General features: G+C 42.8%; 104 protein-coding genes and 1 pseudogene (1 of these 105 running past the window's edge). 50 read left to right on the top strand and 55 right to left on the bottom strand.

Annotation, left to right across the window (positions count from 1 at the left end; all coding sequences use genetic code 11):
• From ACXAH2_RS11455 to ACXAH2_RS11425, 7 genes are all read right to left on the bottom strand, one after another.
• Positions 1-952, bottom strand: the 5' portion of a protein-coding gene (locus tag ACXAH2_RS11455; protein WP_475078605.1) for an EAL domain-containing protein. 599 nt of this gene lie to the left of the window's left edge; only the first 952 of its 1,551 coding nucleotides appear in the window; the start codon lies at positions 950-952; the stop codon falls past the left edge of the window.
• A gap of 188 nt (positions 953-1,140) precedes the next feature.
• The gene (locus ACXAH2_RS11450) at positions 1,141-1,653 is read right to left on the bottom strand and encodes a DUF7482 domain-containing protein (protein WP_475078604.1); all 513 of its coding nucleotides are present in this window, start codon (positions 1,651-1,653) and stop codon (positions 1,141-1,143) included.
• A 76-nt stretch (positions 1,654-1,729) separates the two neighbouring features.
• Positions 1,730-1,822, bottom strand: coding sequence for a helix-turn-helix domain-containing protein (locus ACXAH2_RS11445; RefSeq protein ID WP_475078696.1), 93 nt, complete (start codon positions 1,820-1,822; stop codon positions 1,730-1,732).
• 144 nt (positions 1,823-1,966) lie between these two features.
• Positions 1,967-2,149, bottom strand: coding sequence for a hypothetical protein (locus ACXAH2_RS11440; protein ID WP_475078603.1), 183 nt, complete (start codon positions 2,147-2,149; stop codon positions 1,967-1,969).
• A gap of 102 nt (positions 2,150-2,251) precedes the next feature.
• Positions 2,252-3,076: an alpha/beta fold hydrolase gene (locus ACXAH2_RS11435; protein WP_475078601.1), complete on the bottom strand. Its 825-nt coding sequence runs from the start codon at positions 3,074-3,076 to the stop codon at positions 2,252-2,254.
• Between the two features lie 203 nt (positions 3,077-3,279).
• A complete protein-coding gene (locus ACXAH2_RS11430) occupies positions 3,280-4,071 on the bottom strand; it encodes a DODA-type extradiol aromatic ring-opening family dioxygenase (RefSeq protein ID WP_475078600.1) in 792 nt (263 codons plus the stop codon).
• Between the two features lie 222 nt (positions 4,072-4,293).
• Positions 4,294-4,665, bottom strand: coding sequence for a VOC family protein (locus ACXAH2_RS11425; RefSeq protein ID WP_475078598.1), 372 nt, complete (start codon positions 4,663-4,665; stop codon positions 4,294-4,296).
• A 468-nt stretch (positions 4,666-5,133) separates the two neighbouring features.
• Between ACXAH2_RS11425 and ACXAH2_RS11420 the strand changes: the two genes are divergently transcribed.
• Positions 5,134-6,327: an OmpA family protein gene (locus ACXAH2_RS11420; RefSeq protein ID WP_475078596.1), complete on the top strand. Its 1,194-nt coding sequence runs from the start codon at positions 5,134-5,136 to the stop codon at positions 6,325-6,327.
• Between the two features lie 88 nt (positions 6,328-6,415).
• Here the strand turns inward: ACXAH2_RS11420 and ACXAH2_RS11415 are convergent, their stop codons facing one another.
• A complete protein-coding gene (locus ACXAH2_RS11415) occupies positions 6,416-7,663 on the bottom strand; it encodes a TIGR03862 family flavoprotein (RefSeq protein ID WP_475078595.1) in 1,248 nt (415 codons plus the stop codon).
• A 508-nt stretch (positions 7,664-8,171) separates the two neighbouring features.
• On the opposite strand from ACXAH2_RS11415, the gene ACXAH2_RS11410 reads away from it, so the two are divergent.
• The 8 genes from ACXAH2_RS11410 (at position 8,172) to ACXAH2_RS11375 (ending at position 15,373) form a co-directional block, all read left to right on the top strand.
• The gene (locus tag ACXAH2_RS11410) at positions 8,172-9,086 is read left to right on the top strand and encodes a LysR family transcriptional regulator (protein ID WP_475078594.1); all 915 of its coding nucleotides are present in this window, start codon (positions 8,172-8,174) and stop codon (positions 9,084-9,086) included.
• A 91-nt stretch (positions 9,087-9,177) separates the two neighbouring features.
• Positions 9,178-9,978 (top strand): putative hydro-lyase, encoded by an 801-nt coding sequence (locus ACXAH2_RS11405; protein WP_475078592.1) that lies wholly within the window; start codon positions 9,178-9,180, stop codon positions 9,976-9,978.
• Positions 9,979-10,074: 96 nt separating this feature from the next.
• Positions 10,075-11,037, top strand: coding sequence for a TRAP transporter substrate-binding protein (locus tag ACXAH2_RS11400; RefSeq protein ID WP_475078591.1), 963 nt, complete (start codon positions 10,075-10,077; stop codon positions 11,035-11,037).
• Positions 11,038-11,130: 93 nt separating this feature from the next.
• On the top strand, positions 11,131-11,649 hold the full coding sequence (locus ACXAH2_RS11395; RefSeq protein WP_475078590.1) for a TRAP transporter small permease: 519 nt from the start codon (positions 11,131-11,133) through the stop codon (positions 11,647-11,649).
• Complete coding sequence (locus ACXAH2_RS11390; protein ID WP_475078588.1) at positions 11,649-12,956, top strand: TRAP transporter large permease; 1,308 nt, start codon at positions 11,649-11,651, stop codon at positions 12,954-12,956. The genes ACXAH2_RS11395 and ACXAH2_RS11390 overlap by 1 nt, the downstream gene beginning before the upstream one ends.
• Before the next feature lie 35 nt (positions 12,957-12,991).
• Positions 12,992-13,750, top strand: coding sequence for a 5-oxoprolinase subunit PxpA (locus ACXAH2_RS11385; protein ID WP_475078587.1), 759 nt, complete (start codon positions 12,992-12,994; stop codon positions 13,748-13,750).
• Positions 13,747-14,460, top strand: a complete 714-nt coding sequence (gene pxpB, locus ACXAH2_RS11380) for a 5-oxoprolinase subunit PxpB (protein ID WP_475078586.1) — start codon at positions 13,747-13,749, stop codon at positions 14,458-14,460. Before ACXAH2_RS11385 ends, pxpB begins: the two co-directional genes overlap by 4 nt.
• On the top strand, positions 14,450-15,373 hold the full coding sequence (locus ACXAH2_RS11375) for a 5-oxoprolinase subunit C family protein (RefSeq protein ID WP_475078585.1): 924 nt from the start codon (positions 14,450-14,452) through the stop codon (positions 15,371-15,373). The genes pxpB and ACXAH2_RS11375 overlap by 11 nt, the downstream gene beginning before the upstream one ends.
• 102 nt (positions 15,374-15,475) lie before the next feature.
• Here the strand turns inward: ACXAH2_RS11375 and ACXAH2_RS11370 are convergent, their stop codons facing one another.
• From ACXAH2_RS11370 to ACXAH2_RS11350, 5 genes are all read right to left on the bottom strand, one after another.
• Positions 15,476-15,814 carry a hypothetical protein gene (locus tag ACXAH2_RS11370; protein ID WP_475078584.1) on the bottom strand — a complete coding sequence of 113 codons (339 nt, stop codon included), beginning with the start codon at positions 15,812-15,814 and terminating at the stop codon, positions 15,476-15,478.
• Positions 15,815-15,816: 2 nt separating this feature from the next.
• Positions 15,817-16,041: a hypothetical protein gene (locus tag ACXAH2_RS11365; RefSeq protein ID WP_475078583.1), complete on the bottom strand. Its 225-nt coding sequence runs from the start codon at positions 16,039-16,041 to the stop codon at positions 15,817-15,819.
• Positions 16,042-16,152: 111 nt separating this feature from the next.
• The gene (locus ACXAH2_RS11360; protein ID WP_475078581.1) at positions 16,153-16,383 is read right to left on the bottom strand and encodes a hypothetical protein; all 231 of its coding nucleotides are present in this window, start codon (positions 16,381-16,383) and stop codon (positions 16,153-16,155) included.
• A gap of 321 nt (positions 16,384-16,704) precedes the next feature.
• Complete coding sequence (locus tag ACXAH2_RS11355; RefSeq protein ID WP_475078580.1) at positions 16,705-17,055, bottom strand: hypothetical protein; 351 nt, start codon at positions 17,053-17,055, stop codon at positions 16,705-16,707.
• A complete protein-coding gene (locus ACXAH2_RS11350; protein WP_475078579.1) occupies positions 17,037-18,377 on the bottom strand; it encodes a VENN motif pre-toxin domain-containing protein in 1,341 nt (446 codons plus the stop codon). Before ACXAH2_RS11350 ends, ACXAH2_RS11355 begins: the two co-directional genes overlap by 19 nt.
• A 285-nt stretch (positions 18,378-18,662) precedes the next feature.
• On the opposite strand from ACXAH2_RS11350, the gene ACXAH2_RS11345 reads away from it, so the two are divergent.
• The 3 genes from ACXAH2_RS11345 (at position 18,663) to ahpF (ending at position 24,292) form a co-directional block, all read left to right on the top strand.
• On the top strand, positions 18,663-21,614 hold the full coding sequence (locus ACXAH2_RS11345; RefSeq protein ID WP_475078578.1) for an Hpt domain-containing response regulator: 2,952 nt from the start codon (positions 18,663-18,665) through the stop codon (positions 21,612-21,614).
• A gap of 396 nt (positions 21,615-22,010) precedes the next feature.
• The gene (ahpC, locus tag ACXAH2_RS11340) at positions 22,011-22,568 is read left to right on the top strand and encodes an alkyl hydroperoxide reductase subunit C (protein ID WP_475078577.1); all 558 of its coding nucleotides are present in this window, start codon (positions 22,011-22,013) and stop codon (positions 22,566-22,568) included.
• 176 nt (positions 22,569-22,744) lie between these two features.
• Positions 22,745-24,292 carry an alkyl hydroperoxide reductase subunit F gene (gene ahpF / locus ACXAH2_RS11335; RefSeq protein ID WP_475078576.1) on the top strand — a complete coding sequence of 516 codons (1,548 nt, stop codon included), beginning with the start codon at positions 22,745-22,747 and terminating at the stop codon, positions 24,290-24,292.
• A 331-nt stretch (positions 24,293-24,623) separates the two neighbouring features.
• Here ahpF and ACXAH2_RS11330 read toward each other — a convergent pair whose 3' ends face one another.
• The 3 genes from ACXAH2_RS11330 to ACXAH2_RS11320 form a co-directional block, all read right to left on the bottom strand.
• Positions 24,624-25,484, bottom strand: a complete 861-nt coding sequence (locus ACXAH2_RS11330) for a delta-class carbonic anhydrase (protein ID WP_475078575.1) — start codon at positions 25,482-25,484, stop codon at positions 24,624-24,626.
• A 551-nt stretch (positions 25,485-26,035) separates the two neighbouring features.
• Positions 26,036-26,596 carry an HdeD family acid-resistance protein gene (locus ACXAH2_RS11325; RefSeq protein ID WP_475078574.1) on the bottom strand — a complete coding sequence of 187 codons (561 nt, stop codon included), beginning with the start codon at positions 26,594-26,596 and terminating at the stop codon, positions 26,036-26,038.
• Between the two features lie 165 nt (positions 26,597-26,761).
• Positions 26,762-27,610 (bottom strand): LysR substrate-binding domain-containing protein, encoded by an 849-nt coding sequence (locus tag ACXAH2_RS11320; protein ID WP_475078573.1) that lies wholly within the window; start codon positions 27,608-27,610, stop codon positions 26,762-26,764.
• 122 nt (positions 27,611-27,732) lie between these two features.
• On the opposite strand from ACXAH2_RS11320, the gene ACXAH2_RS11315 reads away from it, so the two are divergent.
• Positions 27,733-28,650, top strand: a complete 918-nt coding sequence (locus ACXAH2_RS11315; protein WP_475078572.1) for a DMT family transporter — start codon at positions 27,733-27,735, stop codon at positions 28,648-28,650.
• A gap of 598 nt (positions 28,651-29,248) precedes the next feature.
• Here ACXAH2_RS11315 and glmS read toward each other — a convergent pair.
• From glmS to ACXAH2_RS11300, 3 genes are all read right to left on the bottom strand, one after another.
• Complete coding sequence (gene glmS, locus ACXAH2_RS11310) at positions 29,249-31,060, bottom strand: glutamine--fructose-6-phosphate transaminase (isomerizing) (RefSeq protein ID WP_475078571.1); 1,812 nt, start codon at positions 31,058-31,060, stop codon at positions 29,249-29,251.
• 184 nt (positions 31,061-31,244) lie between these two features.
• The gene (locus tag ACXAH2_RS11305) at positions 31,245-33,854 is read right to left on the bottom strand and encodes a response regulator (protein WP_475078570.1); all 2,610 of its coding nucleotides are present in this window, start codon (positions 33,852-33,854) and stop codon (positions 31,245-31,247) included.
• A 74-nt stretch (positions 33,855-33,928) separates the two neighbouring features.
• Positions 33,929-34,891, bottom strand: a complete 963-nt coding sequence (locus ACXAH2_RS11300; RefSeq protein WP_475078569.1) for an NAD-dependent epimerase/dehydratase family protein — start codon at positions 34,889-34,891, stop codon at positions 33,929-33,931.
• Positions 34,892-35,105: 214 nt separating this feature from the next.
• Here ACXAH2_RS11300 and ACXAH2_RS11295 point away from each other — a divergent pair, with 214 nt between their 5' ends.
• On the top strand, positions 35,106-36,143 hold the full coding sequence (locus ACXAH2_RS11295) for a glycosyltransferase family 4 protein (protein WP_475078568.1): 1,038 nt from the start codon (positions 35,106-35,108) through the stop codon (positions 36,141-36,143).
• Positions 36,144-36,259: 116 nt separating this feature from the next.
• Here ACXAH2_RS11295 and ACXAH2_RS11290 read toward each other — a convergent pair whose 3' ends face one another.
• Positions 36,260-37,210 carry a glycosyltransferase family 2 protein gene (locus ACXAH2_RS11290; protein WP_475078567.1) on the bottom strand — a complete coding sequence of 317 codons (951 nt, stop codon included), beginning with the start codon at positions 37,208-37,210 and terminating at the stop codon, positions 36,260-36,262.
• Positions 37,211-37,382: 172 nt separating this feature from the next.
• Between ACXAH2_RS11290 and ACXAH2_RS11285 the strand changes: the two genes are divergently transcribed.
• From ACXAH2_RS11285 to ACXAH2_RS11205, 17 genes are all read left to right on the top strand, one after another.
• Complete coding sequence (locus tag ACXAH2_RS11285; RefSeq protein ID WP_475078566.1) at positions 37,383-38,597, top strand: glycosyltransferase family 4 protein; 1,215 nt, start codon at positions 37,383-37,385, stop codon at positions 38,595-38,597.
• A complete protein-coding gene (locus ACXAH2_RS11280; protein WP_475078565.1) occupies positions 38,578-40,059 on the top strand; it encodes a lipopolysaccharide biosynthesis protein in 1,482 nt (493 codons plus the stop codon). The genes ACXAH2_RS11285 and ACXAH2_RS11280 overlap by 20 nt, the downstream gene beginning before the upstream one ends.
• The gene (locus tag ACXAH2_RS11275) at positions 40,043-41,464 is read left to right on the top strand and encodes an O-antigen ligase family protein (protein ID WP_475078563.1); all 1,422 of its coding nucleotides are present in this window, start codon (positions 40,043-40,045) and stop codon (positions 41,462-41,464) included. Before ACXAH2_RS11280 ends, ACXAH2_RS11275 begins: the two co-directional genes overlap by 17 nt.
• A 113-nt stretch (positions 41,465-41,577) precedes the next feature.
• The gene (locus tag ACXAH2_RS11270; RefSeq protein ID WP_475078562.1) at positions 41,578-42,324 is read left to right on the top strand and encodes an acyltransferase; all 747 of its coding nucleotides are present in this window, start codon (positions 41,578-41,580) and stop codon (positions 42,322-42,324) included.
• A 5-nt stretch (positions 42,325-42,329) separates the two neighbouring features.
• The gene (locus tag ACXAH2_RS11265; protein WP_475078560.1) at positions 42,330-43,586 is read left to right on the top strand and encodes a glycosyltransferase; all 1,257 of its coding nucleotides are present in this window, start codon (positions 42,330-42,332) and stop codon (positions 43,584-43,586) included.
• Positions 43,583-46,051, top strand: coding sequence for a hypothetical protein (locus tag ACXAH2_RS11260; RefSeq protein WP_475078559.1), 2,469 nt, complete (start codon positions 43,583-43,585; stop codon positions 46,049-46,051). The genes ACXAH2_RS11265 and ACXAH2_RS11260 overlap by 4 nt, the downstream gene beginning before the upstream one ends.
• A gap of 90 nt (positions 46,052-46,141) precedes the next feature.
• Positions 46,142-47,620, top strand: coding sequence for a GumC family protein (locus tag ACXAH2_RS11255; protein ID WP_475078558.1), 1,479 nt, complete (start codon positions 46,142-46,144; stop codon positions 47,618-47,620).
• A 14-nt stretch (positions 47,621-47,634) separates the two neighbouring features.
• Positions 47,635-48,735 carry a glycosyltransferase gene (locus tag ACXAH2_RS11250; protein ID WP_475078556.1) on the top strand — a complete coding sequence of 367 codons (1,101 nt, stop codon included), beginning with the start codon at positions 47,635-47,637 and terminating at the stop codon, positions 48,733-48,735.
• Complete coding sequence (locus ACXAH2_RS11245) at positions 48,726-49,880, top strand: glycosyltransferase family 2 protein (protein WP_475078555.1); 1,155 nt, start codon at positions 48,726-48,728, stop codon at positions 49,878-49,880. The genes ACXAH2_RS11250 and ACXAH2_RS11245 overlap by 10 nt, the downstream gene beginning before the upstream one ends.
• A 3-nt stretch (positions 49,881-49,883) precedes the next feature.
• Positions 49,884-50,549: a sugar transferase gene (locus tag ACXAH2_RS11240; protein ID WP_475078554.1), complete on the top strand. Its 666-nt coding sequence runs from the start codon at positions 49,884-49,886 to the stop codon at positions 50,547-50,549.
• 221 nt (positions 50,550-50,770) lie between these two features.
• On the top strand, positions 50,771-51,100 hold the full coding sequence (locus tag ACXAH2_RS11235) for an STAS domain-containing protein (RefSeq protein ID WP_475078553.1): 330 nt from the start codon (positions 50,771-50,773) through the stop codon (positions 51,098-51,100).
• A gap of 29 nt (positions 51,101-51,129) precedes the next feature.
• The gene (locus ACXAH2_RS11230; RefSeq protein ID WP_475078552.1) at positions 51,130-51,936 is read left to right on the top strand and encodes an OmpA family protein; all 807 of its coding nucleotides are present in this window, start codon (positions 51,130-51,132) and stop codon (positions 51,934-51,936) included.
• Between the two features lies 1 nt (position 51,937).
• Positions 51,938-54,055 carry a polysaccharide biosynthesis/export family protein gene (locus ACXAH2_RS11225; RefSeq protein ID WP_475078551.1) on the top strand — a complete coding sequence of 706 codons (2,118 nt, stop codon included), beginning with the start codon at positions 51,938-51,940 and terminating at the stop codon, positions 54,053-54,055.
• Positions 54,056-54,066: 11 nt separating this feature from the next.
• The gene (locus ACXAH2_RS11220) at positions 54,067-54,774 is read left to right on the top strand and encodes a P-loop NTPase family protein (RefSeq protein WP_475078550.1); all 708 of its coding nucleotides are present in this window, start codon (positions 54,067-54,069) and stop codon (positions 54,772-54,774) included.
• A gap of 4 nt (positions 54,775-54,778) precedes the next feature.
• Positions 54,779-56,176, top strand: coding sequence for a response regulator (locus ACXAH2_RS11215; RefSeq protein WP_475078549.1), 1,398 nt, complete (start codon positions 54,779-54,781; stop codon positions 56,174-56,176).
• 2 nt (positions 56,177-56,178) lie between these two features.
• Entirely contained in the window at positions 56,179-57,708 is a 1,530-nt protein-coding gene (locus ACXAH2_RS11210; protein WP_475078548.1) for a SpoIIE family protein phosphatase, read from the top strand.
• A gap of 26 nt (positions 57,709-57,734) precedes the next feature.
• Positions 57,735-59,207, top strand: coding sequence for a sigma-54-dependent transcriptional regulator (locus ACXAH2_RS11205; protein ID WP_475078546.1), 1,473 nt, complete (start codon positions 57,735-57,737; stop codon positions 59,205-59,207).
• 85 nt (positions 59,208-59,292) lie between these two features.
• Here the strand turns inward: ACXAH2_RS11205 and ACXAH2_RS11200 are convergent, their stop codons facing one another.
• Both ACXAH2_RS11200 and ACXAH2_RS11195 read right to left on the bottom strand, forming a co-directional pair.
• A complete protein-coding gene (locus tag ACXAH2_RS11200) occupies positions 59,293-59,610 on the bottom strand; it encodes a helix-turn-helix domain-containing protein (protein WP_475078545.1) in 318 nt (105 codons plus the stop codon).
• A gap of 143 nt (positions 59,611-59,753) precedes the next feature.
• Entirely contained in the window at positions 59,754-60,095 is a 342-nt protein-coding gene (locus ACXAH2_RS11195) for a zinc ribbon domain-containing protein YjdM (RefSeq protein WP_475078543.1), read from the bottom strand.
• A 158-nt stretch (positions 60,096-60,253) separates the two neighbouring features.
• Here ACXAH2_RS11195 and ACXAH2_RS11190 point away from each other — a divergent pair, with 158 nt between their 5' ends.
• The 5 genes from ACXAH2_RS11190 (at position 60,254) to ACXAH2_RS11170 (ending at position 64,685) form a co-directional block, all read left to right on the top strand.
• Positions 60,254-61,576, top strand: coding sequence for a DASH family cryptochrome (locus ACXAH2_RS11190; RefSeq protein WP_475078542.1), 1,323 nt, complete (start codon positions 60,254-60,256; stop codon positions 61,574-61,576).
• Positions 61,518-62,492: a cryptochrome/photolyase family protein gene (locus ACXAH2_RS11185; protein WP_475078541.1), complete on the top strand. Its 975-nt coding sequence runs from the start codon at positions 61,518-61,520 to the stop codon at positions 62,490-62,492. Before ACXAH2_RS11190 ends, ACXAH2_RS11185 begins: the two co-directional genes overlap by 59 nt.
• 77 nt (positions 62,493-62,569) lie before the next feature.
• Positions 62,570-63,136, top strand: a complete 567-nt coding sequence (locus ACXAH2_RS11180; protein ID WP_475078540.1) for a cryptochrome/photolyase family protein — start codon at positions 62,570-62,572, stop codon at positions 63,134-63,136.
• Positions 63,137-63,223: 87 nt separating this feature from the next.
• Positions 63,224-64,054, top strand: coding sequence for an AraC family transcriptional regulator (locus ACXAH2_RS11175; protein WP_475078539.1), 831 nt, complete (start codon positions 63,224-63,226; stop codon positions 64,052-64,054).
• Positions 64,055-64,106: 52 nt separating this feature from the next.
• Entirely contained in the window at positions 64,107-64,685 is a 579-nt protein-coding gene (locus ACXAH2_RS11170) for a LysE family translocator (protein WP_475078538.1), read from the top strand.
• Positions 64,686-64,727: 42 nt separating this feature from the next.
• Here the strand turns inward: ACXAH2_RS11170 and ACXAH2_RS11165 are convergent, their stop codons facing one another.
• Entirely contained in the window at positions 64,728-65,246 is a 519-nt protein-coding gene (locus ACXAH2_RS11165) for a glycine cleavage system transcriptional repressor (protein WP_475078537.1), read from the bottom strand.
• A 514-nt stretch (positions 65,247-65,760) separates the two neighbouring features.
• On the opposite strand from ACXAH2_RS11165, the gene ACXAH2_RS11160 reads away from it, so the two are divergent.
• Positions 65,761-66,399, top strand: coding sequence for an NAD(P)H-dependent oxidoreductase (locus ACXAH2_RS11160; protein WP_475078536.1), 639 nt, complete (start codon positions 65,761-65,763; stop codon positions 66,397-66,399).
• A 168-nt stretch (positions 66,400-66,567) separates the two neighbouring features.
• Complete coding sequence (locus ACXAH2_RS11155; protein WP_475078534.1) at positions 66,568-67,107, top strand: DUF3750 domain-containing protein; 540 nt, start codon at positions 66,568-66,570, stop codon at positions 67,105-67,107.
• Between the two features lie 47 nt (positions 67,108-67,154).
• Here the strand turns inward: ACXAH2_RS11155 and ACXAH2_RS11150 are convergent, their stop codons facing one another.
• The 3 genes and pseudogenes from ACXAH2_RS11150 to prlC all read right to left on the bottom strand — a co-directional run bounded on the left by ACXAH2_RS11150 (position 67,155) and on the right by prlC (position 69,603).
• Positions 67,155-67,415 carry a YheV family putative zinc ribbon protein gene (locus ACXAH2_RS11150; RefSeq protein WP_475078533.1) on the bottom strand — a complete coding sequence of 87 codons (261 nt, stop codon included), beginning with the start codon at positions 67,413-67,415 and terminating at the stop codon, positions 67,155-67,157.
• Positions 67,416-67,424: 9 nt separating this feature from the next.
• Positions 67,425-67,493 (bottom strand): annotated as a pseudogene (locus ACXAH2_RS11145) (YheV family putative metal-binding protein); the annotation flags it as partial.
• Between the two features lie 82 nt (positions 67,494-67,575).
• Positions 67,576-69,603: an oligopeptidase A gene (prlC, locus tag ACXAH2_RS11140; RefSeq protein WP_475078531.1), complete on the bottom strand. Its 2,028-nt coding sequence runs from the start codon at positions 69,601-69,603 to the stop codon at positions 67,576-67,578.
• A gap of 179 nt (positions 69,604-69,782) precedes the next feature.
• Between prlC and ACXAH2_RS11135 the strand changes: the two genes are divergently transcribed.
• The 7 genes from ACXAH2_RS11135 (at position 69,783) to ACXAH2_RS11105 (ending at position 73,738) form a co-directional block, all read left to right on the top strand.
• Positions 69,783-70,328 (top strand): gamma carbonic anhydrase family protein, encoded by a 546-nt coding sequence (locus ACXAH2_RS11135; protein WP_475078530.1) that lies wholly within the window; start codon positions 69,783-69,785, stop codon positions 70,326-70,328.
• A gap of 66 nt (positions 70,329-70,394) precedes the next feature.
• On the top strand, positions 70,395-71,027 hold the full coding sequence (locus ACXAH2_RS11130; RefSeq protein WP_475078529.1) for an RNA polymerase factor sigma-70: 633 nt from the start codon (positions 70,395-70,397) through the stop codon (positions 71,025-71,027).
• On the top strand, positions 71,027-71,221 hold the full coding sequence (locus tag ACXAH2_RS11125; RefSeq protein ID WP_475078528.1) for a zf-HC2 domain-containing protein: 195 nt from the start codon (positions 71,027-71,029) through the stop codon (positions 71,219-71,221). The genes ACXAH2_RS11130 and ACXAH2_RS11125 overlap by 1 nt, the downstream gene beginning before the upstream one ends.
• Before the next feature lie 101 nt (positions 71,222-71,322).
• Complete coding sequence (locus ACXAH2_RS11120) at positions 71,323-71,598, top strand: BufA1 family periplasmic bufferin-type metallophore (RefSeq protein ID WP_475078527.1); 276 nt, start codon at positions 71,323-71,325, stop codon at positions 71,596-71,598.
• 11 nt (positions 71,599-71,609) lie between these two features.
• Positions 71,610-72,518, top strand: coding sequence for an MNIO family bufferin maturase (gene bufB / locus ACXAH2_RS11115; protein ID WP_475078526.1), 909 nt, complete (start codon positions 71,610-71,612; stop codon positions 72,516-72,518).
• A complete protein-coding gene (locus ACXAH2_RS11110) occupies positions 72,508-73,257 on the top strand; it encodes an HvfC/BufC family peptide modification chaperone (protein ID WP_475078525.1) in 750 nt (249 codons plus the stop codon). Before bufB ends, ACXAH2_RS11110 begins: the two co-directional genes overlap by 11 nt.
• Positions 73,258-73,270: 13 nt before the next feature.
• Positions 73,271-73,738, top strand: a complete 468-nt coding sequence (locus tag ACXAH2_RS11105; protein ID WP_475078524.1) for a DoxX family protein — start codon at positions 73,271-73,273, stop codon at positions 73,736-73,738.
• Positions 73,739-73,761: 23 nt separating this feature from the next.
• On the opposite strand, the gene ACXAH2_RS11100 is transcribed toward ACXAH2_RS11105, so the two are convergent.
• The 14 genes from ACXAH2_RS11100 to ACXAH2_RS11035 form a co-directional block, all read right to left on the bottom strand.
• Positions 73,762-74,355 (bottom strand): biliverdin-producing heme oxygenase, encoded by a 594-nt coding sequence (locus ACXAH2_RS11100; protein ID WP_475078694.1) that lies wholly within the window; start codon positions 74,353-74,355, stop codon positions 73,762-73,764.
• 95 nt (positions 74,356-74,450) lie between these two features.
• The gene (locus ACXAH2_RS11095; RefSeq protein ID WP_475078523.1) at positions 74,451-74,855 is read right to left on the bottom strand and encodes a YbaN family protein; all 405 of its coding nucleotides are present in this window, start codon (positions 74,853-74,855) and stop codon (positions 74,451-74,453) included.
• A complete protein-coding gene (locus tag ACXAH2_RS11090; RefSeq protein WP_475078522.1) occupies positions 74,848-75,324 on the bottom strand; it encodes a pilus assembly protein in 477 nt (158 codons plus the stop codon). Before ACXAH2_RS11090 ends, ACXAH2_RS11095 begins: the two co-directional genes overlap by 8 nt.
• Positions 75,325-75,407: 83 nt before the next feature.
• Positions 75,408-75,890, bottom strand: a complete 483-nt coding sequence (locus ACXAH2_RS11085) for a TadE/TadG family type IV pilus assembly protein (protein WP_475078521.1) — start codon at positions 75,888-75,890, stop codon at positions 75,408-75,410.
• A gap of 2 nt (positions 75,891-75,892) precedes the next feature.
• Positions 75,893-76,771, bottom strand: coding sequence for a tetratricopeptide repeat protein (locus tag ACXAH2_RS11080; RefSeq protein ID WP_475078519.1), 879 nt, complete (start codon positions 76,769-76,771; stop codon positions 75,893-75,895).
• A gap of 4 nt (positions 76,772-76,775) precedes the next feature.
• Positions 76,776-77,720, bottom strand: coding sequence for a type II secretion system F family protein (locus ACXAH2_RS11075; RefSeq protein ID WP_475078518.1), 945 nt, complete (start codon positions 77,718-77,720; stop codon positions 76,776-76,778).
• On the bottom strand, positions 77,717-78,700 hold the full coding sequence (locus ACXAH2_RS11070; protein WP_475078517.1) for a type II secretion system F family protein: 984 nt from the start codon (positions 78,698-78,700) through the stop codon (positions 77,717-77,719). Before ACXAH2_RS11070 ends, ACXAH2_RS11075 begins: the two co-directional genes overlap by 4 nt.
• Positions 78,701-80,065: a CpaF family protein gene (locus ACXAH2_RS11065; protein WP_475078516.1), complete on the bottom strand. Its 1,365-nt coding sequence runs from the start codon at positions 80,063-80,065 to the stop codon at positions 78,701-78,703.
• A complete protein-coding gene (locus ACXAH2_RS11060; protein WP_475078514.1) occupies positions 80,062-81,303 on the bottom strand; it encodes a CpaE/TadZ family protein in 1,242 nt (413 codons plus the stop codon). The genes ACXAH2_RS11065 and ACXAH2_RS11060 overlap by 4 nt, the downstream gene beginning before the upstream one ends.
• A 14-nt stretch (positions 81,304-81,317) precedes the next feature.
• Positions 81,318-81,992 carry a CpaD family pilus assembly lipoprotein gene (locus tag ACXAH2_RS11055; protein WP_475078513.1) on the bottom strand — a complete coding sequence of 225 codons (675 nt, stop codon included), beginning with the start codon at positions 81,990-81,992 and terminating at the stop codon, positions 81,318-81,320.
• A gap of 14 nt (positions 81,993-82,006) precedes the next feature.
• Complete coding sequence (locus tag ACXAH2_RS11050) at positions 82,007-83,401, bottom strand: type II and III secretion system protein family protein (protein ID WP_475078693.1); 1,395 nt, start codon at positions 83,399-83,401, stop codon at positions 82,007-82,009.
• Positions 83,402-83,452: 51 nt separating this feature from the next.
• Complete coding sequence (gene cpaB, locus ACXAH2_RS11045) at positions 83,453-84,391, bottom strand: Flp pilus assembly protein CpaB (RefSeq protein WP_475078512.1); 939 nt, start codon at positions 84,389-84,391, stop codon at positions 83,453-83,455.
• A gap of 17 nt (positions 84,392-84,408) precedes the next feature.
• The gene (locus ACXAH2_RS11040) at positions 84,409-84,969 is read right to left on the bottom strand and encodes an A24 family peptidase (protein ID WP_475078510.1); all 561 of its coding nucleotides are present in this window, start codon (positions 84,967-84,969) and stop codon (positions 84,409-84,411) included.
• A gap of 18 nt (positions 84,970-84,987) precedes the next feature.
• Entirely contained in the window at positions 84,988-85,185 is a 198-nt protein-coding gene (locus ACXAH2_RS11035) for a Flp family type IVb pilin (RefSeq protein WP_475078509.1), read from the bottom strand.
• Between the two features lie 331 nt (positions 85,186-85,516).
• Here ACXAH2_RS11035 and ACXAH2_RS11030 point away from each other — a divergent pair, with 331 nt between their 5' ends.
• Positions 85,517-86,182: a response regulator transcription factor gene (locus tag ACXAH2_RS11030; RefSeq protein WP_475078508.1), complete on the top strand. Its 666-nt coding sequence runs from the start codon at positions 85,517-85,519 to the stop codon at positions 86,180-86,182.
• Positions 86,183-86,186: 4 nt separating this feature from the next.
• Entirely contained in the window at positions 86,187-87,563 is a 1,377-nt protein-coding gene (locus ACXAH2_RS11025; protein WP_475078507.1) for a sensor histidine kinase, read from the top strand.
• Here ACXAH2_RS11025 and ACXAH2_RS11020 read toward each other — a convergent pair.
• The 15 genes from ACXAH2_RS11020 to ACXAH2_RS10950 all read right to left on the bottom strand — a co-directional run bounded on the left by ACXAH2_RS11020 (position 87,560) and on the right by ACXAH2_RS10950 (position 110,372).
• Positions 87,560-89,698, bottom strand: coding sequence for an HlyD family efflux transporter periplasmic adaptor subunit (locus tag ACXAH2_RS11020; RefSeq protein ID WP_475078505.1), 2,139 nt, complete (start codon positions 89,696-89,698; stop codon positions 87,560-87,562). The two genes, ACXAH2_RS11025 and ACXAH2_RS11020, sit on opposite strands and share 4 nt — an antisense overlap.
• A gap of 5 nt (positions 89,699-89,703) precedes the next feature.
• Complete coding sequence (locus ACXAH2_RS11015) at positions 89,704-91,056, bottom strand: efflux RND transporter periplasmic adaptor subunit (RefSeq protein ID WP_475078504.1); 1,353 nt, start codon at positions 91,054-91,056, stop codon at positions 89,704-89,706.
• A 9-nt stretch (positions 91,057-91,065) separates the two neighbouring features.
• Positions 91,066-91,764: an efflux RND transporter periplasmic adaptor subunit gene (locus ACXAH2_RS11010; RefSeq protein WP_475078502.1), complete on the bottom strand. Its 699-nt coding sequence runs from the start codon at positions 91,762-91,764 to the stop codon at positions 91,066-91,068.
• A 77-nt stretch (positions 91,765-91,841) separates the two neighbouring features.
• Positions 91,842-93,548 carry a TolC family protein gene (locus ACXAH2_RS11005; protein WP_475078501.1) on the bottom strand — a complete coding sequence of 569 codons (1,707 nt, stop codon included), beginning with the start codon at positions 93,546-93,548 and terminating at the stop codon, positions 91,842-91,844.
• Between the two features lie 29 nt (positions 93,549-93,577).
• Positions 93,578-98,701 (bottom strand): beta-propeller fold lactonase family protein, encoded by a 5,124-nt coding sequence (locus ACXAH2_RS11000; protein WP_475078500.1) that lies wholly within the window; start codon positions 98,699-98,701, stop codon positions 93,578-93,580.
• A 42-nt stretch (positions 98,702-98,743) separates the two neighbouring features.
• Positions 98,744-100,330, bottom strand: coding sequence for a TadE/TadG family type IV pilus assembly protein (locus ACXAH2_RS10995; protein WP_475078498.1), 1,587 nt, complete (start codon positions 100,328-100,330; stop codon positions 98,744-98,746).
• 563 nt (positions 100,331-100,893) lie between these two features.
• Positions 100,894-102,783, bottom strand: coding sequence for a methyl-accepting chemotaxis protein (locus tag ACXAH2_RS10990; protein WP_475078497.1), 1,890 nt, complete (start codon positions 102,781-102,783; stop codon positions 100,894-100,896).
• Between the two features lie 176 nt (positions 102,784-102,959).
• Positions 102,960-104,588 carry a methyl-accepting chemotaxis protein gene (locus ACXAH2_RS10985; protein WP_475078496.1) on the bottom strand — a complete coding sequence of 543 codons (1,629 nt, stop codon included), beginning with the start codon at positions 104,586-104,588 and terminating at the stop codon, positions 102,960-102,962.
• Positions 104,589-104,725: 137 nt separating this feature from the next.
• Complete coding sequence (znuB, locus tag ACXAH2_RS10980) at positions 104,726-105,523, bottom strand: zinc ABC transporter permease subunit ZnuB (protein WP_475078494.1); 798 nt, start codon at positions 105,521-105,523, stop codon at positions 104,726-104,728.
• Positions 105,524-105,569: 46 nt separating this feature from the next.
• A complete protein-coding gene (gene znuC / locus ACXAH2_RS10975; protein ID WP_475078492.1) occupies positions 105,570-106,337 on the bottom strand; it encodes a zinc ABC transporter ATP-binding protein ZnuC in 768 nt (255 codons plus the stop codon).
• Positions 106,334-106,819: a Fur family transcriptional regulator gene (locus ACXAH2_RS10970; RefSeq protein ID WP_475078491.1), complete on the bottom strand. Its 486-nt coding sequence runs from the start codon at positions 106,817-106,819 to the stop codon at positions 106,334-106,336. Before ACXAH2_RS10970 ends, znuC begins: the two co-directional genes overlap by 4 nt.
• Entirely contained in the window at positions 106,819-107,835 is a 1,017-nt protein-coding gene (locus ACXAH2_RS10965; protein WP_475078489.1) for a nickel/cobalt transporter, read from the bottom strand. The genes ACXAH2_RS10970 and ACXAH2_RS10965 overlap by 1 nt, the downstream gene beginning before the upstream one ends.
• 359 nt (positions 107,836-108,194) lie before the next feature.
• Positions 108,195-108,827 (bottom strand): LysE family translocator, encoded by a 633-nt coding sequence (locus tag ACXAH2_RS10960; RefSeq protein WP_475078487.1) that lies wholly within the window; start codon positions 108,825-108,827, stop codon positions 108,195-108,197.
• Between the two features lie 22 nt (positions 108,828-108,849).
• Positions 108,850-109,413 carry a DUF1007 family protein gene (locus ACXAH2_RS10955; protein WP_475078485.1) on the bottom strand — a complete coding sequence of 188 codons (564 nt, stop codon included), beginning with the start codon at positions 109,411-109,413 and terminating at the stop codon, positions 108,850-108,852.
• The gene (locus tag ACXAH2_RS10950) at positions 109,413-110,372 is read right to left on the bottom strand and encodes a homoserine kinase (RefSeq protein ID WP_475078483.1); all 960 of its coding nucleotides are present in this window, start codon (positions 110,370-110,372) and stop codon (positions 109,413-109,415) included. Before ACXAH2_RS10950 ends, ACXAH2_RS10955 begins: the two co-directional genes overlap by 1 nt.
• Before the next feature lie 677 nt (positions 110,373-111,049).
• Between ACXAH2_RS10950 and ACXAH2_RS10945 the strand changes: the two genes are divergently transcribed.
• The 3 genes from ACXAH2_RS10945 (at position 111,050) to ACXAH2_RS10935 (ending at position 115,219) form a co-directional block, all read left to right on the top strand.
• Complete coding sequence (locus tag ACXAH2_RS10945; protein ID WP_475078481.1) at positions 111,050-111,865, top strand: GGDEF domain-containing protein; 816 nt, start codon at positions 111,050-111,052, stop codon at positions 111,863-111,865.
• Between the two features lie 115 nt (positions 111,866-111,980).
• Positions 111,981-114,716: a DNA polymerase I gene (gene polA, locus ACXAH2_RS10940; RefSeq protein ID WP_475078691.1), complete on the top strand. Its 2,736-nt coding sequence runs from the start codon at positions 111,981-111,983 to the stop codon at positions 114,714-114,716.
• A gap of 68 nt (positions 114,717-114,784) precedes the next feature.
• A complete protein-coding gene (locus ACXAH2_RS10935; protein ID WP_475078480.1) occupies positions 114,785-115,219 on the top strand; it encodes a hypothetical protein in 435 nt (144 codons plus the stop codon).
• The last annotated feature ends 124 nt before the right edge of the window (positions 115,220-115,343 follow it).

Here is a 115,343-nt window from a genome sequence, read left to right as displayed (position 1 = left end):
CTGAAATTTCCACTATCGACAAAGGCGAAACTTGACCGTGATAAGGAGAATACCAGCGTATTAACGCTTCTAGTTCATGAGTGGCCGTTTCATCCAATGAAATAATAGGTTGAAAATACACTTCCATTGCATCATTAAGAATCGCTCGCTTAATGCATTGGGGTAATGAACGACGATAATATAGAAAACTCCATCGCACCAAGCAAAATAACAAGAACAAAGTTAAGCTTGATAATAGAATGAAAGGCCACAATTCATGAAGGCGTTGCCAGTAATAGCGTTCAGGCAAATACACGGCCAGTTCCATGGCCCAATCGTCTACACTACGAACCTGTTTATCCAAGATGGAACCATGAATATCCGCTTCATTTCCAACGACCATTTTTGTGCCTAAGGTCAATTCATAAGCATAACCTGACGGCAACCAGCGATTAACAAAATTACCCAAACTCTTAGGAGGCGCTAAACCATTCACACCAATACTATGCTCGCCTTTATAAAAGACCAAAAAAGTACTGTCTCCTAAAGTATGGGATTTCACCAAAGAAACCGTTCGCCTGGTTGGGCTCGCCTCTATTCGATCAATAATACTAGAGAAAATCGAGAAATCACGGGGGCCAAGATTGGTACAATAAACTTGGTAATCATCATTGAATAAACCAAATTCTTTAAAAATAGGAGAATAAAAGATCGCTCTTCTAAGGCGTTTAACGTCTTCTTTACTGCAGGTTAACTGAGCCTCTTTTGAAATATTCTTCAGCTCAACAAAAATCATCTCCATTTGCTGAGTCAATGCTTGATGCGCCTGATCAGAGCGTAAACTAACGTCCCTTAACAGATAACAATACAAACCAAATGCAAATAATAAAATTGAACAGAAAATAGAACCAACTGCATATAAAGCCAATATATGCTTCCTGGAAGGGAACAGCGCACTAAGACTGCTAAGCATTTTTCCCTCTTATATTTTTGCAATCCATCTTATCCAAAGCCTTATTGTAATAAAGTGTAATTCCAACGCATAATGCCATATAAGTAACAAACTACCAACTCCTCTATAGAAGAGCGGCTTCATTTCCATATAATGTTACTATATAGCAATTTTGCTGATGCTACTCAAAGAAAACTTACGTAAATGATTTAACGACTTGGTTCAAAAGGTAACACTGGACAATTCACCACAATATTGCTGCGTTCAATGGTCAATAAACCCGCTTCTTCAGCGGATAGAATGGCCTCTTCTGACGTCAATTCATAGGCCTGTGCAGGGTCTTGCCAGACTACCCAATACATTAACCAAAGAGGAGAATAATGGCGATCTTTGCTTTGATAACCCAGTGGTGAAGGCGCCGAAGCAAAAACATTTTGCTGCTCTTTATTAGGGAAACCGTAAACACGTTCTAATACGGTTTTGACTTGCGGAGGTTTGGGGTAACGCGGAATCGCATCACGCAATCGGGGCGCATAATTCGCTCCCATTTCTTTCGCCATACCAGCATCGGAAACATCTGTGGTGATATATGACACTTGATGGCCATCATGCCAAGCTTTAAATAGGGTTAAGCCAAGTGCAGCATTTTGCTCTTTATTGCTTGATGCACAAGCACTTAATAACCATGCCACCAAAAACCAAACACTTATACGCTTGCACATAAAGCCTCCCAAAGAATAGCCGCACCTATGACGTTACCGTTTCCACAGCAGGATTGCAAAATCACATCCTACTTCTCTACTCATCTTGCTGTTTGGCGTATTTGTAGACAGTATTACGGCTAACCCCTGCCAGTTTAGCGGTTTGCGATACATTACCTTTATTCTCAATTAATAAACGAGGAATTATTGAGGTCTTGGGAATAGCTGATCAAGAAAGGCAAAAAGCAAAAGACCGGCTTCCATACCGGTCTTTTTTTATAGGGTCTGATGCTTATAAAACAGACTACGAAGAGATGTATTCATTGCATGAAAATCAATGTAACAAGCGGTTTTCACTCATGACCTCTTTTAACTGATCTTGTAGGCTTTCAATACTCTCCACCATAAGGTGCTGTTTGTCTTCGGGAATCAGAGCAATATCATCTAATGATATTTGCTCTAAGTCTTCAAGCAACTGGGTTAGATGTTTTAATTCTTTGTCTGCGTCCTGTTTCATCGCCATGCTCCTTGCAAGTTATCTAACAACACCAATAACCTTAGTCGAGCTTTACCGAACATGTATCCTTTTATAGAAAAGACTTTGTAAATATTCGTAACCTTATTTTAACAAACGTAGGAAAAGATCATTAATTTCAACGGGCGTCTCTATTTGAGGTGTATGACCACAGTTCTCCAAAATGACCAACTCACTTCCAGGCGTATTTTGATGCGCATTTTCAGAATGCTTGTATGGCAATACGGCATCTTGACGACCATGCACAAAACACACTGAACAAGAGGTATTCTTGAGCCTTGCTAAGGTAAGCTGGGATAACACGCTTTTTTGTCCAGACCAATTAGCCATTTTTTTCAGCGTTTTCAAAAAAGCACTTTGTGCGCCATCTCGCATTACATTGCGATGAATGATGAGCTTTATCTCCTCAGAAACCTCTTCAGGTTTCAGAAAAATACTTTTTATTTGTTGATCGACTGCAACTTGGTTCGGACGCCCCAAAAGACCTCCAATGACAGGTAAGGACATCAGCTTAAAGGGTAGTGGGGTCTGCTTGCCTAGTAGCGCAGCATTAAGCAGTATCATTTTACTCACGCGGTCTGGCTGTAAAGCTGACATATGTACGCAAATTGCGCCGCCCATCGAATTGCCCGCCAAGTGCACCTCAGAAATGGCCAACTTGTCTAAAAACGCCCAAACAAATTCTGCGTACTCAATGACATCAAAGGCTTTTTCATTTATGTCCGACAAACCATGATTGGGAAGATCTAGTGCGATGACACGAAAAGAAGAGGCGAGAGAGGTCAACTGATATTGCCAAAGCTCTGATGACCCCCCAATACCGTGAAACAAAACTAAAACAGGTAACTTTCCTCCCGTATCTTGATAACGCACATTTATGTTTTCCACTTCGAGGTACAAACTTTTCATTGGCTCACCTTATTGTTGTTTTTAGTTTCTAATAATCGAGCAAAGCCTATGCCAGCCGTTAAAACACCCTTCCAAAGCCCTTTAAAAAATTCATAACTTATTGAAAAAAATAAAAAAGCCAGCTTTTAGCTGGCTTTAAATATGAAACATTTTTTCTCAAAAAAATTCACTATATGATAAAAATTCAATATCTAAATTATTATTTAATCAAATCGAAAACTGGAGGCAGTGACGCCACCGAACACATTTTCATCATGATAAACACAGCGCGCTTCACCTTCTTCGGCAGCCCCTAGAGCCACCATCAAAGGAATAAAATGATCTTCCCTAGGGTGACTGACTCGAGCGTATGGAGCTTGTTCCCATGCGATCAAGCCTGCACGTCTTTGCTCAGGCGTTGACGCCATCAAGGTTTGTTGCAGCCAAGCATCGAACTGTGCTGAAGGCTCTTTTGCTTGCGGCCCAAATAAACGTAAATTGTGATAGCTCAAGCCACTGCCAACAATTAATACCCCTTCTTCACGTAACGGACGCAAAGCACGACCAATGGCCAAATGCTCGGCCGGGTCTAGATTGTTTTGCAAAGACAATTGAATCATTGGCATGTCTTTATTGGGATACATGATTTCCATGGGCGTAAAAGCACCGTGATCATAGCCCTTTTTACTGTCTAGATCGGTTGGGAAACCAGCTTGATTCAATAAGCTTGCCACTCTTTGAGCGATTTCCGGTGAACCGGGCGAGGCGTACTTAACGCTATAAGTATGCTCAGGAAAACCGTAGTAATCGTATTCCATACCGGGAGCAATACTGGATTGAACCGCCAGCTTTTTGGTTTCCCAATGACCTGAAATCATCAAAATGGCTTTCGGCTTTTCTGGGAACTGTTCAGGCATCGCGGCTAACGATGCTTCTAAGGTCGCTAACATAGCACGCATTTCAGGCATGTAAGGCCAAGGGCCACCACCATGAGAAATAAAATAAGTCGGTAACATAAACAACACCTCGTATCTTGGATTAACTGGCTGTCACTCATGCGAACTAACCAGTGGAATTGCCTTCAGTCTAGGCTTGAGCCCTAAACTGATCAATACGTGTTCAGTTAATCCATAATTTCCAAATACGAAATGGTTGAAAGAAAAAGTCTTTCGACATTTCATTTAAGTTCAAAAAAGCCCACGCTTAGATGAGCTATTCTAGGCAGTATTTCCGTTAATTTATTTTTCGTAACAAAAGACTCTCAACCTGTGTCCGTCGAGATCCAATGCCGTAAAGCTGGTGCCAAAATCCATCTCACGAATATCTTGGATAATCTCTACGCCCAACTCAATCCATTTACGGTAATGAATCTGTAGGGTGATGAGATTGCTAACTTCCAGAGCAATTTCCATACAGGCTGACGCTACTTTATCAGTTGTTGGTTCCACATCCGGCCAAGCCCATAAGCCAAATTTATGGCCAGACTCACTAACAAAAAGCGCAAAACTGTCTTGCTGATCCACGGGATCTCGCTCAAAAAGTGGACGATAAAAATCCACACTTGCTTGGACATCATCCACATAAAAAATCGGAAAATTTGAGAGTTCCACCTACTTCTCCTTCATTAAAATCAAATACAAACAGACATGCTTTACAGCCTATATCTGTCATTCCCTATACTAAACAGCAGAACAGTCAGTTTTTGTCAGTAATCGTTACGCTGGCTCGAATTGCTTTATTCACTTTCATTCGCTTTTATAAGTTCGCAAGAGTTAAACCAAATCCACTTCAACAAGATACAGGCTATTTGATTCGAAAAACTCAAACAACAATGCAAAAGTCCTGTAATAAATCCCCTCATTCCTAGCTATTTATTGACCCAATTTTTCTTCAATACGTGTTAAAAATGCTTGTTCGGTAAACTCTCCGTCATGATAGTGCAATCCCACGTAATTAAAGGCCTTAAGTGGAATTTCAGGGTGACTTTTCTGGGTTCAAAAAGCCGCTTATTCTGAAAAAAGCACAACGCTTGTTGTGATCAGCACAACACAACCCAGACACTTATCAGGAGATATACCATGTCTTTTACTTTTACAAAACATGCATTAATCAGCAGTCTTGTCGCTGCGGCTTCCTTTTCATCCATTGCTGTCGCGCAGCCTCAATCAGGCTTTACCATCACGCCAAGTATTGGCCACTATGATATGGACAACGATCGCGATGAAGAAAATGATACGGCTTACTCTCTTGGCTTAGGTTATCAGTTTGATAACCCATGGGCGGTCGAATTTGTTTACCTCAATGCCGACACCAAATCCAAACTAAGCGGAAATAAAGTCGATGTTGATCAATATCGCTTAGATGGTTTGTACCACTTGCCAACTGTCTCTTCCTACCACCTAACCCCATACTTAGCCGCAGGTGTAGGCACCACAGACTTCAGTTCCGACTCTGACAACAAGATGGAAATCAATGCCGGTGGTGGTGTGAAATACGCCCTAACCGATACCCTTGCTCTGCGCGCAGACTTCCGCTTAGTCAATGACTTAGAAGATCAGCATCTAGATAAGGTTTCTTCGTTTGGCTTACAAATGACGTTCGGCGGTAAAAACAACAGGCTAGCCAGACAAGATAGGCGCTTTCAACCTATCGAGACTGAGCAAGAAGACACCCAAGCAACAGAAAATCTGGTGGCAACATCACCTGCTACAGAACCAGAAAGCATCACAGAAACACCATCAGAAAGCATTACCGAGACACAACCAGAAACCATAACAGAGGATTCTCAAGTGGTAGACTTAACCATGATAACGCAACCAATTGAAACCAACTCAAAACAACAAGAGCCACTTCCTGCGCCACCTGTTTCTGCTGATGGCAAAGTACCCAGTGTGTTAGAACAAGCGGCCGTTGTCGCGGCACAACCTCCGATAAAGCTAAACATTCAATTTGCCAGCAATCAAACAAGAGTACAGCAAAAATTCTATCCTGAAGTTGAAAAGCTAGCGACCTATATGACGGATAACCCGAATACCACAGTGGTTATTGAAGGACACACCGATGACACAGGTTCCGCCAGATATAACCAAAAAGTATCAGAACAACGTGCCAATGCCATTGCGGATGTTTTGGTAGAAGTCTTCGGCATTACAGAAAATCGTGTTAGCGCCATAGGTTACGGTGAAGATAAACCATTATTCGACAACAACTCCGCCGAGCATCGCCAAGCAAACCGTCGTGTTGTTGCCGTGATTTCGGACAATCAGGCGTAAACCACCTGCATTCAAGCCTCCCAATCATTGCCAAAAAACGAACCGCATTCCGGCACGCCCAATCTTAGATTGGGCTTTTTTTGTCAACTTATTTTAGGCCGAGACTACTGGGATGAGCTGCCGCTAACCAACGGCATGCCCCTAAACCAGCTAAACGTCCGGTTGCAAAACAAGCCGTCAGCAAATAACCACCGGTGGGTGCTTCCCAATCCAACATTTCTCCAGCACAAAACACACCTGGCATCTTGTTTAACATCAAATCTTCATTGAGACTGGCTTCACACACACCGCCGGCGCTGGAAATCACTTCGTCAATCGGCTTGGTTTGATAAAAAGAGACAGGCAAATGCTTGATCGCATGAGCCAATGTCTCAGGAGTCGACAACACGTCTTTGCTAAACCTTTCATGCAACAAAGCGGCCTTGACTCCGCCTAATCCTATGCTGCGCTTTAGGTATTTGCTAAAGGATTCCTTGGACTTTCGAGAAGACAACTTGGCCACCAGCTGAGGTTCACTTACATCGGCTAGTAAGTCGATGGACAAACTGGCTTCGCCTTGCGCTTCAATGTCATCTCGTAGGTATTTTGAAAAAGCGTATATTAAGCTGCCTTCCATGCCATCTTGCGTGACAATACATTCGCCTTTTTTGTCGACAATTTGGCCGTTAGCAAGCGTCATGGAAAACGCCACGCCTTTCAGTGGACTGCCGGCAAACTTGCTGGACAAATGCTCACTCCAACGACTGTAAAAACCGCAGTTGGCACTGCGCAAAGGCGATAAATCAACATCTTTTTTCGCAAGAACAGACTGCCAAGCACCGTCTGAACCCAGTTTTGGCCAACTGGCTCCGCCCATCGCAAGGACAATCGCATCCGCTTGCGCTGTCACTGTCTCACCTTGATGGTCAAAGGTGGCTCTGTTTGATGTTAAAGAGAGCATTTTATGACGCATATGAAACACCACACCGGCTTCGCGCAGACGCGACAACCAATGTCGTAACAAGGGAGCGGCTTTCATATCGGTTGGAAAGACACGACCAGAACTGCCAACAAAGGTGTCTACCCCTAGGCCATGAATCCAGTCACATAAGGCTTGATTATCAAATTGGCGAATCGCACTGGATAGCCAGTCGGCTTTGTCATAGTAACGCTGTATAAAACCGTCATAGGCTTCAGAGTGCGTAATGTTCATGCCACCCACACCGGCCAGTAGAAATTTGCGGCAGGCGCTCGGTTTGGCATCATACACGGCCACATGATGACCTGCAGCAGCCATCATTTCTGCTGCCATTAACCCCGCAGGGCCAGCTCCGATCACCATAACTTGGTTTGCCATTATCTGTCAGTACTCGCTCAGTTTCACAAGGGAAGGCATGATAAAGAAGTTTTACCCAATCACCAAATGAGTCCTCTTTTTGGCACTGAATACCCGCTCATATCGTCAAATACACACTATGAGCGTCAAACGCATGGCTGCTTCTACGCCTATGTATTCGTCATCCCATTATTTGCCTCTATATTACGGGACGCAGCAAACCCAATCCCACTGCATAGCGGGTGCGCCCAATCCTCAAAGCAGAGGTTACGAGGAATGTAATTCGTTTCACAGAGCGCTGAAAGACCTCTATGCATCAATTGATAAGTAACAACAGAGCCGTCTCACGAACAGTAAAATAGGCCGCCCTAAAGGGCTAAAATATTCACTGTGTGGTCTCTTCATTGCGGCACTGCGTTTTCGCAAAAAAACTGGGGTAACCATAATACGATAGGTGACATAAAGCGTTTGAGCTTTATACTGGCTGCATAATAAATTTAACCATGATGTCGTAGCACTGGAGCCAACCTTGAATTATAAACGCCTCGAAACCTTTGTTTGGGTTGCCACCTTAGGCAGTTTCCGTAAAGCGGCGGAGCGCTTACACACCACCCAACCGGCCATTTCTGCTCGTATTTCTGGCTTGGAAGAAGAGCTAGGTGTGAAGTTGTTCGAGCGAGAAGGCGGCTCCAGCCCCATTATTTTGACATCCAAAGGCAAAGAGTTACTGCCTTATATAGAAAAAATACTTTTTCAATCGGAACAACTGCGCAAACGCGCCGAGGCAAACACAGCCTATTCTGGGGTGCTGCGTTTGGGCGCTTCCGAAACCATAGTCAATACTTGGTTACCTGATTTCTTAGCACGCTTGCACAACAAATCGCCCAATTTAAACGTTGAATTAACCGTAGACATTTCCACCGTTCTCGCCACTGGCGTGAAAGATCGAACCTTGGATTTGGGCCTGTTAATGGGGCCTATTTCGGAACCCAGTATTGTCAATCATGATTTGTGTACCTTCTCACTTTCTTGGGTTTGCAGCCCACAATTGGCCTTGCCAGAGCGCTTGCTTTACCTCGAGGAACTCACCCCTTGGCCTATCATTATCTACGCAAAATCCACCAAACCCTATTCGGAAATTGTTCAAAAGTTTCGCAACTTAGAAGGCAAACCGGCAAACTTTTATGCCTCTACCTCACTGGCCGCCATCCGCAGCCTAGCCATAGATGCCGTTGGCATCGCCACTTTACCGGACATCATGATTGGCAAGGAATTAGAAAACAATATGCTGCGCAAAATACACACCATATGGACGCCGCATGATCTGAAATTCACCGCATCTTACTCAGATGAACCTTTCAATCCTTTGGCGGAAATGGCCGTGGATTTGGCCATAGAAGCCGCTCAAAAATACGAAAAAAACTTGCTTGATAAAATAAATTGATCAAATAACCAAAAAAAACACAATTAGACTTTTTACTCTGAGGGACACTACTCTAGAAAAAACGAAATGTGCAAAAATAAGGAACCCTCCTATGACCCCATCAGCTAAGCCATTAGCGCAACAAGCGTATGAATTGCGTCAAGCCATTCGCAATCAAACGCACACTGGTCCTACCAGTGGTCTTGCCACTGGCGCGATGCAAGGCAACATTGTGATCTTGCCAGCTGATTGGGCAAATGATTTTCTCTTATTTTGTCAAAAAAATCCGGTTGCTTGTCCACTAATCGGTGTCTCGGAAGTAGGCGACTATCGTTTACCCGAATTGGGCAAAGACATCGACATGCGTCATGATGTACCTGAATACTATGTTTATCGGGATGGGGCCAAAATCGAAAATCGCGCCGACATTACCGACCTATGGCGTGATGATTTGGTGGTATTTGTATTAGGCTGTTCCTTCTCATTTGAAAATGCCTTATCGCAAGCAGGCCTAACCCCTCGCAACATTACCGAAAACGTCAATGTTTCCATGTTTGAAACCACCATTCCAATGACACCAGCTGGCCGCTTCTTTGGACACACTGTGGTAACCATGCGTCCCTACACACCAAAAGACGCCATTCGCGCCATTCAAATCACCACGCGCTTTCCCAAAGCCCACGGCGCGCCATTGCATTTCGGCACACCAGAAGACATTGGCATTAAGGATCTGAGCAAACCCAATTTCGGTGATCCAGTCTCCATAAACAAAGGCGAAGTACCCGTTTTTTGGGCCTGTGGCGTGACGCCTCAAGTGGCGATTCGCAATGCCAAACCGCCATTTTGTATCACCCATGCCCCCGGCAAAATGCTGGTGACGGATCTACTCGATACTGACTTGGCTGTGCACTAACCCTATTACTTTTCGCTGCCTTTCTCTCCCAGGCGAGGTGGCGTTTTTATAACGCACTCAAAACAACATTAACCTTCAACGAAAGGATAAGGAACAATGAAAAAACTCACAACCGCTCTGGTGCTGGGCAGTGTACTGTCCACTTCCGCATTGGCCGCTAAATGGCACATGCCAACCCCTTACGGTGACGGCAACCTACCTACGCAAATCGCGTATGGATTTGCAGAAGAAATCAAAGATAAAACCGGTGGCGACTTAGAAATTAATGTCCACTCAGCTGGCTCATTGGTACAACACACCGAAATTCCTCGCGCGGTAAAAACCGGCCAGGTACAAATAGGCGAAGTCTTCATCGGTATTTTGGGTAACGAGCACCCTGTATTTAAACACGACAATATTCCCTTCTTGGCGACTTCTTTCGAAGACGCTAAGAAATTATGGGAAGCCGCTAAACCACAAGTGGAACAACAGCTAGATAAAAGCGGCATGAAAATGCTGTATGCAGTGGCTTGGCCTGCACAGAGTCTTTACACCAAGATGCCTGTCAATACATTAAGTGACCTGGCGGGTTCTAAAATGCGTGCTTACAGTCCATCTACCTCGCGCTTAGCCGATCTAATGGGTACCACACCTACTACAATTCAAGTTCCCGATATTCCACAAGCCTTTAGTACTGGCATTATTCAAGCCATGATCACCTCACCTTCTACTGGTGTGGATAGTCAAGCTTGGGATTACGTAAACTACTACACAGATGTGAAAGCTTGGATTCCTAAGAACATTGTCGTCGTTAATAAGCGTGCCTTCCGCCGTCTTGATAAAGACACTCAAAATGCCATCTTAGCAGCGGCGAAAAATGCCGAAGCCCTAGGCTGGGAAAAAGTCGCGGAACGTGCTGCGAATGACAAAGCTAAGTTGATTGAAAATGGTATGCAAGTGAGTGACCCTTCACCAGAATTGTTAAACGAACTGCAAGCCATTGGTGATACTATGATAGAGGAATGGAAAGCCGAAGCGCCAAAAGAAGTGGGCGATATCTTAACCCGTTACCAAAACTAAGCATTTTCTGAAGATCGTCTCAAAGCTGTATTCGATCTTCCCACACCGTCTAGCTTCCACTAGACGGTGTCTTTTCTATCAAAAGTGAACACTATGAACCAAATAAAAGAAAAACTGTATCTCTGTTCCGGCTTGCTGGCTGGGTTCTGTATCCTTCTCATTACCTTGTTGCTGCTAGCACAAATTGTCGGACGTTTATTCGGTTTCATTGTGCCGTCTGCGGAAGATTTTGCTGGTTATGCCTTAGCCGCATCCACCTTTCTTGGCTTGGCCTACACCTTTAAAGAGGGCGGTCACATTCGCGTAACCTTAGTGATACAGCGCTTTTCCCCCGTTTCACGAAAGTGGCAAGAAGGCCTCATCCTCGCCCTTTCTCTTGCTCTAATCAGTTTCTTATCTTATTCATGTACTTATATGGTGTACGAATCTTACATCTATGATGAAGTCTCTTATGGCTATGTTCCCGTGCCATTATGGATTCCACAAATTCCCGTTGCCGTAGGTGCCATCGCCTTAAATTTGGCCGTATTGGATGCCTTTATCAGTGTCTTAAAGGGCAACACTCCCAGCTACAGTGAGCATGAAGACGCTCTAGAACTGGAGGAAATCTAATGGACATGATGTGGATTGCTATTCTATTAGCCTTTGCTCTATTGGCCCTATTGTCACTCGGTGTTTGGGTATCTTTCACCTTGATCACCATCGGCGGTTTGGGACTGATTTTATCGGAAAATTATCAAGTTGACCTACTGTTTGCCACCTCAAGCTGGGGGGCCAGTACAGCTTGGTCACTCACCGCACTCCCCCTCTTTATTTGGATGGGTGAAGTCCTGTTCCGCACCCGCTTGTCAGAAGACTTGTTCAAGGGTTTGTCTCCTTGGTTAAACGGCGTGCCGGGCAAACTCTTACACGTCAATATTTTAAGCTGTGGTATTTTCGCCGCCGTATCCGGCTCTTCTGCCGCAACAGCGGCCACCATAGGTCGCATGACCTTGCCTGAATTGCGCAAACAAGGCTACAGCGAACGCATGGCAATTGGCACCTTAGCCGGTTCAGGCACCTTAGGCCTGTTGATTCCGCCCTCCATCATTTTGATTGTTTATGGCGTAGCGGCAGAAGTCTCCATTGCCCGCTTATTTATCGCCGGTGCACTGCCAGGCTTGTTACTCGTCAGTTTGTTCATGGGCTTCACCATGGTGTGGGGCTATTTACACAAAGACGAGCTGCCACAAAAAAGTCAGCACGACACCAGCTGGTCAATGCGCATCAAAGCATTGCGTAAACTCATGCCGGTAGTGGGTCTGATTGGTTTCGTATTGGGTTCCATTTATGGTGGCATCACCACACCAACCGAAGCGGCGGCGCTGGGCGTTACTGGGGCACTTATTCTGGCGGCCATGACCGGCTCATTGAGTCGCAGCAGCTTTATCGACAGCCTACTTGGCGCGGTGAAAAGCTCTTGTATGATTGGCTTCATTTTGGTTGGCGCGCACTTCTTAACCCTAGCCATGGGCTTCTTGGGTATCCCAAAAGCTTTAGCCTTGTGGATCGGCGGTCTTTCCTTGTCACCAATGGAGCTCATTTTATACCTCACCGTATTATTCGTGGTGTTGGGTTGTTTCCTTGATGGCATTTCTGTCGTGGTACTCACTGTGGCGGTGATTATGCCAATGGTAGAGGCCGCCCATATTGACTTACTCTGGTTTGGTATCTTCATCGTACTCGTGGTGGAAATGTCACAGATCACACCTCCTGTTGGTTTCAACCTCTTTGTTATACAAGCGTTAACCGGAAAAAACATCCTGTATGTGGCCAAAGCGGCTTTGCCCTTCTTCCTATTGATTGGGGTAGCGATTGGTTTAATCAGTGTGTTTCCAGAAATTGTTACCTATCTACCAGCGACCATGTCACGCAATTAATGGACTCGCGGTAATGAATGTAAGGACAGCTTAAAATGAAATTGAATTGCGACATGGGCGAAGCGTTCGGTGCTTGGAAAATGGGCGAAGACACGCACATCATGCCCTTTGTAGATCAAGCCAATGTGGCCTGCGGCTTCCACGCCTCAGACCCACTGACCATGAGCAAAACCGTGGCACTGGCCAAACAACATGGGGTCACCATAGGCGCACACCCAGCCTACCCAGATTTGATAGGGTTTGGGCGTCGCAATATGGACGTTGCACCTGCCGAGCTGAAAGCGCTGATTCAATATCAAATCGGCGCTTTACAAGGCATTTGCCAAAGTCACGAGACTCAGCTGAGTTACGTTAAACCCCATGGCGCTTTGTACAATCAAATGATGACAGACGTTTCCATTTTGGAAACCGTCATGCAAGCCGTGAGTGAACTGGACACCTCTTTGACGCTCATGGTGATGGCGATTCCGGAAGCGGAACAAGTCAAACAGTTAGCACAAAAATACGCCTTGAATGTTTGGTTTGAAGCCTTTGCTGATCGTTTGTACACAGACGAAGGCCGTCTCACGCCGCGTAAGTTACCAAATGCCGTTCATGCCAGCTTCGAGCTCATTGAACAACAAGTAGAACAATTATGTAAAACCAGCACCCTAACCACAGCATCAGGAAAGACCTTGACCATTCACGCCGACACCATTTGCGTGCATGGTGACGGCGCCCATGCCGTGGATGCAGTAAAACGTATTCGCAAGCTAGTCAATACCACTCAACAAAACAACACGACAACATCATGAACCAAACCGTTTCCCCCTTATTACCTGACATGGAAATGGTCAGTGATAATGCCTGTCTGCTGACCTTTAGCCAGACCATCTGCGAAGCCATTTCTGATCGCATCGCCCAAGTCAGTCATAAATTGAGCAAATTGCCTGGTATTATTGATTTAGTGCCTTCCTATACCACCTTACTGGTGGTATTCGATGGCGACCATTTTGACCGCTATGCCATTTGCAAAGCCATTCGTCAGCTCATCCTTGAGATAGACCCTAACGATGCCTTATTGGATGACGTGCGCGACATCATTATTCCTGTGTACTACGGCGACGATGTCGGGCCAGATTTGGCCCAAGTGGCTAGCCATTGCGGCATGACCAAAGAGCAAGTCATCGAATGTCACAGTGCGCAAACCTATCGAGCGTTAGTCATAGGCTTCACCCCCGGCTTTGCTTTTCTTGGCAATACACCAAAACAACTGCACATTGGGCGTAAAACCACGCCACGTTTAAAAGTCCCCATTGGCAGTGTCGCCATTGCTGAAAACCAAACTGCGATCTACCCCAGTGTGAGCCCAGGTGGTTGGCAAATCATAGGTCGTACACCGATCAAATTGATCGATTGGGGCAGCGAGAACCTAGCCCTGATTGCCATGGGCGACAAAGTACGTTTTGAACCCATTTCCCGTAAAGAATTTATCGCACAAGGAGGCTCGCTGGATGGCTTTTAAAGTAATCAAACCTGGCATGCTCACCTTACTACAAGATCTGGGTCGTTATGGACATCAAGCCATAGGCGTCACCACTGGCGGCCCCATGGATGAACTGGCGTTTCGTTGGGCCAATGCCTTGTTAGACAATGACGACAATGCCCAGCAATTGGAAATTACCTTCGGTTTACTGAGTTTAGAAGCCCAAGCCAATACCTGCATCGCCTTAACCGGTGCCGACTTGGGTGCCTCACTGAATGGTAAAAGCCTGACGCCATGGCAAACCTACCCAGTGAAAAAAGGCGACCTATTGAATTTTCAACAACCCATTTGGGGATTACGCGCGTATTTGGCGGTGAAGGGCGGTTTTCAATGTGAAACCACTCTTGGTAGTGTCGCTACCGTGATGCGGGAGAAAATTGGCGGCTTAACCGGCAAAGGCGATAAATTACAAAAAGACGATATCTTGCCGTTTAATGCAAGTGATCAGCACCAGCAAAGATCTGTTCCTCGAGCGGCCATTCCCGATTACAGTCAATCCGACATTCCACTGGTATTGGCTTATCAGTATCGAAGTTTTTCGGACTTACAAAGAGCACACTTTTTCTCCAGTGATTACCAAGTCTCATCAAACAGTGACCGTATGGGCTATCGTTTAGAAGGCAATGCCATACAAGGGGACACCACAGGCATTATTTCAGAAGGCATTGCCTATGGCTCAGTGCAAATCCCCAAAGACGGCCAACCCATCGTTTTACTGCGCGACCGACAAACCATTGGTGGCTACCCCAAAATGGGCTGCATAACCCGCTTTGGTGGTACGTTACTGGCACAAAAGAAACCCGGCGATGTCATCCAATTTACCCCTGTTACAATCGATCAGGCAGAACATGAAAGACATCTGCAAATGGCCCGTTTACAACAGTGGCGTTAACCTATTCCAACCAAGCTATCTTAGCAGGCGTTAATAACTCAATTAACGCCCACCAGCCACTTTGACCGCTCGCTGTTTAAAGGAATAAGAGCTGTTTTATCATCACTTTAGATCTTTAAATTGTTCAGGATCTTTAGGATATGGCCAAGCAACCCCGCCTATAGTTACAGCTTCCAACTCCAATTTATTTTCACTAACCACAGTGCACATAAACGAGCCTCCATGAGGAAAGTCGGGATGGCTAAAATTATATTCCCACATGCGAATGTCCGGTACTTTAGCAAGTGATGATTTTAATTTTATCGTTGAATAAAAACCGACGCCTGTTTCTTCCCAATCGATACTCTCTGCTTCATAAATGCGCTCTTTGATAGCCATACTTAGATCATTTTCACTACGAAAAATAAGTTTAAGTGCTAGCGTTTCCTGTTGTTTCAACATAATCAAAACTCCTTTTTGGCTATGGTTGATATCCTAAATACGCCGTCGATGACTTTGCCTTTAATGCTTACAGGAGTATCACCAACCTTTACCGTCACCCATGAGCCAGTTTGATAGTTATTATTGGCAATGCCTTGCGCTGATTTTTGTAGTTCTTTCAACGCCGCTTCGGGAGAGCCAAGTTTATCCAATAGTTTTGTGGGAGTATCTCCACCTCTTCCGAACAAGTGATGAATATCATTCTTATTATACTTTGTAACAACATCATTTAACTTACTCGCTGCGTTTTTTGTAAAATTAGTGGAGCGCCAAAAGGCGAACCACTAATGTTATATCAGCTACAACATTTTCATCACTTTCTTAAGACGGGCTATAACAGTCTCTTCATCATATAAGAAGTCTCCTCCCCCTGGACGATAGGTTGCAAGCATTTCTACAGTATCTTGTATATATTCATCATCAGGATACGAATCATCTAAAGCAACCTCAATCTCATTCGCTAAAACAATGGACACATCTTTCTTAGTGATAAATCTATTAATTATACGTTTTATTTCTTGCTTACTCATGGCTATTTCTTTTTAGAGTTAACTACAGTAATAACACGAGAACCAGTCACTTTAACCGCACATTGTTTAAAGGAATAAAAGCTGTGATGATATTTGAGAAAATTTAAACTGGCTCAATTGCTAGATTGAGCCCTAAAAGAAGTTAAAGGGGTTTCTAACTTATTGAAAAGGTTAAGAACTTAAAGTGTGTGTCTTGTTAAATTACTTGTTGAAAATATTAAGACCTTAAGGTGGGTGTCTTGTTAAATTTACTTTTTTTAGCCAGTCAACTAAGTTATGCCTGTCCTGTATTATTTCTTTTATAATATAAGCCTGAATCCGTTAAGTTTTTAGAAACATTCTGGCTGAATTATTTTTATGATTCAAAATAATGAGCTCATCTCCTGCTAACATAACACTCGAAGAAATTATATATTTTGAATTATAAGCAGACACAAGATCAAGCCTGTAGACATCACTTATATTTGTTTCTACAAAAAAACCGAAGCTTTCCTTCACTTTTTTATTTACAGCAGCATCATCACGAGAACTAATATAACACTGATATATTTCTATTTTTCCTACATTTAAAACTGCTTCAAAGAAAAAATATTTAACAAAAAAACTTCCTCCATTATGAATATCTGCTTCAACATTAATACTAGTTCTATATGTTATTTCTCTTGAAACCATCCTTTCACCACCTCCCAATCTTTGTTGCTTATATTCACTGGTTTCACATTTTTTTCAATTAAAAATTTGAGTTCTTGGCCGTACATACCAATAGGCCGACCAAAATCATCAACAAAATCAGTTTTTGTTGATGGTGTTGGTTTTGTTGTAATCGCAAAGTCATCACCTCTCTTGATAGCCTCATCTAAGAGAGGCTTATTGTATACATCCCAAAACCTATCTCCTTTATAAGTAACTGTAGCTGGTATCGTAGGAATATTTAACAAGTTGAATCCTCCCTTTTTTTCACCTATATCATAAGTTTTTGGATAGTCCAAAAGTTCTAACGTTTCTCTTGTACCTGAACCTTGATAATCGTACTTACCTAAAATAGTTGTAGTTTTCTCTGGATTTGAATAAATTACAATCTCATTAGATAAGTTAATTTGATTCGGCTGAGTACCTACAATGACTTGAGGAGTTTTTTGGTTTAAATGTCCAAAATCACTCTCAGCCTCAAACGAACCATTATTACCAGACAAGCCCGTACCATCGCCACTATGTTTATTTAAGCTTAAATCTACATCCGGCGTTGTAAGAGAAGCGGTTCTCGCGGCTGGAACCACCACTGATAATATGATACCGCTTCCTTTTAAAAATTCCTGCGTTTTGGGATCCAGTTCATTACACGCACCACTAACAGTTTTACCTGTTTTCTCATCGACATACGTCACCATTTCATTAGTAAAAGAACCTATATCCGCCTTAACATCCGCTACCGCTTGGGTAAGTTCTGGTGCTACTTCATACGCGGCCGCATCAACAACTTCATTGATATCATCAAGCGTTTCACTAATCGTATCTTCACCTCGACCAATTTTCATGGCGCCTTCTGCAGGACTTCCTTCACCTTCTGACGTTAAATACGCAAGAATTCCGATTAAACCAGCACCAACACAAGCACCTCCACAGAGAAAATTATTCTCCACCGCATTCTCAGCCAGTTGCCCTGCCGCAACCGAATCACTGGCATCCCCGCCAGTCGCAACGGACGCAGTTGCCGATGCGGCGCTTAGGATAGCTACGATAGTATCTTGCTGGTCTTCATTTAAGTCATTCGGATCGGTGTTGCCATAGAGCCATTCTTTCAATACGGGCGCGGCGGCTTCGGAACCGGCGGCCGCAAGACCTGCGGTGGTGGCGTCGTTGCCACCCGCTGAGGCGACGGCAGCAGCGAGGATGCCATGCGCTAAGACGTGGGCGCTTTCTTGCGCACCGGTTAACTGGCCATTTTCGTTGTCGGCTGCCATTCCTTTGAAGTATTGACCGATGCTGTAAGACAAGGCTGGTGACGCGAAGATATGTCCAGTCTAAAACGACAATTTGTTTATTTTTTAGACGTCTCTTTTTTCCTTGTTTTTTTACATTCCGTATCCGCTGGATAAAAGTGCGCAACATTCCGACGGCCAATCTTACACATCATGACACATCTCCGTCTGAGATTTACTCGGCTTTCGATTAACCTTATTCCCATATTGAATGAGGTGAGTTTTTTCCACGTTAGTCTATTTAACGCTTTCGCTCCCTCCTTACTGTGTTTGATATCGATTGTTGATCAGGTTGTGAATATGCGAATAGATAAGCGGTTTAAAAATACGAGTTCACTGTTAGTCTGGGGAATGACTGTTGTTATTCTGTTGGCCATTGTGGTTAGTGCATTCATTATGCTGAGTACCCTGTCTACATTACGAATTCAGCAACAAACCCTTATGGAACAGCAAAACATCATATTGCGTTCTACTGCGCATCTAGGTGACATAGTTCCCGACAAACATAATAACCTTCAACAGCACCTTGTCGAGCAAGACTACGCACACCAGCCGGACAACCAAGCTTGGTTGAAAGAATACCGAATCACAGTCGATAATCTGTTGGCAAACGCCACTCAATATGAAGAAATTCTTGCCATTGGGCAACAAGTCCAACAACAAGGAATGATGACGGAAAGGCTGTTTCAGGACATCGAAAACTGGCGTCAAAGACAGGCGGATTTTGCTGCTCAAAGTCAGTTTCAAAGCTTCATTGAGAAAGCACAGCTCAAAATAGACGCCCTGCGCAGTTTAGCAAATGCTCTCAATAACCAATATCGCCAAACGCAAGTCAGTAAGCTTAACGCATCGAACGACACGGCCACGAACCCACAAGATGGCTTAATTCAGTATTACCAGAATTTACGTAACAGCCCACTAGATAAGGCCTTGGTCATCGTCTTAGAAAACATTGCTATGCTGGATTCCAGTGTATTTGCCTTGCTATACAGTGAGCAAAAAATGGAAATAGACCAGATCAGTGACAATCTGGTTACACCATCCATATTGATGCTTGGAGACGCCATCAGCACCATTCAGGCAATGTACCCAGCCTATGCTGACAGCCTTGCTCGTCAGCTAGAGGAATTCAAAACCGTACTTTATGGGGATGGCTATCAGTATGCTCAGGACGACGTTAGCTTTGTCTTTATGCCACAAAGTTTGATGGGCGAGTTGTATCAAAAAATGTCATTCACACAAGAAACCCAATTATTGGCTGAGGCCTTGGACAATGCCCTTTTGCCGATTGAAAACTCTCTTGATCAAATCACTCAGCAAGTGCAACAAGCCTCGTATCGTTTCGAGCAACAAGCCGATCAGGCGTGGCAAGCCGTGGCCATACAGGTCGGAGTAATCTGCTTGATTACTTTGTTCATCACCCTGATTCTCGCTTGGTTAATTACTCGTAACCTACGCAAACAACGCCAACACGCCGTGCAAAGTGAGGACAGATTCCGCGCTATGTTTGAAATGACACCGGATCCTGCTTGGATCATGATCAATGAACGTATTGTGGAAAGTAATCAAGCGGCTTCAAGCAAGTTCAAGGCCTTACACACTAGCTTAAATGGTCAATCCATTGCCAGTTTATCGCCCTCCATTCAAGCCAATGGCAAAACCAGCTTGGACGTACACTACGCCTTATTGGATGCAGTGAGAGAAAATGGCACGGGCAAAACTGAGTGGCTTTTCAAAGGCGAACAGCACAAGCCGATTTATGCTGACATGGCATTAGTAACCGTGACCTATCAGAATCAAGAAGCCATCCTATGCATCTGGCGAGACATTACCAAGCGTCAACCAACACAAGCGACTTCGTCTTCTTACCCAATACCATCAGCGCAAGCAGTCAAAGTATCAGAGGCAGAGCAGCAGCAAGTCAAAGAGAGTGCTGAAAGTGCTTATCAGGTTTCAGCTGATCAGGCCTCAGAACCAAGCAAGATCAAGCGTGTTTTGCTCGTCAATAACAATGATGCAACTCGAGATCTGCTGATTGCCGATGTGAACACCCTTGGGTTGGGATGCGATGCCGTTAAAAATGTCCATCAAGCCATTGATAAAGTGCTCGAAGCGCAGCAATTGGGTCAGACCTATCAGCTGATTCTCATTGACTGGCAACTGTCTGCAACAGATGGGGTGGAAGCCAGCCGTCAAATCCTGTCCAGCCTGGCCGAAGCCCCTCCTGTGATTATCATGACACCAACGCACGGCATGAATAGTGTTAAAGCAATGGCAGAAGACTTAACTATCGCAGGTTTTCTCACCAAGCCTGTGACCTTACCCAGTTTATTTGATGCCATTGCCTTGTCTCACCGAGACATCAACGGCAGTCCTGTCATCATTAGTGATGAGGAATATTTGGCGACCGATTATCCTTATCTGTCCGGTGCAAAAGTCCTATTAGTCGAGGACAACGATATCAATCGCGAATTGGCAGCGGAATTACTGAGAAAGCATCAGGTCGATCTGAGCCTGGCCACCAATGGCGCAGAAGCACTTGAGAAGATAGCAGAACAACCTTTCGATTTGGTGCTGATGGACTGTCAAATGCCGGTCATGGATGGCTATCAAGCCACACAAATCATTCGTCAGGACAATCAGTTCGATCAGTTACCCATCATTGCGTTAACCGCCAATGCGCTCAATAAGGATATGGACAAGGTGCATAAAGCTGGTATGAATGATCACATTACTAAGCCAATCGACATTCATTCCATGTTCAATACCATGTCGAAATGGCTAACATCGGATACATCTATGCCTCATACCTTGTCTTTACCGACAAGAAATGCCGCCTTGATCAGCGAATTCAATGCCTATGCTTTACCCGACATGCCACAACTGGATACTTATATCGGCTTGAAGCACGCACTTAGTCACCATTTATATATCCGCCTGTTGCAGCGTTTTATCGAAAAGCAACAAGACTTTATAGCGCTCTTTGAAAAAGCCATTGCCAAAGGCGCCATGGAAGACGCTCAACGTCATTGCCATACCCTAAAATCTATCGCCGCGACATTGGGCATGCATTATTTAAGTGAATTGGCCAAACAATTGGAAAAAAATTGCACTCAGCAGGAGGCTAAAATCGCCTTACAAATCGAGCTGGATACCATGTTAAGTGGCTTAATGATTTGGCAAAGCAGTATTTTTGGCCCTGCCGAAAGTACCGGTTCGTCAACTCATAAAGACAGACCTTCTGCAAATTGATAGACGGTGCCATGCATCATCATGGCCGAAAGGATAGGGTGGCTTATTGAAAGTCATGAAGCCAATAAAAAACCATCGCAACAGAGACTATGCTGTTTATGTCCGGATAAGAGGCCATCAATAATAGCTATATTATGGGTAAGCACTTCAATACTAGCCAACGCCTACGAGGTTATTCGCTGGTGTTTCCATGATGGCGAGTCAAACCAGTACTCTCAAAAAAACACTAGCCAAAAAAGCAGTCGCCAAAAAGTACCGCAGCGAAACAGACAGTGCTTTTTGCTCCGTATTATAGCTTTTTTAAATCGACATACTAAATAATAACAATTTTATCAATCGACCTTTCTCTCCTAATATAGCCCCTGTTGGTAACGCAAACACATTAGGAGACAGACAATGATCAACACTCAAATCAAACCTTTCAACGCAACGGCTTTCAAAGAAGGCGAGTTCGTAGAAGTTTCTGAAAAAGATGTACTAGGCAAATGGGCTGTATTTTTCTTCTACCCAGCTGACTTTACATTTGTATGCCCAACTGAACTTGGTGACGTTGCAGACAAATACGAAGAGCTTCAAAAATTGGGCGTAGAAGTATTCTCTGTTTCTACAGACACACACTTCACTCACAAAGCGTGGCACGACAGTTCTGACACTATCGGTAAAATCAACTACTACATGCTAGGCGACCAAAATGGCAGCATCACTAACAACTTCGGTGTGATGCGTGAAGGCCAAGGCCTTGCTGACCGTGCTACTTTCTTGATCGATCCTGAAGGTACTATCCAAGCAATGGAAATCACTGCAGAAGGTATCGGTCGTGACGCAGACGATCTAATGCGTAAAGTGAAAGCCGCTCAGTACGTTGCTGCTCACCCAGGTGAAGTATGCCCTGCTAAGTGGAAAGAAGGTGAAGCGACATTGGCACCTTCTCTAGACCTAGTCGGCAAAATCTAAGTCGACTCTCCTAATGGTTGGGCGCGCCGCGTCCAACCTTGGGCTTAACCAGTTTTGGTATTTTCGCCCGCAACACAAAAACTTTCGGTGCAATCGCCTCAAGCTGAGCTTGATAGGCTTGGATTTTTACGCCCGAATTTTACAGTAATCCTCAACGATAAAACGGATTAAACACTATGTTAGACGCAAATATGAAACAACAGTTGGGCACGTACCTTCAAAATATCGTTAATCCGATTGAGATTACTGTGTCTTCAAATGGCAATGATAAGTCAGCAGAGTTAATTTCTCTTGCTCAGGATATTGAATCCCTAAACACCTATAAAATTGCTTTAACCATTGATGAGAACCCAAGCGGTCGAGCACCTCAAATGGCCATCGCGCCGAAAGGTGAAGCACCTCGTGTTCGCTTTGCAGGCATCCCAATGGGTCACGAATTTACCTCTCTTGTGTTGGCATTATTGCAAGCCGGTGGTCACCCATCGAAAGCCACACAGGAAACCCTAGAACAAATTAAAGGTCTAGACGCTGAACTGAATTTTGAGGTGTACATTTCCCTCACCTGTCATAACTGTCCTGACGTGGTTCAAGCCGTTAACCTAATGGCGGTACTCAATCCGAAGGTCACCGCCACCATGATAGATGGCGCTTTATTCCAAAGCGAAGTAGACGAACGCAACATCATGGCCGTGCCTGCGGTTTACTTAAATGGTGAACACTTTGGTCAAGGTCGTATGGCCTTAGATGAGATCCTCAACAAGGTCGACACAGGTGCTTCAGACAAACAAGCTGCGGCCTTATCTGAAAAAGCCCCATACGATGTCTTGGTGGTGGGCGGTGGCCCAGCGGGGGCTTCTGCTGCCATTTATGCTGCACGTAAAGGCATTCGTACTGGTGTGGTAGCCGAGCGTTTTGGTGGTCAAGTGGCCGATACCATGGCCATTGAAAACTTCATTTCTGTCAAAGCCACTGACGGTCCAAAACTCGTCACCGGTCTGGAGCAACACGTATTAGATTATGATGTTGATGTAATGAAGACACAAAAAGCCGTACGTCTAGAGAAAAAAGACTTGGTCGAAGTGGAAATGGAGAACGGTGCCATTTTGAAGAGTAAATCAGTCGTTTTGGCAACGGGTGCTCGTTGGAGAGAAATGAACGTACCAGGCGAACAAGAATATCGTGGTAAGGGGGTTGCTTACTGCCCACACTGTGATGGCCCCTTGTTCAAAGGCAAGAAAACCGCTGTGATTGGTGGTGGTAACTCTGGTATCGAAGCCGCTATTGATCTAGCAGGTATCGTTGAACAGGTTACCGTACTGGAATTTGGCGACACATTACGCGCTGACGATGTGTTGGTGAAAAAGGCGGAGTCTCTTGCCAATGTCACCATCATCAAAAATGCCATGACTACCGAAGTCTTAGGCGACGGTGAACGTGTGATTGGTTTGAAATACACAGACCGCAAGACAGATGAAGCCCACTTATTGGATGTGGCCGGTATCTTCGTTCAAATTGGCTTGGTGCCAAACAGCGAATTCCTTAAAGATACGCTGGAACTGACCAACCGTGGCGAAATCGTCATCAATGGTCATGGTGAAACCTCCATGCCTGGCGTCTTTGCCGCAGGGGATGTCACCACTGCTCCTTACAAGCAGATCATCATCTCCATGGGATCAGGGGCAACGGCAGCCCTAGGTGCATTCGATTACCTCATCCGTAACTAAACGAATTAGGTAATAAATTGACTGAGCGGAGTTCCCATTCTAACCGCTCAGTCACTATGCCATTCTGTTTTCGCCTCTTGTGGTCTTGCAGCTCAAGAGGCTTTTTTGTGGCAAATAGCTTTTTTAGTTACCAATCCTACGCATACTTCAGGTCATCAGGGACAAGCGCCTTCTGCAAATTCTTATGAAGAATAAAGTGAGCAGAGCATAATGCTTGTGCATGTTTCTTAGGTCGGTATGTTTCTTAGAAAAGCTGGTATGAAAGAAGTAACACTAGAGAGGACACCATTAAAGCTCTCATGCCAAGAGCTCTAATGGTGTGATGGCCAATTTAATTTGACATGTTAGACAGCAAATCTGGATTCGTCACCAAATTTCTCACGCCATGAGCGTGGTCTTCTTTGAAGACATTGTCACTGTCACACCAATCACCAACTGAGCTAATGCTGACTTTCTGTACCTTAGGACGAACATTCCATGTGACCTGATAAGGCGATGCTTTTTCGTTGTAACCCGGCCCTGTTGTAGAACCCGCATAGCTGACGGGTGTTCCAGTATTATTTGGAATCTCCGTGGCTTGATAATAGCCATCTCGCTTGCCATAGGCTGTTAATTTTTCAAAGTCCAATGCCTTATCATCATTAACGACAACGTATACTTGCGCTTCAACACGTAACTGAGGATTCTTTATTTCATCACTAATACACGAAGCCAAAGTTGGACCCGGTTTTATTTGCGCTGAAGAGTAAACATAGTGTACTTCGATAGTATCACCCGGTAAGACTTTGCTGTGTTTGCTCTTACACACAGCGCCACCTTTAATCGGCTGCAACTCTTGAGCACTCAGCTTACCATTATATAGATAACCCGTTTGGTAACCTTCACCATCGCCATTACCAGCATAAGTAGTAAATTCTCCACCTTTATGCTCGGCGTTTTTATGGAAATGTATATTACAAAGGTTCATCTTGGTCGCTACAGGTGCCTCCCCAAAAGTCAAAATATTACGCCCAAACTTACGCTCAATATCCCTCGGAGCTTGTGGCCCGTAACCTTTACCATAGCTACTTTCAGCTAACTTATGTCGCTGTTCACTGATCGTTTCGTCCGCAACCATATTAGATTCACTTGCGAAAACAAAACTGGTAAACACACTTAACCCTAATGCACTCATTACCTTTTTCAATTCCATTTATACTTCCTCATGTTGCCAGTTGAAAATATCAACAAGACCTTTTTCAGGATTACTGCACAAACCACTATCCTGTTCTGAAATAGACTCAAGATACTGAGTAATCACTCATCGGTACTCTGTTGGTGAATTTAGATCTTGTTTTTACTCAAGCTTACGCGCCAAGATCTTGTTAAATTGGATAGCAGAGTCCCTTAAACAGGCTCAAGATATCCACATTTCATACTATCAACACCCTCTTATTGAAAGATTACAAATGGGTCTCTTTCCTTTTATTTGCATGCTTTTTCCACACAGAGAGTCATTTTTGCCTTATTCCGATAAAATTCGTTCGAGTGACATATGATTCCCCCATGACGGGTTGTTCTGATTTTGGCACCAAACAACACCGCAATCGTTTTGCATTCTTTGTAGAATGCCGCAACCGACTTAGGTAAAAGTACTAAGATAATTCTTTGCTATCTAATGATAAACAAAAGCGCGGTGTTGAGCTTTTCTTAAAGATCACAAACACCGCTGAGATAGGATCACAGAGAGAGAAAAGGAAAGGGTTAACGAAAGGCTTTCACAAAGGCCAATAAGCCAAAGCCATTTAGAATCAGGTTAATACCTACAATGATACTCAAAAAAACCGGAGCGGCAGTCGGCAAATCCCACAACATCAGCACAGCAATCGCCATAGAGAGTAAAGCGGATAATGCCAAAGCGACTTGGTAGCTCACGTTCAGGTCACCTTTAAACAACCGAATGCCTTTCAATACGCCATCAAATCCGAATAAGATCGCCATAATGAGACCTAAACTCATGACACCACTTAATGGGTTGTTAAGCAGGATAAAAGCAACCAAGGCAAGAATTAGCCCGTTTATCAGATCAAAGACAACCCCTTGCCAGCGACGCATCAAAAACCCATGGGCAAAGTAGGTTACGGCAGCGAAGAACAAGGTCCAGCCAAGCACTTTCTCAATACCCAAAGCAAAAGTAGTGGGTGCAATGAGGGCATAAATACCAAGTACAATAAAGACGAAGCCAATGATGTTTAACAGTGTCCCATGCTTTTGCACTGCCTGCTGCAGAAGCTCCTTCGCGGATTGACGATCAAACGAAGACATAAAATTCCCTCTTTTTAAATTGCAAATTAATCAGTTAGCTATTTCAAACTTAACTGAAATTCTATCACCAGGTATTTGATACAGGATACGCTCAATCATTCAATCAATGTGGAGATTGATGAATTTTGTTTCCACAAACTATCCTAGAGGGCAACTGGCTAGAGATTAAACCGCTGTTGCTAACGCTACAAAAGCACTGATAGCACTGGCAGGGTTGTCTTTGCGCGATATTAAATAAGTCGTGGCTTGGGCAATATCCTCATCCACATGACGGTAGGCTAAGCCATCCGTTTGATGCAGAGACAACAGAGATTTCGGCACCATGCCTATGCCCATGCCCGCAACCACACAACCCAACATAGTGTAATGACTGGGTATTTCAATGACACGCTCACAGGTTAAATAGTGTCGTTTCAACCAGACTTCTAATCTGTGACGATAGGAACAACCTTTGTTGTAACCCACCATGGTCAATGCTGTCGGCAAACTGTCATTGCCTTGCCAAGCTTTTGGCATGATGAGCACCAACTCTTCTTCATAACAAGGACAACACAGTAATCTTGGATCATCCGGTGGATCCGATGCCATGACTAAATCCAACTCACCTTGCAATACTTTATCAATCAGCGGCGAAGAAGCAGCAGTCATCAGCTCTATCTGAACCTCGGGATAGCGAACATGATATTTGGACAACAGGGTAGGCAAGCGTGATGCCGCGCTGCTTTCCATCGATCCAAGCCTTAGCAAACCTGACGGCTCGGATTGTGTTAATTCAGCAATGGCGTTTTTCTGTAGTTGCAAAATTTGCTGAGTGTATTCCAGAAGTCGTAGGCCTGCGGACGTCACAACAAGACGATTATGTTCCCGAATAAACAAATCAATGTTTAGCTCCGCTTCCAATTTTTTAATTCGCGCTGTGACATTGGAAGGCACACGATGTAATGCTTCTGCGGCTCGCGTTACCCCTTTATGTTCTACAACAGCTTTAAACACAATCAGGTCAGATATTTCCATTACAAGCCCCCTTAAATCAATTTTATTCACCAATAATGAATGACTTATTCTTTATTATTCATTTTTAATGAAAATAAATACAGTCTAAACTGATCAAAAGTTAAACAAACGAGGACGCCACCATGACACAAGACTCTTTGCCGATAAAAGGCCTCGCTTATGCGCTTGCCGCTGTGGCGATTTGGACAGGTTTTATATTGGTATCCAAAGCTGGCAGCTTAGCATCGTTAGCTTTACCCGATATGATGATAGTGCGCTTTGGCACCGCATTTATCCTGTTTTCGCCTTTCATTTGGCAACACAGAGCCACCATTCTGCAATGGCGCATGTTGGTGCTAGGTTCTATTGGCGGCTTAGCCTATGCCTTATCCGTTTTTAATGGTTTCGCTAATGCTCCAGCCACACATGCAGCCTTGCTATTACCCGGTTTAATGCCGGTTATGATCGCTGTGTTTGCTTACTTTGTGGCAGGGGAGCGTCATTCTAGAGCTGCATGGCTAGGCATCTTTCTGAGCAGTCTGGGCATCATGGCATTATTAATAGAAGCCTTTACTTCTGGCCGTCAATATTGGTTAGGGGACAGTAGCTTTGTACTGGCCTGCGTCTTTTGGGGCATTTTTACTGTGTTATTAAGACGTTGGAAATTTGCTCCTTGGCCAGCCACTTTGGGAATTATCGCGGTCACCTTCATTCTGTTTGCGCCTGTTTACCTCGTGTTTTTGCCTCATCAAATTTTTGATGCTGCTTGGCAAATGGTAGGTCTACAAGCTTTTTATCAAGGCGTGATGGCGACCACAGTGCAAATGGTGTGTTACGGTCGCGCGGTTCATTTAATCGGTGCCACTCGCATGGGCAGCTTAATGGCATTAGTGCCCGTGTTTGCCAGCAGCTTAGCCGTGCCACTGTTCGATGAAGTTTGGAGCTTTGGACTGACGATTGCTCTGGTGAGTATTTTACTTGGCACTCTGGTTGGCAATCTACCTGTGACAAAAATCTTTCATAGACTACGCCGTATTACTACGCGTAAATATTATATTTAAAATTTAATTTCCAGCTTGAAAAAGCCGAGGCAAACACTCTATTTGCCTCGGCTTTTTACCTCTATCTATTTACCTTTATCTATTAATCTATAACCCCAAATGTATTGCAGAAACGCTGACTTGAATAATTCAATGACTGGAGCCACTTCTACATTAAACAGATTACCACCCTGTGTACCGTCCACTCCACCAGGGATATCTCCCATAGGCTTTACGCCTGATACCTCTCAAAGGCACAAAAAGTAGCTATATTGCCACTACAATGGTGAAGATGACCTTGTCATTTTCATAAAGACAAGGTTCACTGGCTGGATAAAAAATAACGCATTTTAGTTTGAAAATTAATATAAATTCACCATGAATAACTACACAAAACACTACCACGTAGAATAAATATGACTCCAATATTTCAAACATAGATAACCATAATCTATCCTTTACTAGGTTGTCTTCTTACTCTTACCGTTACTGTTAACCAAGAGAATCCTACTCATAACCGCTGCTGTTACTCTCACCTAGTCATTAATTTAACACCCCATCCATGGGGTAAGACGACAAAGGCAGCAAAGATTATGAGACTACCAAGTAGTCGAGATAATTATTCTACTGTTACTGATTTAGCCAGATTTCTGGGCTGATCCACATCCGTGCCTCGTTGTAGCGCTGTGAAATACGATAACAGCTGAACTGCTATGCTATAAGTAAAGGGGGCCAATGCTTCATGCAAGGTAGGCATCTCGATAAAGCAATCCACATATTCCTTACAAAATTCACACCCTAACTTATCACTGATCAAGATCACTTTTGCGCCTCGGGCCCGCACTTCTTGTAGGTTGGATACCGTTTTTTCAAACAACCTGTCATAAGGAGCAATCACCACAACGGGCATATTTTCATCAATCAAGGCAATCGGACCATGCTTGAGTTCTCCAGCGGCGTACCCTTCAGCATGAATGTAAGAAATCTCTTTCAACTTTAGCGCGCCTTCTAAAGCAATCGGGTAACATTGACCACGACCTAAAAAGATTGCACTGCTTGCCCCATCAAAAAACTGAGCAATTGACTCAATTTGATTGGCTTTCAATAAAGCCTTTTGCACTGCCTCCACTACATCTATTTCAGGGGTGTTACCCAGTTCATTAAAAACATTGTGTCCTGCATTTCTTTGCTGAGCAGCTCGTCTTACTAAGTCAAATAGTACGGCCAGTTGAGAAGTAAAAGCTTTGGTAGAGGCCACCCCTATTTCTGGTCCACATAAGGTTCGATAGACAAAATCCGATTCTCTGGCAATAGAGCTTTGTGGCGCATTGACCACAGACAAACAATACTGCTGTTTTGATTTAGCAAAGCGAAGTGCCGCTAAGGTATCAGCCGTTTCTCCACTTTGTGAAATAAATAGGCAACCACCTTGGTCAGACAGAGGAGGTTCTCGATAACGAAACTCCGAAGCCAGATCGACTTCCACACTCAAGTTAGCCATTCTTTCAAACCAGTATTTGGCGATTAAGCCAGCATAGTAGCTCGTTCCACAGGCAATAATTTGCAAGCGATCTAGCACACTAAAGTCCATCTCTTCTATTTGATTTAACGCAGTGCTTGCTAAACCTTCCCAAGTGCGAGTTAAGGCGTCAGGTTGTTCCAATATTTCTTTCAACATATAGTGATCATAACCTGCCTTAGTAGCCACAAACTGATTATGATCCACTGACACCCTATCTCGATTAACAGGATTACCATTAGCGTCGATAACATACACACTATCGGCTTTGACAATGGCAATATCATCTTCTTCTAAATAAAGTATTTCATCTGCCATTCCAGAAGTAGCAATCATATCGGAAGCAATAAAAGCAGATTCAGCGTTAAATCCCACCACTAGTGGACTACCACGTCGAGTCGCAATAATTTGATCTTCCATCCCGCGAATTAAAATACCCAAAGCAAAGGTACCCTGCACTTGTTGTAGCGCCTGCTGAATAGCTCTAGCCGGACACGAGTCAACCTGTAGAGAATTAGAAATCAGATGTGGCAGCACCTCAGTATCCGTTTCACTAACGAATTTAACACCAGCGGCACTAAGCTCTGCTCTTAATATATCGGCATTTTCAATAATTCCGTTATGAACCACAGCCACATTAATAGCAAGATGAGGATGGGCATTTACTTGATTCGGCTTACCGTGAGTTGCCCAACGGGTATGAGCAATACCTACTCGACCTTCTAATGGCATTTGCTCCATGGCAGCTTCTAAATTGAATAGCTTACCCGATGCTCGTCGACACAATACATTGCCGTTTTGTAAAGTCGCGATACCTGCTGAATCATAGCCTCGATACTCTAGCGCTTTTAAACCTCTTAATAAGGTCTGAGAAGCTTGTTTATCATTTACAACACCAAAAATGCCACACATACAATTCTCCAATTTAAGTACACTTAGAGAAGATATAGCGAGACTTATGCCAAGTTCTAAAATAAATACAAGATATTGATTTTTAAAGTTTTTTTAATCTAAAAAAAAAGAAAAATCTAAACATAGATAGATTTTTCTCATTTTGCAAAGCGCTAATCAAATAGCAAGATCGCATAATGCGAATTTAATTCGTCGCGAGTATTTGCTTGATTGAGTTTGATACCTGTTTACTTTCAACTGAAAATTTTTCCACCAGTTCCTGGTAATCCTGGATAAGAATATTTTCTTTAATAAATTCTATCTCACTGGCTATCGTTGCTAAATTAAAGGCACCAATAGCATAAGCACTGCCTTTTAATCTATGTCCAATAAAGCGAATTTTTACCAGATCTAATGGTACTTGACTTAGGTTTAACAATTGTTGTTTTACCTGACCTAGATCCGTTGCAAAACGCTCTATTAAGACTTCAAAATGCTGTCGCCCACAACCACATTCTTGCAGTGCTTTTTCCACCTCTAAACCGGGAAGTTGCGTTGGCCAGTTGCCCAATTCAACAACAGGAGAAGTTAAAATATTTACGATATTTTCACCTTCCTTATCGATCGCCAACCATTTAATTAAGCATGCATACAATTTTTCCGGCGAAATGGGCTTGGTCAGATAATCATTCATGCCTGCTTTTAATGACTTTTCACGGTCACCCTGCATGGCATTAGCTGTCATGGCGATAATTGGGATATCAGACCATTTTGGGTTTTTTCGAATCTGTACCGTTGCGCTATATCCATCTAGTATCGGCATTTGGATGTCCATTAAAATCAGATCAAACCTAGACGATTTTAAACAGGAAATCGCCTCTTCACCATTTTGCGCCAAAACCACTTCAGCATGCTGATTGATTAACAACTGACTGACGATTTGCGCATTGATAGGATGATCTTCTACAACAAGAATGCGCTTTCCCTTTAGATAACCCTGTTGCTCTTCTAATACGACAGCACTTTGATCTAACCAGTTATTATTCACCAAACGATTTGATAAGTGTTCTAAGACACTCATTGGTGTGATAAACCCACCTAAATAGTGAATATTTTCTAGTGGCTTATGACGTTCATCGTTTTGTTTATCAGCCAGCACCAAACAAGGCAACTTTTCTATGAATGGATGAGCTTGCAGGAGTTTGTTTAATTGATGAGTCACATCCTGTATGTCATTTGGTACGATAATAATCTTATCTAAAAAGCACTCAGGCTGATCGAGTATAGGAAATTGCTCATCTAGAAAAACATAATCATAACCTTGATTGAATAAATGAATATTCAAACCTTCGCGCATCCCCAGTAAACCAACTCGAAGCTCTTTGTCTTTCTGCTTTATGGCTGGCTTATCAAAAGCTTCAATCAGCGGCAAATAAAATGAGAATAGACTGCCTTTGCCTGATTGACTTTTTACCTTGATATCTCCCCCCATTAAACTGGCGAACCGCTTCGCAATAGCAAGGCCTAGGCCGGTACCACCGAATTGACGAGTCGTACTGGTATCTTCTTGACTGAAAGCGTCAAATAGGGATTCAATTTTGTTATGGGCAATGCCTATACCAGTATCTTGGACGTCAAAAACAAGCTGCCGATGAGTATTATGCTGCTCCTCTCGCACCGTTAAAGAGACTTCACCTGCATTGGTGAATTTAACCGCATTGCCCACCAAATTCATTAATATTTGATTAATTCGTAATGGGTCACCATGCAAAACATCTGGAATGGAAAAATCTCTTTCCACCGAAAAAACAATGCCTTTGTCTTGAGCATTAAAGGAGTTGATAACGTAAATTTGCTCTAATATAGAATCCAGATGAAAATCAATTTTCTCTATTTCTATTTTACCGGATTCGACCTTTGAAAAATCTAAAATATCATTAATTATAATTAATAGATTATCCGCGGAACGCTGCATCTTACGCAGATAATCTGTTTGTTCTTCAGTAAGTTGTGTATTATTTAGCAAATGTCCTAACCCTATTATGCCATTCATAGGGGTACGTATTTCATGACTCATAGTGGCCAGAAAATCGGATTTTGCCCGAGTAGCAGATTCAGCTTTTTGCACGGCTTCTTCTAATTTCGATGCAATTTTTAAGGTTTGATTATGCTCTTTGTCCGTGCGTTTATTTTGCAACACCAATTCAACCACTAGCATAGCCACAGAAATCACCAAAAAACCTAATAAATATGAAAAATAGCTATACAAATTCACTAGATTTTCTCTCGCATCGGCATTTATATTTGCATCAAAACGCAGCACCTCTAATTCAATTTCTTGATTGATGTCGATAGCATAATTTAAATAAGATACAATTTGATTAACTGACTGAGAAAAAGACTCTGTGGACATAAAAAAAGTTTCTAATGAATAAATAATGTCGCTCATTTTTACAATTTCAGAATTTATTCCATCAATTCTCTGATAAAATCGAGCCAACAAACCTTTATTCATTAAATTAATTCGGCTGTATAAAATATCGTAACGTAAAATGATATCACTCTCATTTTCTGGATTTTTGAGATGATTTAATAATGCCACTTGCAAACGAAGAATTTCTTTTTCTACTTGATGCACTGCCCGCAAGGCATTTTCTTCTGCTGGAGAAGATAACTTATCTTGTTGATCTGTAATTTTTTCATACAACAAAACAGAGACAAAAAGAAAAAATACACTGATTAAACCTAGTAACCAAAGACGCCAATGTTGTTTTTTTTGACCTTTGTTTTTTATCTTGTTACTTTTATTTTTCATACCACCTTCCTAAATAAGGCGCTGTATGAAAATTAAAAAAATCATATACAGCACCGTGTAGGACATGTTAACAATCACTTCAAAGCGGAACCTTTTTGTTGATATGTTTGATTTTGATTCGGTTGAAATTTTAACATTTCGATTAACCCCAAACCTAAATCATAATCAGGCTTTATTCCAAAGAAACGTAATAATTTACTAGGATCACCAAGAGAAATTTGAATGTCTCCGGTTCTTTTTGGTTGGAAGTTTAATGCCACATCATAGCCCACTACTGAAAACAAGGTTTCAGCAAGATCTTTAATACTGCATGGCTTGCCAGTACAAATGTTAAATACAGGGGCATTGCATTTCGCTTTCTCCATGCCACTAATTAAATACTTCACAACGTCTTTTACATACACAAAGTCACGAATCTGGCTGCCATCGCCGTAAAGAGTCAGGTCTTGATGTTGCATAATGCGGTCAGTAAAAATAGATATCACACCACTGTATGGTGAGCTAGGGTCTTGACGTTCTCCAAACACATTGAAAAAGCGGAATCCCATGGTAGGAACTTTGTGAATCATACCAGCCACTCTGGCCTGCAATTCACAGGCTAACTTATCCACACCGTATGCGGTGAGGGGTCTCACTTGACTCTGCTCAGACAATGGAATGCTAGCATTATCTCCATATACCGCAGCAGAAGAGGCATAAACTACGGGGATTTTTTTTGCTAGTTGTGCACATATCTCTAACAAAGTCACCATACCTGACTGGTTAACCGTATGTGTTTCCAACCACTCTTTATTCGACCTTTCCACTGAAGCAATCGCGGCTAAATGAAAACAACCGTCCACTTCTTGTAATAGTGACATCATCAAGACGCGATCACGAATATCCCCCACAAACAACTCAGCGCCTGCTGCGAGATTTTCTCGTTTACCGCTTGATAAATTATCTATCACGAATACTTTGTGGCCTAACTCAATTAATTTTTCACACAAATGTGAACCAATAAAACCACAGCCACCTGTTACTAAGTACTTTGCCATATTTCCTCCAATTACTCTTAATTTGCGTCACGAATAAAGGAGGTAAATCAAGCTTTATGCCAAACAAAAAAAGGCAAATTAAAACAATTAAATAGAAAAGAATATGGCAAGGTATTAATAATTTTTAAAACCCTTTTTGCATAATGCGAATGCTTATATGGTACGTCACTTGCAGTATTTACTAGGAACATTAGAAACTCTTTTGGAGTAACCTATGAATACTATTAGTTTGCTGCTTGATTCAAGTAAAAGTGGCGGTATAGAAAGCCATGTGAAAAATCTCGCCAAAGCCCTGCATCAAAGGGGGTTAAAGGTTCAAGTGATTGTCTGGAAACAATACAATGGGCAAACTCATCCTTTAGAGGAGCAAATGCGCAATGCCAATGTTCCTTTTCATTATGCAAATGGCCGCTTTTCTACTCTGATTTCCCTAGTAAAAAAAGGCTCCATTGTTCATAGTCATGGCTATAAGGCGAATCTACTCGCTAAACTTGGTAATGCCCTTGGTAAATGGTATGCCTTTCCAACCCATCATAATGGCGATCTAGGTGAAGGCTGGCTAAAGTGGTATGTTTTGTTGGATGAAATAACGTCGCGTTTATTTTCTCCGATTTCAGTGAGTAATGATATTTTTCAACGGTTAGGCAACAGAGGCCTTAAAGTAAAAAACTTTGTCTTCCCCCCAGAACAAGGTAATGCTAATTCTTCAAAATTAGAGCGACCATTAGGGCAAATCGCTTTCGTTGGTAGAATCAGCGAAGAAAAAGATCCCGAGGCATTTTGTCGGATCGGCTCCGCCATTATGGCAAGCCAACAAAATCCTCCTTGCTCTTTTCATGTTTATGGCAGCGGGGCAGAGCAAGACCAGCTAAAAGCAAAATATCCTCAGATTGTTTTTCATGGCGAACAAGATATGTCACGCCATTGGCCAGATATCGATTTACTTTGTATTACATCAAAAACGGAAGGTTTACCTTTGGCGGCATTAGAAGCTATGTCGCAAAGTATTCCAGTCATCTCCTTCGCCGTGGGCGACTTACCCAAATTAATACGTCATGGTAATAATGGCTGGCTTGTGCCTAAAGGCGAACACAATGTCATGAAAGAAACCTTATTAAACTGGGAAAAACTCAGCCCCAAGTCACGAAATGATATGAAATGCTGCGCTTATGAAACCATTAAACGTCATTATTCTGCCCATGCGGTGCTACCGACACTACTGAACCACTACCAGCAAAAGGGTAAAAGATAAGAAAGCATGAAAGAAGGTACGAATAAGTCAGTGGACTTGTTCGTACCATCCTTATCCCAATAACACTGTTGTCCTGGGTTTTAAGAACAACAGTGCTTTTACCTCATCAAGAAGAATTATCTCAATCCATGTAACATATGAGATAAGCAGGCTTTCATATTACGCTTAGTGGGCAATCGATAACAGGCATGAAAATAAGACCATAAAGCGGGTAAATAGCCTCCCTTTTCACTTTGCAATGACTCTGCCTGTGCCAGTTTATATCGAGCAAAAGCAGGGGCAAAACAATCAGGATCCAGTCGCTCCATAGGCTCACGATAGCGCTCCAAAATATTTTTCATACTTTCAAGACGACGCTGCTGATTACGGGATATGGAGTTATTACGAACTAAATAGTCTGTGGTCGATTCATTGAGCAGGGTTAAATCACCATGACAACTTATCTTTAACCAAAGATCCCAGTCGCTCGCTGAGAATAGACTTTCATCAAAACCACCAACCGATTTCAGTACTTGAGTATTCACTAATACGGTTGAAGTACCAATTACATTTTCCGTATAAACACACGCTTTACTCGCTCCACTTAGCAACAACGCCGTGTTGGTTTGCGAAGACAGGTGTTTTGAGAACCTAGGCCAAAACTCAAAACAGAAACCTAAATCTTTGCCCTGTTCATTAAAATGACGGTAATCGGTAAAATTCAGTACGCAATTTGGATAGATTTCTAGAGCCGCCAGTTGTTTCGTTAATTTTTCAGAATACCAATAATCATCCGCATCCAAAAAGGCAACCCATTTTCCCGTTGCCTTAGCAATTGCTAAATTACGAGCGGCCGATACCCCCTTATGTTCCCCTTTTAATATTGTGACTCGCGAATCCCTATTGGCAAGATCCTCCAGCCAAACATCACTGCCATCCGTGGAACCATCATCCACAATCAAGAGTTCTAAGGAAACTGCTTGCTGCGATAGCACACTGTCGACGGCTTTAGGTAAGTAGGTCAAACAATTGTATGTCGGCATGATCACAGACACATCCGGCTCGGATTGTATGGTGTTATTTATCATTATTGTTTCCTCTCTAAAAATTTGGCATTGCCCTTGCAAAATTCAGGTTAGATCAAATTTGGCCCCTGAAATAAAGCTTAGCTGAGATCAACACTTCTTGGTAAAGCACTCAATGTGCCAACTCTATTTTTGCTATGAGTCTTTCAATGGTGACCATGCTAGGAGTCAGATAATGAAAAAAATAGCTTACCTAACCAGCGCCTTTCCGGTGTTATCGGAAACCTTTGTAGGCAACGAAATACGTGCGATACAACGCCTTCACCATGAAGTAGAACTGTTTAGTTTTGAACGTATGAAGGAGCCTGGACAAGATTTGGACAAAGCGCTGAGCGAGCAACTTATTCTTCTGGGTCAAGTGAGCTTTTTGGACACCCTGTATCCATTACTGCATTCGCCAATTGCGTTGCAATATGCAATGCAATTTGTTCAACAACAAGAAGGATTACCAAAACGTTCATTACTTTGGTATGGCGCAAAGCTCGCTTCTCAGGTGTTAAAAACTGGTTGCCAACATATTCATGCTCACTTTGGTTTGGCGAGCACAGCGACCGCCATAGTCGCGGCAAGATTAGCCAATGTAAGCGTATCTTTTACCTGTCATGGCTATGACATCTATCGGGAACCGGCCGATCTGCCTATAAAATTAAACTGTGCCGACTTTGCTGTGGCAGTCAGTAACATCATGAAAAACGATATGCTAAAAATGGCTGAAAATGCGAATGTCATTCGAGTTCGCTGTGGCGTCGATCCCAGTCAAAGCCAGCCCAGCAAAATGAGTTACAACTCCAAAAAATTGCTGTATTTAGGTCGGCTCTCTGAAACCAAAGGAGTGAATGTACTGCTGGACGCAATGGCAACTCTTGATAGCAGTGTACGTCCGAAATTGGATATTGTGGGGGATGGCCCATTACGTAAAGATCTTGAGCAACAATGCCAGCGTCTCAAACTGTCTTCATGGGTAAGCTTTTTAGGTGCCAAACCTGCTAGCTGGTTAGATCAACAGCATTCTCATTATCAATGCCTTGTGGCACCTTTTATCATTACGGCTGCAGGTGTAAAAGATACTGGCCCATTGGTTATCAAAGAAGCCATGATGTATCGTTTACCCATCATCACTACCGACATAGACGCTTGCCAAGAGATGCTCTTCGATCAGCAAGGGGAAATGCCAGAATTTGGTAAAATGGTGCCCTCAAACGACGCCTATGGTTTGTCACAGGCGATCAACCAAATTACTCACTCTTCTCCTGAAAAACTGGCAGCGATGGGCAAGCTTGGCGCCGAATTTTTAGCACAACATTTTTTGATCGATCAACAGGTCGCCATCCTGTCTCAAGCCATTGAGACTTGTCATCAGGAGACAGCGTATGCAAAGCCTGTGGTTTAGAATCAACCAGTTCGCCTCGTTACAAAAAACGAGACTCTCTTCCTCAGCACTCATTCAGCAAGGCTATTATGCTGCTGGATTGATGTTAAGCAAGGTCATAAGCTTATTTTTATTGCCTTACCTTGCCAAACAACTTGGCTTAGTAGAGTTCGCTCGTTTAGAAACACTGTTAGCAATGATTAACGGTGCCACTATTCTGGTTGGCTTAGGCATGGTCAACTTACTGTACCGTAAAGTCGGCCAATGCCCGCAACACAAACGTGATCAGCTGACGGCTGAAATTGTTGGCAGCGCTTTAAGTGTGGCACTTTTGGTGTTCGCTTTTTGTCTGCTTACGACCCCTATTATTTTGCCATTGTTAAACAACTTAGTTCGCCTTTCATTAATTGAGTTTTGGTGTTGTTGTTTTTTAATTTGTATTGAAGGCATTCTCGGCGTCTCTCTTGCTTGGTTAAGAATGCAGGATAAGGCCAAGCTGTTCTTTCAAATGATGATAAGTCGAGGGCTAATCTATGCTTTCTTAGCCAGCCTAGGTCTATTTATTGGGCTAGGATTAACTTGGATATTACTTGCCTCACTTTTGGCAGCACTCTATCAAGTCATTCATCTTTTACTCATTCAGTATCGTGCGACCAAAATCCTCTTTTCTTGGCGTGCTCTCAAATACAGCGTGTTATATGGCTGGCCCTTTGTCATCAGCGGTTTAGCTATGTACGCCACACAAGGCCTAGAAGTTGTTATTTTGGCTCAAAATGTCACACCACAAGCATTAGCCGCCTATGTCATTGCGGTCAAATTGTTCCTCCTCGCAGCACTGCTTAATCAGCCTTTTTTATTATGGTGGTATGCCAAACGCATGACGTTAATAAATACACCTGATGGTCTCAAACGAGTCGGGGCAGGCTCCGCCTTTGGCGTTCTATTAGCCATCATTTCCAGCACGATTCTCTGGTTATGGTCGCCTTGGGTCATGGCGTTATTGTTCAGTAAAGATTTAGAGCCTGTCTTATCCTATTTGCCATGGTTACTCATTGCTGGCGTCCTAAAACAGTGGGGAGCTTTATTTAATCTAGGTTGTTTCAGCAGTGAAAACAGTCGCACCCAAATGTACATAGAAATTTCCATCGGGATATTTTGCTTGATCGGTTTCCCTATTGGTATTGGCATTGCCCAAATTCATGGCGCCTTGGCGATTTTTATCTTGAGTCAAGCTTTACGCCTAGTGGCTTACTGGTTTATCAGTCAACAATTTTTGCCCGTGTCGTATCCTTATCAATACCTGATTAAGAACATATTATTTTGCAGCGGTTTGATTTTGCTAAGCGTATTTTTAAATAACACTGTTAGCGAGCCACTTAGCCTCATCTCTTTTGCAGCACGCATGGGGGCCACTCTAATCATGATTGGAACTCTCCTCTCAATGATAAAAGTATTGGGAGGCATAGATGCACATTCCCACTAAGAAGCGCTCCTTTACGATTATGTTACCGCTTGCCTTATCCTCTTTTATTGCGATGATATGGTGGCTTTCCCCCCATCCATTGCTTATTTTGCCACTGGCGTTTTTACCTATCGCGGCTTGGTTAGCATTGAATAATGCCATCTGGATTTGCTTGGGCTTTATCTTATTTTCTTTTTTTAGAATCCACGAAGCCTTTCCTGCCTTATATTCTTTTAAAATTCCTCAACTATTAGCATTAGGGTCATTGGCAGTGGCCGCATGGCATATTGTCATTACCAAAAAAATCACCCCTTTCTGGAATGGGCACCTAACCCGCTTTGCGATATTTTTCGGCTGTGTCACTCTAGGGTTATTGTTTGCCAGTAATCGTGGTGAAGCAATGGCAGCCTGGACAGGAAACTTTGTCAAGATCGGTATTATGGTATTGATCATTGCTTGGTTACCCAAATGCAAACGCGACTTTGCAATTTGCAACTGGAGTATTTTAATCACAGGTAGCATTATCGCGATAGTTGCTTTGAATAATAAAGTAAATGGCATTGGGCTAGTCGAAGGAACTCGAGTCACCATAGGGCGAGATATAGGTTCAATGCTAGGTGATCCTAATGACCTAGCGCTAGTCTTGTTATTTCCCACCAGCTTTGCCCTAGCCCTGTTGTTTTCCAATTCTCCTAAAGTATTCCCAAAGTTTATTGCCTTGTGTGGATATATCTTGATTGTCTCTGCCATCATTGCCACACAAAGTCGCGGAGGTTTATTAGGCATAATGGCGGTAACGGGTGTTTTTGCTTGGCAAAAAGTCAAAAACAAAATCTTATTAATCAGCATAGCCGTGGCAGTCGCAGGTTTGCTACTTACACTCGCGGGTATTTCTGATCGCGCTTCTGGCGGAGCGGCAGAAGAGGGTATAGATGCTTCAGCCATGGGACGTATTTATGCTTGGCAAGCGGCATGGAATATGGCGCTCAGTCACCCAATCAGTGGTGTGGGGTTAAATAACTTCTATGTCAATTACTTCTTTTATAGTCCTCATTGGGATGGTAAAAATCACGCGGTACACAGTACCTGGCTTGGGGTATTAGCTGAAACAGGCTTTGTAGGATTTATCGCTTTTTCCAGCATGGTTATTCGACTGCTGATCAATAACCTAGTACAGGTAAAAGTCATCAACCAATTAATGCGTCAGGCTAAGGATGTCAATATTATTGCTCCCGCTTATGTGGTCAGTGCACAGGCCACACTGGCTGGGGTTGTTGGTGTTATGGTGTCTGGCACTTTTCTCACCCAAGGCTTTACCTGGCCTATCTATATTCTGTTCGCCCTCAGTATGGCAGTCACAACCAAATTACAACCTATTTTGCAGAAATTAAACACGCAATCCGATACCTCTGGGCCTTCCCAATAGCAATTTGCATTTTGCGAGTGGCACGAAGTCTGCAATTACAGAACTATTCATAAGAATTTTTCAAAGTGACAAACAACACCTTTGAAGCCTTCTCAATAAAGCGAGGATTAATTATGTCCAGTTTGAAATATTGGGTTAAAACCAGCCCAACACCATTTGCCAAAGCTATTCGCACCAGTTGGCATCCTCTAAAACAACTTGAATTCCCTGTGATTCCCATACTCACAAGTACGCTTTATCGATGTCATCAGTTGGCTTATGTATTTTTTTCTAGCTTATTGCGACGTCTATATTGGACCCCCTTATTCAAAAGCCAGATAAGTGGTGGTAAAGGCCTTTACCTATATTCAGGGATGCCGCAGTTGCTCGGCGTATTATCCGTATCTGTGGGTAAGCAATGTCGTTGGTCAGGTATAAGTACCGTTTCTGGTCGTTGGAATAGCACTCGAACACCGACCTTAAAAGTTGGCGACAATGTCGATATTGGTTGGCAATCCAGCATTGCAGTGGGCAATGAAGTGATTCTAGAAAACAATGTGCGCATGGCGGGAAGGGCCTTTCTAGCGGGTTATCCGGGTCATCCAATCAATCCTCAAGAGCGCGCGCAGGGTATGCCAGATTTGGACAACCAAATAGGGAAAATTCATCTAAAAGAAAATGTCTGGTTAGGAACGGGCGTCACGGTTTTAGGCAATGTCACTATTGGCAAAAACAGCATTATTGGCGCTGGTAGCATTGTCACTCAAGACATTCCAGATAACGTCATGGCTGCAGGCGTTCCTGCCAAAATAATACGCCAATTGACAGCACAAGAGCTTAACTCAAAGCCTCAACAGCATAATGAAACCAGTGAGGAGTGATGAACATGAAGTGGATTGTATTAGGAGAAGACTGGAACAGTCACCCAAGCAGCACCCAACACCTTTTCAAACGGGTTATTCAACAAGAAGCCGTTATCTGGGTTAATTCGATTGGTTTGCGTTCTCCCAAACTTAACTTGCACGACATGAGACGAGTCTATAACAAGGGCAAGTCAATGTTGTTGAAACCCAAGGTTGAGTCAGAAAATGAGCAGGCGCCAAACCTCTCAATAGAGGCAGACTATCATCCACAGGTGGTCTCACCACGAGCACTGCCATTTCATCAACACAAATGGATACGCTATCTCAACAGTCTGTCTTTGTCACAGCAAATTCACTCTGCTGGCCAAGCTCAATACCATATACAGGCCTCTTCAAACATCATGGAATCAATCTTATCGAATAAGGTTCTTTGGCTATCGTTACCCGCAGCAGTTGATTTAGTTGGTAAATGTGATGAGCAGCTTTCGGTATATTATTGCGGCGATGACTTTAGCGCTTTGGCAGGCGTCGATAACAAAACCGTTGAGAAACTGGAAGCGGAACTGATTGAAAAATGCGATGTTATTTTTGCAGCCAGTCCAGCCTTAATGAAAAAATTTCCTGCTAACAAAACGTACCTATTAGAGCATGGTGTGGATTATTCACTATTCCAACAACCCAAGCCCGTACCAGCTAACTTTCCAACCGGTAAGGTAATGGGTTTTTATGGTCAGTTGGCTGCTTGGGTAGACATCGACTTACTTGAACGCCTCGCCGATGCCTTCCCTGACTGGACCTTAATGTTAATTGGTAAAATAGATACCGATACAAAGAGCTTGCTCAGTAAGACCAATGTCCGTTATTTACCTGCGATAGCACACGATGAATTGGCCGCCTATGCCCAACATTGGGATCTAGCTCTGCTACCTTTTAAGCATTGTCAACAAATCGAGTCCTGTAACCCCCTTAAACTCAGAGAATATTTGGCGACGGGTACTCGTATCGTTTCAACAGACTTTCCTGCAGCGCACCCTTATCAGCAGCATATTCATCTCGTAAATAAACAGAATGACTTTATCGAGACAATCAAACAGGCGACTGAGCTTGCTGAAAAGCTCACACCTGAGCAAGAAACTGCACGCAAACACGCTCAGCAATGCAGCGTTATAGAAGCCTCATGGGAGCATAAAGCAGAAGAAGTAAAATCGATTCTGCGCTTTCATTTGAATACCATTAACTTTAATAAACAGCTAAAAAAGATGCATGAGGGCGCTTCGTGAAACGCTTTCGTAGTGACTGTACAAAGTTAATCAGCGCCTTACTCATGAGTTTTATGAGCGTGTCTTTGTGGGCGGCCAGCAGCCTGGACTCAAGCGACGCTAAACAAGTTAACAGTCGTCTTAAACTAAGCTCTTCAAAGTCAAGCTGGGTCTTTGATCATGGTCTCTCGCCAGGAAATCAATTGACCATCACTGGCAAGGTGGAAGACAGTTTGGCCAGAGTACTGGTTCGCATCGATCATGCCAAAAGCCACCACTATTTTAGTCGCTTCAACCACGAACAGCTGCTCCATGCAGGCCCATTCACTTTCCATATCGATTTGGACAACCTAAAAACCGCACATAAAGACCATTTCAGTTCGCAGGACATTCGCAAATTGTATCTACGCACTCTGACTGGCAAGCTGAAGATTGATAACGTTAGTATTGTTGCTAAACCTAAGGCACCTGATGCAATCAAAGGCTGGGATTTTGGTCCAACGCTAGAAAAATCCACCGCATGGGGGTTTTATGCAGTAAACCCTCTTGCTACTTGGCAATCGATTGGTGGGGATGCTGACAACCGACCTCAACAAGCTATTTTACAAGGCCCTATTCGAGAACGAAAACGATCGTATCAAGATGAATTGCTTAATGATGGTCTAGAAGGTTTACATCATGTCATTTTGCCTTTAGACAACGGCTTATGGCGTGTCAAGTTATGGACTCAAGACGTGGGTGAGTGGGAATACCTTCCCCACCCTTTACAACGTAAAATCACCTTAAACGAACAAGTGGTACTCGACGAATCACTGACCCCAAATGAATGGCGAAAGCGCTACTATTATCAAACCTTAAACCTTAGCGAACATGATAAAAAAGCCTACCGACAAGGAAATGGAGAACCCATTCATCAAGCATTCTGGCAACAGATAGGTAGCAAAAGAGGAAGTCCTGTAGAGGCGATTGTTGACGTGAACAATGGCCAGCTAAAGATCGAACTAACCAGTCCAACTCCAGCAGGACGTTTTTTATCTGCCGTGATTGCTACGCCATGGAATCATCAAGCCGAACAACAGCTGATTGATTTTGAGCAACGCAGAGCACAAGCTTTTAAGCAACGTTGGCCAATCATTATTCAAGCAACACATTCGTTAGATAAACTGGCCGACGTCATTACTTGGGGGACAGACACACCACTCATTGCGGCTGGCGAATTGGTCACTCTGCAAGTTACCATTCCTGCTACTATGGGGAAGCTTAAAGACGTTGCTTTACCTCTTGATAATGTCTTTTGGTTCAAACAAGCCAGCATGTTGAGTCGGGTTGGTGGACAGGAAAACGCTCTCACCTTAAGAAGCTTACTTGCTTCCTTTGATCCATTCGCCCAAGCCCCATCTAAAGACGAGGTATGGATTATTGTCGGAGAGGTACATAGCGCCAAGTCAAAAACACTTTCACAGGCCACGCTCAGCTTTGAACATGGGGAAATGACCACTGCCTTTATACCACTTGACATGACTCTGAATACTGTACAACAACCAGTAGGCTTGTATTTGGATTACGCCCCACACCTGAGTTGGTTTTCATCATCAGAAGCAGAGCAACAAGCCAAACAAGATTATATTTTTTTCAAACAACTTGGCTTAACAGGAGTCGCACCAGCTTTACCCACGCCTAATAAATCGGTTGACAGTATTCAGGCATTTAAACGTGCGGTTCAACAGCCTTTATTAGCTGGCTTGCAGCCCCCCTTTCCAGCTTACACTCCGCTCAAGCGAATGCTTAATCAAACGCCATCAGATTTGCTGAATACCCTCTCCAAGCTGAGTTCATTAGAAGCGATTTTAATGTGGTCATTGGCCGATGAACCCGGTTTATTTACCGATCTGGATGACAAGCTGATGAGGCTAAATGAGACATTGGCCACTCAGCTGCCAACACTGCAACGCTATGGTCAACTCAATCAGCAACAACACGATCAATTGGCTGGAAAATTCTCACAAGTATTGGTAAACCATGGCTATGGTTTATCCGCTTCACGCTATAAAGCACTGCAAGCTCAAGGGATAGATTACTATCTTTATAATCTCAATAACCTAAGAGCAGCAGGGGGGCATTATTTATGGCGCAGTAAAGCAAAAGGCTTTTGGCAGTGGCATGCCAGAATGCCCACCGCTCATCCTTATGACCCAACCGATGGTCGTGAAGATGATGTGCAATTTATATTGCCAACCGAGTTAAATGAAAAACACCGAGTGATACGTCGTGATCTGTTAAGCCTGCGCAGTGGAATTAACGATTTACGCTGGCTAACTTGGCTTTCGCAAAATGCAAAAAAACATATTGATTTTGCAATTTTGGAACAGCAAATAGCTCAATCAATCTCCCTGGAATATGAAAAAAATTCCTTTATAAACAAAGATCTAAATAAAAATATCGAAAATATCAAACGTCTGGCACAAAGGCTGCAAAGACCTCAATAAGTTAATTTTTAATTTGAGGTCATCATGCATCTAGCAATACAAGCACGATTATATTGCCTGCTTTGCGCCGCTTGGAGGCATAGATACCTATTGGTAATACCCCCACTTATTTTACCGGTATTCGGCTTTTTATTATCCAATGCCGCTCCTAGGGTATATGACAACCATACCTCTTTTTTGATTCAAGAAAGCGCGACCTTAAACCCTTTTTTAAAAGATCTGTCCGTTGACTCACAGATACAACAAAGGATGAAGGCGCTCGACACCTTATTACACAGTCGTCATATTTTACAACGTGTCGCTGAAGAAGAGGGTCTATATCCAGAGCAAGCCAACAGTTATCAAAAGGATCAGATAATCAATCGCTTATCTAGAAATCTGAAGGTATCACTGTTCGGTTCCGATTTAATTCGGGTGTCCTATCGCAGTGATTCACCACAAGGCATGGACACTGTATTAAGAAAAGTACGGGAAGTCTTTATTGATCAATTATTAGCTCCTGAACGGAGCTCTATGACCAATTCCGAAGAGTTTTTGCTGGGTCAATTAAATAAACAGCGTGTGCACTTGGAACGCGCCGAAAAAGCCTTAGCAGACTTTAAATCCAAGCACACCATGCAACTCCCTAGCTTGTTCAACAACAATGTGACGTCGATCTCAGAATTACGCCAACTCATTGCACAAAAAGAGATTGAATTTGCTGGACAAGAAGCGGTGATGGCCAGTCTGCATACTCAGTTAATCCGTAACAACCCACTTGTGGCTCAAATCGAGAGCGACATTGTCGACTATAAACGTCAACTCAGTACATTGCTTTCTCGTTATACCCCGCAACACAGCAAGGTTGTTATCGCAAACGCCATGTTAGATCGTTTGGAGCAAGAACGTCATGACCTGATTAAACTGACCGATAACATTGATAGCATTGAGGAACTTGAACGCCTTTGGCAAGCCGCTAGAAAAAGAATTCCCTCTTCTCAAGAAGACACAGTTGCCTCCCTTAATCTGGTACAAAATGACGAAATTGAGTCCGCTAGGTTACGTTATTCCAGACTCAAGCAAGAACTCACTCAGTTGCGTAAACAGCATGATGACTTACTGATCTTGATCAACAGCAGCAGCGACATAGAACAACAGCTGCAAACCCTAAGTCGAGATTTAAAAGTGCAAGATAAGGTGTATCAAGAAACCCTAAACCGTTACGAGCGCGCTAAGGTCACAGGCGCACTTGGCGAATATGAGCAAAAAGACCGTATCAAAATAATCGATGAAGCCTATGTCCCCTCTGGGCCCAGCAATATGCCAACGCTTTTTTACGTGGTAATCGGCATTGTCGCCGGCATAGGTTTAGGCATAGGGTGCGCCATTGTTCTTGAAGTAACCAATTCGCAGTTACGTTACATCAAAAACGTCCAAGAAATTGCCAAGGTACCGGTTTTAGCTCGTATTCCTAAAATTCAAGACAACCATTACCTGCTGGATTTAGTGCAACTAAACGAACCAAGCAACAAGATTAGTAAGGTGCGCAAAGCACGCGATTATTTTTCCAGCTTAAAAAAGAATAAGTAAACAGGAGATACTGCATGAAAATTATTGAAGTGGTCCAACGTCTTGCGCCAGGTGGTATTGAAACCTTGGTGCTCGAATTACAAAAGGTTTATCAAGCGGTAGACGAGGTTATCATCATCAGTTTGGAAAACAATTCACAACAAGCCCTTAGCCATTGGCAACGTTTGGAAAAGGTGAAATGTGAACTGATTTTTCTCGATAAACAACCTGGGTTGAAACCTGGCATAGTAAAACAACTGATTGCTCTTTTTAAAAAACATCAGCCGGATGCCGTTCATACTCACCATATTGGTCCCTTATTGTATGCAGGGGTCGCAGCAAGGTATTTAAAATTGCCCGCTATTATCCATACGGAACACGATGTGTGGCATTTACAGTCAAGCCGCAAACGTCATCTGCTGCAATCTGTCTTACTTCATTACATCAAGCCTAAATTAGTGGCGGATGCTGAATATGTTAGTAAAGCACTAACGCAATTGTTTCCGACACAACCTAATCAAGTGATCTCAAATGGCATAGATACCAAGCACTTTATTCCTGGAGACGTGATTACTGCACGCAACATAATGAGTCTTCCTACCGATGTACAAATCATTGGTTGTGCCGCACGTTTAGTGGCTGGAAAAGGCCATTCTGCATTACTCGAGGCACTTGCCCAGTTACCTTGTTCAGTTCATCTGGCATTAGCCGGAAACGGCCCGCTAAAAGCGAGTCTGATGCAAGAATGTGAACAACGCAAGATATCTCAACGGGTACACTTCTTAGGCAACCTAGACGACATGGTGAACTTTTACCGTAGCCTTGATGTATTCTGTTTGGCCTCTGAGGCAGAAGGATTACCCCTTTCTCCCCTCGAAGCTCAAGCCTGCAATGTGCCTGTTGTGGTCACCAATGTAGGAGGCTGTAGTGAAGCCGTGTGCTCCGAGAGCGGATTATTGATCCCACCAAAGAACCAACAAGCGTTAACTCAAGGTTTAAGAAAAGCTCTCAGTCAACAAGACGTTCCAACAAAACACCAACCTCGTGACTTCGTCGAAAAAGCTCATTCCTTAGACAGCATGGCACATTTATACCGCCAGCTTATGAAAAATACAGGAGAACTAAAATGGCTATAACATTGTTAGTAATGATATTTAGCATTTCGGCCTTGATGATTCTTTACCATCACTTTGGCTATCCATTGCTGCTTAAGTATTGGTCAGTACCAAGTCAACACAATAAACCAGGCATAAAACCATTGCCCGTTGCAGATTATCCTTCGATTGCCTTAGTCCTACCGGTTTATAACGAAGCGGCGGCTATTGCCGAAAAAATCCGCAATCTGGCTTTTTTAGATTATCCATCGGATAAGCTTACCGTTCACCTTATTTTTGATGGCTGTACGGATTCGTCTTATGAGCTTGCTCAACAAACCCTGCAGGAAGATTTGTGCCATAAATTATCCGTACAATTGCACAATCAGGAAATTAATCGTGGAAAATTAGCACAACTCAATCAACTATTACCCCATTTGCAAGCCGATATTATTGGACTTTCAGATGTGTCGGCCCTGCTATCGATTGACGCTTTGCAAATCTGCGCGGCACATTTCACCAATCAAGACATTGGTGCTGTATGCGCTACTTACCGATTCTTATCCAATGGCCAACAGCAAGAAACCGCCTATTGGCAATATCAAACGGCCATTAAATTAAAAGAAAGCCAGTTGGGATCAACATTAGGTGCTCATGGTGCTTTTTATTTATTCCGTAAAAGCTTATTTGAATGCCTACCCAAAGACACCATTAACGACGATTTTGTCTTACCCTGCCAAATCATTAAGCAGCACAAAAGGGTGATTTATGATGACAACATGGTCGCGGTAGAAATGGAAGCCAGTGACCTTAATCAAGACTTTCAACGTCGCCTACGCATTAGTGTGGGGAATGTTCAGCAAAGTATTAGGTTAAGTGCGCTGCTACACCCTAAATACGGTGCTACCGCCTTTATGTTTTTTTCCTGTAAATGGATTCGTCCTTTTATTCCCTTGTTCTTTATCGCCGCTTTTGTCTCATCTTTTTTGATGAGTCTAGAATCGATCTGGCTGGCGCCCTTATTCTATGGCCAAGCCTTCTTGTATTTATTGGTGTTGGTACAGCAACGACTCAAATCTAACCATCCTATACTGATTAAGTTGCATTATTTGGTGACAGGTCATTTGGTTAGCTTAATTGGTACATTGAAATATTTAACTGGGGCCTATACAGGCTCATGGAGGTAAACCATGCATACTCATTCTCTTAACGTCTCTAAATCAGTCCATTTTATTCCTTTACGCGTACGCCTAGCCAAACGCATTTTTGATATTGTGATGGCCTCAAGCCTATTATTACTAACACTGCCAATCTGGCCTTTACTAATGATAGCAATAAAATGGGATTCAGCAGGACCGATTTTCTTTGTACAACAACGTATTGGACAAGCAAATGCCAGCTCTTACGGCCTTTTTAATATGATTAAGTTTCGTACCATGATTGAAAATGCTGAAGCGCAAACCGGCCCAGTATGGGCGTCTAAAAATGACCCTAGGATCACCCGCGTTGGTAATTTTATGAGAAAAACTCGCCTTGACGAGTTACCGCAGCTTTTTAATGTGCTCAAGGGAGAAATGTCTATGATAGGACCACGACCAGAGCGTTCAGGTATCATGGGCAAATTGGAACAACAAATTCCTCTATTCAATGAACGTACTTATGGCATATTACCCGGTATTACTGGCTTGGCTCAGGTCTATCAAGGCTATGATGAAAGCATTGAAGACAGTCGTAACAAGCTTGGTTATGACCTTTCCTATTCGGTTGCTATGTCAAGTCTAGGAGGATGGTTACGCATGGACATATTGATTCTATGGAAAACCATCAGTGTGGTACTACTAGGCCGCGGACAATAGTAACAAATTATCTTGCAAACCTGATTGTCCATTCATCTTAATCAGGTTTGCAATTCGCAATCTACCTTTGCAATTTGCATTTTGCAACTCCGTCAAGACAACCACTAAAAACCATTATTACAAATAAAATCCTTATAAAACAATAAATTAAAATTTATTTTTATGTTGGCTCGAAACCTGCAAACTCCTTGTTATTATCACTCAATAAGAAGGATTATCTTATGTACCACTCTCATTACACACTCAACAATTACGAAGTGTTAGAAATCAAAGGCGAGCTTGATTGTGTTGCCGTCGCAGAAAAGAAAGAACTGATTGAAAATGTTCCTTCCGTGTTCGCTAATCATATTGTTTTTGATCTTTCCCAAGTCACCTTCATTGACTCGTCAGGTATTGGAATCATTGTTTATCTGTTCAAACGACTCAGAGAACAAAACCGCGAACTGATTTTAGTTGGCTTGAATGGACAGCCCAAAGAACTGATGTCACTGCTGCGAATAGATAGAGCCATTCCAGTTAAAGACGATGCTCGCAGCTGTTTAGTCCAGTAATAGCATAGTATTGAATAGGGGGAAGACCAGTGAAAAAATTTGCCTACTACCTGATCCTTATCTGTGTTGGTATTAATGTGAGTGGTTGCCAACAAAACGTAATACCAACACCTGCTTACCCCTATGAGCCAGAGCAGACGGAGGTGAATCGTGTCGCCGATGCCTTACGCATCGCTAAGGTAAGAATCGCTCAACTCAATCAAGCGGGAGGCGCAGAATGCATTCCGGCTAGACTTTATCGTATGCAGTTGCTCGCCAGAAAAATTCAAGGAGAGCACGAAACTGGCCTCAATCTAGATGCATTACTGAATTTGCGCATTCTGGATCAACAGATTCGTAGTGCTGAAGATGGTTTGGCCTATTTACAAATCAACACAGCTTGTCAGCAAGACATACAGGATCTACGCTTAATCGCATTACAACCGCTATTGAATAAGATTAGCGAACAAACCTTTGGCTCAGGTCAAGCAGACCTTCCTGAAGGCATGCCAGTATTGTTAGACGAATTGGTAAAGTGGTTAAAAGCTCATCCCGCTTATCAAGTTTCTTTCGTCGGTCATACTGACGCTCAAGGGGATGTAATAAACAATGAGCATTTGGCTTTGGAACGCTCGGAGACTCTTGCAAACTACCTTAAAGCGGAACATGTGCCGGACTATCAAATCCTAATTAATGCACAAGGCCAATTTAATCCGATTAGCAGTAATGTAACCGAAGCCATGCGTTACAAAAACAGAAGAGTGGAAGTCAGTGCCAAACTCTTGGTGCCAAACCAGCAACTACAAAGCAAGGTAAAAGAGTGGCCATCAGTAACGGATATATGGGGAAGTAAATAGTATGCAACGGTTTAGCCTCTATATAAAATGCCAGTTAATCGCAATCAAATGGTTAACCATCCTCTGCTTATTGTACACATCTAACGTCTCTGCACAGGATCAATCATTAATCCGCCCCGGCGATATTCTAGTGATTGAATTTCTCGGTGAAGCTGGCTTTGATGAGCCTTTCCCTGTTGATCGTCAAGGTAACGTAATACTTCCTGAAGTTGGCTTAGTTACGGTATCGGGACTGACCATAGAAGACGCCCAACAATTGCTTCAGGTACAACTTTCATCACGTTATTTGAAGGCAGATCAATTACGCTTGAGCCTACTTACTCAACGTTTATTGGTAACCGTATTAGGCTATGTAAAAACACCTGGAGAAGTTGATATTCCTGGTAATGGTTCATTACAAATGGCACTAACTGCTGCGGGTGGTATTAAGCCAGGCGGACAACTGAATAAATTACAAATTCGTCGCGGTAGTCAGATCACCATAGTCGATTATAAGCAATATTTAGATTCTGGTGATGAAAGCCTTATTCCCTCTCTTGAGCCACTGGATATTATTTTCGTACCTTCTTCGCCTCTAACCGGTAATGTTGAAATTGAATTTGATGCTGCCAGTTTGCTATCTGGTGGTGACGCGGCAGAAAAAGCCCAGTCGGTGAAAATATTTGGCGAAGTCCATAAACCTGGTTCGTTTACTTATGATAAAGATCAAACCATCGTTGATATGCTAATGCGCGCAGGTGGGGTGACACGTTTTGCTAGCGTTGAGCAGATTCGTTTAATTACTGATGGAGACCCTATCTTATTTGACCTGAAGGACTATTTAGATGGCGGCAGTCAGGTAAAACTCCCTATGGTCGCCCCTGGCGCAACCCTGTTTGTACCCATGAAAGAGGAAGAAGTCAAAACGGGTAATCGCACAGTATATGTTATGGGAGAAGTATTTCGTCCCGGCGCTTATGAAATTAAGGGGGAAACCTCTTTCTTTGAAATTCTCGCCAATGCTGGTGGTCCAAGCCGTTTTGCAAGGACTCGTGAAATCCGCATTATTCGGCAAAATGGTCAAATATCAAACTTTGATCTGCAGGCTTACACAGAAGGATTATCCGTCGCAGAGGTCCCAATAGTAGGAGCAGGGGACGCAATCTTTGTACCCGAAAAAAACGATATCAACCAAACCTCTTGGTTAAAAATCACACCCGATAACGCTGTGCATATAATAGGCGCCATCACTCAACCGGGCCGATATGAATGGTCTAATGAAATGAGTTTAATGGATTTAATCGCCGAAAGTCGTGGTCCCAGCAAAGACGCCGATTTAAAACTACTTACCATAAAACGTCGTGATCAAGATCCCATACGCTATGATTTGGCCGCCTATTTAAACGGCGAAAACCGTCAACCTCTGCCCCAATTACAGGGTGGTGACAGTATTATTATACCTCGGGTGGCAGAATTACCCTCGGGTAATAAAGCCGTTTGGACACGACAAACCGGTGCTGAGTCTGTGTTTGTATTAGGCCAGGTCGGTGTACCAGGAAGGTATCATTTTACCAATCAACAAAGCTTCTTAGATGTATTAGCAGCAGCCAATGGACCTAGTGAGCAGGCAGACCTTAGAGCTGTACGAGTGATTCATCGTAACGCGAAAAAAGTACAGCTCACAGAGGTAGATTTAGCACTGTATTTTGAAACCGGTGATGAAACCTTACTGCCCACCTTACAAGCTGGTGATACCATTTTTGTTCCTGGTAAAGAGCTAATTGATTATCACCGTCAGGCATCCCGCTCAGTGCGAGTAATGGGATCGCTTAATAGTCCGGGGCATTACCGATTTAACGATGATATGAATTTACTCGACCTTTTGGCTCGTGCGGGAGGGCCAACTGATTCGGCTAACATTCAAGACATCCAGATACTTCATCAGGGGTGCTGTGAACCTACTACAACTCACTTCAACTTAGAGGAATACTTAGAGAATCCGGAAGGTAAATTGTTACCTATCGTGCGCTCAGGAGACACAGTGTATTTACCATCCAACGAGAATGGAACATGGTCAAAAGCCATGTCTTTAGTCAGAGATTTCCTCAGTATTGCAACCTTATTGTTGTTAATTATATAGAAGGAATAACAATGAATACGTTACCCATCAATTATGTTGAACTTGAGTCTATTTACCAAACTTTAGAGAAACAGAATTACCGCTGCGTAAGCCTTAGTGGTGCCCATGACCTATGCGGCACCTCTATGCTGGCTTATTCTTTAACGAAACGATATCAAGCCAATGGCTACAAGGTACTCTTGATTGACCTTAACCTTCACCACCCAAGCTTAGATAAACGCTTGGGGTTGAATCGGCAAAACTGGCAAGTCGGCCAAAACAATACCTCAGCCATCTATGCGCCCTCAGAGAAGGGAACACATTTTCTCACTGCGCCTTCCTGTAACGTGGCCTCTTCCAGTTTTAGAGATCCACTTGCTATTCAACAATCCCTTAATGAATGGTTAAGCCAGTACGATAGAGTCATTTTCGATACTTCACCTATCAGTACCAATAATTTTCGAGATATTCCAACCAATTTAATCTGTGCTGCTGCCGACGCATCCATTCTCATGATTAAAAGTGAATTTACCTCTCAGGCCATACTACAAGAATGTTGCGATAAGTACGCTCAGGCCAATGCCAACCTTATTGGCGTGGTAATGAATGATATGGACTTTCCTTCTCTAGCAAACGAGATGCTCCGCGAAACAGAACGTATTCCAGATTGTTTACATTGGCTTAAGAATGTCTTGCAGCGGTTTATTCGCCAATCAGATTTTCTTAATTTTAGGGTGTAATAGCATGCTAACGTTCAAGCAAGCACTTTGGTTACAACTGTTAATTATAGAGGTCATACTGGGTGGCCTCTTATCTTTGGTGACACTTAACAGCACCTTAATTGCCGTCATTTGGCTCGCCCCTATTGTATTTACCTCGATTGTCTTCACCCTAGCGCAAAAACAAGAAGATCATGAAAAACAGCAAGCCGCCACGGCCGAAAAGCTCTTACAAGACAATTTAACCAACACATCGATCACCCCATCATCCGTCGAAGAACAATCGGCAGAAAAACTGAATAGCTTATATTTAAAAGCGTTAGAACAGATTCCTGAAGGTGTATTGGTTTACCAAAAAGACACTTTGCGCTTTGCTAACCCCACTGCCATGGCCATGCTAAAAGTAAATCACCTAGAAGAACTGAAAATTGAGCATTTTTTTCCAAGTGACTTACAGAAGCAACTGTTGCATTGCAGACAAACTGGCGACCCTTTTATCTCTGCTCTCTATAACATTATCGATAACCAGCTTGCCGTAAAACAGGTAAGAATTAGAGTCAGTACAGAGCAAGAATTTTGCTTTATATTCGTAGAACATCTGCTTGTATCTAAGCCAACTAGTGCGATCACCACGACCAATAAAAAAAGCCTATCAGGCTGTGCCATTTTGCTTGTAGAAGACAGTCAAGCAAACCAACTTCTGATGAAAAATCAGCTTGAGCAACAAAAGGTTGAAGTAGACTGCGCTAATGATGGTGAACAAGGGCTAAAATTTGCTAGGCAAAAAGCCTATGATCTCATTTTAATGGATTTACAAATGCCTATCATGGACGGTATTAGTGCCGCTAAACACATTAGAAATTTGCCGCAACATGCTACAACACCCATAGTGGCGATGTCTGGTACCCGCAATAAAGAAACTGACGCTAATATAGAGGAGGCAGGGATCAATGGATTCATTCAAAAACCGCTTTCCTACAATGAACTTATCAAGCATTTAAACCATTTTTTAACGCAGACCAATGCGCACTCATCATCCTCGACCGATCTGGAGAAGCCTCCTTCACCTCAGCCTCTCTTTAATCAAGCTGTCTTAACACAAATGCAAACGGATATTGGCACACAACGAACGAATGACATGACCCAAATAGCCTTAGCAGAAATAGAAAAGAGTTTAACCTCCCTGTCAAAAGAGTTTGAATACGCTCCCCTTATGGATATGAAACGTTGCGCCCACACCATCAAAAGTACCTCTGCAAGTTTTGGTCTTATGTCTCTTTCTCATCTTTGCCATCAAATTGAGTTAGCATGCCGCGATGATAAAAAGGCCGATACTAGCGCACTTATTCAGGAAGCCAGAGACGTTTTCACGCCCAGTAAGCAACTATTAATGTCATACCTGACGAACACGAAACAGGATTAATCATGTTGACACCTAAAGCGATGCATTTTCAATATTCTGACGACCTGCCCAGAAGAATACGACAAGGGTTACAGAATATTTTATTTCACACCCCGTTAAACGAATCGGACCGTAACAAAGTATTATTAGCCGTTACAGAAATAGCAAGTAACTACATAAGACACAGCGAGATCAAACCCACCCAGATTAAGCTGAATATGAGTTGGGACAAAAGCGCTTTCCAACTGGATATTGAGGACAATGGCAGTCCTATTCCCACTGATTTTGAAATTTCCGATTTAGACGACCTATTACTAGAGGAACCCAACAGCAGTGGCTATGGCATGGCCATTCTCAAATCTGAATTTGATGTTTGTGAATACTTACGCTCGCCAGACAATAACAACACTTGGCAATTGAGTTTGTCCATACCACAGGTCAGCCGACGTTATAAAATTGCAATCATTGACGATGATGCCTTACAACTCAATATGTTAAGTATGTATCTTGAGGATCATACAATTTTTGCTTTTGCTTCCCCTATGATGGCTTTCGACTGGCTTAAACACCATCAGGTAGACATTATAATATCGGATGTTTATATGCCAGAAATGGACGGTTTGACCTTTCGTGAACGTCTAAGAGACATTCCACATCTTAATACCACGCCTTTCATATTTCTAACTGCAGATGACAAAGAAACATTAGAAAGCAATATTTTTCGCAGTAACATTGATGATTTCATTTTAAAACCCGTACAAAAAGCCAAAATTCTCAATGTCATTGAACGGGTTATAGAGCGTAGCCATAATCTGTTAAAACAGGTTTATACCCTATTAGATGAAGAGGTAAAGAAACAACTTCGTAAACCTCTGGAAAATCACCAAGAAAATAGCCACTACAGTATCACCAGTTTTTCTCGCAGTGCCGAGGTGGGGGGCGGTGATTGTTGGCATATTGAAAATAAACAGTCTCCAGCGAGCTTATTTTTTATTCTCTGCGATGTGATGGGACATGATATTAAAGCCTGTTTTAACGCTTCACGGTTACACGGTTTTATTCAAGCCATGTCCAGCACCTCTTTATGCCAATTAGATGCGCAGAGCTATTCAAGCCAACTCTTTACTGCCTGCAATACATGGTTAAATAAATTAGCCCCTGAAATTATCAGCACTATGCAATGCCTTTGCCTAGAGCAGGATCAAGTCTACTTTACTAATTCAGCTGGGTTGCCTCCTTTTATTATTTCACGAGAAGGCAATTTAGCTTCTTTACCGATTACCGGACCTTTACTAGGCTTATACAGTGATCCGGATTTCAAACCAACAAAGGTGAGAATGGAAACAGGAGAAGCCATATTGTTATTTACCGATGGATTATTAGAAATAGCCAATAATCCAGCAGCTGAACGCCATCGATTGGCAGGCTTAAATGACCAAATTCAATATGCTAAAAAGAATCATCAAGCACTGAGTAAAGTACTGGATACCTTTCTACAAGATATTTCGTTTGATGATGACATCAGCATGATCCTAATAGAAAAGATTGCCTAATCGGAATGTATGAGCAGAGGATAAAAATGAAGAACACGGACGCCTCCATATTAATTATCGAAGACAGCCCAACACTATCGGAGCTTTATACGAGTTATTTACAAAACCAAGCCTATAAGCTAACCGCAATAGATAACGGTAAAGCAGCATTGCAGAGTATTTTGCAAAACGCCTACGACATTGTGCTATTGGATCTACAGTTACCCGATATGAATGGCATTGAAATCCTTAAAACCATTCATCATCACAAACTGCCCTGTTCTGTCATTATCATTACGTCTCACGGCTCAGTCGAGTCGGTGGTAGAAACCATGAACTATGGCGCGGTCGACTATTTAGAAAAACCCTTTAATGCCAATCGACTTTTAACCACAGTACAAAATACCCTCAAAAATACGCAGCTCAAAAAGCAATTACAAACCTTAAGAGACAATTTCGAACGCAGTAAATTTGTTGGCTTTATAGGGCAATCTACAGCGATGCAAAGGGTTTACAACATAATTGAAAGCGCAGCGCCAAGCAAAGCTACTGTGTTTGTTACCGGGGAAAGTGGAACCGGTAAAGAGGTCTGTGCAGAAGCAATACACAAGCTTAGTCCAAGAAAAGAGCAACCTTTCGTCGCACTCAACTGTGGTGCTATTCCAAAAGATTTAATGGAAAGTGAAATATTTGGCCACATCAAAGGTGCCTTTACAGGCGCAGTGACACCTCGCCAAGGGGCGGCAGAACGCGCCAATAAGGGCACACTGTTTCTGGATGAAATTTGTGAAATGGACCTTGATTTACAGGTAAAATTATTACGCTTTATTCAAACTGGCACCTACCAAAAAGTTGGCAGCAGCGAACTTCAAAAAGTCGATGTACGTTTTGTCTGTGCCACCAACCGAGATCCGCTAGAAGAAGTGAAAGCAGGGCGTTTTCGAGAAGACCTTTATTATCGTTTGCATGTGATCCCCATTCGTTTACCAGCGTTAAGAGATAGAGAAGCGGACATTATCATGCTGGCACGACACTTTCTAAAAACTTATGCGAAAGAGGAAAGCAAAGCCTTTACGCAATTCACAGCCAAAACGGAAGTCGTACTCAATAGCTTTCATTGGCCGGGCAACATTCGCCAGCTGCAAAATGTGATTCGAAATATCATAGTATTAAATGAGGGTAATACTGTAGACACAGACATGTTGCCGCCGCCTCTCAACGACTTGACACAGAATATTAAGATGCGCTCTATGCCTCCTTTGCCAGTCGCAGAGCCTGAATTAGTGACAACCACTTCACCCATACCGACTCAGGAAGATCCTCCTTCCGTTCACCAAACCACACCCTCTACTGAATCTATCACCAATGGACATATTCAGCCCTTATGGATAACTGAGAAAAGTGTCATTGAACGTGCTATTGCTTTATGTAATGGCAATATTCCACAAGCCGCAGCACAATTGGAAGTCAGTCCCTCAACGATTTATCGCAAGAAACAACAGTGGGACAGTATGGAGTAAGACGCAGCAAACTAAAATAATCCGATGCAAAAGAAAATTGGTTTAAACTTGCTTTATTATTAACACTGGTTGTTAGTATATCGCTTTATTGACTTTGCCCACTTCCGACAAATAAATAACACGCCAACATAGGATCCACCGGTGCCAAACTGGTTTTGACTCCAAAGGGTTCAAATACTTTATTAATGATACTCTGTGCTGGACTGCCTTTGTCTTGCTCAATGTCAGTCAAAGTACGACGACTTACCCCTACTGACGCAGCAAATTCCGTCTGATTCATTTGCATAAAGTGTTTACGTAAATACTTCAATAACTGGCCCTGACTTAGCTCACCAAGCATGTGTTGACGTATCAGGTCGATGAGTAAACTTTGTTGTTCTTGTGGTGTGAGTGGCTTCATCATCTCTTACCCCATTTGCGCAGTATTATGCTCAAATATAAATAAGAAACGAAAAAATGGGAATTTTTTTGCTCAACTATTCATTCGATAAATAATAATGAGCATATATATGCTCATTATTATTCCTGAGAGCCAGAAGTATCGATTTAGGCGGAAGCTTTTTTTACGAACTGAGACTTCAACATCATGTCGCCCGCCCCATCTACTTTACAATCAATGTCATGATCACCATCTAATAGGCGTTTGATGGTCGCTTTGGTACCAATTTTCAGTACTTGTGAGGAGCCTTTAACTTTTAAGTCTTTTGCCAAGGTCACTTTATCGCCTTCGTGCAGTTGTTTGCCTGTGGCATCTTTAATGATCAAAGCGTCTTCGTCTATTTCCACTTCATGCGGATTCCATTCATAAGCACATTCAGGACAGATCAACATAGCTTGATCTTCATACACGTATTCAGAATGACATTTTGGGCAATTTGGCAGACTCATATTCGCTAAAACCTTTACTTAAATCCTATTAGAAAGGGCGAATTATAACCCTAAACTCCATAAGCTTTTACTCTTGTAAAAACTCTTTTTTCTTGCCCCCAAGAATCCAAATAATCACCTGTTGCGTAAATTTTTTGATACTTGAAAGGAGATGGACAATGAAAATGGGCTTAGTGTGGTTTGACAAGGATTTACGCTGCGCAGATCAAAGAATGTTGTGGCGTGCTGCGCAAGAAATGGATCAATTGGTTTGTCTGTATTGCGATGCACCTGAACACAAACGCCCCACACGTTATGCTACACAAGGCATGTCTAAATTACGCCGTACCTTTTTATTACAAGGCTTAGACAATCTAGCTCAAGAATTGGATGCCCTTGGACAAATACTCTACGTTAGCCAACTCAATGCCGTAAACAGTTTAACCTTGATACTCAATGAACTGCCCATTTCCCACGTTTTTTTAAATCATTGCGGCGGTTGGAATGAACAAACCAGCGTACGCCAGCTAACAAAGGCTTTTTCAGATGTGCATTTTCATATTCATCATGGTCAAACACTGTTCGAACCATGGCAATTTCCTTTCTCTCTTGGCGATCTACCCTCTACTTTTTCAACGTTCCGGCGCATCGTTGAAACCATTGACATTGCCGAGCCCATACCGAAAGTACCAGAATTACCTCCCCCTGTTGCTTTCTCTTTGGCTCACATCGTCCCTTGGCAAACTCAACAGGATGAATCATCGCAAGGGCCTTTTGTTGGCGGTGAAGAGTCTGCTAAGCAACAACTAACCGACTACTTCTCCACAGATTTGCCTAAGCATTATAAAGCAGTCCGTAATGCCCTATCAGGTTGGGAAAACTCCACCAAGTTTTCCGCTTGGTTAGCACAAGGCAGCCTTTCTCCTAGACAAATACTAGCGTCATTACGTCAATACGAAGCTGACCGAGACGCCAATGAATCCACCTACTGGATTTTCTTTGAACTTATATGGCGCGAATATTTCCATTGGTACGCCGCTTGCCACGGCAAACATTTGTTTATGCCCAATGGCGTGACAAAACAGGCGCCTACCTTGTCATATTATCCTGAGCGCTTTCGTAAATGGTGCCAAGGCAATACGCCATACCCAATAGTCAATGCCTGCATGAAGCAACTCAATCAAACCGGCTTCATGAGTAATCGCGGTCGTCAATTGGCTGCCAGCTGTTTGATTTATGAATTGGGCGTGGACTGGCGTTATGGTGCGGCCTATTTTGAACAACAGCTTATTGATTATGATGTGGGCTCAAACTGGGGAAACTGGCAGTACATTGCAGGAGTAGGGGCCGACCCTCGCGGCGGTCGTCATTTTAACCTCGACAAACAAACTGAACAGTACGATCCTGATGGTGTGTTCATTCGTCAATGGCAAGGCGATAAGTTTGACCGCCAGTTGGATTCTGTCGACGCGGCAGATTGGCCTATCTACCCAACACCTTAGTCACCGTCTTATGAGCAAATTTCACACCCTTCGTTTGATATTGGGCGATCAACTCAACGCCAACCATTCTTGGTTTAAACAAACCGACTCTGGTGTGTTGTATCTCATTGCCGAATTGCACTCTGAAGCCAACTATGTGAAACATCACATCCAAAAGGTAACGGCATTCTTTTTAGCCATGCAAGGCTTTGCAGACGCTTTACAGCAAGCCGGTCATCAAGTTTGCCATCTCACTTTGGACGATACAAAAGGGCTCAGCCTAACCGAACTACTAACACAACAAGCAGAGAAAATCGGTGCGCAGACCATTCAGCTCCAAAGACCGGATGAATACCGCTTACTCAATCAGTTAGAAAGCTTTCAAAGCACCACGACACTTAACATTGAATGGTTTGATACTGAGCATTTTTTGCTGCCTTTTGAAGACATTCCCAAGCATTTCAAAGCCAAACACAGTGTGCGTATGGAACACTTCTATCGCAAAATGCGCCAGCGCTTTGATGTATTAATGACGGCAGAAGGGCAACCAGAAGGTGGTAAATGGAATTATGACGCCAACAATCGCAACAAGCTTAAAAAACAGGACCTAGCCGACATACCACAACCATTGTGTTTCCAACATCCGGTTGATGAGATTGTTGCGCGCCTCCACCAGCACCAGGTTCCTTGCTTTGGACAAATTGGTTCGCACCTTAGTTGGCCTGTCACACGTCGTGAAGCGCATCAATTATTGGACTACTTTTGTCAGCACCTGTTAGCCAATTTTGGTCGTTTTCAAGACGCCATGACAGACCAATCCGAACACGCCTGGAGTCTGTATCACTCGCGACTGTCTTTTGCGCTCAACAGTAAATTGATTCACCCCATGACCGTCATACAAGCCGCTGTCGCCCAATTTCGCCAAGACCCTCAATAGACCTAGCGCAAATTGAAGGCTTTGTTAGACAGATTCTGGGGTGGCGTGAGTATGTACGCGGCATGTACTGGATCAACATGCCGGACTATCGCCAACAAAATGCCCTCGCAGCTCAGCGAGACTTACCTGAGTATTTTTGGACAGGGGAGACCAAGATGAATTGTTTATCACAAGCCATTCATCAGTCCCTCGAATTTGCCTACGCGCATCACATCCAACGCCTAATGGTGACGGGCAATTTTTGCCTGCTCACGGGCATTGAGCCCCAGCAAGTAGACGATTGGTATTTGGGCATTTATATCGATGCCATCGAATGGGTGGAATTACCAAACACTCGGGGCATGAGTCAATTTGCTGACGGTGGCTGGATCGCTTCCAAACCTTACGCCGCCAGTGGCAGTTACATCAACAAAATGAGTGACTATTGCTCATCTTGCCATTACAAGGTGAAAGAAAAAACAGGGTCACAAGCTTGTCCTCTAAACAGCCTATATTGGCGTTTTATGGTCAAACATCGAGACTGGCTGAGTAACAACCCGCGCATTGGTATGATCTATGGAAATTGGGATAAACAAACCGCCGATCAGCGCCAAGCCGTCTTAGACAGAGCGGATTGGTGTTTGCAAAATATTGCACAACTATGACGTGCTAATTGCGCAATTTTGTCCAATACTTCGCCTGCTAAAAAGGCTAAGCTAAACTCTATTCTGTACTAAACCAAGGTGAATATGATGGCAGCAACCAATAATCACTTCCAATTTGCGAAAAGCCATTTGAACGATGAAGTAATTTTGCTGAACGCCGCCATGAATGATTTCTCCTATGGCACTCACGCCCATGAAGAGTTTTCCTTTGGTATTACTTTGTCCGGTCGCCAAGACTTTTTCGCTTTAGGCGAACATCATAAAAGCCACCCAGGTAATGTCATTGTCTTCAATCCAGATGACGCACACGACGGACATTCTGGCGGCGACGAGACACTAGAATATAAAATGCTTTATGTTCACCCAGATCAATTAACGCCCATGTTAGAAAGCGCAGGCATTCCTTCTGCACAGCATTTTCGCATCAAACAGTGTGTACAAAACAATCAACCACTAAGACATCAGATTCTGCATCTGTCTCACTTAGTCGAAGCCAAAAATACCTCAGCCATACAATACACTTCTGCTCTTTTTGACTTTGCTGAGTTACTTGCTCAACAGCAAGGAATAGAAAAAAGCAAAGGCCCACACAGAAAAGACGCTTTATTTGAGCAGGTGAGAGACTACCTTCATAGTCAACTAACGGGAGACATTTCATTAGACGAACTGAGCAAGATGGTGCATCTTTCCAAATACCATTTTCTTCGTTGTTTCCGTGATTATTTTGGTATGACGCCTCATAAGTATTGGCAAAACTATCGTCTAAACCAAGCCAGAAAAGCCATAGCATCGGGAATGCCAATTGCCGATGCCATGTATCATTTTGGTTTTAGCGATTTAAGCTACTTCAATCGCTGCTTCAAACCAAGCTTTGGTACAACACCGTCACGCTACCGGAACAATTTGCTCGCCAACTAACCGGTTCCCAACATCATTTCTTTTTTTATCAAGGTCAATTTGAGGGATTATTATGCTCGAAATAATCGTTTTCGCCTTCACCATTATGTACACACCTGGGCCGGTAAACTTTATTGCGCTTTTTGCTGGAGTCAATAATCAGGGATGGCAGGCATTCCGCTTTAGTCTGGGTGTGAGCTCAGCCATGTTTCTTTTATTTCTCATACTAGGTTACTTGGGCAGTGAGCTGGTTACGCCCACAGTACAAAAAATAATTGCCGTTTCTGGCGGCCTCTACATAGGGTATTTGGCCCTAAAAATTCTTTACGCGAGTCGTCATTTTAGTCTAAAGACACAAGACGCTACTCTGCTGGACTTTAAGATGGGGTTTGTCTTACAAGCTTGCAATCCAAAGGGGTTGGTGGTCATTGTGCCCATTACCACTGTGCTGTTCCCCCAAGCTGACATCACAGGCAAGGCAATATTCGTTTGGAGTATGATTCTCGCAGGCATGGCATGCGGCGCGCCCAGTTTATACATGCTAATAGGTTCTAAAATGAAACGCTTCGCCACCGACCCAAAACGTATGAATTGGCTCAATCGCCTTATGGCATTATTACTCTTAATCGTCGCTGTTGATTTTATTGTTTAAACCAACAGCGAGATAAAATTGAAAAGGGGAACCTCGCTATCATTAACCAAACTGATTAACGGATAATTCCACCATTAAATCGCTGCTGATGTTTTCCAATACCGCTTCCAATTCGATCAAGGGCAAACTTGCCGGAACAGACAACACCATCTCAGCTTTGAATAGCATTTCAGAACTCATTGGCGCGGGCTCACAACTTGTAGTCAATTCATTCACATTGACCATTAAGGAATGCAATACTTGGGATACTTCTTTAACGATACCGGGACGATCATTGCCCACTACTGAAAGCGATAAAGTAGAAGATTCTGAACCACTGGCTTGCGCCGTTTCCACTCGTACATATAAGCCAATTTGTTCAAGACTTTGTAACGCGGAAATCATATTAGCTTGCTCAGCCAATGGCACGGAAACCGTCAAAATGCCGGCAAATTTATCCGCTAAATGCGCCATACGGCTTTCTAACCAATTGCCCTGATGCCGAGCGATCACTTCCGATAAACGTTCGACGATTCCAGGCTTATCTTCTCCAATAAAACTTAATACAAGATGATGCGACATAATTTTCTCCAAATAGACTAATCCTGCTCATTCAGATTAGTCCTTATAGAATAGGTAAAAATCTGAATGACGCTATTATTTTGCAGGTATTTTCGGGCTTCGATGATAATAACAAGCACCAATCCCTACCCTATTAGATAATTCTTTATCACTAACTAATCTTGTGCAGTAGGTTACAACCAACCACCAATAAGCGAAATCACTGCGCCACCAAACCACAAACGATCATTAGGATTGACAAGAGAACGAAACCTATTAGCCAAACATAACTCCTTAGTCACTCATTGTTAAAAAAAATAGCATACTGATTAGCAGATCATACTCCGCTTTATAAAAAAGAGGTCACCATAAAAAACCATCATTCTCTTTTACGATTTTCTTAACAGCTTTGATGACTAGGATAACCAAATGATCGCTGAAACTTCCACACTTTGTTCATAAAGCACATCTTGTAGTTGTGCCAATTTGGACTCATATTCTTGTGTATTCAAAACTCTCTTGATAAGGATTCCTTATGTCAAACCTGTTAGACAAATTGAACTGGCGCTATGCGACCAAAAAAATGGACCCAAGCAAAGCGGTTGAGCAAGAAAAAGTCGATCGTATTTTGGAAGCTATTCGTCTCACTGCAACCTCTAGCGGACTGCAACCTTACGAAGTCATTGTAGTAACCAATAAAGCATTGCGTGAACAAATCGTGCCACATGCCTGGAACCAAGCGCAGATTACCGATGGTTCGCACCTTTTGGTTTTCGCGGCTTGGGACAATTACACAGAAGAACGCATCAACAACATGTTTGATCTGGTCAACGATGAACGTGGCTTCAAGAACGAAGGCTGGGAAAACTACCGCCAAATGTTATTAAGTACTTACCCACCACGTGATGCAGAAACCAATTACCAACATGCTGCTCGCCAAGCCTACATTGGTCTTGGAACCGCGTTAATCGCGGCCGCAGAAGAAGGTGTCGACAGCACACCAATGGAAGGTTTCGACCCAGCTAAGGTGGATGAAATTCTGGGCCTAACTGAACGCGGCCTGCGCTCTGTCGTCTTGTTACCTTTAGGATATCGTGCAGCAGAAGGTGACTGGCTCAAAGATCTGAAGAAAGTTCGTCGTGCAAAACAAAACTTCGTTACGGAAATGAACTAACTCGGTATTTCCAACCTATTCAAGACCGCTTTGTTGTGAAGTGGCTGTTCTACCACGCCGACCCAAAAGTCGGCGTTTTTGTTATAGATAGCACACACTATTTAAGGAACTCTGCGCTACGAAACGACTCTATTAAAAAGCAACTCGACGCCTTGCAAGGAGACTATTATGATGAAGCAATTTGGTTTATTCGTACTCGCCAGTTTGGTCAGCGCCTGTTCCAGCGACGGTTGGCGTACTGCCAGTCGTGAACCCGCCGGCATTGCTCCTTCTCCAGAAATCCAAAAAGACGCCGTCATCGAAGTCTATGCCGCCGATGCTTACAGTTGGCGTGGTTGGTTCGCCGTTCACACTTGGATTGCCACCAAAGAAAAGAATGCTGACCGCTACAAGGTATATGAAGTGGTAGGCTGGCGAGTAAATCGCGGTTTACCCGCACTCACCGAATACTACACACCAACACCAGACCGTTATTGGTTTGGCGCCAAACCTGAGAAACTCTTATCGATACAAGGTGAACAGGCTCATACTCTTATCCCACACATTGCTGAGGCAGTGCGCACATACCCTTGGAAAGACGAATACAAGGTATTTCCAGGCCCAAATAGCAATACCTTTCCCGCTTGGATTGGCCAGCAAGTTCCAGAACTTGGTCTCAAACTGCCCTTTAGTGCCATCGGCAGTGGTTATGCTGACAATACGCCATAAAAAAATGGACTCAATTGAAGTCCATTTTTCGCGCACCTAAGCACTGACTAATGTTTAGTATCGCCCGGATTTGGAATGAAGTTAATCACCATTTCTTCTGCCTGTGGGGCACTGCTGTGCGGTTGATTCACTCGCGTAGGTAATTCTGGCGCTTGTGCCTGAACATTGGTGGATTGCTCGTCCTGATAACCACATGCCACACATTCTCTATGTTGTTTCTCAGCATCATCATCACGCCAAGCACGAATTTTATCCATTTCATTGCAACGCGGGCAAACGGCACCTGCAATAAAGCGTTTTACTGTCATCTTGTATCCTCATTCGAGCCGCCAAGCACGAATTTTAGCCATTTCATTACAGCGCGGACAAACGAAACCTGCAATAAAGCATTTTAACTGTCATCATGTATCCTGTTTCAAGCCGCCAAGCTCAGCGCTTAGGCGACTCAATGCTGCATTATTTTAACGGTTACGCGGCAATCCCACTATGACGCAGCAAAGCCTCGGTGCTAGGCTCACGACCACGGAAGGCCACAAACAACTCAGCAGCTGGTCGCGAGCCGCCATTGGCCAATATGGTATCACGGAAGTGCGCACCCGTATCTTGGTTAAAGATGCCATCTTCTTCAAATTTAGAGAAGGCATCGGCCGACAAGACTTCTGCCCATTTGTAACTGTAATAACCTGCGGCATAACCACCCGCAAAAATATGCGAGAAGCTATTTTGGAAGCGGTTAAATTCGGGCGGAATCACCACTGCAACAGCATCACGGACTTGATTCAATACGGCTTGAACAGAAACGCCTGCCTGATAGTCTTTGTGCAATGTAAAATCAAACAGTGAAAACTCCAACTGACGTACCATTTGCATGGCCGATTGGAAGTTTTTCGCGGCCAACATTTTATCCAACATGTCTTGTGGTAATGCCTCTCCCGTTTCATGATGGCCTGCAATGTAAGCCAGCGCCTCTGGTTCATAACACCAGTTTTCCATAAATTGACTAGGCAATTCCACAGCATCCCATGCCACACCATTGATACCTGATACGGCCGATTCTTCCACTTGGGTCAGCATGTGATGCAAACCGTGACCAAATTCATGGAACAAGGTAGTCACTTCATCATGGGTAAGCAAAGCAGGCTGTTCACCAATTGGTGGCGTAAAATTACATACCAAGTAGGCCACAGGTAATTGCAAGCGCGCGTCACTTAAGCGACGACGAGTCCGACAAGCATCCATCCAAGCCCCACCACGTTTGCCTTCACGGGCATAAGGGTCCAAGTAGAAACGCGCAATGTCGGTTCCTTCAATACTGATGGTGAAAAGTTTGACGTCCTGGTGATAGCGATCAAATTCTTGCTCTTCACGAATGTCTACCGCGAATAACGTTTGTGCCACGTGAAACAATCCGGACAACACCTTATTTATTGGGAAATAAGGACGCAACGTTTCTTGGGAAATACTGTACTTATGTTGACGCAGTTTTTCTGCGTAATACATCATGTCCCAAGCGTTTAACCTCTCTACACCATTCTCTTGTTTAGCAAAGGTTTGTAGGTTAGCCAAATCTTGCTCAGCAGCTGGCTTAGACTTTTTCGCCAAGTCTTTCAAGAAATCGATTACTTGCTGGCCATTGTCTGCCATCTTAGTGGCAACCGATAATTCTGCGTAATTTTCAAAGCCTAAAATTTCCGCCATCTCATGACGTAAAGCCAGAATCTCATCGATCAATGGTGCGTTATCATAACTCACATCCGCTTGGTCGGACGCACGGGTAGCAAAGGCGCGATACATTTCCTCGCGCAAGACGGCATTATCTGAATAACTCATGACAGGCAAATAAGAAGGGAAATCTAAGGTAAACAACCAGCCTTCTTGCTCCTTAGCCTGCGCCATTTGTTTGGCTTGCGCTAAAGCAGATTCAGGCAAGCCCGCCAACTCGGTTTCGTCTGTGATGAGTTTGCTCCAAGCTTGAGTGGCGTCTAATACGTTTTCACTGAACTGGCTACTCAGCTCAGACAAACGCTGGCTGATCTCGCCGTAACGTTTTTTTGCTTCGCCTTGGAGCCCTACGCCTGACAATTCGAAATCGCGCACAGCGTGTTTGAGCGTTTCTTGCTGAGCGGCAGACAAATTGGCTGCTTCAGGACTGTCTGCTAAGGTTTTATACGCTTGATATAAGGCCTTGTTTTGCCCCAATTCTGTGTAGTATTGCGTCAATTTAGGTAGACAAGCATTGTAGGCTGCACGCAATTCTGGGGTATTTTGCACCGCATTCAAGTGACTGACTGGCGACCAAAAATTACTCAAATCATCGTCCAGCTGATCCAGAGGTAACACCAAGCTCTGCCAAGTAGGCTCACTGTTGTCCGCCACACAGGCTGCTATTTGAGTTCGATTGTTCTCTAATATAGCATCCAGATCCGCTTCTATTTGACTTACCTCTACCGCAGAAAAACTCGGCAAGCTGGTCGCATCCCATACAGATTGAGACATATCGTGGTATCCTTTTTTAGCAAAAAATTAACAGCTTGGCGCGCTGATTGCTTTTAGTCGCCAAGCCAAAATAAAAGACTACCTAATAAGATAAGTGGTCTTTACCGTTTTTCAATGCATGAAAGACTATTGTCTTAATAGTTACCTTTATGAAAAAAGCCATCATTAGGAGCATCCACATGATAATGAAGTCATTTCGGGGCAATACACCACAATTTGGGGAACGAGTTTGGGTCGATGATCAAGCCGTGATTATTGGCGATGTCTTTATCGATGACGACAGTTCTGTGTGGCCTTTAGTGGCCATTCGTGGCGACATGCATCGCATCCGTATTGGCAAACGCACCAGCATTCAAGACAATTCCTGTCTGCACATTACCCATGCCAGTAGCTACAAACCCGAAGGCTATCCTCTCACCATTGGTGATGATGTCACCGTAGGTCATATGGCCATGTTGCACGGCTGTACTGTTGGCAATCGAGTTTTGGTTGGCATGGGCACGACGATTTTAGACGGTGCGATTATTGAGGATGAAGTCATTATTGGCGCAGGTTCGTTGGTGCCGCCAGGCAAGCGTTTGGAGTCAGGCTATATGTACATGGGATCACCGGTGAAACAAATTCGTCCGCTTGATGTCAAAGAAATCGAGTATTTCCAATACGCTGGCTTAAATTACGTTAAATTAAAAGATGAGTATTTGGCCGAAGCGGCGGAAAGCGATTGATGAATTCGCTAAACTTGTAAGAAATGTGAACTGATTACGTCTAACAGATAAGGAAAAGAGGTTGAAATGATTGAGGCAAATCCTTCGTTAAGTGCATCAGAAGCGCCAAATGCAGCGTTATTTTATGACCCAGAATTCATGGAAACGTTACGTAGTCAAATGCTGAAATTCGCTACGTTACAGGTTCAGGATGAACAGTTAGCAGAAGACGCAGTGCAAGAAGCCATGCTATCTGCTTACCAAAACATCGATAAATTTGGTCGTCAGGCAGCACTAAAAACATGGGTATTTTCCATTCTAAAAAACAAACTCATTGATCTGTTGCGAAAGGAAAAACGTATTACTGTCGCCAGTCAGCTCGAAAATGGACCAAATTTGCATGGTGATGCTCTTATGGATCATTTGTTCAAAGAAAACGGGCATTGGCAAAAAAGTGAACGTCCGCAGAAATGGGACGATCCAGATCATGGTGTGGAAAACGAGCATTTTTGGCGAATTTTCGACGCTTGTCTAACCGCACTACCGGAAAAATATGGACGTTTTTTTATGATGCGTGAGTTTTTAGAAATGGATACACCGGAAATCTGTCACAACGAAGACATTAGTGTCTCTAGTCTCAACGTCACCTTGTACCGTGCTCGCTTACGCTTGCGTGAGTGTTTAGAAGATAATTGGTATCAGACACAGGAATCTGAATAATGCTGAATTGCAAAGAGGCGACACAACTTTTGTCGGAAAAACTCGACCGACCATTAGGTACCAAAGAAAAGGTCATGCTGGGCGTTCACACCGCCATGTGCTCATCTTGCAAAGAGTTTGGCAAGCAGATGGAAGACATTCGTGGCCTCGCCAAACAGTACTCTAAAGGCAAGCAAACCGAAGAAAAAAAATAATTTTGTATTTTGACTGTAAGAAATGAAAAGCCGTCTACGTCAAAATACTGTAACCCAAAGACAATATGTCTTTTTAATCCAACACAATGAGGCTTTACACAATGAAAAATTCAACTGCTACTCTATCGGTTGCTCTAGGCACTGCAATTGCACTATCTGCTGTGGCTATGCCAGCGCAAGCAGCTAGTAAGGAAAAATGCTACGGCGTAGCACTTGCAGGACAAAATGACTGCGCGGCTGGCCCTGGTACTTCTTGTGCCGGTACTTCTAAAACAGATTACCAATCCAATGCTTGGAAATTAGTACCAGCGGGATCTTGCACAGACATGGCGTCAAAAACGTCGCCAACGGGTTTCGGTCAGTTAAAAGCGTTTTAATCGCTCGAACCATGTCACATTTCTTATCCAATAAGAGCAAAGCAAAACAAGGAGCCGACATCACAGCTTCTTGTTTTGCTTCCCATACTGGCATCAGCCTAAAACCCGCCTATTACGAAGCCATACTGCAACAACATCCAAAAATCGGCTTTTTTGAAGTTCATGCGGAAAATTACCTGAGTAAAGGCGGTCCTGCTGCCTATTATTTACGCCAGATACGTAAAGATTACGATATCACGGTACATGGTGTAGGTTTATCGATTGGCGGCGAGCAACAGCTCGATCTTAACCATTTAGACAAAGTGGCAAATCTCGTCGATGACATTCAGCCAGTATACTTTTCTGAGCATTTGGCTTGGTCCAGCCATCAACAAAATTTTTACAACGACTTGTTACCAGTACGCTATGACAAAGCCAATCTACAAAGAGTTTGTCAGCACATTGAGCAGGTACAAGAGCGCATGCAACGGCAGATTCTGATTGAAAACCCCTCCACTTATTTAACCTTTATCAACAATGAAATGAGTGAAATCGACTTCATCAGCACCATGGTTAAACACACCGGCTGTGGATTATTATTGGACATTAACAACGTTGAAGTGTCCTGCTTTAATCAAGCAAGTTCGCCAACAGATTATTTAGATGCTTTTCCAATGGAAGCGGTCAAACAAATTCATTTAGCTGGTCATACCTTAGATGACAACCCCCAAGTACCGCTAAAAATCGACAGCCATGATGAAGCTGTGAGTAATGATGTCTGGTCACTGTATCAGTATGCTTTACAACGTATGGGGGACTGCCCAACTTTAATTGAACGTGATGGCAACTTACCTAAACTGACCGAACTCATGGCGGAAGCTCAATTTGCCGATCATATTCGCTCTCGCCTTAGCCAGGGGGAAACGAGTCATGCAAGCTGACTTTATTCAAGCAATTTTAACGCAAGACGCTACCTCGCTTCAGCCCTATTTAAATGGCAACCCAGACGACAACGCGATACGTTTTAAGGTATATCAGAATAACATCTTTGTTTCCCTGCAAGATGCATTAAGTGACATTTTTCCGCTAACACTTAAGCTAGTCGGTAGCGATTTTTTCCGAGCGATGGCTAGGACCTACTTGCTAAAACACCCTCCAAATACACCAATTATCAGTGAATATGGCGCTTCATTTGCTGAATTTATTGCAGATTTTGAGCCTGCGAAAAATTTAGGCTTCTTGGCACCAATGGCAAGCTTAGAGTATCAATTATTGCAACTCACCAATGCCGAAGAGTGTGCGCCGCTCGACCATCAAACTATTACGTCTTTCTTAGAACAAACGGTCCATCCCGAACAGATTTGTATTGAGTTAACCATCAACACCCAACTCTTGCATGCACCGTTTGCACTTGGCTCTCTTTTTCTTGCCTGCCAGCAAGACACCCCATTAAATACCATAGAAATGGATAAAAGTGAGTATTTACTTCTTCACAAGTCATTTATTTACGGTAAGATGAATATTATTAGTTTTGAAGAAGCTAGCTTTATTAAGGCTTTACAAAATAAGTTACCTTTGTCACAAGCCATACCAGAATCAGACGAATTTGACTTAGGCCAAACACTTGCCAAACTGATTGAATGGCAATTAATTACCAATCTCACTTTGGACACCAACTAAAAGAGGCACTGCAATGCTATCAAGAATGATGGACTCCCTAGATGGGATTTTTAGACAGATCCCTGAATCTCTTACCTTGTTCATTGCACGATTTTCTCTCGCAGCAGTATTTTGGTTATCAGCGCAAACCAAAGTAGATGGCTTCGCCATCAATCTGATCAATATGACTTTTCATCTAGATTGGCCAAAAATTACTGATGCAACGTACTTCCTATTTGAATACGAATACAATTTACCTTTACTGCCTCCAACCATCGCTGCGGTAATAGCTACCTTTGCTGAACACATCTTGGCCGTTTTAATATTATTGGGCTTTCTCACCCGTTATGCCGCTTTTGGCCTCGCCATCATGACACTGGTGATTCAGATTTTTGTTTATCCAGACGCTTACGCCACCCACGGTGTTTGGCTCGCCATCTGTTTGCTCTTAATGAGTAAAGGCGGTGGTAACTTGTCAGTAGATCATTTGATTGGACGCTAAGAAAGCCCCCTTTATAACGATTATTAAGAGGCCACTTGATGAGCCAACTCTTTTAATGTTTTTTTATAGAAAGCAAAAGCATCAATAGCGCCTTTTACCGCCGCTTGCTGCTGTTCCTCAGTCAAAATTAGGGCATCCAACTGTGCAACAAATTTTCGCCAGTGCGGCGCTCTGCCTTCTGGATGGGCTGCTAAGTGTTTAGCTCCGTACTCGGCATCAAAGTTGAGTTTCTGGGTTTCTTTATATAAAAAGGCGGCGCCTATATTAGAGCCTTCGGCACAATACAACCAACCAATCGCTTGGAAAAGATTAGGGACGGTCGCAATTTGATCTGGCGAGACATTTGACTCTAGTTGTAAATCTTTTAGATCAGATTCAACCGCAGACAATCTAGGCAATTCAGCTAAGCCAGGAAACCAACTTTGTAATTCAGAACTTTGATATAAAGGTGCCACAGTCATGTGAAATATATGCTGTAAGCACAAAAATTTAGCGTAGTTTTCTGTATTTGCAAAAGGTTCTGATTGCATAACAAGTCGGTCAACACTATCGTGGTTAGCTCTAGTAGAAAACTTTAAACGCTTTGCGAAAGTGATATTTTCTGATGTTTCATTCATAACTTCCATAATAAACCTCGGCATTATTCTATATGAACAGAATAAAAAACCGCATTTAAAATAGCCATAAGCATTACATTAAAATAAGTTCATATTTAGTATCCTTTCACCTTTGTTGGGCGCGACCAAACCCAAATAAAACTAAAAAAAAGACCTACTACAGCAAACCAAGTAATATAATTATTTAGTTCACTATAAAAAATAAAAAACAGGCAAGCCAACATACTGAATGAAGAAATCAGCTTATTTCCAAATGAAATCACCTTACCATTATTCCAGTTATATAACACAGGGCCTGTTAAACGATTAGTATGTAGGAAGCGGTGAATTTTAGGGGAACCTTTTGAAGAAGCCCATGCGCAAAGCAGTACAAATTCAGTCGCAGGGAAGCCTGGTGTAATAACACCAAAAATAGCCAAACCCAAGCTAAAAAAAGCAACTATTTTATAAATAAATAGCTTACTCTTAATAAATACTTTTCCTTTATCTGCTTTATCCATCGTATTCAACACCAACTTCTTTAGATAAGTCTTGATCTAATTTAATGTCATGATACATCAAGCGATTTATAGAAATACTTTCCAGTAATTTATTACCTAATAAACCACTATTCATTATCAAATCATCAGAATATCTACAAAGCTGAACGACCAACAAAGATATATTATCAATGTCTTCATCTTCTTCAGGCATAGAAGCGGAATAAGCATTATTACTACTTAACTGTGTACACTCTTCTGCTAGATCGCCTCGATTAATAGGTTGCCATTCCATTGATCTATCGAGATTAACTTTAGAAACAACCAAACCGTATTCTCCTCGTATTTGTGTCTCCAGAGCTTGCTCTACCAGATAGTTAAAACTATTTATATTCCACTCTTGTTGATTGGACAGTATTGAAGCAAGATTATGAGAAGATTCCTCTACGATACCTCTCATTTGATTGATGTTGTATAAGTCTGCACTCATTAGAACAACGCCAATCAATATTGGTAAAGACAAAGCAAACTGAGTGAAGGCATTCCCATTCTGGTTTTTTATAAAATGCGATATCATTTCGCAGTCTCTCCCATCAGATCCCCTAATACATGACGGTACTCATGTTGAAAAGAGTTCCCTAGGCCAAAGAAACTGGGTAGCGGTGTGATAAACTCTTCATTCAAAAAAATGATAAAGTTTAAAACGGGTAACGAGTAGTAGTTTTCTTCTGAGTCATAAACGCCGGAAAATTCATTTAAGTTAGAAAATTTTTGCAGCTCCACATCAATATTATCAATATCAATAAAGCCAAACGAATTATCGATAATATTGACTCTAACCTCATCTTTAATATCTTCTTCATCCGATAAAGAAAAACTGGCGTTTTCACGAAAACCCTGCACACTTTTTTCAATAGACACATCCACTAAGGTTATTAATAAAGCAATTCTAGCCAGCTCAAAAAACATCATTATAATGAATAAAATCACCGGGAAAATAAGTGCTATTTCAACGGATACAACACCAACTCTTTCTCTTAGAAAGTGGCTTTTCATTCTCATTCCTCACTACTCTTAAGCTGCACCGGAGAGTTCGTTAAAGCCACTATTTCACTGGTAAGACTGGCACCATTTACAATACGCTTTTGCGATGCCGAATAACGATCTAGAATTTTTTCAGTGTTATTCTTTGGAATGACCTCCAACAATACTTCTCTTGCCATATCCTCTCGTTGCTCATAGACATAAGCTAATGCAAGATTTAGTCGTTCCGTAATAGTAATACTCTGACCCCTGGATTTTAGTAAGCTTATTGCCTTTTGATATTGACCGTCAGAAAGCCAAATCAAAGCTAGGTTATTATTTATCAATTGACTCGAAGGGGATAATTTCTGGGCCGTCTTTAAATAAAATAATGCCAACGAGACATCACCTTGCATATTAGCGATAACGCCCAAACCATTTAACGCAACAACACTGTTCGCATTCTGTTGCAATGCACATTGAAAATACGCTTCAGCTTGATCCAATTCTGCCAACTCTAAATAAGCACGAGCTAAGCCAACACATATGGCTTGCTGCTGCTCTGAAGTCTGTTTTTCAGGTAAGGCTTGTTGGGCTCTTTGGTACAGAGAAATCGTTTCATTAGCAGTTAAAACTGAGGCAGATAAACTGGCGTATTCAAGTACATAGGCTCCTTTTAAAAAGCCTTTATCATCCATGCTTTTATAAACTTCATATGCCGCTTTATAACGTCCATTATCACGCAAAATATGAGCTAATTTTAGCGCCTCATCAGCATTATCAAACTCTTGAGGAGCTGCGTCGACCACCGGCACGCCATCTTTAATGACTTGACTGCTGCACCCCACCAGAAAAGAAAACATGACCATAAAACTAATAACACGTAACAATGCGTCTCTTTTATTCCACCCCATCACTTTAACTTCCTAACAAACGAATAATACGAATCATGGCCGGCGTCCCCATCATTGCAATCACCGGAGGTAAAATAAAAACCATCAAAGGAACACTTAATTGCGCAGGTAATTTCCCCGCTTTTTCTTCTAGCTCCAACACTAAATTCTTTCGACTTTCTACCGAGATGGTACGTAAAGCCTGAGACAAAGGCGTACCGTAACGCTCGGCCTGAATTAATGTGGACACCATGGCATCAATGTTGTCGACACCGCAGCGTTCCGACAAATTCATTAAGGCACGACTTCGATCGCTCAATATTTGCAACTCTGCATGGGTATAACCCAGTTCTTGCGCTAACTCAGGTGAAGAAAAGGCTAACTCTTTTGATACCGTCTTTAATATTCTGCCTAATGGCAAACCCGCTTCCGCACAAATAACCATCAAATCAAGTGCATCTGGCAAACTTGAGGACAAGCGTCCACCTCGACTTGCCGCTCGCATTTTTAACCAAACTTCGGCGCCAAATGAAGACAAAAAAAGCAACACTAAGCTGCCTGCTAAGCCCATTAAGCTCAACCTTTCCCCTTCACCCAAGCCTAAAGTTAGAAAAACAATAGCGGTAACAATGCCCAAAAAAAGTTTACTCGAGGTATATATTCCAAGTGCTTGTTGCTGCCTAAACCCCGCCATTAACAACAATTTTCGTGTTGCAAAGCGATCACTTTCCGTTCCTGCGAGTTGCAATCCAATGCGATCTAATGGAGTCAGAAATCTAGCCCATTTACTCACAGGGTCTTGCGCGAAAATAGCTTCTACTTCTGCCTGTTGCTGCTCATTGCTACCATCTACACTTAATCTCTCGGCTAAACTTTTGGGTTTGGTACGGGTATAAAGAGCCAGTAAAATCAGTCCAAACGAACAGAGTATCAAGCCCAAAAAAGCGGGCAGAATCATTTCTTCTTTCATCGAATAACTCGCTTAATCATAAAGTGTGTAATAGCCAGTCCTGTTACCACACTACCAAAAGCGTAAAACAGCACACTGTTACCTGTAGGATCATTAAGCAAAAAATCAAAATCTTTTGGTGAGTTGAAATACATGTAGGTTAACGATAGGGGAGCCAGCATTGCCACAATCACAGCCGAAGCTCTTACTTCAGACGTTTTAGCACGGATTTTTAGCGCCAGTTCGTGACGCTCGCGCAAGGTTTCAGACAATCGTTCTAAGGTATCACTCAAACGCCCACCTGCTTCCTGATTAATAATCAAAATCACGGCAAAAAAACGATATTCGTTTAACGGTACTCTCAATGCCGAATCTTGCATGGCTTGCCTTAATGGCACCCCAAGAGCAAGCCATTTATCAATCAACACAAACTCTTTCGCTAATGGGCCTGGCAAATTATTTGCCACCAAACTAAACGCATTAGTAATAGGAACGCCAGCCTTAACAACCCTGACAATGGAATCGATGGCCTGAGGCAAGTTTTGCTTAAATTCTTTTAAATGTTCATTCATTGCATTGCGGTACAAAATAAAAATCAATGCGAAAAAAAATACTATGAACAGAACACTGCTGAGCACTATTGGTGAAGGACTATTTTTACCAAGGGTAAAGCCTAGTAATAAACATGGAGCAGCCAATAAAAAGGCTTTTTCGCGCCACTTTTCCTGCCAGCCCAACAAGGATAAATCTAGCCAAAAGCGCCTCAACCAAGAGCCAATCACTGGCAAGGCAAACCAGCTTGAGTGTTCGGTCTCTTTCGCCATATTGATGTCACTATACGGTTCTGAAGCATGATTATGTTTAAGATCGTTTTTTAATGCCGTTAAGAATGTTTGCACTTGTTTTTGCTTTTGATGTTTCACATAAAGCACATATAAAAAAGCAAAAATGAGCAATATCGAACAGAAAATGATAATGGCTATAAGACTGGAAAAACTCATTTAGATAGCGTCCTCAAAATAATGAGAATGCGTAGCATAGAAACTTGGCCGTTGGCCACTAGCAACAAAGTCTCCCACAATGTTTCCTGAGGCATTAATTGATTCGGTTTGAAATCCAAACAACTCCTGCGTTTGAATCACATCATCTTCCATACCACAAATTTCTGTGATGGAGACAATACGACGAGAGCCATCTCGCATTCTTTCAACCTGTACCACCAGATCCACGGCACTGGCGATTTGCCTGCGTATCGCCTCTTGAGGCAACTGCATACCCGCCATCATGACCATATTTTCTAAACGCATTATGGCATCCCTAGGGGTATTAGCATGCACAGTACACAAAGAGCCATCATGGCCTGTATTCATTGCTTGCAACATATCAAAGCTTTCGCCCCCCCGAACCTCACCCAAAATAATGCGATCTGGTCTCATACGCAGAGCATTTCGCACTAAATCTCGTTGATCCACCTTACCGGTTCCTTCTGCACTTACTGGGCGAGTTTCTAAACGCACCACATGAATTTGCTGGAGCTGCAGCTCCGCCGCATCTTCTATGGTGATAATGCGATCATCGCTACTAATTTCCTGTGATAAAGCGTTCAAAAGTGTCGTTTTACCTGCCCCTGTTCCTCCGGACACTATGATATTTAATTTGCCCTGCATTGCTCGTCTTAGCACCTTCACCATATCTGCAGACAAAGCCAGACCACTTTGCAATACTTCCAACGACATATTGCGTCGCATGAACTTACGAATCGAAATAGAGGTACCGTCAATGGCTAGAGGATGGGTTATGATATTTACTCGACTACCATCGGTTAAACGTGCATCAACCATAGGTTGAGTTTCATCAATGCGTCGCCCAACGGCAGCCGCAATACGCTGCGCAATATTCAGCACATGCTCTTCATCAATAAATCGAATGTTAGATAACTCTAATTTGCCGAAGCGTTCAACAAACACTTGCCCTGCACCATTCACTAAAATGTCGTTCACCGAGTCATCCGCTAACAAGGGTTCTATCGGTCCAATACCAATCATTTCATGAAACATTTCGCGACAGATACTTTTCTCATCCTCCATGGATAGCTGTAAACGATTACTGTCACAAATGTTACGAATGATATCTTCAATTTGCTGATTAAGGCTTTCATGAGAAAGCGATGCCGCTTTTACTGGATCGATTTGTTCATACAGGTGTTGACGTATGAGACGTTTATTTTTGAAACCTAACGAGTCCGAGTCCTGCTGATAATTTTGCCGGATAACCTTTTGCGCTTGCTGCTTTTCAGTGACTTCTGACGCTGATGGAACGGCTTGAGGATGTTTATGCTTTTCTTTTAGCCTTGGCTTAATGATCACAAACGCTCTCCCTTCAATGGAAAAGACTGGCTCCTTTTCGAAGGAAGCAGTTTCGCTAGCAAATTCGCGATGGTAGGGCGAGGGAGGTCATAGGTAGTCACTTGCTTACCACAGGCTAAATCTGCCAAGTTCAATAACCCCTTAGTTAATTCAGGAAAGGCGTCTAATGTCATTTTCCCCTGCAATAAACTCTTACCCAGACCACTTCCAACATAAGGCAATAGCAGATCTACTTTTCGACCAACAAAGTCTTCAAAAGCCTTTTGTGTAATCACTTCATTATTCTGCTGACGCGTTGCGTTTCTGACCAACAAAATACGCTGACCTGTCGTTTCATCTCCTATTTCTTTTAACAGACGTAAGGTATTTCTCGCATCCAATACCGTGAAATCAGTCACAATAATTCTTGTTTGACTGTGCTGTAAGACCGCTAGAGAACCAGTAGGTTGATAGGCAGGTAAATCCCAGACGACTTGATTAAACATACGGCACAAACTTGCGCCGAGAAGCAGTACTGAATCTTCTTCCTGGATTTCTGCAGCTCTGTAATTTGGTGGTTGCGATATCAGACTTAAACGCTCATCTATTTCATTAATGGAACGTTCCAATAATCGCGTATCTATTTTTTCTGCATTTAATACACTGTCTAGACCAGAGCAGGCATTCATGCCCAACAACAAACCTAAACAACCATTTTTTCTATCGTAATCGACCAGAGCGGAAGCTAAGTGACGCTTTGAGGACAAATATTTACCTAGTGCAAAGGCCACCAATGAGACGCCTAGACCGCCAGACGAACCAGTAACAGCAATGGTTCTTCCAACCGCAAGGTTTTCTTCTTTGCCACTTTGCGCCTTTTCAATCATGCTGGCAATCTTGTCTAACGGTGCTGGCTTCACCAAATAATCAAACACGCCCATGGATAAAAGAGAGCGATATAAGTCGATACTCTGGTCTGAACCAACCGCAATCAGTTTACAACTAGGCCCTGTCACCTCAAACAATTCTTCCAATGCCACCAATGGGGCTTTAATACCATCAAGATCAACAAATAAAACATCTGGAACTGTATGAACCTTACTCCACTCCAAGGCCCCTTTAACGCCCCCCAATAGCACCTGTTCTGAAGCGTATCCCAAACGAGTAAAACTGTCTGAGATAACCTTTACTTCATCTTTTTGGGTGACAAAAAATGCGACAGATGCGGTCTTTTCTTTCAATACTTTACTATCACTCATTGCACACCGCCTGTTTAATCATCATTAAAATCTATATCTATCAGCGGTGTCACATCTGATTCGTGATAACGTGTTACCGACTCCACTGCATAAATACCATCGACGGGATCAAGCACTCTGCCACGCATCAAATCTCTAGGGTCTGCTACCATCTGCGCTAAATTTGCCCTATTAGCACAACCTAATGTACCCACGGAATCATAAGGTGTCACAGACCACGTTTCTCTGTGTTGTATCGAGCACTCTTCTGTCGTCACTACTAATGCCTCTGATGTAAGAGACAAATCCCAGTTTTTTTGCTGTCCTTCCTCTTCAGTTTGATTCATTTCAGCGACCCGATATTGAGTGGGTAAAACAATAATGTTTTTTCTAGTAACACCTAAACCGAGAAAGGTATTTTGTAAGCGGATAGCAAACACTTCACCTTGATCTGTGTAGGGTTGCAAACGGATCGTTTGGTTAGATAAACGCCCTTGATTACGTAACAAAGTGTTCATCGACTTAATATCATGACGCTGTAAATTACCATTTTGTTGAAGTTGTAATGAGATGGTCGAAACCGTCGGCTTAACCTGATAAGGGGAATTCATACTTTCACTGGCAAGATGGCCATTTCGCAAAGCATGAACAGTATGGTCGCACCCGCTTACCAGTAACGAAATTAATGCACTTAATAAAAAAATACGCATGATAAAACACCTTCTTAATACAAATAGCCCGCTGAGGCTAATGGCGGCAAATGGGCATCTAAATCACGGATTCCCTGCACTGGTGACTGCAAGTTACTCGCAGAAGTAGGAGTAACAACATAAGCGGTTGCAATGATGACCAATTCCGTTTCTTCTTTTTCATTGCTTTCAGACTCAAACAAACGCCCAATGCCTGGAATGCTTCTCAATCCTGGAATACCTGACACAGTTTGGCTAACACTGCTGCGCAACATACCTGCCAAAGCAAAACTTTGGCCACTCGCTAACTCGACCGTAGTATCAGCACGGCGCACTTTAAAAGCTGGAATGGTTAAATCATTAAGCTGCACCGCACCGTCTTCAGTAAGATCACTCACCTCAGGCGCTATATGTAAGCTGATACGGTTCGGCGACAACAATGTCGGTGTCATGCGCATGATCACACCATATTGTTTATACTCGATGGATGTACTGTTGTTTGTGATAATCGGAATTGGTACTTCACCACCAACCGCAAAACCCGCTGTTTCTCCTGACATAGCAGTCAAATTTGGCTCAGCAAGAATACTTGCCATATCGTCGCTTGACAGTGCTGACAACACCCCACCCACATTACCAATAGTGCCGCCCAATACTCCATTGGTGATACCACTGCCATCAAACACACCTGTTGAAGCATCAAATAAGCTACTGCTATTACGAATGAAACCCGTGTTGTTATCGAATAATGCATCCCAGCTAAAACCCAAGCTGTGACTTAAACTTCGTGACACTTCAACAATTCGAACACTGATGTTAATTTGTGAAGACAAAGCCACCTTTAACTGATTCACAATTCTCAAACTTTGGCCATTAGGACCACCTTGTTGTGTACTTGAAGAGGTCGCACCCAAATAAGACTCAACACTACTGATAACCTGTTTAGCTTGCTGAGGTGTTTGCACAACACCACGAACAATTAGACCTTTATCGGTCGCAGGACCAACCTGCACATTGGTACCTGGAACTTCTGTTGCGACCTGTTGAGTTAACCCTTCCAAGTCATAGGAGGAAGAAAGAGTGAGGGCAATAATAATGTCATTCTCTTCATTCAAGGCATATAAAGTGGTTACGCCTGGTGCCTTTGCGAAAACAAAAATATTGTCCGGTGATGGCATTTGAAAACTGGCCACACTCGGGTTGGCTATCAACACCTTAGATGCTGATTCTGGTAGTTTTAATAAGGTGCCTTGATTAATCAATAAATCCACCTTTCCGTTGATATTAATTTCTTCAAATTTAGAGGTATCAACAGGCTTCTCATCTTGTATCTGATTCGCTTCAGCTGTTTGATAAACAGCATAAATTGGAGTACCCCATAGACTACTTATCAAGATAGGTATGGTTAAAAATCGAACTTTGGAAAACATCAAAATAACGTCCATTAGTTATGTACTTAGTGACTAAAAAAGAGACCTTAATTAATTCAAAAAGTCTGTCGTTGCCTGTGCCTCTCCACGAAACATGACCACAGAGGTTTTTTCAGCATTCTCTTTCGGTTTAAAGCTGTCATAGATATCCGTGACCTCACCTAACGTGGTCACTCCGTCTAGACGCTCTTCTTCCAGTGTCGACATCTGCGACATCTCCCGCTCACTATTCACCACGCTTCTTAAAGCAAGTTGCAAGGTGCCAATTTCGCGAGCGACCGTTAATCGTTCGACATCTTTGGGATAGACTTCCAAAGTCACTGTTTCATAGGATTTACGTTTCTTCGCCTGTGACTCTTGAGTCTTTTCAAACTTGCCTCTTACAAAAGTCTCAACCCTATCGTTCAAGGCCAAAACGCGAACGTTACGTAACAAAGTTTGCGATGCTAGTTTGGGCAGTTCAATGGTCACCATAGAACTTTGACTTACGCCTTGCTCCTGATCCCTCTTTAAACTCAAAATAACATCGACTCTATCGCCACCCGCAACCAATCCCGCATTACTTGTGACAACATCAGCGGGAATCGCCACCGCCCGCATACCAGGCTTTAATACCGAAGCAATAAAACCAGGCTCACCAGGAGAAACCAGGTAATCGCTTTCTAAAACACTGCCCGCTGCGACGACCTGAGTTACCGTTGCACCAAATAACTGACGCTTCTCATCAACACCTTTAATAAAATAGCTGTCTTCCGAATAAGCTTTATTAACCGCATGCCACTCAATCGAAGCAGCATCGATAAACTCTCCTGGCATTAACGTTTTTGAAGCAATTAAGACCGGCTTAAAACTCACCTTTGGAGGCTCGCTTACTAAATTCACTGATTTAGGAGGAGGTGACTCAGAAGACAACAAAGCACTCCCCAATAGAGCCCCTCCTAACGCAAAAATAAGAGCACCAGAGACAAAAAAAACAGATGAAGCTTTCATTTAATTTAATCCCAGCATTATCGAAAATAAGGGGTTATTAACAAATACAACACCCCTCCAGAAATGGCGACTCCGTATGGCATTCCCTTAACGCCCTCGCGAGAAAACACCATAGGAGTCGGAATATTTAGCAAAGGAAACCTATCTGACAAATGTTGAATGAATCTTGCTCCAGCAATTTCAATTAGTGTGAGCACAGGAATAAATAACGCCAGCCCACCACCAATCAAAGCCGTTACAATCAAAAATGCCAATTGATTATCGACACCAACCCATAAACATAATACCGTCAACAATTTGACGTCTCCCGCCCCCATTTGACCGAACAGAAATAACAAAAAACCAACGATCAATACCGCCAAAGCGACCAATATTGTTTGTAACAAATAGGTAGGTAACTCACTCCCTGAAATATTAGGGAATAGATCAACTCCCAAGAGAGTCGTCAGTGCGATAAGCAACCAAGATATCAGCAAAAAAAACACCAAAACGTTGTGAATACGACGATAAAATAAATCCGTCACAATCACCCAAATAGATGTCCCTAGCAATACAAACAAAACCATTAAATCGGGCATATCTGTTTATCTGTTCCTTCAATCTGTGCCAGGATTATCCGTATTGGTTATTTGATCAGCAATGGATGAAAAACGCTCTTTCAAAGCCGTTACAAATACCCCATCAGAACCAAAAATCACACCAATTGCTGCCGCCATAGCCGCCGCTAAAATGCCATACTCGATTGCCGTTACACCACTTTCATCCGACAAAAAACGCTTAATACTCGACTTCATAATTTCTCCAAAACTGAAACCAATTACCTAATGACACATATTAAGAGTGATTCTCATTAGCAAGACAATAGAAATAAAATTAAGAATACTTAATGAAGCAAATCTAGTACTACATTGGAGGAGATTGATAGGATGTCATCTATCCTAAGGGATAGAGTACATCCGTTTTATATTGAATTTTGAATATAAAAATCAATAAGTTAAATCCAGATTATATTCAAATTTTAGAGTTTTATTTTTTCGCTATTGATAATCATTATCATTTTGATTTATTATTCAGTTATTCATGCATGGATATTTTCGACTTCCTATTACTGCAGAGACTTTTAATATGCGTATTCTTATCGTTGAAGATGATGCTTCTGTTAGCCATTGGATTGGCAGTAAATTACACAATTCAGGCCATTCTTGTAAGTTGGTAGATAATGGTGAAGATGCTCTAAGACTGATCAAAGAAGAAGTATTCGATGTGGTTTTATTAGACAGAGTCATTCCCAAGATAGATGGTATTCAGTTATTAGGGCTACTCCGTGATACACCTCATCCGCCCGTGCTCATCTTATCCGCGAATGACCAAACTTCAGACCGAATCGAAGGACTAAAAGCAGGAGCAGATGACTATCTTGGTAAGCCTTTTGACTTTGCTGAACTCCTGCTCCGACTGGAGCGTTTATATTGTCGAACTAAGCAAGTCGCCTCGACCAATTTTATTAAAATCAAAGATATGATTATTAATCTTGAACTTCATGAAGTCACGCGTTCAGGACAAAAAATTGATTTGACCAACAAAGAGTTCAAATTACTTTACGTTTTAGCAGAACATCCTGGACAAACCGTCACGCGCAGCATGTTGCTAGAAAAAGCATGGGGCTACCACTTTGACCCTCAAACTAATGTGCTTGATGTGCATTTATCAAAGTTACGCAACAAGCTAGATAGTGGATTCCAAAATCCCATTATTCGAACCATACGATCTGTTGGCTATGCTTTAGGATAACATCTTGTTTATCAAACCTTTGTTTAACAGTAGTAGCTTCAGACAAGCTACTACTATTGCCTTTATTTGCCTTTTAATTTCGTCTGCGGCTATTTTAATATGCGACCATATTCTCAATAACATTATGAGAAGTCATGTTCGGGCAAAGGTATTTGAGAACTTTGAAAATCAAGAATTTAAAGGCTTATTTAATGATAGTGCGCTGCTCGCAAACCGACTTGAAAATGAATTTCCAATGGACACCAGAAAAGATCATTTCAGGTTTATCATCAATGCTGAAAATGAGGTCATATACGGTCAACAAGATGCAATTTCCGTCCAACAACTACAAATGCTTAAGGACTCTCGTTCAGAAACCGCGCAAATTTTATCACTAAATTGCATTGAAAATGAGTTGTTTGGATTAGCGGTTCCACTTAATGATGGTGGCCTATACTTCAATGCTTATAACATCCGACCAATGCTGCAACAAACCCGTATTATTCCACTAATGACAGGAGCTGGACTGCTTGCTATCCAAATGACAATTCTATTAATTAGCCTTCCTTTTAGCTTATATAATTTATTTAGAGTGAATCATATTATTGAAGCTCTAGAGCAATATGCCCAAGGAAAACATGATGTTAGAGTAACATATCGGAATAATGGCGATGAATTTGGTCAACTAGCGAAAGAAATTAACCTAGTATTAGGAAGGACTCAAACGCTTATGGAAGAGGTAAGAACCATTACCAGTCATGTCGCTCATGAACTTAGAACCCCTCTAACGCGATTACAGCATAAATTAATCAATGTTTGTGAAAAAACACATGGGCCTGAGCTAGAGGAATTAGAAGATGCCATTAAAGAAACCGAACAAATACAAAAACTGTTTCGTTCCATTATGCGTTTATCTGAAGTAGAAACAGGTCAAGTTATCCATCAGAAGAATAAAATCAATGCTTATGAAATATTGCTAGAGTTATACGAGTATTATCAGCCTTTGGCTGAAAGTGAAAACATATTACTTAAAATAAAAGCAGAGAAGAAACACTATTTTTATGCGGATAAAATCTTAATTTTTCAAGCCATGGCAAACCTATTGGATAACGCCATAAAATACGCCCCTGAAAGTAAAGTCATTACTCTAAGCATTGAACAGGCTCCCGGAGAAACGCTCATAAAAGTGACGGATGAAGGCAAGGGCGTCCCAGAAAAAGACATCAACACAGTAACAAAGCGTTTTAAACGCCTTACCAGTAAAAAAGAGACCTTTGGACACGGCCTCGGTCTTACTTTGGTCAAGGCCATCACCAATTTGCATAGTGGCAAATTTCACCTAGAAAACCATTACCCTGGACTGACTGTTTGCATTACGCTTGAGTCAAACAAAATCCATTAGAAAGATGACTCTCGAATCAATACGAACATCACTTGTTGCAAGATACGTGAAACAATACTGATAGGCTCAGCTTCAATGACTATATTGCCTCGCATAACGATATTCGGCATATTAACGTCTTGATCCATTGGTCTGGGCTCTAGCTTCACACGATATAAGGCTTCCTCTACCGCAGGGAACTGATCGTGGCCTGATGATATGGCAGCAATATCACCACCGTAAATCGACGCCATCTCAGGATACGCAGATAAAACGCTAATTCTAGTGTTTTCCATTTTCATAAGTGTTAGTTCTAAGCTTGGAAAAGAAACGTTTTCTGGTATAAAAACCGCTTTTGTACCCCTTGCAATCCTGTCATAGTCTCTCTCGGATACAAACGCTTCTACTTGTTGTCCAGTTAGAGACGTTAGTCTTCCTAATCGGCTCCCCTTTGCTAACCAATCGCCCTCATTCAGCGAAGGAGAAAGCTCAGCAATCTGACCATCGAATGCGGCTCGTAACGTGAGTTTTGACAATTGTCTTTGGGTTAACTCTAGATTTTGCTTGGTAGCAATAAGATCTTGTCTAACGAGCTGCAAACCAGAGGACGCTTCGTCATCAAAAGGGCTGACTCTTAATTCTTGTGTCAATTGCGCTATACGAATACTTAAGGCCTTAATTTTTTGACTAAGCTCTGGTGATGAAAACTCAAATAACACATCTCCTTGACTAACCTGCTGCCCTTCTTTCAGCCACTGCTTTTTTAGTTGTGCCCCCTCTGGAGCATACAAATGAGATTCTTGCTTTGCATGTATCACAGCGGGGGCCATGACTTCATCTTGCCAAGGAAAACAGACAAGAAAAATACTCAATATGGCGAATAGGGCACTAACAATAGTATTTTTATTAACTCTCATATCCTGTTTCATCTTTAACCAAATTTTTATCTCATCAACAATGGGTTTAAAAACAAACACCACTATCTCAACAATAAACAAAAAAATACCCAACAATTTAAAAGCAAAGTGATAGACAGCAAGTGCAATCCCTATATAAAGAAACAACCGATACAACCAAGTCAGAAAGCTATATATGAGTAATGTCTTTTGCATTGGCTTTGAAAAGCTTTCAGGGGCAACTTGGCCAAAAGCAAACATTTTTTCCCTTAGCCACCACCTAGCATAAGCAAAAGATCTACTTTGCAGGTTTTCTATAGACAAAAGATCCGACAGTAAAAAATAACCGTCAAAGCGCATAAATGGACTTAAATTAATCAATAATGACAAAATCCAAGTGGTGGTCGCTAGCATAAAGGCCAAGCTTCGAGCCAAACCTTCCGGTAAGAAACTCCATAATAATAAAGCCCAAGCCGCCACCATTAGCTCAACCGTAATTCCTGCTACTCCAATTAACAGGCGTTGCTTTTTCTTTTTTAATCGCCAAGAGCCAGAAGTATCTGTATAGAGAACGGGCCAAAGCACTAAAAAAGCCACTCCCATGGTCGCCACTTTACCGCCAAAATAGGTACAAACATATGCATGACCTAACTCGTGCAAGATTTTGGTGGCAAACAGAGCAAGTGCAGCCATGACAATGCCTTCTACTGAGTAAAAATACATGAAGGTGTGAGTGAATTCCTGCCACTGGCGACTAACAAGAAATCCCCCAACACAAACAGCAATCAGCGACAGAAAAATAAAAAATCGACTAAAAAAGAACTGAGCAAAAGGGAGGCTTCTTCGCAAGAATCGATTCGGTCGACACAAAGGAATACGTATGAAAAGATAATGCTTCAACAACCAAGTAAATGGGTTTGTCTGATTTTTTTTCGGTGGCTCTGATTCATCGGCCAACAGGGTAAGGGGATGAGACTTAAGCAAGTAATTACGTTTCAAGAACGTGCCAAAGGCCCGCACCTCATTGACACTAATATGCAGTGGCAAACTTTTATTAATGTCCGCTGCAATTTGCTCCGGATCTTCCAAAGCCCAACGAGCTAATATCTCGACTTCAGTCCAGCCAAGACGGAAAAAACGTCCACTTAATGGGTCTTCTAATGTCCAGGTAGGTGCACCAGAAGAGTCGGCAGGCCCCTCAAAGAGTTTTAACTCTTCTCTTACTATCCCAAACTCCGTAGATACATTTCTATTTTCCACTTACCTTACCACATTAACCATAAACGCAAGGTTGATAAAGGCTTTCTAAACAAATAATAAAACAGTGAAGTCGACTCTCCGTATAATTTCGCCACTCCCTTGTTGCCCAATCTCAAAGGCTTATCATGGTCAACAAAGTCAGCTGTAATCTGTAACGCGAACAATCCTTCCTTAGTTTGACTGGCCTGATAAGCAAGATTAGTAATGCTGGCATTAACTGGCTGGCTTGGGTCGCTATTAAGGAAGAATTTGACTGGAGTGCCTTTTGTTAGATCGATTAAATCATCTAGTGGTAGGGAGATTTCTAATGTGATTTCATCTGGGTTAGCTAACGTCATGATAGCATCGCCTAAACCAACAGGTTTACCCAGCCAATCAGCAGCATTGTCAAAGATTACCACGCCGTCCTTAGGGGCAATTATCTGCGTTCTTACCAGCTGTTGTTGAAAGTATTTCAACTTTGATTCTGCCAGCATCAGTTTACCTTGCAAAATCGCTATTGTTGCTTTTCGCTGCGCATCAATAAAAGACTGCTGACGCGTCATTCTTAGTTCCGCTTTTGCGATTTGATAGCTTTGACGAGCATTCTCTAATTCTTGTTGCAGTGCCTTTGAATCTAAACGAGCAATTAATTGTCCTTGTTTTACATTATCGTTAGGCTCAACCTTAAAATCACCGATTGCCCCGTCCATAGGAGAACGTAATACTAGAGGCTGCTTGGGCACCACATCCGCAGGGGCGATAACCGATTGGCGAACAGGTATAAAAGCTAATAACAAGGAAACACAAGTAATAATAAAAAGATAGACGGTTTTTTTCTTCAACCATTTAGACCCTTTACTGCGCTTTTCAAACATCACGCCAGCGTGGCCATAAGCGGCGGTTAAAAAATCCAACAGTTTTTTTTCTCTTAATGAAAGACTTGTTTCACGAGACATCAACAGAATAGCGATCAAATGACCATCTGGCGCTTTAATCGGTAACCAGATCACATGATTTGTAAAGTATTCAACAAACTGTTGAGCATCTTCTGACGATAAATCCGACAACTTAACATCATGTATTCGATCAGCTTTTTCTGTCGACAAGAGAAACTGAATTAATTGACTCAACCAGCTACAGAAAGGTGCATTAGAATCTAATTCAGCTAAACCTGATGCACCGACCAAACGCTTTGAAGCACATACCCAAAGATAACTTTGCTGATAATCAAGTAACGATATTGGCTCATTCAAACAACCAAAATACCACTCTTTTACTGTCTGGGCTGAACGTATTTTTTGCTCCAGCTGTATCAGTGTCAAAAGGTCACTTTCAATTGAGCTAGCAGCATTGTCTTTATCGTTAAGGCGCTTCATATACTAAATCTAGTCATTATCGAGAGAAGAAAAAACAGCATTGCCACTCATGCCTGGTAGCAGTAAGCCTTTATGGTGAGGTGCAATTTCTCCAACCACAGTAAATGACTGGCTAAGCGGATCAATTACAGCCCCTAAGCGAATGACTTTGGCTTGATATTCCTCACCCGTTTCATCTAAACGTATGTGAAAGCGATCACCAATGGAAATTTTGTTAATCCAGTGAGAGGGCACAATAAGAGCGACTTCATAAGCAGAAGTACTGTAAACCTCAAGAATTGGCTCGCCCTCTGAAACAAATTCTCCCTGCTGAACCAAGCGTTTTACCACGCGACCTGAAAATGGCGCCCGAATCACACAACGCTTTACCATAACGTGACCTATGCGGCGCTCTGCTTGTGCCATAAGCAAATCCGATTCCGCTTGGTTCACCTCCATCAGACTGATTGACTGCAGATTATTCAAGCGTTTGGCAACCGCTCGCTTTTGCTCTGCCACTTGCTCAGCTGCCTTGGCATAATCCAACTTTGCCTGATAAACATCACAATCAAACTCCACCAATGGCTGGCCCTCTTTAAACGCTTGTCCTTCACGCCATTGCAACTGTTTTATTCGCCCCGATAACTGACTCGAAAGCACCATTTGATCCACTGCTTGAAGTTGCACTCTAATATCGGTATTGGGTGACTCATTCAAATCCGTTGTCAAATTTGCTACTGCCTGAAGTTGAGGGCAAAACATACCGACAAACGAAATCAACACCATTAAAATAAATGTAAAAAAGTTCATTGTTGGTGATAATTTGTATAATCAATGACAGCGGTTCCTTGCAAAGAACCTACGCTCTCTAAAACAACCAGCTGGGGCTGCACTTCTTCAGCGCTTTCTGATTGCGTCTTTTGCTGCTCCAGTGACGCAGCATAAGGTTCCGACATATTGTTAAATTTCTGTCCCAACTCTTTAGCAGGCAGCACTGTGTCCTGACTTAACTTGCCTTGTTTTAGTTGTTCATCCTGAATAAATATGGACTGAGATAGGGTCTTAATATCAGACCCTTTTAGCACTTTAGGCAGAGGATCTAATCCTGCTGCTTTATATATTGCACCATATGCACTTTGCATATTAGAAAAGTTACGATCACGACTACGCTGAGCCAATACACTCTCTGTCGCCACTCTCACTCTTTCGACTAAAGATTGCGTATTATTCTGATAAGCACCGTTACTTTGATCCAAAATAGCGGCTTGAATGCGAGACAATTCATCCGCTCTTTGGTATCGATTATCCGCCTGTTTATACTGATGCCATGCCAAATTTATCTGTGCTAATACAGCCATTCTTAAAGCCTGACGCCGTAACTCAGCAACAGACAACTTGGCTTCCCCTAACTTTTTAACATCCGAATAAGAAAATACATTTAATAGATTCCAGCTGACCTGTACACCGGCATCAGCCCAATCTTTATTCAATGCATAACTGTTACTGTTATAATGCGTACCAACAAACAAAGAAGCACCCGGTAACAAACGCATAATAGAGGAACGCGCTTCTAATACAGCATTACGCGCTCGATATGCTTCTTCATTAATTTCCGGCCGATTCACCATTGCCAAGGATTCCAACTCTGCCAAACTATAATGCATTTCAAGTTGAGGCGTTTCTTGCTGGGCTAATTCAAATGTGGTGGCAGGTGGCAGATTCATTAAACTTGCTAACGTCGATTTAGCCGTTGCCAAGTCTCCTTCTAGCATCTCCAAACGACTGATCATTTCCAGCAAACTTTTTTGATAACGTAATGAATCTAATGGCGAGATTAAACGTTCCTGTGCAGTTTTTTTAGAAACCTCCAAAGCACTATAGGCATCTTTTAACGTTGACTTCACCATAGGCTGTAACGCTTGCGCAGTTACCGCATCCCAATAAGCTCCACGTACTTTTTGAATAATATCGGATACCACGGCCCTACGACGCTCTTCTGCAGCCAAAATGTTATTGGCTTGTGCTTTAGAACCAAAATAACCCACGCCAAAATCTAAAACGTTCCATGAAATACTTAGGTCAACAGAAGCAATGTTTTTATCTTGGCTGGTAGAAGACACTAAAGATTGTGTTCCAGTCGCAATGGATTTGCTTGAAGATGCCGATTCATTATTACGTCCGGTCCAACCTGCACTTGCCGCCACCTTTGGCAACATCTCATAACTTTGGAGATCTAATAGGTTATCTTCAGCCAATTTTTCCATCAAAGCCAAACGCTCCTGCAGATTATATTTCACTGCTCGAGCCATGGCCTCCTGCAAAGTAATTGGCTTCTCAATGGGCTCTTGATTCTTAAACATAGCCGTTCGATCCGCTTCCACTAAGGCAATTTTTTCTTCCCAAGTTATCGGCGTAGGCGTTACTGAACATGCTGTTATGCCCATTAATAATCCCCCCGCTAGTACTAGGGTTTGCATTCGCTTCGTTATGGAATAATGTGTCTGTGTTTTCACTATAAAACCTTATATTGACAAAGTTAAAATTACTGATTGGCACTAAGTTCAGCTAAAACAGACTCATTTGCAGCAGAAAACCCCACTGAGCTTGCTTGTTTTATTTGTTCAGAAAGTGGTAGAGCAGATATATTTTGGGTTAATTTATCTGACTGGAGTTTGACTTCCACTGGCACCACTGAAGTATTGCCATCTTTATCCACAACTAAGAGATGTAACTTAATTTCACTTTGATCTTCTAACTGTGTTTTATCTAGACTAAGTTCACCTGTTTCAGAGTCATACTCAATACCATCAGGAAGCCCTATGCCATCTGCGGGCATCACCGCAAGAATGGATTCCTCTTCGGATGAAAGAACACTGTTAATGAGAGAAATTAATGCGGTTTTCGTCTCCCCATTATTGAATAATGATAACGAGGTCACTGGATTTACCTGATCATCTTTAATGCTACTGATGCTTGACTGTGCGTCATGAGTCTCGTATGAATTAATTTGACTAGATACAACATCATAATCATTGTTAATACTGACTTCTGCTGAGCTATTTGAAATCACATTCGAGCTCGAAGCGGCTAAGAAACTTGAACTGTTTGAAATCACAATCGAGCTCAAAGCAGCTAAGAAACTTGAACTATTTAAAATCACATTCGAGCTCGCAGCGGCTAAGAAACTTGAACTGTTTGAAATCACAATCGAGCTCGAAGATTCTAAAAAACTTGCAGTCTTTGAGAAGAACTCAATGGTGTTCACACTTATATCGGAAGAAGACCCAGTTTGGTCAATGATGATATTGTTACCGATATCTTGATTTAACACAGTACTGCTTGCTTGAACGACTAAATTCACTTCAAGTGTTGCGATTTGCCCCTTAGAATCGGTTGCTGTGATCACAAGATCAAAACGCCCTGCTTCGGTAGCAGAACCTGAGATTGTATTCGTCTCTTCGTCATAAAATAGGCCAGCGGGTAAACCTGAGACATCAATCGTTAACGCTTCGGTGTCGTTAAATAAACTCGTAGGTAAAGTCAAATTTACCTGCTCGGCTTCCATAATAGAGTCTAAACTGATACTTCCAGTCACTACTGGTGCTGGATTCTCAGCGACTTGTAATCTTATCTCTAAAGAAGCACTACTCAACTCTTGGTCATTTACTTGAATATTAAAAGTCAGGGTTTCAGCCTGAGTTAACGTATTATTTTCGAAAGTGATGTTCCTAACTAACCTATTGACTTCATCCTGTGTCAGTGACGCAGATATAGTGATGGTTAATTGCCCAGAAACATTCGTGAAGGTACCGACAACCTGATCTCCATAAAGTAAATTATCACCATCCAGTGAATAACCACTTGCCGCTAAAACATTGAAAAGATCAGATTCTGATGCCTCCGCTCGTGAAAGGGTCACGATCAAACCAGCGTAATCATCAGCTGCAACCATTTCTTCATCAAACAGAGTCAATTCTGGTGCCAATACAACAGCATCAAAGCCAATTTCATACAGTGATTCTTCTCGACCTGTTGCATCATAAATAGTCAGAGCATCGCCTTGAAGGAAAACGTATCCTGAGCTAGAGATTGAAAGATAATTTCCTTCAGAAGAATCACCTGTCATCACTCCGGCTAACGTTAACTCTCCATTTTCACCAATAAGGTAACGAGACAAATTTCCATCCGACGTCAAAACAAAGAGCTTTTCGTTATCCGCAGAGACAATCACATCAGACAAATTGTCGACACTTACTACATTATTCGTTAACAATTGAAATGATTGATTTTCTGTATCATAAGAGTAGGTATAAATACTGGTTCCATTAACGGCATATATGTACTTACCATCATCCGTTGCAACTACATGGGATGTTGAGCTTAATACGGCACTATTGCCGGCAGAATCTTCATTGCCATTTCGAATATAGGCTTTCCAAGAAAGGCCAGAGTCTCCTTGCTCAAACACAATTAATGTGGATGAGCTAAAATTGGTCGTTACAAATACATAATTACCAGAGACCGTAATACTACTTGGCTGCCATAAGTAAGGTTCACTCCAAGCGCCAGCTATTGTTTGTACAAAACTTAACTCTCCAGTTTCGGAATTACGAGTCATTTCACCTAACGCAGTACCATTAATATAATAAAAATGCTGGCCGTCTTCAGACAAAACTATTTCTTTAATATCGCTTACACTGGAATCATTCGACTCATAGTCACTGACAATCACCTGTAAATTCGATAAAACATTGTTTTCAGATAATGAATATACCGAGATCACATCACCCTCATTACCTAACAAATAAAGGCTTTTACCATCTGATGTTGTAATAAGCTTGTCCACTGAATTGACACCATCCACTGCGGCCAGAGTACTTCGATATTCCCATTCTCCAGTGGTATCACTTAGCGTGAAAACAGCAAGGTTGCCATTACTGTCTGCTACATAAAGTACACTGCCATCACTAGAAACGCTTGAAGCACTAATGTTTTCCAGCCCTTCCGCAGAACTTAGCACTTCAGCCAATGACATCTCACCCGCAGCAATCGATGCATCCTTTGTTATCTCTGGGGCATCATTAACTGCTGAGATATTTATTTGTGCCAACAAAGCATTTGACGTCAATCCAAATTGATCTGATAAGGTTACAGACACACTTACCGTCGACGCGGGGCTCTCACTCGTATTTAAGTATTGGATTTGATTAAGAACATTTTGCACATCTTGTGTCGTTGGGATAACACCATTATCTTCAGTAAAAGTAATAGTTAGAACACCATCTGAGTTTGATACTGTGCCAATAACAACACCGTCTTTCGTCAAAGACGTTCCGCTGAGAGACAGTCCATTGTTATCCTCAAATAGCATTTGATCACTGGAAGTCACCTCTGAAATAGAGATGGTTAACTGCGCACCATGATAATTACCTAAACCATCGTTATAAGTGTCCATTTGAGAATCAGCGAGAACCGCATTAGGAAAGATCGCAGTCCCTGAGTCGTTTTCAGTGTAAGCTACCTGATCTGAGTTACTGGTAAGGGTTGGAGCCAAGTTTTCTTCTGTAGCAGTCGCCAAAGAAATGTGAGTAGTACTACCATAAACTGTTGTGTTTTCACCAATATCTGAACTACTGGTATACTCAACAATACTGAGGCTTACACTTCTTTCACCACTGCTATCATCACCAAGATATTTATAGCCTATGTTATCAATGACATCCGCTGCATCTTCAGAGGAAACCATTAAATACAATGTTACCGTAACCACTCCATCTTCTTCAGAAACAGCATAAGATATTCCATCTACCGTTTGTTGAGTGCCAGAAAAAGCTTCTAGGGTTATTTTTCCATTGTCTACTTTTAGAACGTCATCTTCTGACGCGCCAGTAACGGATAACTTCACTTGCCAAATGGTTTGATCCGACTCTATGGTTTCAATGGACGTATTACTAAACAAACTCGTGTAATCATCGCCCGTACGGTAGGTAATCTCATTTGTCGTCGTTGTAATTTCAGCTGGATTATTAACGCCAATTAAATTCACCGTGACACTAATTGTGGTTTCGTTACCATCTCCGTCATTGACCGTGATGGAAAAACTAGGAGAGTCACCATTTGCAACTGGATCATTACTCGAGTTGAAATAAGTAATTTGGCGCAATACTTGTTGTGCAGTAGCTTGCGTAGTGGATGTGGTAAAAGTAATAGTCAAAACGTTATCAACCACAGAGAAGGTCGCAATTTCACTACCATTTTGAAGAATGACACCATCTTCTAAAGTTAGGCTATTATCTGCTAAAAAGCCGTATTCATCCTCTTCAAGCGCTCCTGATTCCCGCGTCACGGTATAACTCGCACCATTATAATCATCTAACACATCAAGTTCGGAATCACTAATTAACCCTGTCGGCAGAAGAGCGACTCCACTTTCATCCTCTGTGTAAGAAACAGCTGGCACATCAAAACTAAAGGTTAAAACGCCATCACTTACGACAGCAAACAATTTACTATGGTCTGCACTTAAATAAGCTTCTTTAATACTCGAAAAGCTAACGCCTAGGTCATTATTAGAACCAGAAATCGTTTGAACTAAGGTTAATTCTGAAGTGTCATCCTGTAAGAAGACATCAATGTTCGCTCCTAACACGAAGACACCTGTGCCATCATTTGATAAAAGAATGCTTGTTGCTTCGTCGGAAACAGCGTAAGTGTTTAGTAGGTTGAGATGACCTTCTTCATCAAACGTCATTACCAATAAACTGTATTCACCATCATTATTTAATGCATAGACTGTCTTACCATCGGAAGAGATTTGCACCGATTTGATATAATAAAGGTCATCTTGACCTGAAACAGAATTTACAAAGTTTAAAGTGCCATCTTCATTTACAGTAAAAACCGTTACCGCACTGCTTTCACCGCTGGCTCCTACCACCAAGGTAGAGCCATCTTCACTGATCGCTATACTTCCAACCCCTGTCATTCCAGAAACACCCTCGGTGTCATTGCTGTATTGAGCTACCAAAGACAATGTTCCATCGTTTTCTTTAGACAAGACAATTAATTGATCTCCACCTGCCACATACAGATAACCATTAGATGCTTGTATGTCGTACACAAAGTCGGAAACACCATCGATACCAAAATTACTTAACTCTGTACTCCCTAAGCGAGTTAACTCACCCGTTTCCACATTGCGACTAAAAATAACCAAACTATTATCGTCTTCACCAAAAACGTAAAGATAATTTTGGTCCGACGACATAGTAATTAAACTCGCTCCAGCCAAACCTTCGTTCTGTATAACGGTATCATTCGTATAGGTATCTGTATTAAACTCTGAGGTATAGTTATAGTAAGTCTGCAACAGCGTAAGCGAACCATCTTCAGCAACACTGAAGACACTCAGCACAGATGAATCCGTACTCCATGTACTAGAATTACTGCTGACTGCATAAACAAATTTTCCATCCTCGGAAACAGAAACGTCCTCAGCCGCTGCCAAAACTCTAGAGTAAGTAGTTGAATCATAATCATCTGTCTTAGCAACATAATCAATGGAAGTGGACTCAACCTCTAGCGTTGCTGCCCCTGCAGCGTCGAACATCATTCTGGGCTCTAATGCTAGCGCAAATGATGAACGCAATGATTTAGCAAACAACATAGGAAAACTCCTGATTAAAAAGTTCTATCTTTTGAAAACGCATTATTTGATTAAGCGCACATAGTAGTTTTGTCGAATTTCTTCAGCGATCTCTTCTAACGCCGTCTCAATCTCAATTTGTCCTGCCGAAAAGCTCGACGCGTCAACAAAGTGAAGATTTCCGCCATCATTTGCGCATTCCCGTAATCCTGGCCCTGCAACCTCCGCAAACACAGTACGACCAAAGTCTTCAGGATCACCAGGACGCACAGCGAGCAGAAAAAATTTGAGATTACGCTCATTAAAACTTTGGCATAAATCATGAAAACGTTGTGCAGCAAACTGTGTTAAAACCGTATCCCCTGTAAAATCAGAAAACTGATCACGGTTAAAGTTATAACCATCCGTATCAAACCAATCTCCAGTGGTATTGGCCAACATAACGATGACTTTCACATTGCTGTTATTACTACTGAAATCCAGAGGTAATTCCTCATCTCCCCAGCCACTACTTCCGCGCATATTTGGCGACAAAGTCTGTGCAGCCCAGCTCATTGCGATGGCATAATTAACATTAAATCGCGTTGACATAGCATCTAAACGACTGTCGATATCGTCTAAATCATTGGTGAGGGGCAATAAAGGAGCATCAGGACACCCCCAATCAGCAACTATCCAGCGAGTATCCTCAGCCAGTTCACCTGGCCATAAATCAGGATTTGGTCCTGTCCAAAAAATAGGGTTAGCACCAGGACTGCCGTTTTCAGGTAAGTCATGTCGATAATAAACATTAAATTGATTTGCTGGCGTTTGATCCCAGAAAAAATTTTCCCCTTCTCCTAATCCGCGGTACATACATAACAGCTTTGCCACTCGATCAGGAAAACGATTGTCTGCCAAGCTTCTCACTTTACCCGTTTTGAAAAGGCTTCTTAATTCTGGCGGATTGAGAGCGCCTTCTGCCGCCCAACGCGTTATACGATCCGTATCTTCAGCATCATAAACACTTACCGATTGACTAAAAGGAACTAAAGACAACCAGACTCTTTGATTGCTTGAAACTGCATCATCGCCACCATTTAATAAAGTTCGAGCAAAAGATTTTCCCAATGATCGTAATGCACTAAGCTCAGACTCTGTCTCACTTAAAGTATTAGGCATCATTAACGCCACTTCAGTGGGAACAGAAACCACTTCCACCGTTGAAGATATTTCTAGCTCTTCTTCATTCGCTGACAATAAATCGGATTCCGCGGTCAAGGTCACTGTCACACTGTAAGTAGGGTGATCATCATAACGCCCTCGAGTAACAGTAACTGAGTCATCATCTAACTGATCCGACAAGGCAGAGTCCATGCCCAAATTATTCAGGACATAGCCCCGAGCTATGTCAACTAAATTCGTTTCTTCATCATTGTCGTTGACCAGCTGAATACGACCAATCGCTAAGGCAGCAGCGTCGGTAGCACGTTTTACTTGTGCTGAAGTATTGACCATTCGGCTAGTATCTACTGCAAATGAAATGGCGATCAAGGCACCTACCAAAGTCAAAACAACAAAAGGCAAAACCGCGCCAGATTCGTCTTTGATGAAACGCTTTAATACTGCTTTCGAATTAAGAAAAGTATTTTCTAGCCGAACTCTCTTCATCTATAACCACAACTAATCTCAAAACCTCACGTTGGCATGAGCTTAATAAAGATGATAATTATTCGCAATAAAATGAAGGCGCGGCTTTATTAACAATCATTAATGTTTTTAACAGGCACAAAAAAACTACTCTATTCATGGAGCTAGGGAAGGTGCGAATAAGCCTTCTGAGCATCAGTCTTATCAGAAAAACGGCCTATCAAGGCAAGAGTGAGCAGGAATGTTAATACCTTTCAATCGCTCTTAACACAGAGAGAACATTTCTCTGAAAGACCCGAAGGAGACCTAAATGGATGTAGGGGATTAGAGCAACGCAGGAGCGTGCTGCCGAGTGTGGACTAAGCTCTCTTTATTCTTTGTTACGCATCTTGCCAATATGTTCAATATTCGACGACGAAACTTGCCTCGAATAAAAGAGAGTGATCCTATCCTTACCCCCTACATGGATGTAGTGGATTAGAGCAACGCAGGAACACGTTGCCGTAGTCAGTGAACTTGCTCGTACCTTCCCTAAAGTCGCTTTCGACTTTTATAAGGATGGATATTCTTAAAAAGCAACTTTATCAAAGTTTAAAATAGGTCAAAGAGCGTTTTTGCTTTTCCGCCAATTCAGATAATTCGCTCGATGCTTGCATCGTCTCATTGATAGAAGTCATATTTTGGCTCACAGATTGATACGTCTGATCCGTAATGCGAGCAATGTCTTCTGTCACGCTTAATTGTTCATGAGAGGCTGCCGCCACTAAAGTATTCACGTCTGATATAGACTGAACTGCGGCAGAAATGTCTTCAAAAGATTCTTTCACCTGAGTAGCAAGACCAACGGATTCTTGAATCAAGTTTACATTACTGCCCATGTTGTTATTTGCGCGCTCGGATTGCGACTGCAGCTTTTCAATGATTTCTTGAATATTCACCGTTGATTCTTGGGTTTTCGATGCCAGATTACGTACTTCATCCGCTACCACGGCAAAACCTCGTCCTTGTTCGCCTGCACGCGCCGCTTCAATCGCCGCATTTAAAGCCAACAAGTTTGTCTGCTCTGAAATACCACTGATGACTTCTGTCACAGAGCCAATCTCAATGGCAAATTGACGCAATTCATCGACAATTTTCGCGGTTTCAGAAAAAGAGGCGTTAATGCGATCGGTCAACTCAATGTTTCTATCAAGAGTCAGCTTACCACTGGCAGCATTTTCTTGTGCTCGTTTCGCTTCTTCTTCTGCGACAACGGCTTTTTCACTAACCTCCTGAGAAGCCGAGTTAAGCTCCTTTAACGAAGATGTAATTTGTTCGATTTGCGTCAGTTCTTGTTGTGCGTTGGTTTGCGTTCCTTCCATCACAGAGTTCAACTGCAAAGAAGCCGCCGCGACATTTTCAGAAATTCCGTGAGAAGCTTTAATCAATTTAGTAAGCTGATCAGACAAATCGACAAAGGACAAATAAATACCCGTTTCTTTGCCTGTTTTCACAAAGGTCTTGGTTAAATCTCCATTTGCCATGCCTTCAATCAATTGGGCAATTTCTTGCGGCGTACCACCCACAGGTTTGAGCACCAACTTATTTATCACCATATATAAAACAAACAACGCAATCAAAATGCTGGCAAGGCTTAACATCAATGCAAATATCAGTTGCTGGTTAGCCTTAGCGTAAATATTATCGTCTTCTTCTAATACAACAAATTGCCACCCAACCGTTGCCAATTCTCCCCAAAAACCGGTCAATGCCACATCACGATTCATGCTTTTAACAAACGTAGTGTAATGAAGCTCACGATTGTCTTTATTTAGATCTTTATAAATGGGCCGTAATTCAAACAGATTTTTGCCGACATTTTCGGGGTTAGGAGCCACCAGTAACGTACCATCTGATGTATAAAGATACATTCCAGAGCGATCTGCGTATTGCTCCAAAACAGCATTAAGTAAGACAGTCGAAACAACCGCAAAGTCATCATTGACTTTTTGTGCCATAGCGATTATTTCATTGCCTGTTAAAGCTGATATAAAGGGCTTTGATATATAATGAGTTTTCCCTTCACGGAACAAGGCATTATAGAAGGGGCGGTTAAGATCCTTAGCATTAAAGTTAAAAATCTTACCTTCTGGTCCACCATACAACTCACCCTCTTTGTTCAGAATGGCAATAGAATCAGAAATGTCTTTCTGAGAACGAGTAAGTGCTTTAAGTTGCGTCAATCCATTAGCAGATAATTGATTTCCTTGAATATCATCATAGTTAAGTTGAATTGAGGTTAGCATTTTTTGATAACCTTTGACTCGGGCGGAGAGCTCAGCAGAAATAGTCTTATTTTGCTCTTCAAGTATGGCTTTATTCAGTTTCACTGACTCACTTCTAAAAGAGACATAATTAACGACTGTAAACAAGCCAACAATGATCACTATGATGGCACCTAAGGTGCCAAAAATTTGTTTTTGAAATCGATTCATCTACACAAATACCCTCTTGCTTTAAACTTCCATTTGAACAAGCAATCAAATGACTGATCTGCCCTTCAACACCATTGCGTTAATTGATAATCGCAATTCACCAAAGTTATATCAAAAAAATCGTCTAAAGACAGTTTAAATGTACATTAAAATGTAACAATATCTATCATCCGCGCTCATTTCTTTAGAATGAAGCTAGAAGTTACTTCGTAGGTTTGTTCCGCTGCTCCTGATAAATCCCCCGTTAAAGCACCCAGCTTGACTGAAGTCGTATCGTTATTGGTCGATACTTTGACAATCTGATCCACATGCTGGGCAATGCCAGTCGCTTCTTCCGCCTGTTTAGCAACCAATTCCACCAAACCTGCCAAACGCTGCTTGGCTGTTTCAGCGTCAACCTCCAGCTGACTAAGAGGCGTCACTACCTCTTCAATTTGCTTCACACCTAAGCGCATTTTTTCTTGCCCTTGCGACATTTCTGTCGAAATTTGTGTGGATAAGCCACTGATTTGCGTGATGATGGTATCAATAGAACTGGTCACTTCTGCTGTATTGTTAGCCAAATTACGAACTTCATCGGCCACTACAGCAAAACCTCGGCCACTCTCTCCTGCACGAGCGGCTTCAATCGATGCATTCAATGCCAGCAAGTTAGTTTGTTCGGCAATATCACGAATACTATTTACGAATCCCGTCACCTGAGCAGAGCTTTCATTTAATTTGGCTACCGAACGTGCTGTCTCTTCAATGTAAGCGGCCACCTCGGTAATGTCTGTTGAAGCTTGAGTGATAACATTCTTACCATGTTTGGCAAGATCGTGAGCGGATTCAGCTTGTTGACGTGACACATTGGCATGCTCCACCATGATACTGGCGCCTTCCGACAAAAACCCTACCGCGTTTTGGATATCGGCTGCCATTTCCATTTGTGAAGACGCCCCTTGTTGCACGTCACCAACACTGCCACGAATATCCTCCACTGCCAGCACCACAGTTTTGGCACTAGAATCAATTTTTCTTACCAAATCCGCCAAACTGGCACGCATACGATTTAAACTGGTAACAAGGTGACCAAGTTCACCTGTATAGGATCGGGTAAATTCATTAGATAAGTCACCACGAGCCACTTTATCGAGAAAAGCAATGATATGATTCAACGGATTGACAATGCTGCGAGTAATGAGTGTCGACATCACACCGCCTACCAACAAAGCCACCAAGCCTAAACTTATGATCAAATAAATCGCCAGTTCAGAATCCGTTAAAACACTTTGCTGTCGTTTTTGCATTTCATTACGTTGACGCTCAGACAAAGTATCGGCTGCACTCAAAAAGGTTTGTAATTGCGTTCGAGTATTGCCCGCCATTAACGCTTTCGCTTGCGCCAACTCACCAAATTCAAGAGCTTCTACGGTTTCTTGCAGGGCATTTTGATACACAAGTTTTTGTTTTTTTAGCGCATCAATCAATGCCATGTTTTGTTCAGTCCGAACCAATCCGGTCATGATGTCTAAATTGTCATCGAGACTTTTATTACGCGCATCAATTTCTTGATAAATGGCCACCCTTGCGTCTCTTTCTTCTAAAACAAACAAGAGCAGAAGGCGGCTCGCCAAACTTTCTGCGTCCAAATTCAGTTCACCACTGAGCTCAACCAGTGCCGCATTTTCATCAACGATACTGCGAATATTGCCAGATACCGTCTGAAAACGTGTCACCGATAAGAGTACAACAAGCGCAAGCAAGGCCAGCAATACCAAGAAGCTAGCTCTGAGTCGCCCTTTGATGGTTGCAAATCCCAGCATAAAAAAGTCCCCTAAGAAATTCTCATATAGTCCGACAAGACCATGGCCAGTCGGTTTTTAAGATTAGTCGTTGATGATGGGAGTTTCTTACAAAAAAACCAACATATTTTTATTATGTTGGTTTTTAAAGGTGATGATTACGCTTTGGGAAAGCGTTTAAAAGGCAAGGTATAGGCGATTAAAAACAATAAAGCGGCACAGACCACCACACTAGGGCCGGTAGGCGTATCCCAACGATAAGAGCTCCACAATCCACTGCACACCGATAGACAACCAATAATGCTTGCAATACAAGCCATTTGCACAGGTGTTTTGGACAATTTACGTGCGGTGGCCGCTGGGATAATCATTAATGATGTGATCAGGAGCACCCCAACGATTTTCATTGCAACCGCTATCACCAGGGCCACTAACAACATCAAAAGTAAACGAATGGACTCCACTGGGTAACCTTCTACTTTCGCCAATTCTTCATTGACCGTTACCGCCAATAAAGGCTTCCAGAAAATGACCAACAAAGCAATGACCGACAAGCCACCACCATAAATCCAGTATACATCCAGCTGACTAATGGCCAGCAAATCACCAAACAAATAGGCCATCAAGTCGATGCGCACTTCATCCAAAAAACTCACCGCCACCAAGCCAAGTGACAAAGCAGAATGCGCTAAAATACCCAATAAAGTGTCTGTAGCAATGATATGTTTTTTTTGTAAGGTTACTAAGACCGCTGCAAGACCAACACATAAGACGATAATAGCGAGGTTAAGATTGATTTCTAATAACAAACCTAATGCCACACCCAACAAAGCCGAGTGTGCCAGAGTATCACCGAAATAAGCCATGCGGCGCCACACCACAAAAGCGCCAAGAGGCCCTGCTACCGAAGCTACTCCTAAACCACCAATCAAGGCTCTGAACAAAAAATCTAACATGTTGTTTTATTTCTCCGGAAAACGAAAAACGCTGTGTTTTTGGTGATCAATGATGGCAATGTGCGTGACTATCTTGCTCAACTATATCGCCGTGATCGTCATGAAGGTGATCATGATGGTGAGAGTAAATTGCAATCGACTCATCCGCCCCTGGCACACCAAACAAGGCCTGATAAGCAGGGTGCCCTGTCACGTGTTGAGGCGTACCTGAACAACAAACATGTTGGTTTATGCACACCACTGTATCCGTCTTCGCCATGACCAAGTGAAGATCGTGAGATACCATCAGCACACCACAGCCAAGCTCGTCACGAATATTTTCAATCAGGTTATACAGCTCCACTTGACCGTTTACATCTACTCCTTGCACAGGTTCATCCAAGACCAGTAAATTGGGACGATTCAATAAAGCGCGTGCCAACAATACACGCTGTGTTTCACCACCAGACAACACTTGTACTTGAGACTGTAGCAAATGACCAATACCCAATTTTTCCAAGGTGGGCATAATGGCTTTTTTATCCACACCACGCACCAAGGCCAAAAAATGTTTCACCGTCAAAGGCAAAGTCGGATCAACATGCAATTTCTGCGGCATATAGCCTATACGCAAACTCTCATCAAGCATCACCTGACCACTTGTGGCTCTTTGCAATCCTAATAAAGTACGAATTAGGGTACTTTTACCACTGCCATTTGGGCCTATTAACGTAACGATTTCTCCTTCGTTAATGGTCATGCTGATCTTGTCTAATAAGAGACGACCATCAAATTCAATACCTATGTCGGTAAATTGGACTAAACGCTTGGTCATACTCTTTCCTCAGCTTGGACGTTACGACAGTCTGCACATAAGCCGGTTAACTCAATGGTCTCGGATCTTAACTCAAAACCATGTTGAGCGGCCTTCGCGACTAACGAGGCATGAATATCTTGATAATCAAACTCCATGACGTTATGACATTCATCACAAATCAAAAAGTATCCTTTGTGCTCTTTATCAGCATGAGCACAACCTAAATAGGCATTCATAGATTCCACTTTATGAATCAAACCGGCATTCAATAAAAAATCCAACGCCCGATAAACCGTTGGAGGTGCCGAATTAAAACCTTCTTCCGCCAATTTGGCCAATAGCTGATAAGCGCCTAGTGGACGATGACTCTCCCAAATCAACTCCAAAGCGCGACGTCGTACCTTGGTTAACCGCTGGCCTTGTTCTAAACATAAGGTCTCAGCGGTTGCCAAGGCGGTATTAATACAATCACTATGATTGTGAGCCGTTGTTTCACCCATTAAAAAGCCCTGCCCGCATTACTTAGGTAGCTCCAAATCATTGAGCTACTGATTAATATCAAAGCCAAAGCCGCGATAAAGCCAAAGACTTTAGACACCCGCTGACGCCAAACACTTTGCCCTCGACTCAAAATAAAACCGGTATCTCGAATCAACACACTTACCGCCGCCAAACCCGCGACTGTCATAGCGGTTCCCAATGACATGGCCATGGTCGCTGCCAAACCCCATTGAAAAATACCCGCACTCATGGAAAACAAAAGCACCAGCACCGCCCCAGTGCAAGGGCGAACACCGACCGCTAAAATCATCGCCCAAACACTGCGCTGCGCCACTTTTGTTTCTTCCTCTGCAACATGATGATTATGCTGCGCACAGCAAGCATGATCACCATGCTTATGGCTATGATCGTGATCGTGATCGTGATCGTGATCGTGATCGTGATCGTGATCGTGATCGTGATCGTGATCGTGATCGTGATCGTGATCGTGAATAAGATGATCTTGCGAATGGTCGTGTCCACAGCTGGATTTACCTTGCAGTAAACGCGACAGTATCCACACACCAATTAAACCCACTGCGGCAAAACTGGCAATTTCAAAAAAGCGAGAAATCTGCATAGCTCGACCGGCCAAGGAAAAAACTTGACCCAACACCACAATCAAAGCAACAGCCATAAATCCCTGCACAGCGGCACACAAAAAAGCAATAATAATGCCCTTTCGCATAGAAGCTCGACTGGCTAACATATAGGAGGAAATCACCGCCTTACCGTGCCCTGGACCCGCGGCATGAAACACACCATACAAAAAGCTCACCGAGACCAAACTCCATAGTAAAGCGGTACTGCCACCTTTGCTTATAGCTCTTACGAGCGACACCAGTTCGCGATGAAAATTGGCCTGCTGTGCGATGACCCACTGAATAAAATCCTGATACAGGGAAAAATCCGCTGCATACAAAGGTGAGGTAAAACAGAACAAAGACAAAAAGACGATGACAACATGCTTCGCCATACTGGCACTCACTTATATATTAGATTAATTATGTTATGGTATAACAAGTCTTACCTTAGGAGAAGTCGTTGCACAAAATCGTCACAAAATGGAATTTATTGCGTCATAATGAGTGTTACCCCCATGACACCATGCATAAAAATCTGTTCAACCATAACGCTAGAATCTGAGTTTAACATGACCGTCGCCGAGATAAGGATGACTTTAAGACATCTGTATACTAGACGCCGATGCTCCTCAACGAGTCAATGCAAGAAACTTAGATAACACAAAGGAAGGAGCAAAAAGAAAAAAGGATCTATTCCAAAGAGAAATGAACAGACCTCATACAAACTTACCAAAAAACAATAGGGATACGATCAGCGTTGGCTTAATGCGAGTTTTACACCAAATCCCACCAGTAACACGCCAGTGACGCCATCCATTAATTGCGCCACGCTTGGTCGCGCCAGCAAAACTCGCGCTTGGTGAATCATTAGCGCAAGAAACATTTGCCATACCATAGCAATAATAAAGTGAAGGCTCGCCATGAACAGAGATTGAACCAAAGCCGAATGAATAGTATCAATGAATTGTGGCAAAAATGCCATGTAAAAAATAATGGGTTTTGGATTCAATACATTAGATAAGATACCTTGTCGGAAACTTCCCCAATAACCAAGTGCCGGTTTCCCCTTCACACTAAAACTCAGCCCTACAGGATGAGCAGCACTGCGTAATGCTTGTACGCCCAGATAAACAAGGTATGCCGCACCCAGTAATTTGAAGGCGGTAAAAAGCCCTGCAGAACCGAGCAGTATTACGGACAAGCCCAGCGCCGACACCGTGGCATGAGCAAATAACCCCATACAAATGCCTAAGCTAGTAAGAAACCCTAAACGCCATCCCCCCAGAGCTGCGTTACGCATCACCAAAATGGTATCGACGCCCGGGCTCATGGTTAGCACACTAATCGCCAGCAAAAAAGGCAACCATTGAAAATGCTCTAACATAGAATTCCCTCAAAATGAGCATTTAAGGCTGGCAAGTTACATCCATCCAATAAGCCACAGAGATTTCTTCTGCTTCACGCTCAACAGGGGTACAAATCTCTGCCATGGCACCAGTCAAACGCACAAGCCCTTCTTCCACAGGTTCCATAGCGAAATACAGTTCATCATCACCAAATGCCAAACTCAGTGTGGAGGTTTGCAAATCCACTTTTTCAGGCAAATCGATGACCATACGAATCCATAGCATTTGGTCACGAATACGTACGTCCATTACTTGCACCTTATCTTGCACAAGATCGACACCATCGCGCTTCATTTTGATGAAAAAGCCATAGGCTTCGAAGCTTTTTAAGACTTCTAGCATGTCGAGCTTTTCTTGCCCTTCTAACTCTCCATTGGCATCAATATCGTATTCAGCAATTAAGCTTGTTGAAGTGAATAAGTCCAAACTCCAAGTGGCTTCTAGACGATCAATTTGAGTGGTATCAACTTTTACACGATATTGTGTGTCTACCCAAACATGTGGGTGAGCAAGCGCCACCATGGCAAAAAAAGACAACAGGCAAGTAATGGCAAAACGAAACATTATAACTCCGCAAGGGCAGGTACAAATCGCACCCGAGCTTCTAAAATACGCTGAAATTCCAGTGGATCATGTTGTTGTGATAAACGCTCAGGATCATGCTTGGCTCCGTGCCAAGCTTCCAAACGAGACAACCAAAAACGTAGCGCGGCAATGCGCAACATATGAGGCCAAGCGGCAACCTCATCCGCATTGGGCTCACGCTCATACAAATAAGCTTTCATCAAGGCACGATACTTATCCATATCCAGTTCACCAGTACTCAAGTCTGAACACCAATCATTTACCACAATAGCCAGATCGTACATCACCCATGAATAGCAGGCATTATAAAAATCAATAATAGCCGATAAATTTTCACCATCAAACAGGGTGTTGTTATAAAACAAGTCACCATGAATGGTGGTTTTAGGCAGGGCATCGTGCTTTACAATAAAGTCATCAAAAGAAGCGATTTGTGATTGTAAAAGCTCGGCTTGTTTTGTATTCAACTCAGGCAATAAGGTTTCACTCGTAGCATGCCACCATGACATACCACGATGACTTTCGCGCTGCTCCGGAAAATCCTTTCCAGCAATGTGTAATTTGGCTAAAGCAGAGCCCATTTGACGACAGGTTTCAACGCTGGTTTGCTCCAGACCTTCTCCGGGAAAACAATCTACAATAATGGCTGGCCTGCCTTTCACAACACGTAAACGTTCACCATGAATGTCAATCAAGGCCGCCGGCACATTAAAGCCTTTGTGCTTTAAGTGGGCAACCACATCCAAAAAATAAGGCACTTCATCGAATTCAAATTCTTCAAACAAAGTCAGCACATACTTTCCCGTGGTGGTGGTTAAAAAGTAGTTTGTGTTTTCGACACCACCGGAAATACCTTGAAACGACACTAACTCACCTAAATAATAATCTGCGACCAAAGTCCGCATGTCAGAGTCAGTAAGGGATGTGTATACAGCCAAGTTGTTACCTATTGATAATCATAAATTGAAGCAAGATGAAACCGCCTATGCTCCACAATAAGCGCTAAAAGGTCAAATGGGTTCCGGTTCAAAATAGCAAGAAAGCCACTTATTTCCCTATCAACCTAAACAAAAAGACATTTTGATACTAAGATACAACAGAGATTTACTTTGGTAGATATATAATTAGATGTATCTCAAGAGAATCATGATGCTTTTTCACCGTTTCAGCCTTATCCAAATAGTGTCGTCTTGGTGAGCAATATGGAGTATGTCTTTATAATGTACTCATAAGACAAGCTGAAACCTTAATCAGGTCGAAGAGTTCTTACATCAATTCCAAACTTTCATTGCCAAACCAGCTGAGCGTATTGAATTTGATAAACGATAAGTATCATAAAATTAACATTCTCATACCAGCGACTTATCGGCTACTTGTCGTGACTATCCTTTCTAGCTTGGTTTTTATTGCGCTATTTATTCACATTTCTACGCCTTTTGACCGACAAGCCTTTCAGCCTATTAGCATCTTTTTGACAAATACCTTCCTGCTGATTTATTTGCGCTTCGATCCCAAAAAAAGGGTTCATCAAGTCATTAAAATTTATGGCTACATTTTGCTTATCGTTTCTGTGCTCAACACACTGTATTACACAACAAGAGCTTGGCAGGGCGAAATGTCTTTTATTGAAAATTTCCCCCCTATTTCAGGCATGACCATTTTGACCATGACCTTGATCATGCTGATGATTCCTGAAAAGCTAAATAAACTCATTATTTTAACCTGGACTCTAAACGCACTGCCTGTTTTATTACTGTTAGCTACCCATCCTGAAGAATTACAAACCCCACGCGGTTACGATCTGTTATTTTTATTCGGCCCCGCTAGCCTATTGGTACTGCTGATTATTCCTTATCAACGCAGTCTGAGAAGTCATATGGATAAAATCCACTTTGATCTGAACAACTACCGGGAAGAAGCAGACCGAGATTTTTTAACCGATGTATTTAACAGAAGAGGACTCAATAGCTGGCTAAATGAATTAGAGGACGACAACCAAATAAGCGTCATGCTCATCGATATTGACCACTTTAAAGGCATCAATGACAGGTTTGGACATGATGTAGGTGACCATGTATTGATCGAATTCGCGTCACGATTACGCACCGTTTACCATGATACGCACGTCCTTGCTCGCTGGGGGGGAGAGGAGTTTATTGTTGTCATAGTCAATTCCACTAGGGACAAAATGCACATCATTAGTGAGATGTTTAGAACCGCACTCAGCCAATTGCCCTACAAAGCAGTGGGAAAAATCACCGCCAGCATTGGCGTCTCCCAAGTGTATTCCATCGATAGTTTTTCTACTATGGTAAAAGAAGCCGATACCGCCCTGTACATCGCCAAAAATCACGGTCGTGATCAAGTCGTGATGTACACCAGTTCGTTAACGGAAGAGCTGCTTTCCGAGCTTGCTCCCGAAAAAAATTAATTTCTCACCACACGACACTGTAAAATTTATTCCAAGCGCTTAAAATAAAACCCTCTTCGCCATTTTATATAGAGGTTTCATTTTGGCTACGGATTCTGCACAACAAAACACGCCCATGATCTTGGTAGATGGCTCATCATATTTGTACCGAGCTTTCCACGCGATTCCTCCTCTGACCACCAGCCAAGGCCAGCCAACTAATGCGGCACGAGGCGTGATCAGCATGATTCGTAGCCTCATTAAGAGTTACCCAGAATCCCCTATCGTGGTGATTTTTGATGCCAAAGGCAAAACCTTCCGCGACGACATTTACAGCGAATACAAAGCACAACGTCCCCCTATGCCTGACGAATTGCGTCTGCAGATAGAGCCCATTCATCGCATGATTGAAGCCATGGGGTTGCCACTTATCATTATTGACGGTGTAGAAGCCGATGACGTCATTGGCACCATCGCCAAACAAGTCGGCGAAAGAGGGCGCGACGTCATTGTCTCCACTGGCGATAAAGACATGGCCCAGTTAGTTACTGACAAGGTCACCTTGGTCAACACCATGACCGACACTGTCATGGACATACAAGGGGTGAAAGACAAATTCGGCATTCCGCCAGAGTTGATCATAGATTATCTGGCTCTGATGGGTGACAAAGTCGACAACATTCCTGGCGTACCAGGCGTGGGCGAGAAGACAGCCCTTGCCTTACTACAAGGCCTTGGCAGCATAGAAGACATTTATCAGCGTTTGGATGAGATCGCCGCGTTGGGCTTTCGTGGCTCAAAAACCATGAAGCAGAAGATGCTCGACAACAAAGAGATGGCGGAGCTGTCTTACACCCTCGCCACCATCAAATGCGACGTTGAATTACCATTCAATGCCTTGGAGTTAAGCAACAATCAAGCGGACAAAGAAGCCTTGCGTGAATGGTTCACTAAGCTGGAATTCAAAACTTGGTTAAAAGATCTGGATAAAGCGCCAAGTATCGGCAGTCCAGACGATACAGAGAGCCACCTAGATGGTCAAGCTACCGCCAGCAAGTCTGACATTGAAGTGCAGTACGATACCATCTTAGACAAAGCCAGCTTCACGACATGGTTTGAACAAATCCAACAAGCAGACCTAGTCGCCTTTGATACAGAAACCACCAGCTTGAATTACATGGTCGCCGAATTGGTTGGTCTGTCGTTTTCTGTCGAAGCAGGCAAAGCCGCCTATCTACCACTTGCCCATGACTATGAAGGCGCACCAGAGCAACTGGATCGAGACTGGGTATTAGCGCAACTTAAACCTTGGTTAGAAGACAAGACGGCAGCGAAAGTTGGTCAGCATCTAAAATACGATGCCAATGTGTTGAACAATTACGGTATCACCTTACACGGCATTGTTTACGACACCATGTTGGAGTCTTATGTTTTTAACTCCGTCAGCTCTCGTCATGATATGGGCAGCTTGGCTGAAAAATTCCTCGACCATAAATGCGTCAGCTTTGAAGACATTGCCGGCAAGGGCGCGAAGCAAAAGACGTTCAACCAGATAGACTTAGAACAAGCGGCGTTCTATGCGGCGGAAGACGCAGACATTACCCTGCGTTTGCATCAAGCCATTTGGCCACAGTTAGAAAAAACACCTGAGTTGATAAGCATTTTCAAAGACATTGAGTGCCCATTAGTACCCGTATTGGCTAAGATGGAACAAACTGGCGCATTGATTGACCCTGAACTATTGCATACCCAAAGCAGCGAAATTGCTGCCAAACTGCAAGAATTGGAAATCAAAGCCCATGAAGAAGCCGGAGAAAGCTTCAACCTAAGTTCACCAAAACAACTGCAAGTCATTTTGTTTGAAAAGCTGGAATTGCCCATCATCAAGAAGACACCAAAAGGTCAGCCTTCCACCGCGGAACCTATTTTGCAAGAACTGGCCGAAAAGTATGAGCTGCCTCGTATCATCATGGAACACCGCAGCTTGTCTAAGCTCAAATCCACCTATACAGACAAACTGCCAGAAATGCTGCAAAAGACAGGTCGCATTCATACTTCTTACCATCAAGCCGTCACTGCGACTGGACGTTTGTCTTCAACCGACCCAAACTTGCAGAACATTCCGATTCGTACCGCTGAAGGTCGTCGTATTCGACAAGCCTTTATTGCACCTGAAGGTTATAAACTGGTGGCAGCCGACTATTCGCAAATCGAACTGCGTATTATGGCGCACTTGTCACAGGACAAAGGCTTACTTAATGCCTTTGCTAACAACGCCGACGTACACAGAGCGACTGCTGCCGAAGTCTTTGAAACCACGCCAGAGGAAGTCACCACAGAACAGCGTCGTCGTGCCAAAGCCATTAACTTTGGTTTGATTTACGGCATGTCGGCCTTTGGCTTGGCCAAACAACTGGGTATCGCTCGTCCAGAAGCGCAAAAATACGTGCAACGTTACTTTGAACGTTACCCTGGCGTGCGCACCTACATGGACAACACACGCGAAAACGCCAAAGAAAAGGGCTTCGTAGAAACCATCTATGGTCGTCGTTTGTATTTACCCGACATCAAGGCGAAAAACGCCATGATGCGCCAAGCCGCCGAACGCACCGCGATCAACGCACCGATGCAAGGCTCCGCTGCCGACATCATCAAACGCGCCATGATCCAAATGCACCACTGGCTCGCCGACACCGACCTTGATGTTCGCATGATCATGCAAGTACACGATGAACTCATCTTCGAAGTGGCCGAGAAAGACCTAGCCGCCGCGCAAGCCAAAATCGTCGAGATCATGCAGAATAGCAGCAAGATTGACGTGCCTTTGCTTGTGGAAGCGGGCGTGGGGGATAACTGGGACGAGGCGCATTAGGGTTCTAAACTAACAAATGAATACGAGCAAGGTTCAGGGAAGAGCCTGTTTTAAACTTAAGGGATTAAATGGAAGCTACCATTCTACATAGCGACCTTTCAGTCGAATGGATGTCGCACAAACGAAGTAAAAACGCCTTTGTTACGACAACAAACGGCTCACTTTCATTTGGTATCTTTCCTAAAAACAACGCTCATTGGCCTGAACTAGAAATTAGATTGAAAGTAGGCTTTGCTGGTTTTAGAAAAGCAAGATCGGGAGCATTTGGTGTTAGACATATCTATGAAAAGCATAGCCAAGAAATTGGCATCACCTGCCCAAGCCAAGTATCGGGCTATATAGAATCTATTATCATTGAAGGGGCAACGGTCATTGTTGACATGGTGAAAGACAAAAACGCTGGGCTGGTCATTTTAAGACTATCTAAAGGCAAAACCTATTACGATATTATCAGTGCCTACGATAGAAAATCCCACCCTGGGACAGTTATCGCAATGATATAAAACAGACATAAAAAAAGAGCATGACAAATGCTCTCAGACTGCTGATAAAGTCCTCGCCTTCGTGCGGGGACTTTTTATAATAGTCTCATGCTTAAAGAACGCCCCCAAACCCAATCCACTTTAG

Source organism: Marinomonas sp. ABL3_031 (assembly GCF_056161265.1).
This window is presented reverse-complemented; position numbering and strand designations above follow the sequence as displayed.

What these genes read in the sequence shown, in the direction of transcription:
- polA (WP_475078691.1), top strand. Translation starts at nt 111,981, where the DNA reads ATGATCTTGGTAGATGGCTCATCATATTTGTACCGAGCTTTCCACGCG.
- ACXAH2_RS11440 (WP_475078603.1), bottom strand. Translation starts at nt 2,149, where the DNA reads ATGAAACAGGACGCAGACAAAGAATTAAAACATCTAACCCAGTTGCTT.
- ACXAH2_RS11290 (WP_475078567.1), bottom strand. Translation starts at nt 37,210, where the DNA reads ATGATAAATAACACCATACAATCCGAGCCGGATGTGTCTGTGATCATG.
- ACXAH2_RS10955 (WP_475078485.1), bottom strand. Translation starts at nt 109,413, where the DNA reads ATGTTTCGTTTTGCCATTACTTGCCTGTTGTCTTTTTTTGCCATGGTG.
- ACXAH2_RS11275 (WP_475078563.1), top strand. Translation starts at nt 40,043, where the DNA reads ATGCACATTCCCACTAAGAAGCGCTCCTTTACGATTATGTTACCGCTT.
- ACXAH2_RS11170 (WP_475078538.1), top strand. Translation starts at nt 64,107, where the DNA reads ATGCTCGAAATAATCGTTTTCGCCTTCACCATTATGTACACACCTGGG.
- ACXAH2_RS11195 (WP_475078543.1), bottom strand. Translation starts at nt 60,095, where the DNA reads ATGAGTCTGCCAAATTGCCCAAAATGTCATTCTGAATACGTGTATGAA.
- ACXAH2_RS11280 (WP_475078565.1), top strand. Translation starts at nt 38,578, where the DNA reads ATGCAAAGCCTGTGGTTTAGAATCAACCAGTTCGCCTCGTTACAAAAA.
- ACXAH2_RS11450 (WP_475078604.1), bottom strand. Translation starts at nt 1,653, where the DNA reads ATGTGCAAGCGTATAAGTGTTTGGTTTTTGGTGGCATGGTTATTAAGT.
- ACXAH2_RS11400 (WP_475078591.1), top strand. Translation starts at nt 10,075, where the DNA reads ATGAAAAAACTCACAACCGCTCTGGTGCTGGGCAGTGTACTGTCCACT.
- ACXAH2_RS11435 (WP_475078601.1), bottom strand. Translation starts at nt 3,076, where the DNA reads ATGAAAAGTTTGTACCTCGAAGTGGAAAACATAAATGTGCGTTATCAA.
- ACXAH2_RS11250 (WP_475078556.1), top strand. Translation starts at nt 47,635, where the DNA reads ATGAAAATTATTGAAGTGGTCCAACGTCTTGCGCCAGGTGGTATTGAA.
- ahpF (WP_475078576.1), top strand. Translation starts at nt 22,745, where the DNA reads ATGTTAGACGCAAATATGAAACAACAGTTGGGCACGTACCTTCAAAAT.
- ACXAH2_RS11035 (WP_475078509.1), bottom strand. Translation starts at nt 85,185, where the DNA reads ATGAAGTCGAGTATTAAGCGTTTTTTGTCGGATGAAAGTGGTGTAACG.
- ACXAH2_RS11030 (WP_475078508.1), top strand. Translation starts at nt 85,517, where the DNA reads ATGCGTATTCTTATCGTTGAAGATGATGCTTCTGTTAGCCATTGGATT.
- ACXAH2_RS11100 (WP_475078694.1), bottom strand. Translation starts at nt 74,355, where the DNA reads ATGAATGAAACATCAGAAAATATCACTTTCGCAAAGCGTTTAAAGTTT.
- ACXAH2_RS11330 (WP_475078575.1), bottom strand. Translation starts at nt 25,484, where the DNA reads ATGGAATTGAAAAAGGTAATGAGTGCATTAGGGTTAAGTGTGTTTACC.
- ACXAH2_RS11175 (WP_475078539.1), top strand. Translation starts at nt 63,224, where the DNA reads ATGGCAGCAACCAATAATCACTTCCAATTTGCGAAAAGCCATTTGAAC.
- ACXAH2_RS11050 (WP_475078693.1), bottom strand. Translation starts at nt 83,401, where the DNA reads ATGTTTTCCAAAGTTCGATTTTTAACCATACCTATCTTGATAAGTAGT.
- ACXAH2_RS11070 (WP_475078517.1), bottom strand. Translation starts at nt 78,700, where the DNA reads ATGAGTTTTTCCAGTCTTATAGCCATTATCATTTTCTGTTCGATATTG.
- ACXAH2_RS11040 (WP_475078510.1), bottom strand. Translation starts at nt 84,969, where the DNA reads ATGCCCGATTTAATGGTTTTGTTTGTATTGCTAGGGACATCTATTTGG.
- ACXAH2_RS11210 (WP_475078548.1), top strand. Translation starts at nt 56,179, where the DNA reads ATGTTGACACCTAAAGCGATGCATTTTCAATATTCTGACGACCTGCCC.
- bufB (WP_475078526.1), top strand. Translation starts at nt 71,610, where the DNA reads ATGTCACATTTCTTATCCAATAAGAGCAAAGCAAAACAAGGAGCCGAC.
- ACXAH2_RS11160 (WP_475078536.1), top strand. Translation starts at nt 65,761, where the DNA reads ATGTCAAACCTGTTAGACAAATTGAACTGGCGCTATGCGACCAAAAAA.
- ACXAH2_RS10970 (WP_475078491.1), bottom strand. Translation starts at nt 106,819, where the DNA reads ATGGGTGAAACAACGGCTCACAATCATAGTGATTGTATTAATACCGCC.
- ACXAH2_RS11220 (WP_475078550.1), top strand. Translation starts at nt 54,067, where the DNA reads ATGAATACGTTACCCATCAATTATGTTGAACTTGAGTCTATTTACCAA.
- ACXAH2_RS11205 (WP_475078546.1), top strand. Translation starts at nt 57,735, where the DNA reads ATGAAGAACACGGACGCCTCCATATTAATTATCGAAGACAGCCCAACA.
- ACXAH2_RS11085 (WP_475078521.1), bottom strand. Translation starts at nt 75,890, where the DNA reads ATGAAAAGCCACTTTCTAAGAGAAAGAGTTGGTGTTGTATCCGTTGAA.
- ACXAH2_RS11305 (WP_475078570.1), bottom strand. Translation starts at nt 33,854, where the DNA reads ATGAAAAATAAAAGTAACAAGATAAAAAACAAAGGTCAAAAAAAACAA.
- ACXAH2_RS11150 (WP_475078533.1), bottom strand. Translation starts at nt 67,415, where the DNA reads ATGACAGTAAAACGCTTTATTGCAGGTGCCGTTTGCCCGCGTTGCAAT.
- ACXAH2_RS11060 (WP_475078514.1), bottom strand. Translation starts at nt 81,303, where the DNA reads ATGAGTGATAGTAAAGTATTGAAAGAAAAGACCGCATCTGTCGCATTT.
- ACXAH2_RS11295 (WP_475078568.1), top strand. Translation starts at nt 35,106, where the DNA reads ATGAATACTATTAGTTTGCTGCTTGATTCAAGTAAAAGTGGCGGTATA.
- znuB (WP_475078494.1), bottom strand. Translation starts at nt 105,523, where the DNA reads ATGTTAGATTTTTTGTTCAGAGCCTTGATTGGTGGTTTAGGAGTAGCT.
- ACXAH2_RS11055 (WP_475078513.1), bottom strand. Translation starts at nt 81,992, where the DNA reads ATGCGTATTTTTTTATTAAGTGCATTAATTTCGTTACTGGTAAGCGGG.
- ACXAH2_RS11075 (WP_475078518.1), bottom strand. Translation starts at nt 77,720, where the DNA reads ATGAAAGAAGAAATGATTCTGCCCGCTTTTTTGGGCTTGATACTCTGT.
- znuC (WP_475078492.1), bottom strand. Translation starts at nt 106,337, where the DNA reads ATGACCAAGCGTTTAGTCCAATTTACCGACATAGGTATTGAATTTGAT.
- ACXAH2_RS11235 (WP_475078553.1), top strand. Translation starts at nt 50,771, where the DNA reads ATGTACCACTCTCATTACACACTCAACAATTACGAAGTGTTAGAAATC.
- ACXAH2_RS11190 (WP_475078542.1), top strand. Translation starts at nt 60,254, where the DNA reads ATGAAAATGGGCTTAGTGTGGTTTGACAAGGATTTACGCTGCGCAGAT.
- ACXAH2_RS11180 (WP_475078540.1), top strand. Translation starts at nt 62,570, where the DNA reads ATGCCGGACTATCGCCAACAAAATGCCCTCGCAGCTCAGCGAGACTTA.
- ACXAH2_RS11240 (WP_475078554.1), top strand. Translation starts at nt 49,884, where the DNA reads ATGCATACTCATTCTCTTAACGTCTCTAAATCAGTCCATTTTATTCCT.
- ACXAH2_RS11225 (WP_475078551.1), top strand. Translation starts at nt 51,938, where the DNA reads ATGCAACGGTTTAGCCTCTATATAAAATGCCAGTTAATCGCAATCAAA.
- ACXAH2_RS11420 (WP_475078596.1), top strand. Translation starts at nt 5,134, where the DNA reads ATGTCTTTTACTTTTACAAAACATGCATTAATCAGCAGTCTTGTCGCT.
- ACXAH2_RS10935 (WP_475078480.1), top strand. Translation starts at nt 114,785, where the DNA reads ATGGAAGCTACCATTCTACATAGCGACCTTTCAGTCGAATGGATGTCG.
- ACXAH2_RS11325 (WP_475078574.1), bottom strand. Translation starts at nt 26,596, where the DNA reads ATGTCTTCGTTTGATCGTCAATCCGCGAAGGAGCTTCTGCAGCAGGCA.
- ACXAH2_RS11395 (WP_475078590.1), top strand. Translation starts at nt 11,131, where the DNA reads ATGAACCAAATAAAAGAAAAACTGTATCTCTGTTCCGGCTTGCTGGCT.
- ACXAH2_RS11405 (WP_475078592.1), top strand. Translation starts at nt 9,178, where the DNA reads ATGACCCCATCAGCTAAGCCATTAGCGCAACAAGCGTATGAATTGCGT.
- ACXAH2_RS11375 (WP_475078585.1), top strand. Translation starts at nt 14,450, where the DNA reads ATGGCTTTTAAAGTAATCAAACCTGGCATGCTCACCTTACTACAAGAT.
- ACXAH2_RS11155 (WP_475078534.1), top strand. Translation starts at nt 66,568, where the DNA reads ATGATGAAGCAATTTGGTTTATTCGTACTCGCCAGTTTGGTCAGCGCC.
- ACXAH2_RS11165 (WP_475078537.1), bottom strand. Translation starts at nt 65,246, where the DNA reads ATGTCGCATCATCTTGTATTAAGTTTTATTGGAGAAGATAAGCCTGGA.
- ACXAH2_RS11120 (WP_475078527.1), top strand. Translation starts at nt 71,323, where the DNA reads ATGAAAAATTCAACTGCTACTCTATCGGTTGCTCTAGGCACTGCAATT.
- ACXAH2_RS11015 (WP_475078504.1), bottom strand. Translation starts at nt 91,056, where the DNA reads ATGAAGCGCCTTAACGATAAAGACAATGCTGCTAGCTCAATTGAAAGT.
- ACXAH2_RS11095 (WP_475078523.1), bottom strand. Translation starts at nt 74,855, where the DNA reads ATGGATAAAGCAGATAAAGGAAAAGTATTTATTAAGAGTAAGCTATTT.
- ACXAH2_RS11105 (WP_475078524.1), top strand. Translation starts at nt 73,271, where the DNA reads ATGCTATCAAGAATGATGGACTCCCTAGATGGGATTTTTAGACAGATC.
- glmS (WP_475078571.1), bottom strand. Translation starts at nt 31,060, where the DNA reads ATGTGTGGCATTTTTGGTGTTGTAAATGATAAACAAGCTTCTCAGACC.
- ACXAH2_RS10960 (WP_475078487.1), bottom strand. Translation starts at nt 108,827, where the DNA reads ATGTTAGAGCATTTTCAATGGTTGCCTTTTTTGCTGGCGATTAGTGTG.
- ACXAH2_RS11285 (WP_475078566.1), top strand. Translation starts at nt 37,383, where the DNA reads ATGAAAAAAATAGCTTACCTAACCAGCGCCTTTCCGGTGTTATCGGAA.
- ACXAH2_RS11370 (WP_475078584.1), bottom strand. Translation starts at nt 15,814, where the DNA reads ATGTTGAAACAACAGGAAACGCTAGCACTTAAACTTATTTTTCGTAGT.
- ACXAH2_RS11000 (WP_475078500.1), bottom strand. Translation starts at nt 98,701, where the DNA reads ATGTTGTTTGCTAAATCATTGCGTTCATCATTTGCGCTAGCATTAGAG.
- ACXAH2_RS10985 (WP_475078496.1), bottom strand. Translation starts at nt 104,588, where the DNA reads ATGCTGGGATTTGCAACCATCAAAGGGCGACTCAGAGCTAGCTTCTTG.
- ACXAH2_RS10995 (WP_475078498.1), bottom strand. Translation starts at nt 100,330, where the DNA reads ATGAAGAGAGTTCGGCTAGAAAATACTTTTCTTAATTCGAAAGCAGTA.
- ACXAH2_RS11110 (WP_475078525.1), top strand. Translation starts at nt 72,508, where the DNA reads ATGCAAGCTGACTTTATTCAAGCAATTTTAACGCAAGACGCTACCTCG.
- ACXAH2_RS11300 (WP_475078569.1), bottom strand. Translation starts at nt 34,891, where the DNA reads ATGGCAAAGTACTTAGTAACAGGTGGCTGTGGTTTTATTGGTTCACAT.
- ACXAH2_RS11355 (WP_475078580.1), bottom strand. Translation starts at nt 17,055, where the DNA reads ATGGTTTCAAGAGAAATAACATATAGAACTAGTATTAATGTTGAAGCA.
- ahpC (WP_475078577.1), top strand. Translation starts at nt 22,011, where the DNA reads ATGATCAACACTCAAATCAAACCTTTCAACGCAACGGCTTTCAAAGAA.
- ACXAH2_RS11245 (WP_475078555.1), top strand. Translation starts at nt 48,726, where the DNA reads ATGGCTATAACATTGTTAGTAATGATATTTAGCATTTCGGCCTTGATG.
- ACXAH2_RS11345 (WP_475078578.1), top strand. Translation starts at nt 18,663, where the DNA reads ATGCGAATAGATAAGCGGTTTAAAAATACGAGTTCACTGTTAGTCTGG.
- ACXAH2_RS10945 (WP_475078481.1), top strand. Translation starts at nt 111,050, where the DNA reads ATGTCTTTTATTGAAAATTTCCCCCCTATTTCAGGCATGACCATTTTG.
- ACXAH2_RS11320 (WP_475078573.1), bottom strand. Translation starts at nt 27,610, where the DNA reads ATGGAAATATCTGACCTGATTGTGTTTAAAGCTGTTGTAGAACATAAA.
- pxpB (WP_475078586.1), top strand. Translation starts at nt 13,747, where the DNA reads ATGAACCAAACCGTTTCCCCCTTATTACCTGACATGGAAATGGTCAGT.
- ACXAH2_RS11200 (WP_475078545.1), bottom strand. Translation starts at nt 59,610, where the DNA reads ATGATGAAGCCACTCACACCACAAGAACAACAAAGTTTACTCATCGAC.
- prlC (WP_475078531.1), bottom strand. Translation starts at nt 69,603, where the DNA reads ATGTCTCAATCTGTATGGGATGCGACCAGCTTGCCGAGTTTTTCTGCG.
- ACXAH2_RS11265 (WP_475078560.1), top strand. Translation starts at nt 42,330, where the DNA reads ATGAAGTGGATTGTATTAGGAGAAGACTGGAACAGTCACCCAAGCAGC.
- ACXAH2_RS10990 (WP_475078497.1), bottom strand. Translation starts at nt 102,783, where the DNA reads ATGAATCGATTTCAAAAACAAATTTTTGGCACCTTAGGTGCCATCATA.
- ACXAH2_RS11130 (WP_475078529.1), top strand. Translation starts at nt 70,395, where the DNA reads ATGATTGAGGCAAATCCTTCGTTAAGTGCATCAGAAGCGCCAAATGCA.
- ACXAH2_RS11415 (WP_475078595.1), bottom strand. Translation starts at nt 7,663, where the DNA reads ATGGCAAACCAAGTTATGGTGATCGGAGCTGGCCCTGCGGGGTTAATG.
- ACXAH2_RS11135 (WP_475078530.1), top strand. Translation starts at nt 69,783, where the DNA reads ATGATAATGAAGTCATTTCGGGGCAATACACCACAATTTGGGGAACGA.
- ACXAH2_RS11315 (WP_475078572.1), top strand. Translation starts at nt 27,733, where the DNA reads ATGACACAAGACTCTTTGCCGATAAAAGGCCTCGCTTATGCGCTTGCC.
- ACXAH2_RS11360 (WP_475078581.1), bottom strand. Translation starts at nt 16,383, where the DNA reads ATGAGTAAGCAAGAAATAAAACGTATAATTAATAGATTTATCACTAAG.
- ACXAH2_RS11090 (WP_475078522.1), bottom strand. Translation starts at nt 75,324, where the DNA reads ATGAGTGCAGACTTATACAACATCAATCAAATGAGAGGTATCGTAGAG.
- ACXAH2_RS11430 (WP_475078600.1), bottom strand. Translation starts at nt 4,071, where the DNA reads ATGTTACCGACTTATTTTATTTCTCATGGTGGTGGCCCTTGGCCTTAC.
- ACXAH2_RS11125 (WP_475078528.1), top strand. Translation starts at nt 71,027, where the DNA reads ATGCTGAATTGCAAAGAGGCGACACAACTTTTGTCGGAAAAACTCGAC.
- ACXAH2_RS11390 (WP_475078588.1), top strand. Translation starts at nt 11,649, where the DNA reads ATGGACATGATGTGGATTGCTATTCTATTAGCCTTTGCTCTATTGGCC.
- ACXAH2_RS11385 (WP_475078587.1), top strand. Translation starts at nt 12,992, where the DNA reads ATGAAATTGAATTGCGACATGGGCGAAGCGTTCGGTGCTTGGAAAATG.
- ACXAH2_RS11270 (WP_475078562.1), top strand. Translation starts at nt 41,578, where the DNA reads ATGTCCAGTTTGAAATATTGGGTTAAAACCAGCCCAACACCATTTGCC.
- ACXAH2_RS10965 (WP_475078489.1), bottom strand. Translation starts at nt 107,835, where the DNA reads ATGGCGAAGCATGTTGTCATCGTCTTTTTGTCTTTGTTCTGTTTTACC.
- ACXAH2_RS11080 (WP_475078519.1), bottom strand. Translation starts at nt 76,771, where the DNA reads ATGGGGTGGAATAAAAGAGACGCATTGTTACGTGTTATTAGTTTTATG.
- cpaB (WP_475078512.1), bottom strand. Translation starts at nt 84,391, where the DNA reads ATGAAAGCTTCATCTGTTTTTTTTGTCTCTGGTGCTCTTATTTTTGCG.
- ACXAH2_RS11215 (WP_475078549.1), top strand. Translation starts at nt 54,779, where the DNA reads ATGCTAACGTTCAAGCAAGCACTTTGGTTACAACTGTTAATTATAGAG.